This window comes from Vibrio ishigakensis, assembly GCF_024347675.1.
GTDB lineage: Bacteria > Pseudomonadota > Gammaproteobacteria > Enterobacterales > Vibrionaceae > Vibrio > Vibrio ishigakensis.
The window spans coordinates 807,173-922,515 of record NZ_AP024881.1 but is presented as its reverse complement, the minus strand read 5'-3'; the positions used below and the strand labels follow the sequence as shown (position 1 = coordinate 922,515).

102 protein-coding genes, 7 tRNA genes, 1 other RNA gene and 1 riboswitch (2 of these 111 running past the window's edge) are annotated in these 115,343 nt (G+C 47.0%); of the genes, 59 read left to right on the top strand and 51 right to left on the bottom strand.

The window, feature by feature from the left end:
- From Pcarn_RS04410 to Pcarn_RS04395, 4 genes are all read right to left on the bottom strand, one after another.
- Nucleotides 1-51, bottom strand: the beginning of a protein-coding gene (locus Pcarn_RS04410; RefSeq protein WP_261835174.1) for a cytochrome P460 family protein. It extends 498 nt beyond the left edge of the window; the window shows 51 of its 549 coding nt (coding positions 1-51); it begins with the start codon at nt 49-51; its stop codon lies off the left edge, out of view.
- 609 nt (nt 52-660) lie between these two features.
- Entirely contained in the window at nt 661-3,732 is a 3,072-nt protein-coding gene (locus Pcarn_RS04405) for an efflux RND transporter permease subunit (protein ID WP_261835173.1), read from the bottom strand.
- Nucleotides 3,733-3,905: 173 nt separating this feature from the next.
- Nucleotides 3,906-5,171: a phosphatase PAP2 family protein gene (locus Pcarn_RS04400; RefSeq protein ID WP_261835172.1), complete on the bottom strand. Its 1,266-nt coding sequence runs from the start codon at nt 5,169-5,171 to the stop codon at nt 3,906-3,908.
- A gap of 137 nt (nt 5,172-5,308) precedes the next feature.
- Nucleotides 5,309-6,397 (bottom strand): MFS transporter, encoded by a 1,089-nt coding sequence (locus tag Pcarn_RS04395; protein WP_261835171.1) that lies wholly within the window; start codon nt 6,395-6,397, stop codon nt 5,309-5,311.
- A gap of 183 nt (nt 6,398-6,580) precedes the next feature.
- Between Pcarn_RS04395 and Pcarn_RS04390 the strand changes: the two genes are divergently transcribed.
- Nucleotides 6,581-7,339 (top strand): hypothetical protein, encoded by a 759-nt coding sequence (locus Pcarn_RS04390; protein ID WP_261835170.1) that lies wholly within the window; start codon nt 6,581-6,583, stop codon nt 7,337-7,339.
- A 58-nt stretch (nt 7,340-7,397) separates the two neighbouring features.
- Here the strand turns inward: Pcarn_RS04390 and Pcarn_RS04385 are convergent, their stop codons facing one another.
- Both Pcarn_RS04385 and Pcarn_RS04380 read right to left on the bottom strand, forming a co-directional pair.
- A complete protein-coding gene (locus tag Pcarn_RS04385; RefSeq protein WP_261835169.1) occupies nt 7,398-7,826 on the bottom strand; it encodes a hypothetical protein in 429 nt (142 codons plus the stop codon).
- 272 nt (nt 7,827-8,098) lie between these two features.
- Nucleotides 8,099-8,977: a LysR family transcriptional regulator gene (locus Pcarn_RS04380; protein ID WP_261835168.1), complete on the bottom strand. Its 879-nt coding sequence runs from the start codon at nt 8,975-8,977 to the stop codon at nt 8,099-8,101.
- 123 nt (nt 8,978-9,100) lie between these two features.
- Here Pcarn_RS04380 and Pcarn_RS04375 point away from each other — a divergent pair, with 123 nt between their 5' ends.
- Complete coding sequence (locus Pcarn_RS04375) at nt 9,101-10,171, top strand: linear amide C-N hydrolase (RefSeq protein WP_261835167.1); 1,071 nt, start codon at nt 9,101-9,103, stop codon at nt 10,169-10,171.
- A gap of 79 nt (nt 10,172-10,250) precedes the next feature.
- Here Pcarn_RS04375 and Pcarn_RS04370 read toward each other — a convergent pair whose 3' ends face one another.
- The gene (locus Pcarn_RS04370; RefSeq protein WP_261835166.1) at nt 10,251-11,513 is read right to left on the bottom strand and encodes a serine hydrolase domain-containing protein; all 1,263 of its coding nucleotides are present in this window, start codon (nt 11,511-11,513) and stop codon (nt 10,251-10,253) included.
- Between the two features lie 109 nt (nt 11,514-11,622).
- Here Pcarn_RS04370 and Pcarn_RS04365 point away from each other — a divergent pair, with 109 nt between their 5' ends.
- Entirely contained in the window at nt 11,623-12,495 is an 873-nt protein-coding gene (locus Pcarn_RS04365; RefSeq protein WP_261835165.1) for a LysR family transcriptional regulator, read from the top strand.
- Between the two features lie 32 nt (nt 12,496-12,527).
- On the opposite strand, the gene Pcarn_RS04360 is transcribed toward Pcarn_RS04365, so the two are convergent.
- Nucleotides 12,528-13,415, bottom strand: a complete 888-nt coding sequence (locus tag Pcarn_RS04360; protein ID WP_261835164.1) for a LysR family transcriptional regulator — start codon at nt 13,413-13,415, stop codon at nt 12,528-12,530.
- A 128-nt stretch (nt 13,416-13,543) separates the two neighbouring features.
- On the opposite strand from Pcarn_RS04360, the gene Pcarn_RS04355 reads away from it, so the two are divergent.
- A complete protein-coding gene (locus Pcarn_RS04355; protein WP_261835163.1) occupies nt 13,544-14,539 on the top strand; it encodes a linear amide C-N hydrolase in 996 nt (331 codons plus the stop codon).
- 105 nt (nt 14,540-14,644) lie between these two features.
- On the opposite strand, the gene Pcarn_RS04350 is transcribed toward Pcarn_RS04355, so the two are convergent.
- Together Pcarn_RS04350 and Pcarn_RS04345 are read right to left on the bottom strand one after the other, a co-directional pair.
- Nucleotides 14,645-15,526 carry a LysR family transcriptional regulator gene (locus Pcarn_RS04350; RefSeq protein ID WP_261835162.1) on the bottom strand — a complete coding sequence of 294 codons (882 nt, stop codon included), beginning with the start codon at nt 15,524-15,526 and terminating at the stop codon, nt 14,645-14,647.
- Between the two features lie 325 nt (nt 15,527-15,851).
- Nucleotides 15,852-17,384, bottom strand: a complete 1,533-nt coding sequence (locus Pcarn_RS04345; protein ID WP_261835161.1) for an amidase — start codon at nt 17,382-17,384, stop codon at nt 15,852-15,854.
- A 148-nt stretch (nt 17,385-17,532) separates the two neighbouring features.
- Here Pcarn_RS04345 and Pcarn_RS04340 point away from each other — a divergent pair, with 148 nt between their 5' ends.
- A complete protein-coding gene (locus tag Pcarn_RS04340) occupies nt 17,533-18,411 on the top strand; it encodes a LysR family transcriptional regulator (RefSeq protein ID WP_261835160.1) in 879 nt (292 codons plus the stop codon).
- A 183-nt stretch (nt 18,412-18,594) separates the two neighbouring features.
- Here the strand turns inward: Pcarn_RS04340 and ffs are convergent.
- Both ffs and Pcarn_RS04330 read right to left on the bottom strand, forming a co-directional pair.
- Nucleotides 18,595-18,691: signal recognition particle sRNA small type (ffs, locus tag Pcarn_RS04335), an RNA gene on the bottom strand.
- 112 nt (nt 18,692-18,803) lie between these two features.
- A complete protein-coding gene (locus Pcarn_RS04330; protein WP_261835159.1) occupies nt 18,804-19,541 on the bottom strand; it encodes a VP0952 family biofilm-associated protein in 738 nt (245 codons plus the stop codon).
- 62 nt (nt 19,542-19,603) lie between these two features.
- Here Pcarn_RS04330 and Pcarn_RS04325 point away from each other — a divergent pair, with 62 nt between their 5' ends.
- On the top strand, nt 19,604-19,906 hold the full coding sequence (locus Pcarn_RS04325) for an MGMT family protein (RefSeq protein ID WP_261835158.1): 303 nt from the start codon (nt 19,604-19,606) through the stop codon (nt 19,904-19,906).
- Nucleotides 19,907-19,951: 45 nt separating this feature from the next.
- Here Pcarn_RS04325 and Pcarn_RS04320 read toward each other — a convergent pair whose 3' ends face one another.
- On the bottom strand, nt 19,952-20,437 hold the full coding sequence (locus Pcarn_RS04320; protein WP_261835157.1) for a YbaY family lipoprotein: 486 nt from the start codon (nt 20,435-20,437) through the stop codon (nt 19,952-19,954).
- 136 nt (nt 20,438-20,573) lie between these two features.
- Between Pcarn_RS04320 and tesB the strand changes: the two genes are divergently transcribed.
- Nucleotides 20,574-21,431: an acyl-CoA thioesterase II gene (gene tesB / locus Pcarn_RS04315; protein ID WP_261835156.1), complete on the top strand. Its 858-nt coding sequence runs from the start codon at nt 20,574-20,576 to the stop codon at nt 21,429-21,431.
- 231 nt (nt 21,432-21,662) lie between these two features.
- Nucleotides 21,663-23,096 (top strand): sodium/proline symporter PutP, encoded by a 1,434-nt coding sequence (putP, locus tag Pcarn_RS04310; protein WP_261835155.1) that lies wholly within the window; start codon nt 21,663-21,665, stop codon nt 23,094-23,096.
- A 46-nt stretch (nt 23,097-23,142) separates the two neighbouring features.
- On the opposite strand, the gene Pcarn_RS04305 is transcribed toward putP, so the two are convergent.
- Nucleotides 23,143-23,610 carry an Lrp/AsnC family transcriptional regulator gene (locus Pcarn_RS04305; RefSeq protein WP_261835154.1) on the bottom strand — a complete coding sequence of 156 codons (468 nt, stop codon included), beginning with the start codon at nt 23,608-23,610 and terminating at the stop codon, nt 23,143-23,145.
- Nucleotides 23,611-23,738: 128 nt separating this feature from the next.
- Here Pcarn_RS04305 and Pcarn_RS04300 point away from each other — a divergent pair, with 128 nt between their 5' ends.
- The 3 genes from Pcarn_RS04300 (at nt 23,739) to aphA (ending at nt 27,262) form a co-directional block, all read left to right on the top strand.
- A complete protein-coding gene (locus tag Pcarn_RS04300; RefSeq protein ID WP_261835153.1) occupies nt 23,739-24,803 on the top strand; it encodes a PLP-dependent cysteine synthase family protein in 1,065 nt (354 codons plus the stop codon).
- Between the two features lie 59 nt (nt 24,804-24,862).
- A complete protein-coding gene (locus tag Pcarn_RS04295) occupies nt 24,863-26,488 on the top strand; it encodes a VRR-NUC domain-containing protein (RefSeq protein WP_261835152.1) in 1,626 nt (541 codons plus the stop codon).
- A gap of 81 nt (nt 26,489-26,569) precedes the next feature.
- Complete coding sequence (gene aphA / locus Pcarn_RS04290) at nt 26,570-27,262, top strand: acid phosphatase AphA (RefSeq protein ID WP_261835151.1); 693 nt, start codon at nt 26,570-26,572, stop codon at nt 27,260-27,262.
- Between the two features lie 34 nt (nt 27,263-27,296).
- Here the strand turns inward: aphA and Pcarn_RS04285 are convergent, their stop codons facing one another.
- A complete protein-coding gene (locus Pcarn_RS04285; RefSeq protein ID WP_261835150.1) occupies nt 27,297-27,614 on the bottom strand; it encodes a DUF1244 domain-containing protein in 318 nt (105 codons plus the stop codon).
- A 170-nt stretch (nt 27,615-27,784) separates the two neighbouring features.
- Between Pcarn_RS04285 and Pcarn_RS04280 the strand changes: the two genes are divergently transcribed.
- Genes Pcarn_RS04280 through Pcarn_RS04270 form a run of 3 tightly spaced genes read left to right on the top strand, consistent with a single transcriptional unit; the run spans nt 27,785 to nt 29,594 of the window.
- Entirely contained in the window at nt 27,785-28,342 is a 558-nt protein-coding gene (locus Pcarn_RS04280) for a porin family protein (RefSeq protein ID WP_261835149.1), read from the top strand.
- A 3-nt stretch (nt 28,343-28,345) separates the two neighbouring features.
- The gene (locus Pcarn_RS04275; protein ID WP_261835148.1) at nt 28,346-29,116 is read left to right on the top strand and encodes a DNA-3-methyladenine glycosylase family protein; all 771 of its coding nucleotides are present in this window, start codon (nt 28,346-28,348) and stop codon (nt 29,114-29,116) included.
- Between the two features lies 1 nt (nt 29,117).
- The gene (locus tag Pcarn_RS04270) at nt 29,118-29,594 is read left to right on the top strand and encodes a methylated-DNA--[protein]-cysteine S-methyltransferase (protein WP_261835147.1); all 477 of its coding nucleotides are present in this window, start codon (nt 29,118-29,120) and stop codon (nt 29,592-29,594) included.
- Nucleotides 29,595-30,030: 436 nt separating this feature from the next.
- Here the strand turns inward: Pcarn_RS04270 and Pcarn_RS04265 are convergent, their stop codons facing one another.
- Nucleotides 30,031-33,144, bottom strand: coding sequence for a multidrug efflux RND transporter permease subunit (locus Pcarn_RS04265; RefSeq protein WP_261835146.1), 3,114 nt, complete (start codon nt 33,142-33,144; stop codon nt 30,031-30,033).
- The gene (locus tag Pcarn_RS04260; protein WP_261835145.1) at nt 33,144-34,220 is read right to left on the bottom strand and encodes an efflux RND transporter periplasmic adaptor subunit; all 1,077 of its coding nucleotides are present in this window, start codon (nt 34,218-34,220) and stop codon (nt 33,144-33,146) included. Before Pcarn_RS04260 ends, Pcarn_RS04265 begins: the two co-directional genes overlap by 1 nt.
- 334 nt (nt 34,221-34,554) lie before the next feature.
- Between Pcarn_RS04260 and Pcarn_RS04255 the strand changes: the two genes are divergently transcribed.
- From Pcarn_RS04255 to lldD, 5 genes are all read left to right on the top strand, one after another.
- A tRNA-Tyr gene (locus Pcarn_RS04255) sits at nt 34,555-34,639 on the top strand.
- Nucleotides 34,640-34,694: 55 nt separating this feature from the next.
- A tRNA-Tyr gene (locus tag Pcarn_RS04250) sits at nt 34,695-34,779 on the top strand.
- A 55-nt stretch (nt 34,780-34,834) separates the two neighbouring features.
- A tRNA-Tyr gene (locus Pcarn_RS04245) sits at nt 34,835-34,919 on the top strand.
- A 56-nt stretch (nt 34,920-34,975) separates the two neighbouring features.
- A tRNA-Tyr gene (locus Pcarn_RS04240) sits at nt 34,976-35,060 on the top strand.
- Nucleotides 35,061-35,196: 136 nt separating this feature from the next.
- Nucleotides 35,197-36,333, top strand: coding sequence for an FMN-dependent L-lactate dehydrogenase LldD (gene lldD, locus Pcarn_RS04235; protein ID WP_261835144.1), 1,137 nt, complete (start codon nt 35,197-35,199; stop codon nt 36,331-36,333).
- On the opposite strand, the gene Pcarn_RS04230 is transcribed toward lldD, so the two are convergent.
- On the bottom strand, nt 36,325-37,269 hold the full coding sequence (locus Pcarn_RS04230; RefSeq protein ID WP_261835143.1) for a glutathione S-transferase family protein: 945 nt from the start codon (nt 37,267-37,269) through the stop codon (nt 36,325-36,327). The two genes, lldD and Pcarn_RS04230, sit on opposite strands and share 9 nt — an antisense overlap.
- A gap of 228 nt (nt 37,270-37,497) precedes the next feature.
- Here Pcarn_RS04230 and Pcarn_RS04225 point away from each other — a divergent pair, with 228 nt between their 5' ends.
- Entirely contained in the window at nt 37,498-38,652 is a 1,155-nt protein-coding gene (locus tag Pcarn_RS04225) for a BamA/TamA family outer membrane protein (protein ID WP_261835142.1), read from the top strand.
- A 180-nt stretch (nt 38,653-38,832) separates the two neighbouring features.
- On the opposite strand, the gene oppF (Pcarn_RS04220) is transcribed toward Pcarn_RS04225, so the two are convergent.
- From oppF (Pcarn_RS04220) to moaA, 15 genes are all read right to left on the bottom strand, one after another.
- Nucleotides 38,833-39,816, bottom strand: coding sequence for a murein tripeptide/oligopeptide ABC transporter ATP binding protein OppF (gene oppF / locus Pcarn_RS04220; RefSeq protein WP_315972684.1), 984 nt, complete (start codon nt 39,814-39,816; stop codon nt 38,833-38,835).
- Nucleotides 39,813-40,787, bottom strand: coding sequence for an ABC transporter ATP-binding protein (gene oppD / locus Pcarn_RS04215; RefSeq protein ID WP_261835140.1), 975 nt, complete (start codon nt 40,785-40,787; stop codon nt 39,813-39,815). The genes oppF (Pcarn_RS04220) and oppD (Pcarn_RS04215) overlap by 4 nt, the downstream gene beginning before the upstream one ends.
- A 20-nt stretch (nt 40,788-40,807) precedes the next feature.
- Nucleotides 40,808-41,710 carry an oligopeptide ABC transporter permease OppC gene (gene oppC, locus Pcarn_RS04210; protein ID WP_261835139.1) on the bottom strand — a complete coding sequence of 301 codons (903 nt, stop codon included), beginning with the start codon at nt 41,708-41,710 and terminating at the stop codon, nt 40,808-40,810.
- A 15-nt stretch (nt 41,711-41,725) separates the two neighbouring features.
- Nucleotides 41,726-42,646 (bottom strand): oligopeptide ABC transporter permease OppB, encoded by a 921-nt coding sequence (gene oppB / locus Pcarn_RS04205; RefSeq protein WP_261835138.1) that lies wholly within the window; start codon nt 42,644-42,646, stop codon nt 41,726-41,728.
- Nucleotides 42,647-42,740: 94 nt separating this feature from the next.
- Entirely contained in the window at nt 42,741-44,369 is a 1,629-nt protein-coding gene (locus tag Pcarn_RS04200; RefSeq protein WP_261835137.1) for an ABC transporter substrate-binding protein, read from the bottom strand.
- Nucleotides 44,370-44,849: 480 nt separating this feature from the next.
- Complete coding sequence (gene oppF, locus Pcarn_RS04195) at nt 44,850-45,851, bottom strand: murein tripeptide/oligopeptide ABC transporter ATP binding protein OppF (protein ID WP_261835136.1); 1,002 nt, start codon at nt 45,849-45,851, stop codon at nt 44,850-44,852.
- Entirely contained in the window at nt 45,848-46,822 is a 975-nt protein-coding gene (gene oppD / locus Pcarn_RS04190; protein ID WP_315972682.1) for an ABC transporter ATP-binding protein, read from the bottom strand. Before oppD (Pcarn_RS04190) ends, oppF (Pcarn_RS04195) begins: the two co-directional genes overlap by 4 nt.
- A gap of 20 nt (nt 46,823-46,842) precedes the next feature.
- A complete protein-coding gene (gene oppC / locus Pcarn_RS04185; RefSeq protein ID WP_261835134.1) occupies nt 46,843-47,745 on the bottom strand; it encodes an oligopeptide ABC transporter permease OppC in 903 nt (300 codons plus the stop codon).
- A gap of 15 nt (nt 47,746-47,760) precedes the next feature.
- Complete coding sequence (oppB, locus tag Pcarn_RS04180; RefSeq protein WP_261835133.1) at nt 47,761-48,681, bottom strand: oligopeptide ABC transporter permease OppB; 921 nt, start codon at nt 48,679-48,681, stop codon at nt 47,761-47,763.
- Nucleotides 48,682-48,778: 97 nt separating this feature from the next.
- Complete coding sequence (locus Pcarn_RS04175) at nt 48,779-50,410, bottom strand: ABC transporter substrate-binding protein (RefSeq protein WP_261835132.1); 1,632 nt, start codon at nt 50,408-50,410, stop codon at nt 48,779-48,781.
- A gap of 509 nt (nt 50,411-50,919) precedes the next feature.
- Nucleotides 50,920-51,378, bottom strand: a complete 459-nt coding sequence (moaE, locus tag Pcarn_RS04170) for a molybdopterin synthase catalytic subunit MoaE (protein WP_261835131.1) — start codon at nt 51,376-51,378, stop codon at nt 50,920-50,922.
- A 1-nt stretch (nt 51,379) separates the two neighbouring features.
- The gene (gene moaD / locus Pcarn_RS04165; protein ID WP_261835130.1) at nt 51,380-51,625 is read right to left on the bottom strand and encodes a molybdopterin synthase sulfur carrier subunit; all 246 of its coding nucleotides are present in this window, start codon (nt 51,623-51,625) and stop codon (nt 51,380-51,382) included.
- The gene (gene moaC / locus Pcarn_RS04160; protein WP_261835129.1) at nt 51,622-52,101 is read right to left on the bottom strand and encodes a cyclic pyranopterin monophosphate synthase MoaC; all 480 of its coding nucleotides are present in this window, start codon (nt 52,099-52,101) and stop codon (nt 51,622-51,624) included. The genes moaD and moaC overlap by 4 nt, the downstream gene beginning before the upstream one ends.
- Before the next feature lie 5 nt (nt 52,102-52,106).
- Entirely contained in the window at nt 52,107-52,619 is a 513-nt protein-coding gene (gene moaB, locus Pcarn_RS04155) for a molybdenum cofactor biosynthesis protein B (RefSeq protein ID WP_261835128.1), read from the bottom strand.
- 77 nt (nt 52,620-52,696) lie between these two features.
- Nucleotides 52,697-53,686: a GTP 3',8-cyclase MoaA gene (gene moaA / locus Pcarn_RS04150; RefSeq protein ID WP_261835127.1), complete on the bottom strand. Its 990-nt coding sequence runs from the start codon at nt 53,684-53,686 to the stop codon at nt 52,697-52,699.
- Nucleotides 53,675-53,821, bottom strand: a riboswitch (molybdenum cofactor riboswitch). Its footprint overlaps the gene before it by 12 nt.
- Before the next feature lie 162 nt (nt 53,822-53,983).
- Between moaA and yvcK the strand changes: the two genes are divergently transcribed.
- Nucleotides 53,984-54,871, top strand: coding sequence for a uridine diphosphate-N-acetylglucosamine-binding protein YvcK (gene yvcK, locus Pcarn_RS04145; protein ID WP_261835126.1), 888 nt, complete (start codon nt 53,984-53,986; stop codon nt 54,869-54,871).
- Here the strand turns inward: yvcK and Pcarn_RS04140 are convergent.
- The 3 genes from Pcarn_RS04140 to uvrB are packed head-to-tail and all read right to left on the bottom strand — an operon-like array spanning nt 54,863 to nt 58,636.
- A complete protein-coding gene (locus Pcarn_RS04140) occupies nt 54,863-55,129 on the bottom strand; it encodes an Hpt domain-containing protein (protein WP_261835125.1) in 267 nt (88 codons plus the stop codon). The genes yvcK and Pcarn_RS04140 overlap by 9 nt on opposite strands.
- A 55-nt stretch (nt 55,130-55,184) precedes the next feature.
- Nucleotides 55,185-56,579 carry a quorum-sensing sigma-54 dependent transcriptional regulator LuxO gene (gene luxO, locus Pcarn_RS04135; RefSeq protein WP_261835124.1) on the bottom strand — a complete coding sequence of 465 codons (1,395 nt, stop codon included), beginning with the start codon at nt 56,577-56,579 and terminating at the stop codon, nt 55,185-55,187.
- An 11-nt stretch (nt 56,580-56,590) separates the two neighbouring features.
- Nucleotides 56,591-58,636, bottom strand: a complete 2,046-nt coding sequence (gene uvrB, locus Pcarn_RS04130) for an excinuclease ABC subunit UvrB (protein ID WP_261835123.1) — start codon at nt 58,634-58,636, stop codon at nt 56,591-56,593.
- A gap of 499 nt (nt 58,637-59,135) precedes the next feature.
- Between uvrB and Pcarn_RS04125 the strand changes: the two genes are divergently transcribed.
- Nucleotides 59,136-59,211, top strand: a tRNA-Asn gene (locus Pcarn_RS04125).
- A gap of 200 nt (nt 59,212-59,411) precedes the next feature.
- Here Pcarn_RS04125 and Pcarn_RS04120 read toward each other — a convergent pair.
- Both Pcarn_RS04120 and Pcarn_RS04115 read right to left on the bottom strand, forming a co-directional pair.
- Nucleotides 59,412-60,506 (bottom strand): alkene reductase, encoded by a 1,095-nt coding sequence (locus Pcarn_RS04120; RefSeq protein ID WP_261835122.1) that lies wholly within the window; start codon nt 60,504-60,506, stop codon nt 59,412-59,414.
- A gap of 134 nt (nt 60,507-60,640) precedes the next feature.
- Nucleotides 60,641-60,811 (bottom strand): hypothetical protein, encoded by a 171-nt coding sequence (locus Pcarn_RS04115; RefSeq protein ID WP_261835121.1) that lies wholly within the window; start codon nt 60,809-60,811, stop codon nt 60,641-60,643.
- Nucleotides 60,812-61,207: 396 nt separating this feature from the next.
- Here Pcarn_RS04115 and rsxA point away from each other — a divergent pair, with 396 nt between their 5' ends.
- The 10 genes from rsxA to Pcarn_RS04065 all read left to right on the top strand — a co-directional run bounded on the left by rsxA (nt 61,208) and on the right by Pcarn_RS04065 (nt 70,622).
- Complete coding sequence (gene rsxA, locus Pcarn_RS04110; protein ID WP_261835120.1) at nt 61,208-61,789, top strand: electron transport complex subunit RsxA; 582 nt, start codon at nt 61,208-61,210, stop codon at nt 61,787-61,789.
- On the top strand, nt 61,789-62,370 hold the full coding sequence (rsxB, locus tag Pcarn_RS04105; RefSeq protein WP_261835119.1) for an electron transport complex subunit RsxB: 582 nt from the start codon (nt 61,789-61,791) through the stop codon (nt 62,368-62,370). The genes rsxA and rsxB overlap by 1 nt, the downstream gene beginning before the upstream one ends.
- Nucleotides 62,371-62,375: 5 nt before the next feature.
- Nucleotides 62,376-64,973 carry an electron transport complex subunit RsxC gene (gene rsxC / locus Pcarn_RS04100; protein WP_261835118.1) on the top strand — a complete coding sequence of 866 codons (2,598 nt, stop codon included), beginning with the start codon at nt 62,376-62,378 and terminating at the stop codon, nt 64,971-64,973.
- The gene (rsxD, locus tag Pcarn_RS04095; protein ID WP_261835117.1) at nt 64,973-66,022 is read left to right on the top strand and encodes an electron transport complex subunit RsxD; all 1,050 of its coding nucleotides are present in this window, start codon (nt 64,973-64,975) and stop codon (nt 66,020-66,022) included. Before rsxC ends, rsxD begins: the two co-directional genes overlap by 1 nt.
- A complete protein-coding gene (gene rsxG, locus Pcarn_RS04090) occupies nt 66,022-66,651 on the top strand; it encodes an electron transport complex subunit RsxG (protein WP_261835116.1) in 630 nt (209 codons plus the stop codon). The genes rsxD and rsxG overlap by 1 nt, the downstream gene beginning before the upstream one ends.
- Nucleotides 66,651-67,391 (top strand): electron transport complex subunit E, encoded by a 741-nt coding sequence (locus Pcarn_RS04085; protein ID WP_261835115.1) that lies wholly within the window; start codon nt 66,651-66,653, stop codon nt 67,389-67,391. Before rsxG ends, Pcarn_RS04085 begins: the two co-directional genes overlap by 1 nt.
- A gap of 23 nt (nt 67,392-67,414) precedes the next feature.
- The gene (gene nth / locus Pcarn_RS04080; protein WP_261835114.1) at nt 67,415-68,047 is read left to right on the top strand and encodes an endonuclease III; all 633 of its coding nucleotides are present in this window, start codon (nt 67,415-67,417) and stop codon (nt 68,045-68,047) included.
- 10 nt (nt 68,048-68,057) lie between these two features.
- Nucleotides 68,058-68,474, top strand: a complete 417-nt coding sequence (gene gloA, locus Pcarn_RS04075) for a lactoylglutathione lyase (RefSeq protein ID WP_261835113.1) — start codon at nt 68,058-68,060, stop codon at nt 68,472-68,474.
- 142 nt (nt 68,475-68,616) lie between these two features.
- Complete coding sequence (gene rnt / locus Pcarn_RS04070) at nt 68,617-69,270, top strand: ribonuclease T (protein ID WP_261835112.1); 654 nt, start codon at nt 68,617-68,619, stop codon at nt 69,268-69,270.
- Nucleotides 69,271-69,296: 26 nt separating this feature from the next.
- Complete coding sequence (locus tag Pcarn_RS04065; RefSeq protein WP_261835111.1) at nt 69,297-70,622, top strand: Na+/H+ antiporter family protein; 1,326 nt, start codon at nt 69,297-69,299, stop codon at nt 70,620-70,622.
- An 83-nt stretch (nt 70,623-70,705) separates the two neighbouring features.
- Here Pcarn_RS04065 and grxD read toward each other — a convergent pair whose 3' ends face one another.
- Nucleotides 70,706-71,035 (bottom strand): Grx4 family monothiol glutaredoxin, encoded by a 330-nt coding sequence (gene grxD / locus Pcarn_RS04060; RefSeq protein ID WP_261835110.1) that lies wholly within the window; start codon nt 71,033-71,035, stop codon nt 70,706-70,708.
- A 331-nt stretch (nt 71,036-71,366) separates the two neighbouring features.
- Between grxD and sodB the strand changes: the two genes are divergently transcribed.
- Nucleotides 71,367-71,951 (top strand): superoxide dismutase [Fe], encoded by a 585-nt coding sequence (gene sodB, locus Pcarn_RS04055; protein WP_006712386.1) that lies wholly within the window; start codon nt 71,367-71,369, stop codon nt 71,949-71,951.
- A 233-nt stretch (nt 71,952-72,184) separates the two neighbouring features.
- Entirely contained in the window at nt 72,185-72,862 is a 678-nt protein-coding gene (locus Pcarn_RS04050) for an SDR family oxidoreductase (protein WP_261835109.1), read from the top strand.
- A gap of 91 nt (nt 72,863-72,953) precedes the next feature.
- Here Pcarn_RS04050 and adhE read toward each other — a convergent pair whose 3' ends face one another.
- The gene (gene adhE / locus Pcarn_RS04045) at nt 72,954-75,653 is read right to left on the bottom strand and encodes a bifunctional acetaldehyde-CoA/alcohol dehydrogenase (RefSeq protein WP_261835108.1); all 2,700 of its coding nucleotides are present in this window, start codon (nt 75,651-75,653) and stop codon (nt 72,954-72,956) included.
- A gap of 579 nt (nt 75,654-76,232) precedes the next feature.
- On the opposite strand from adhE, the gene Pcarn_RS04040 reads away from it, so the two are divergent.
- Both Pcarn_RS04040 and Pcarn_RS04035 read left to right on the top strand, forming a co-directional pair.
- Nucleotides 76,233-76,880: a YchE family NAAT transporter gene (locus tag Pcarn_RS04040; RefSeq protein WP_261835107.1), complete on the top strand. Its 648-nt coding sequence runs from the start codon at nt 76,233-76,235 to the stop codon at nt 76,878-76,880.
- Nucleotides 76,881-77,006: 126 nt separating this feature from the next.
- Complete coding sequence (locus tag Pcarn_RS04035; protein WP_261835106.1) at nt 77,007-77,897, top strand: ion transporter; 891 nt, start codon at nt 77,007-77,009, stop codon at nt 77,895-77,897.
- A 25-nt stretch (nt 77,898-77,922) separates the two neighbouring features.
- Here Pcarn_RS04035 and Pcarn_RS04030 read toward each other — a convergent pair whose 3' ends face one another.
- The 3 genes from Pcarn_RS04030 to yejK all read right to left on the bottom strand — a co-directional run bounded on the left by Pcarn_RS04030 (nt 77,923) and on the right by yejK (nt 81,261).
- The gene (locus Pcarn_RS04030) at nt 77,923-78,834 is read right to left on the bottom strand and encodes a bile acid:sodium symporter family protein (protein ID WP_261835105.1); all 912 of its coding nucleotides are present in this window, start codon (nt 78,832-78,834) and stop codon (nt 77,923-77,925) included.
- Nucleotides 78,835-78,961: 127 nt separating this feature from the next.
- Nucleotides 78,962-80,077: an aspartate-semialdehyde dehydrogenase gene (gene asd, locus Pcarn_RS04025; RefSeq protein ID WP_261835104.1), complete on the bottom strand. Its 1,116-nt coding sequence runs from the start codon at nt 80,075-80,077 to the stop codon at nt 78,962-78,964.
- 182 nt (nt 80,078-80,259) lie between these two features.
- Nucleotides 80,260-81,261 (bottom strand): nucleoid-associated protein YejK, encoded by a 1,002-nt coding sequence (gene yejK / locus Pcarn_RS04020; protein ID WP_261835103.1) that lies wholly within the window; start codon nt 81,259-81,261, stop codon nt 80,260-80,262.
- A gap of 84 nt (nt 81,262-81,345) precedes the next feature.
- Between yejK and Pcarn_RS04015 the strand changes: the two genes are divergently transcribed.
- The 8 genes from Pcarn_RS04015 to Pcarn_RS03980 all read left to right on the top strand — a co-directional run bounded on the left by Pcarn_RS04015 (nt 81,346) and on the right by Pcarn_RS03980 (nt 86,528).
- Entirely contained in the window at nt 81,346-81,561 is a 216-nt protein-coding gene (locus Pcarn_RS04015) for a YejL family protein (protein ID WP_261835102.1), read from the top strand.
- Between the two features lie 24 nt (nt 81,562-81,585).
- Nucleotides 81,586-83,382, top strand: a complete 1,797-nt coding sequence (locus Pcarn_RS04010; RefSeq protein ID WP_261835101.1) for a DUF3413 domain-containing protein — start codon at nt 81,586-81,588, stop codon at nt 83,380-83,382.
- 2 nt (nt 83,383-83,384) lie between these two features.
- Nucleotides 83,385-83,461 (top strand) — tRNA-Pro (locus Pcarn_RS04005).
- A 133-nt stretch (nt 83,462-83,594) separates the two neighbouring features.
- Nucleotides 83,595-83,685, top strand: a tRNA-Ser gene (locus Pcarn_RS04000).
- A 282-nt stretch (nt 83,686-83,967) separates the two neighbouring features.
- Nucleotides 83,968-84,486, top strand: a complete 519-nt coding sequence (locus Pcarn_RS03995) for a glycosidase (protein WP_261835100.1) — start codon at nt 83,968-83,970, stop codon at nt 84,484-84,486.
- 199 nt (nt 84,487-84,685) lie between these two features.
- Nucleotides 84,686-85,474, top strand: coding sequence for a hypothetical protein (locus Pcarn_RS03990; protein ID WP_261835099.1), 789 nt, complete (start codon nt 84,686-84,688; stop codon nt 85,472-85,474).
- Between the two features lie 115 nt (nt 85,475-85,589).
- Nucleotides 85,590-85,925 (top strand): hypothetical protein, encoded by a 336-nt coding sequence (locus Pcarn_RS03985; RefSeq protein ID WP_261835098.1) that lies wholly within the window; start codon nt 85,590-85,592, stop codon nt 85,923-85,925.
- 78 nt (nt 85,926-86,003) lie between these two features.
- Nucleotides 86,004-86,528 (top strand): CueP family metal-binding protein, encoded by a 525-nt coding sequence (locus Pcarn_RS03980; protein ID WP_261835097.1) that lies wholly within the window; start codon nt 86,004-86,006, stop codon nt 86,526-86,528.
- A gap of 41 nt (nt 86,529-86,569) precedes the next feature.
- On the opposite strand, the gene fdhF is transcribed toward Pcarn_RS03980, so the two are convergent.
- Complete coding sequence (fdhF, locus tag Pcarn_RS03975) at nt 86,570-90,757, bottom strand: formate dehydrogenase subunit alpha (protein ID WP_261835096.1); 4,188 nt, start codon at nt 90,755-90,757, stop codon at nt 86,570-86,572.
- A 527-nt stretch (nt 90,758-91,284) separates the two neighbouring features.
- Between fdhF and Pcarn_RS03970 the strand changes: the two genes are divergently transcribed.
- On the top strand, nt 91,285-92,577 hold the full coding sequence (locus Pcarn_RS03970) for an outer membrane protein transport protein (protein ID WP_261835095.1): 1,293 nt from the start codon (nt 91,285-91,287) through the stop codon (nt 92,575-92,577).
- 40 nt (nt 92,578-92,617) lie between these two features.
- Complete coding sequence (locus tag Pcarn_RS03965; RefSeq protein WP_261835094.1) at nt 92,618-95,329, top strand: SO2930 family diheme c-type cytochrome; 2,712 nt, start codon at nt 92,618-92,620, stop codon at nt 95,327-95,329.
- Between the two features lie 58 nt (nt 95,330-95,387).
- Here the strand turns inward: Pcarn_RS03965 and Pcarn_RS03960 are convergent, their stop codons facing one another.
- A complete protein-coding gene (locus Pcarn_RS03960) occupies nt 95,388-96,131 on the bottom strand; it encodes a hypothetical protein (RefSeq protein WP_261835093.1) in 744 nt (247 codons plus the stop codon).
- 327 nt (nt 96,132-96,458) lie between these two features.
- Here Pcarn_RS03960 and Pcarn_RS03955 point away from each other — a divergent pair, with 327 nt between their 5' ends.
- Nucleotides 96,459-97,370 (top strand): LysR family transcriptional regulator, encoded by a 912-nt coding sequence (locus Pcarn_RS03955; RefSeq protein ID WP_261835092.1) that lies wholly within the window; start codon nt 96,459-96,461, stop codon nt 97,368-97,370.
- 23 nt (nt 97,371-97,393) lie between these two features.
- Here Pcarn_RS03955 and Pcarn_RS03950 read toward each other — a convergent pair whose 3' ends face one another.
- The 4 genes from Pcarn_RS03950 to Pcarn_RS03935 form a co-directional block, all read right to left on the bottom strand.
- The gene (locus Pcarn_RS03950) at nt 97,394-98,560 is read right to left on the bottom strand and encodes a C45 family autoproteolytic acyltransferase/hydolase (RefSeq protein WP_261835091.1); all 1,167 of its coding nucleotides are present in this window, start codon (nt 98,558-98,560) and stop codon (nt 97,394-97,396) included.
- A gap of 155 nt (nt 98,561-98,715) precedes the next feature.
- Nucleotides 98,716-99,351, bottom strand: coding sequence for a trimeric intracellular cation channel family protein (locus tag Pcarn_RS03945; protein WP_261835090.1), 636 nt, complete (start codon nt 99,349-99,351; stop codon nt 98,716-98,718).
- A gap of 108 nt (nt 99,352-99,459) precedes the next feature.
- Nucleotides 99,460-100,080 (bottom strand): NAD(P)H-binding protein, encoded by a 621-nt coding sequence (locus tag Pcarn_RS03940; RefSeq protein WP_261835089.1) that lies wholly within the window; start codon nt 100,078-100,080, stop codon nt 99,460-99,462.
- Between the two features lie 88 nt (nt 100,081-100,168).
- The gene (locus tag Pcarn_RS03935; protein WP_261835636.1) at nt 100,169-101,338 is read right to left on the bottom strand and encodes a D-alanyl-D-alanine carboxypeptidase family protein; all 1,170 of its coding nucleotides are present in this window, start codon (nt 101,336-101,338) and stop codon (nt 100,169-100,171) included.
- Nucleotides 101,339-101,669: 331 nt separating this feature from the next.
- Here Pcarn_RS03935 and Pcarn_RS03930 point away from each other — a divergent pair, with 331 nt between their 5' ends.
- Nucleotides 101,670-102,152, top strand: coding sequence for a GNAT family N-acetyltransferase (locus tag Pcarn_RS03930; protein WP_261835088.1), 483 nt, complete (start codon nt 101,670-101,672; stop codon nt 102,150-102,152).
- 8 nt (nt 102,153-102,160) lie between these two features.
- On the top strand, nt 102,161-103,078 hold the full coding sequence (locus Pcarn_RS03925) for a LysR family transcriptional regulator (RefSeq protein WP_261835087.1): 918 nt from the start codon (nt 102,161-102,163) through the stop codon (nt 103,076-103,078).
- Here Pcarn_RS03925 and Pcarn_RS03920 read toward each other — a convergent pair.
- The gene (locus Pcarn_RS03920) at nt 103,071-103,976 is read right to left on the bottom strand and encodes a LysR family transcriptional regulator (protein WP_261835086.1); all 906 of its coding nucleotides are present in this window, start codon (nt 103,974-103,976) and stop codon (nt 103,071-103,073) included. The two genes, Pcarn_RS03925 and Pcarn_RS03920, sit on opposite strands and share 8 nt — an antisense overlap.
- Before the next feature lie 98 nt (nt 103,977-104,074).
- Here Pcarn_RS03920 and Pcarn_RS03915 point away from each other — a divergent pair, with 98 nt between their 5' ends.
- Nucleotides 104,075-105,019, top strand: a complete 945-nt coding sequence (locus Pcarn_RS03915) for an ankyrin repeat domain-containing protein (RefSeq protein WP_261835085.1) — start codon at nt 104,075-104,077, stop codon at nt 105,017-105,019.
- Entirely contained in the window at nt 105,019-105,687 is a 669-nt protein-coding gene (locus Pcarn_RS03910; RefSeq protein ID WP_261835084.1) for an NAD(P)H-dependent oxidoreductase, read from the top strand. The genes Pcarn_RS03915 and Pcarn_RS03910 overlap by 1 nt, the downstream gene beginning before the upstream one ends.
- Before the next feature lie 35 nt (nt 105,688-105,722).
- Here Pcarn_RS03910 and kdgR read toward each other — a convergent pair whose 3' ends face one another.
- Nucleotides 105,723-106,508 (bottom strand): DNA-binding transcriptional regulator KdgR, encoded by a 786-nt coding sequence (gene kdgR, locus Pcarn_RS03905; protein WP_261835083.1) that lies wholly within the window; start codon nt 106,506-106,508, stop codon nt 105,723-105,725.
- 251 nt (nt 106,509-106,759) lie between these two features.
- On the opposite strand from kdgR, the gene kduD reads away from it, so the two are divergent.
- The 8 genes from kduD to Pcarn_RS03865 form a co-directional block, all read left to right on the top strand.
- Entirely contained in the window at nt 106,760-107,521 is a 762-nt protein-coding gene (gene kduD / locus Pcarn_RS03900; protein WP_261835082.1) for a 2-dehydro-3-deoxy-D-gluconate 5-dehydrogenase KduD, read from the top strand.
- 17 nt (nt 107,522-107,538) lie between these two features.
- Entirely contained in the window at nt 107,539-107,862 is a 324-nt protein-coding gene (locus tag Pcarn_RS03895) for a cupin domain-containing protein (protein WP_261835081.1), read from the top strand.
- A gap of 20 nt (nt 107,863-107,882) precedes the next feature.
- Nucleotides 107,883-108,524, top strand: a complete 642-nt coding sequence (locus Pcarn_RS03890) for an RpiB/LacA/LacB family sugar-phosphate isomerase (protein ID WP_261835080.1) — start codon at nt 107,883-107,885, stop codon at nt 108,522-108,524.
- A 347-nt stretch (nt 108,525-108,871) separates the two neighbouring features.
- Entirely contained in the window at nt 108,872-110,635 is a 1,764-nt protein-coding gene (locus tag Pcarn_RS03885) for a sodium:solute symporter family protein (RefSeq protein WP_261835079.1), read from the top strand.
- Nucleotides 110,636-110,724: 89 nt separating this feature from the next.
- The gene (gene uxaC, locus Pcarn_RS03880; protein WP_261835078.1) at nt 110,725-112,128 is read left to right on the top strand and encodes a glucuronate isomerase; all 1,404 of its coding nucleotides are present in this window, start codon (nt 110,725-110,727) and stop codon (nt 112,126-112,128) included.
- Nucleotides 112,129-112,132: 4 nt separating this feature from the next.
- Nucleotides 112,133-114,136 (top strand): heparinase II/III domain-containing protein, encoded by a 2,004-nt coding sequence (locus Pcarn_RS03875; RefSeq protein WP_261835077.1) that lies wholly within the window; start codon nt 112,133-112,135, stop codon nt 114,134-114,136.
- A gap of 86 nt (nt 114,137-114,222) precedes the next feature.
- Nucleotides 114,223-114,678: a MarR family winged helix-turn-helix transcriptional regulator gene (locus Pcarn_RS03870; RefSeq protein WP_261835076.1), complete on the top strand. Its 456-nt coding sequence runs from the start codon at nt 114,223-114,225 to the stop codon at nt 114,676-114,678.
- Nucleotides 114,679-114,697: 19 nt separating this feature from the next.
- Nucleotides 114,698-115,343: the 5' portion of a multidrug effflux MFS transporter gene (locus Pcarn_RS03865; RefSeq protein ID WP_261835075.1), read on the top strand. Its footprint extends 557 nt past the window's final position; 646 of the gene's 1,203 nt are visible here — the first part of the coding sequence; it begins with the start codon at nt 114,698-114,700; its stop codon lies beyond the right edge, outside the window.

The window sequence follows — 115,343 nt, the reverse complement described above, 5'->3', positions numbered from 1 at the left end:
AGGGTTGGCAAAAATACAGGTCACAATGACACTGAATAATTTATTTTTCATATTTACATTCCTATAATTTTACAACTTACGACTATTCGTAATTAGTTGTTTGCTCGCGATAGCCAATAGTTTATTGGGAATGTAAAAAATGAAAAAACTCACACCTTTAAGTTCAGGTTGTAGGTATACTCTCTTGAGTTCTCAAGAATAAAGAACTAATAGGTCTCATAGCATTCTTGCTCTGATTAGAAATAACCTATCATTTAAATCAATGGGAATTTAACTTTGTGTATTTATACAAAAATCAAAGTCGAATGCAGGCACAACGACGCTGGTATAACTTATTCAGAGTTACGTAACACAGCCAATCGATGTTTATAATTAGATTACAGTTTTTAGATTCAGCACCAACTATTTACAACAAAACAACTAAAATTAGGAGACCAATCTAGAAATGAAGAAATGAAGAAATGAAGAAATGAAGAAATTATAATTAAAGGAATAAGCGTCCTCACCCTGTATGACGCTAATCTGATATTCGTTTGACTCTATGCGCGCAATGCTACAGAGGCAATAATCAAGAACCATGAAAATGCACTGGTATAAAGCAGTGATGTCACATATCGAGATAGGCCTTTCATTTTTTACCCTTTTCTTAAGTTAGATTGATTACTGTGCAATTTGCACGTTAAGTTTTGGGGAGCGGAAGCGCTCCCGAATTGATTGAAAAATAACGAATAGAACGCAAGCCGCGATGCACCCTAAGAAGGTGGCCGTCACAATCCCGCCAAAAGAAGCCCAACCCAGCGCCTGCTGAGCACCACTGCCGATTGCATCGGATAGCATCAAGGGTACGAGTCCAACCGCAAACGAGAAGGCCGTCATAAATACCGCACGCGCTCTGAGTCTTAACGCCTCTACAGCCGCCTTTTTAACTGGCAAGCCCTGGACCTCACGAAGCTCTTTTGCGTACTCCACTATCAAGATGGCATTTCGCACAGCCATCCCCACCAGCAATACAGCCGCTAATTGGGTAAAGATGGTCACCTCGCTTCCTAGTAGATCTACACCCGCAATGATGCCAATAACCGCAGTAGGAACCATGGTCATAATCGCTGCAGGAATTAGCCAGCTCTCATACTGACCCACCAGCACTAGGTAAGTAATCAACAGTGCCAAAGCGAGAATTAGTGTGGCCTGACTTCCCGCTTCAATCTCTTCTTTTGCTGTGCCGGTAAATTCAATGGAATAACCCTCTGGTAAATCCAATTGTTGCAACGTCTCTATCGCAGCACCGGTAGAGCCTGTTGGTAATACGTCGATAGAAACAGACTGCATACCATTAAAGCGATTCAAGAAGTTAGGGACCGTAATAGGCTCAATGCTGAACAGTTTGGCCGCCGGCTGGCTCGCACCATTGGCATAGTTGATATACACATTCTGCAACGCCTTTTTATCTAGGCGATACTCTGGGGCATTTTGCATCATCACCTTGTAGTTACGACCATCGAGGTTAAATGTATTCACGTATTGCCCACCAAAATGAGCCTGCATGCCATCAACCAGCTCAGCGTAACTAATGCCATATTCCAGCATCTTACGGCGATTAATATTGAGCTTTATCGAGGGCTTGTTAACCGCAAATTGAGTCATGGCCAGCGAAATGGATTCTTCGCCGTTTAATTGCTCAATAATGGCTTGAGTATCTTTACCCAACTCAGTAGGAGAGCGAGCATAGTGATCGATTAGGACAAAGTTAACACCATCAACCATACCAAGCTCAGGTATAACAGGTGGCTTGAACGCAAACCCATCAATGCCCATTTCCTGTAATATTGCATTGGCTTCTGCGGTAATTTCCTCATCAGACAATTCACGCTGATCAATATCTTCCAAGTTCAACAGAATCAGGAAGCTACTCATATCAGCGTTGCCATTGAGCAGGTTAAAGCCTGAAGCGGCAATAGAGTTACGTACGCCTGGTATTTTCTGCAGCGCCTCAACCACCTCAAGCGTATGGTCATCGGTGACACTCAATGCTGTTCCTGGCTCAAAGCCACCAACAACAAATACTGCGCTGGTATCTTCTGCTGGTAGCATCCCTTGTGGGAGGTCTTTGCCATGGTCAACGGCAAACCAGATACCAGCCCCTAGCAAAGCAATCGAAAGCAAAGGAAAGCGAACAAATCCTGCAGTTACACCTGTAAAGGCACTGATCTTAAAGCCAATCACACGCTCTACTTGGCGAGCAATAAAGCCTTTCTTAGGCGGCTTCATAAATAGAGAGCACAGTGCAGGCGTCAAACTAAGAGCAACGACGGTAGACACCAATACTGATACGCTCAACACGATGCCAAACTCACTGTAGATAATGCCAGTCATACCGCTCATGAATATGGTCGGGGCAAATACAGATAACAGCACCAAGGCAGAAGCAATAATAGGGGCAACCACCTTATCGAGGGCGATGCCAACCGCTTCTGGTACCGTCAGTTCAGGGTTGTGGTGAAGTTCGTGCTCGGTCGCCTCAATCACTATGATGGCCGCATCTACTACTATGCCGATGGCCATGACCAGACCCAGCATTGAGATAATGTTGATATCGATACCAAGGGCATACATGAATGCAAAGGTACCAACTAACGAAACGGGAATGGCTGTCACTGTAATAAAGGTGAGTCGCAAAGATTGCATAAAGATCAGCGTGACCATGCCAACGATAACTACCGCAAGTAATAGGGTTTCCAACACATTGTCGATAGCCCCGTGCACAAAGCTAGTGGCATCGTACACATACTCAATTTGATAGTCAGACTTGGTATTGGTAACAAGCTCTGCAACGGCATTACCCACCTCAACAGCGTTTGCATCTGGGGTTTTGTAGATAAATACCACTGAGCCAGCACTTGCTCCCGCATAGGCATTAGCGGTGTAAACTTCCGCACCCAACTCTACCCTTGCAACGTCTTTAAGAAACACTTTTCTATGCAGTGCATTACCGCGAATCACGATATTTTCAAACTGTTGCTTGTTGGTTAGGCCGCCATCAACAGTCAGTGGATATTCAAGCAAGTCTCCCACCAATGAACCCGCTGGGCTGATCTTGTTTTGCGTGGCTATCGCATTCTGAATAGCGGTCACATCCACCGATAACTGACGCATCTTTTTAGGGTTAAGCCAAATACGCATCGCGTATTTCTTTTCACCCAGAACATCAACCTTGGAGATACCAGGAATACGCTGTAGAGCTTCTTTAAATTGACCACCGGCGAAGGCACTGATTTGAGTGTCAGTCGCTTCGCCGCTTGGATCTTGGATGGATAAACCAATCAACATACCGTTGGACAGCTTCTCCACCTTAACGCCATTTCGCATTACATCGCCCGGTAGTTCAGGCAAAGCGAGGTTGACCCTGTTTTGTACCAAGGTCACTGCATTGTCGGCATCGGTTGAGTTGTCGAAGATCACCTCAAGGGAATAGGTACCATCAGAGCCAGAGGTCGACTTCATGTATTGCATACCAGCAACACCATTGACCTGCTTTTCAATCTCTGGGGCAACGGTTTTAGTAATAACCTCTGCGGTAGCCCCGTCCATCCAGGTATCAACCGCAATAGTCAATGGAGCGACATCTGGGTATCGTCCCATTGGAGATAGGTAGGCAGAAATAAGCCCTGCGACTGAAATAAATATGGATAGAACAATGGCCAGCTTTGGTCTTTTGATAAAGAACTTAAACACAATGGCTTCCTCGCGACGGATGATTTGGGCGCTAAGATATACCCGACTGACCAATACACATATTTAGGTACTATTAAGTTTTTTGATAGATCAAAGTGCGCCATAAATAAACGAAAAACCGCGGCTACTGGCTGGCAGTAACAGCGGTTTCTGAAAACTAATAAGTCTTTTATCTAGAAGCGATTGGCGATACTAAATACAACCGATCTTGTTTTATAGTCGATTTGCTGGTCCGCCCATTTTGCATCTTGGTGTTGGTACTTAACACTGATGTCCCACTCTTTATTTAGGTCGTAGCTCAAGCCCGCTTCAGCCAACAATACGTGGTCACGTTTTAGATGCTGATATTCAACATTCGCAAAGGTATGAAGGTCATCGATGATTTCATAGTCTAGCTTCGAGTTAATGCTAGGTAGCAGACGCAATGAAGAAGATTGAATGTGCTGACCACCCTTCTCTTTATCCATTTCAACCTCAAGCAGGTAACCTGATGCACCTACACCAAGGCTTGCCGTTAGGTCATCCGTTAGCTCAAACATTCGGTTATAAGAACCACCTACTGACCACTGACGAAATGCCAAATAGATGTCATCGCCACTCTCGTACTGTTCCCCCAAGTAGGTTGCGTCACTTTGTAGTTCACCGTAGCGACGGGTTTCATTAGGAGACACGTTAAATTGCAGGAATGAATCTTTATCTAACTGATAGCTGTAGTTCACTGATGCGAAGGGTTGGTTTTCATCCACCAACTTATCACCAGGTAGTCCCGCCTTTTTAAAGCTATCTGTCATATTGAAACCAATATCCAACTCAAAGCGATGCTTTTGAGGCTTCGATGTGCGTGTTTCATAGGCCTTTCTCGACTGCTTGGTAAAGAAGTCGTTGGTAAAGCTAGCACCTAGTTGAACGCCATCTTTCGTTGGGGTCGCAGAGAAAGCCATGTCCTTTGATTGATATGGCGAGATAAGGTATTGGTTAACCAGAAACGAAATACTTGCCGCGGCTAATACATCGTCCGCAAAGTGACGCTTACCATGCATTCGGCTGAGGCCAACAAATGATGCAGCGGCATAAGCGGGTACACCCCAAGCCGCACCATAACGACTTTGCAAGAATGCAGCGCCGGAGAACGCGGCAGCAGTGTGCCCCGATGGAAAGGATTGTCTGCTGCTACTGTTTGGACGCGCACGCCCAACTAGGTTTTTTGTACCGTGAACAATAACTTGGGTTGCACCTACTGAAAGCGCTAATTGCTTTGCACCCTCAGGGTCATCATATAGCCAGGTAGCAAATAGACCGGTAGCAGGTATCAGGATTTGCAGAGCATCACCAGCTTCAACATATTCGTCATTTACCGATGTATTAATGGCATTGTGCCCGGCAAATGCAGGGGCAATCGCAGACAGACCCATGATGGTTGTAAGTAATTTCGCTTTCATTAGATTGACCTCAAGAATGTAACTGATTATTTCTGAGGCAATATTAAAGAGATTCTTCCGATAGATTAAAATAGAATCAATGCATAATATCGATAGGTCATGATGATTTTAAAAAAGAATCAGCCCTTAGAGCATGTTCAAAGGGATTCTTGCATCTTGATGGTGGAAGAAATCAATAGATAGGTAATGACGAGAAGCCCAAGTACTTCAGGCAACACCCAGCCAGGGACGAGCATCAGGGGACCTAACGCGGCTCCAAGGGTTTGCGCAGCCAAGGTAAAACGAATAACAACATTGCCCGAGGGTCCACTTGCCATCGTACCCATCACAAGGGGCACAATCAGATTCCACAGCAGCTGAAAGATGCATGTTGCAATGATAAAGCTATACATATCATCACCAGTAAGCATGGTTGACACGACTAGACATTGTAGAAAGATCGCAATGCTTAGTACCAAGGTTTTCCTTTGATGTGCTACCGGGAAGGTCGCCAATATTGCGCCGGCAACGCTAAACAAGGTACCAAAGGCAAACAACAAGCCTTGATCCCCCAGCTGTATGTGATGAGCAATTGCGTATGAGCCCAGCGTAGACCAGATCGCAGAATGAGTGAGTATCACCATCACCATGGCGCTTAAGCTTATTAGCACCATGCTTATATCAATCTCTTCAGACAACTGACTCGCCGACGAGTTGGGCACAGGCAATGGTTTCAACAATAGAATTAGGGCAACAAGTCCGCCAAGGGCAATGAAGAAGATATCGGTATTGAAATAATTGACTAGGCCCGGCAGTAGCAAAAACAGTACCGCCGTAGTCAACATCTGTATGGCGATGGCCTTGCCAAACGCCGCATCTGGGTTGTTCTCAGCGCCTAACACCTCATAGCAACGGACTATCACTAAGCCCGCACAAACACCTGCTAATCCTCGAATAACAAAAAACAATGAAATATCGGCAGTAAAGGCACTAGCTAAATGACAAAAGCACAGCAAGGCGAGTGCGACATTGTCGTTAAACCTAAAACCATGCTTCAAAAAGTAGTAATTCAAGGCACAAGCCAGAGCAAACCCCATCAACTCAGTCGTCGCCAAGTAATTAAGCGATGCAGATGATAGAGCTAAATGCTGTTCAAGAACGGTTAGGTAAGACGGAAGAATCGAGAAGACACTTACTGAGACTGCAAGTTTAAGACAGGCCGACAGCCAAAACGGAATATGAACCAAGATACAATAAACCTTTCTACATACATCCTGTTAACAATATGTCATCAAGTCTTGTTTTGAAAGCCATTTCCCTACTATGTACAAAGCCGATAGTTGTTAATTAAGGCCTGTTTATTTCCTAGAGCAAAATACCATCCGGAAGAATCCCTTCTGCATGATCACTTTAGATACTAGGAAAACAAGATGAAAAAACTAAAAGCTGCCAAAGGCGCTTATTTAGCTGCTAGCCTGCTTCTCGCCATCCCAAGTGCAAATGCCACTTGGCTGGGCATTATTGGCATTGAGGGAGCCAGAACCGTACAGCCTGATTCTAAAAGGGACACCACCCAAGTAGAGACTATTTTGCAAGGTGTCGGATTAGAGTTCGGCGGATTATCAATCGACAATACCCTTGCGGCCAAGTGGAACGCAGATGGTAAAATGACCGTCGCTAGAAACTGGGCGTATGGTTACTGGAATCAAAACCACGGCGTCTCCTTGGACTTAATTAAAGGGGACTTTCTTGGGGCTGGGCCGTCGATTGGCTCTGTGGGTTACGCATATAAAGACTGCTGGGACGGTTTCTGCTTGCGCGTCAATCCCGCTTTGGGGTACCTATCCATCAAGTCACCCAGCACCAGCTCTCGTCAAAGCGATCAGGGTGCACAACTCAACGTTAAGATGGATTACAAGCTAAGCGACCGATTCTCCCTAGGGTTCCATCCTCAACTTGCGGTATGGAAATCAGATGATAACGGCTCGACACTAAAGCTCGACTTTAATGCCACCTTCAACCTTAGCAAGTCAGGAGACCACAAACTCATGCTCGTTCATGAGCGATTTGCGGTCAACAATAGAAACACAGACATGAAAACTCGATTTGTGGGTGAAGGGGATCCAATTGCGGGGTATGTTCCAGGGACAGAATCAACGCTGAAATTGCGTTACGTGTATAAGTTTTAAATTAGGGGCACTTGTTAGGGGCTATGGAAGGCCTCCCTTCCCTCCAAGCAAAAACCGATTACCCCCACGCACCTTCTGAGATTTCATCCGCTATCTCATTGGCAATCTCTTCTTCAATTTCATTTTCAATAACACTGTCGACAACTTCCCGCTCAATCAGCGCATCGTCTACAGCGTGGTCAATTTCACTATCCCAATAGACGTCTTCAAGGTCTCGCATGTCACGCCTGCAACGCTCTCGCTTTTCTACGCCATCGACTAAACCATCTATAGTGCCAGCTACTGCTCCAATCGCAGCACCTCGCTTTGCACCTTCTTTCCCATCGGCGATAGCACCTAAGCCTGCGCCGGCAATGCCGCCAACAACCGCGCCTTCTACGCTGTCACTGAAAACATGGTCACAATAATCATCATAGTGAGTGTTCGCACTAGCTTGGCTTCCCATTAGACTTAGACAGCAAATAGCAGCTGATAAAATAGTTCTCATTACTTCCTCCTAGAAAAAATTCGATGATGCAATTTGTCATCTCTAGCAGGAGAACTGTAATTAGAATCTATTAATTAATTCGATGGGTAATGTTGCTGAAATAGCGGAAAGCAGGTTTCGGACAAAAGCGTTAACGGAGAGCGGACTACCCTAGTTTTGGGTAAAATAACCACTTAACTTGGTGTTCAGTTTCAATGATGTGAGTATTGTTCAAATCGAGTCTCAGCAGGTGATTGCAGGTTCGCTAAAAAATCTAAATTACTTTGTGAACTTCAACGCTTGCTCGGTAGATTTTGCACTTGTTCAATAAACATCTTCATTGCTGGATTGATAGCTTTTTGCTTCTGCCACACCACGTTCGTCATCCACTCTGAAATACTATCGTCACTGACCTGATAAAGACGCACCTGTTTTTCCTCAATTGCTTGCTGACAGACAAAGCCTGGGAGTGACGCCCAACCAACCCCTGCTTTTACGAGATTCAAGGTCTGTATGGCGTTGTTACACAACATGAAGCGATGACTCGTCACATCGGCACTGCGTATCCCAATATCCGATAAAAATGAAAGGCTGATCTGTAGCTTATCGTTAAGGTGATCGAACTTGACCTCGTCGGATAAGTCCCATGACGCTGGTACTATGTGCTGCACTCCAAAGGAGTATGCCTTTTCTGCCGTCAGCTCGTCATGAATATGTAAGGTGTTGAAAATAATCCCAATATCAACAATACCTGAGATTATCCAACTCTGTATCTGCATTGTGTCGCTAGTCAGGAGTTTTAACGACATATGAGGATAAGTATCGGCAAGACTAGCGACAATGCTATCGATGGATTCTTCCATCAAGCTGGAGTCTATCGCGATGGTTAGCTTGTCGGGGACACCTTGCAAAATACTGTCTACATTGGCATCAAACAGTGCAGCCTCTTTTAGCATAGCCATCGCAGATTTATACAGTTGCTCCCCTTGAGGGGTCACTTCTAAAGAGCGAGGATGTCGAATAAACAACTCAATACCCGTATCGATCTCTAGGTTGTTGAGCTGCTCTCTCACCGTAGAGACGTGCTTACCCAAATGTCTGGCCGCTTGTGCCATCCCTTTATTTTCGACAGTGGCGACAAAGGCTCGCAGTTGGTCTAAGGATGCTGACATATTTCTCTCGCTATATTCATTTCATAGGGGAATCCCCTACTCTCAGCCGCTTTGATAATCAAGATTGATAGCAATAATAGACTCGTCTCAACAAACAACCCATCAATTAGAGAGAGATTTATTATGAAATCATTCAAGCTTAAAAAAATCGCTACTATCGCAATCGCTGCCGCTTCACTAGCGACTATTGCTGGCACAGCAAGCGCGTGTTCACGCTTTACTCTAGATACGCCATATGGCGTATCAACAGTGCGTTCGCTAGATTGGGGAGACCAGTTAGGTAACGTTGCACAAGTAAACCCTGTTGGTGTTACCAACACTACTGAGACCCCAAGCTACAACAAAGCGATGCAGTGGACGACTAAGTACCACGCAATTGCTCAAATGGAATGGGATGTGTTCCACGGCGTTGCATCTGACGCTATCAACTCTGAAGGTCTGGCCGCTTCCCTACTTTATATGGCTGACTCAGAGAAGTTTATTAAAGATTACAAAGACACTGGCGCACCTGCGGTTAGCTTCCTCGATGTTATTCGTTACATCACGGAGACTTACGCGACAACTGAAGAAGCTGTGAAAGCGTTCAACAATGACGAATGGCAAATTGCGTGGGAGGATGGCCTACACTGTAAACAGCATGGCCTGCACATTTCTATCCAAGATAAATCCGGTGACATCGCGCTGCTTCAGCTAAACCACGGTGGAAAGATGGTTGTTCACCGTGGCGACGTAAACTCAGACCTGCGAGTAATGGCAAACTCTCCACTACAGCAAGACCATCGTGCCTACGTTGAGAAAGTTAACCTAGACGACCTAACTGCCAAAGGCATCCCTAGCTCAATCAGTTCACTAGACCGTAACTTACGAGGCCTATTTAACACTAAACACGTTACGTTCAAAGAAGATGCAAGCTGGGCGCAAACCCGTGGCAAGCTACTAAGCACATACAACGCAGGTAACCTAATCCCACAAGACCTCATCGACCCAACCAACGATGAGACTTACGCAACCTGGACTCAGTTTACCTACAACCATGAGAACGGTGATTTCTTGTTTACCAACTACGATACGCGCACCCAAATCGGTTACAACTTTTCAGATACACAAGAGTTCACCACTCCAATGTGTGCCGACGTTGTTGAGCAAGCCAACAATGGTGAACGAGAGGTGACTTGGGGTAAATGTGAGAGCTAATTTGTTCTGAGTTCAGATCAGTCAGCTCCAATAGTTCAGCCTAGCTTGCGAGCTAGGCTGAATGGTTTCATAGGTTGACTTAGCTTTGCTTCAATCGGCGAACAATTTCATTGATTGCCGACACCATCTCATGGTCATACGAATCAACAATCGATCTCTCAGCAGAAGCCTGGCGAACAACTACGACATTCTCTGTTGGGTCAACGTAAATCCACTGGCCAAAAATGCCCAGAGCCGTATAGGCGTTGTTCTCATTCATGGTGTGCCAGAACTGGTTTTTGTATGACCAACCTTCTAAAGCACCTTCGCTATAGCCCCCTTTAACAAACTTCTTCGGATCTCCACCTCTCTCGGTTTCTAGGATAGCGTTCGGGTGAATAACTTGTTCGCCACGAAGGTTTTTGCCTCCATCTGCCAGCATCTGACCGAATCTAGCCATATCGCGGGCGGTACCGTTTAGACCACCAGAAGCAAGGCCAACAGAAGCAGGGTCAGACATGATGTAAGCACCTCGCTCCATCCCTAACTTGGTCCAGATACGCTCTTCCAAGACCTCACTAAAAGGCTTGCCTTCAATCTTAGAAATAAGCCAACCCACTACGTCCGTATTCGCTGTTAGGTAATGGAATTCCTGTCCATGGGGTCGGTCGCCATCTTTCTCCAACTCTGCTAAAAATTCATAGATGGTTTGTGGCCCTGTATAACCTGGCTCTTTTGGCGTTAGACCAACCGTTTTGGCGTGCTTAAATACCTCTGCATTAGGATCTTCATAGGTTTCTGAATAGTCGAGATTATTAGTCATATCTAGCACTTCGCCTACAGTAGCCAAGCCAAACGCAGATTGCGCTAGTTCTGGAATATAAGTGCCAACCAACTCATTTCGATCCAACTTACCTTCAGCAACTAGGCTTGCTGCGATAATGCCAGTGAAGGATTTGGTTACGCTCATCATTTGGTGATGTGTGCGCTCACTCTGACCATCAAAGTATTGCTCGGCTACAATTTTTCCGTCTTTGAGAACAACAAAGGCGTCTGCTCGGTGCTTGCGAAGAATATCTTGAAGATTCAGTTGTTTGCCTAAGTGGTCAAAACTCATATTGAGATCGAGTTGTTTATTCGACTGCTCTAGCTCAATCACTTGCTTATAGCCACCATTATCAATTTGCTTGGTGTGAACAAACTCACTCAGGTTTTTATAGGTGTAGCGGTTAACATCTGGGTGCAAAATATTAGACTCCGTTGCCCCCATTTCTACTCGGGTTTTACCCACTGAGCTAGTTGCATGTGCCATGCTCAAAGTGCTTGATGCGATAAGTGCGAGTGCGATTAGTGATTTTTTCATGGTTATTTACCTTCTTTCAGTGTTTGCAGTGTTGTGCTGTTGAGAAGATATTAACCAAGCTTGAAAATATGTTAGTGTTAAAACATTAAACCTAAAGTTTGAAGTTGAAATGATGCATATCACCATAGAACGACTGAGATACCTTGTGGCCGTTGCACAGCATGGCAGCTTTTCTGCAGCAGCAAGAGAGTTAGGGGTAAGCAACACTGCAGTGAATAAAACCATCCAGGCGCTGGAGTTTGATCTGGAGTTAGAGATCTTTGAACGTCACCATGGGAAACGCCCGACTTTGACCGATGCAGGCAAGAAGCTCTATGTTCAAGCCCTTGATATCTTGCCTAAAGTCTTACTGATGGAGCAACACGCCGAGGTACTGAGTAAGGGTGTTGAACCGAGTCTAACGATAGCTATTCACCCGTATACGCTTGCGGATCACTTCAATCAGGACATCAAGGCCCTCATCAACACCTACCCAACGGTGGAAGTTAAGTTCATTGATGCCGAATCTCTTACAGGTTACGACGATGACTTTGATATCTATGTCGGTCCTAGTCGTCACGAAGTACCCAGAGGAATGAACGCATCCACGATTACCCACATTGAATGGCGCATTGTATGCACTCCTGATTTTCCATTCGCCTCCAAGTCTGGCCGCCTTGAACCAGAAGATTTAGATCAACAACCGCAGCTTTTGCTTACCGAAGGGTTTTGCACCAAACCAGAGTATCGAGAAGCGATGCGTTACTCCACGCAGGTGATTTCTGTTGACCGGTTCTATCAGTTGCGAGAGATGCTGTTAGCTGGGGTTGGGTTTGCGCTCTATCCCGCGCACCTATGCGAGCCACTGATCGACTCCGGATTACTTGTAGATTTGCAATTTGACTTTGGTAGCGTCGGCAACTTCTGGCCTGTAGAGGTTTTATGGCGAAACCAACTCGGTGTCGCTGGCGAGTGGTTTGTGGAGAAGCTAGAAGAAAGTTAGATATAGGCGTTGATATGCTGGGCGCAGAATTACTAACGATCGCTCAGCATAGAAACCTCTTGAATAAATAACTCAATCGCCCGATTAGTTTTGCTGTCTGCTTTTAAGATAAGGTCGCAATACCAATTCACATTGGCGCATTGATGAGGGAAAAACTCCTTCAACTCCCCTGATTCTAACTGCTCTTCAACACGAAACTTGGGCAAAATCGCCCAACCCATATTGAGCGATAGCAAATCAAGCATGTCGTCAAAACCTTGAGCACTAATCACATGATTAGACAAAATATGACCGGAAAGTTGAGACGTTTGGTAGACAAATGGGAAAACAATCTGGGGAAAGGATCGCAGCTCTGCTTCTTGGATGACATCCCGCTCCGGATACCAGCGAGGCGAACATACATAAGCTAATTCAAAATTGAATAACTGCTTAGTTTCCAACTGTGGCAATTGGGTGAACAGTGTTGTGCTTATACCTATATCCGCTTCACCATTCCTTACCAACTCACAGATTTGAAGTGGGTCACCGCTAAGGATTTTGATCTCAATAGTCGGGAGTTGTTCACTTACCTGTTTGATACATCGAATAATTTGTCTATCTCTGATCGAGCTATCCAATGCTAAGCAAAAGCTATTGGGTAGGTTTTGTTCCAGTGAATCAAGTTTATTAACTAGATGAGATGCCTCGGTCAGTACGGGTTTTGCATATCGATAGAGCTCATGCCCCTGCTCTGTTAAGACAATTTTTCGCACCTTACGATCAAATAGCTCAAACCCAATATCCACCTCTAGCATCGCCACTTGCTGGCTAACTGTTGTCGCGTGTTTGCCCAATTTGGTGGCTGCACTTTTGAAACTTCCTGACTCAACAGTCGTAATGAATGCCGTTAACTGATCTAAAGTGAAGTTTGGCTTGTCCATAATATTTCTCCCAAGTCCATCGCCAAACTATAGCAGGATAAATCCCACTCTATACGAGTTATTGAAATGGATATTTGAATTCATAATGACCTCAAGTTTTACAGACAACCCAAATACTGGAGTCAATTATGAAAAAGACAATCTTAGCCGCAATCTCCGCAACACTAATGGCAGGCTCGTTAGCGACGGCACATGCATGCACTAACTTTCACTTTGAAACAGAAAATGGCAACACATTCGTTGGACGCACCATGGAGTGGCCTGGAGAGATAAATGGTCAATTTTCTGTTGTACCGCAGCGACACAATTTCAGCTTCGTTACCACTAAGCTTGGTTTCGTGGGCATTCAACATGGGGAAGAGCTATTTAGCTCGGGAATGAATGAGCACGGTTTAAGTGCCGAAGCACTTGCGCTTGCCGGCGCACAGTTCGCCGAAGAAGGTAATGGTGATATTCGCTCGGGAGATGTTGTTGCTTATGTATTGAGCCAAGCTAAGTCAGTGGATGAAGTTATCTCGATACTGAAAGATACTAAAGTAGAGGTCGCGGCCTATGACGTTGTTGATGGTCTACACCTAGGAATGCATTACGCTTTTAATGACGGTGAAAAATCGATAGTCGTTGAATACTTAGATAGTAGCGGTTATCCAGTCATCTATGAAAACGAGCTCGGCGTACTAACCAATGATCCTAGCTACGATCAGCAGCAAGCGCTCGCCAACATGATGCTTGACGGTGGCAAAGCTAAATTCTCAGAAGAAACCTTCAAGGCATTTGACTACTCACCGATTGGGAGATTCCAAAAGATGGTTGCTTTTAACCACACTCAGGATCTCTCTTTAGTGAAGAACGATTTTGATGCAGTGAATCGAGCATGGTCGATGATCAACGCAGTCGATATCCCTCAAGGGGCTCTCTACTGGCGTTTCGCTGCTGAGGATACTCCTCAGTTCACCTCGTACTCAAATGTCTCCGATATTGCGAACAAAGATTACTACTTCCGTACTTATGACAATATGGATATTCGCATGGTGGATGTTGATAGCATTAACTTCTCGAAAGTGAAGTATCACTCAGAGTCAATCTTTGGAACTCAAACTAGCTACCAACAATTGAGTTTCTAGAGTCAAACAGAACGCAAAAAATGGCAGACTGAGTCTGCCATTTTTTATGCCTATTAGATTTTAACTCGATGTTTTTACGCTAAATACGGCACCAGAAATATCCAGTTATAAATCCACAAATTGTTCTACAAACCATCGCCCTGCCGGTCCAAGCGAAGGTGTCCAGGATATTTCCATTGGCCAACGTGTTTGTTGATCATCAAAGTCCATACGAAGTTCTTTCAAAGAGCCGGCCTCTATAAAGGGTTCTGCAAGAGGACGAGGGAACATGGCAAATCCCGTTCCACTTAAAAGCAGCGCCTGGAGATGATAAAAGCGCGAACAATACAAAGGGTTCGGGCTAAATCTTAGAGACTCAATAATATGCTCATCAGCATAGTCACTTACCGCAGGCATAAGTTGCTTGTGAGAGAGTAAATCGTGCTGTGAAAGCTCGCCTCTTATCTTTGCTAGCGGGTGATTCGGTGAGGCGACATACAACCATTCCAATTGAGCAATCACGTGGGATTCATAGCCAGGGCGCAGCTTTAGCTGAGTTGGAGAGATAATGATGTCTGCTGAGTTTGTGTCATCAGGCGATAGGTCTTCGGTGTCTTCAACATCAATTAGATTGATAGAGAGCTCTGGGTATTCCATCGAGAGGTCGTTGATAGCTTGGATATATTCAGGAAAGAAGGTAAAACCAAACACGGCAATATTGAGCTTATCCTCAATTCCATTGCTATAAGCTTGAGCACGCTTCTCCATCGCTTGTAGTCGCGGTGCGACTTCTAGAGCTTGCAAATACATAGCTCGGCCCACTTCGGTCAGTGAGGGTGATTGCCCAGCGACTCGATTAAATAGCCTGACATCGAGATCGATCTCCATATTTTGCACCACTTGTGCCACAGCAGACGCACTCACTCCAAGTTTACGGCCTGCAGCAGAGAACGAGCCTTGCTCGGTCACCGCAATAAGATATAGCAATCGCTCAGGGGTAATTAACATTTGGGTTCCACACTTTGTATTGAACTTAAAGTGTAGGATCAATTCTTATAAGTTCAGCTTCAAGGTTGGAATTAAAGAGTGTAGGCAAGTTTAAATATAAATTGCTCTAACCGGGTCAATCAGTGTTCACTTGGTAGAAGTAATACTTGGATGAATGGCCAAAAAATCTGCGAACTTTTCAATCTCGATTTGGTTACCTGATAACTAGATTTGCTCACTCGACAATGTCGCTGGAGCGAAACCATCCAAGGGTATCTTCACACACTGTTTCAATAGAGCAAGCCTCGCTAATGATAGCGAGGCTCGATAGTGAACTTACTTAAGTTTACTTGATGCCTTTTGGCATTAAATCTTGAGTAAAGAACTTGGGGGCACCTTTGCTGTATGCGCCTGCAACTTTCACGACAGTTGCTGTGTCGTCTGGCTTACCAATAATTTGCATACCAAATGGGACTCCATCTGGGCTTAGACCAGCCGGTACGCTAGCTGCTGGCAACCAACCTAGCAGGTTGAATGGCAGAGTGTACATCATGCCAACTGCGTTGTCGTATGTATGACCATCTTCTTTGATTGGCTGATCAGTCATGAAATTGTAGTCTGCTGGTACAGTTACTGTAGGCATTGTTGGTGCAACTACCAGGTCGTAGCCTTGAGAGTAAACCTCTTGTGATAGCTTGGTCCACATGCGCTGTACTTCAGCTTGAGTTCTAGCTTGAGCGCGGCCATCGTAGTCCTCGCGGTGATCGATTGCTTTTTGCAGTAGTTTACCAGTGTAGGCAGTCATTTTGTCCGTTACACCAGCATAGCCATCCATCATTGGTGCACCCATAGCACCGGAGAATGCAAGGTTAGATACACCCTCTAGCAAACCCATTTGCATTTCGAAGTCAAAATCAACAACATCGACAGTCGCTCCCTGCTTACGCAGCACTTCTAGGCCGTTTTCCATACCTTTAGCAACGTAGTCAGCCATTGGGCTAGTACCCATGTCGCCAATGTATGCGATCTTCATACCTTTCAACGACTCAACTTCTTTGCTTAGTTTTTCTTGCTTACCCACTGTTGGTACAGACCATTGTGAGTCTGGTCCAGACATAACGTTGTACATCAACACCATATCTTCAAAACTACGAGCTATTGGGCCACTGCCTGAAAAATAGGAGTAAAGGTCGAAGTTAGGTACGTTGTACGCAGCTGGTTTTAGGCCATACAGCCCGTTGAAAGAAGAAGGAATACGGATAGAACCACCCATGTCAGAACCCGTTGCCATCGTCGCGTAACCCGCTGCAACAGCAGCACCAGAACCACCAGAAGAACCACCTACAGCGAATTCTGGATTCCATGGATTACGTGAGGTTCCCCATGCATCAGTGCTGGTTACCCAATTGAAATACATCTCTGGTACGGTTGTTTGAATTACTGGAATCGCGCCTTCAGCATTAAGTTTAGAAACCATAGGATCAGCGTAATCTTTTGGCGCATCATCCATATGAAGCTTTGAACCAAAGGTCACTTTGTAACCGACATCATGGTGCTCATCTTTCACCGCGTAGGTAACACCTTCAAGGGAGCGGTAAGTACCCTCTTCATAACGTTTTGTTGCCTCTTTAGCCGTTTTTAGTGCCTTGTCCCAGTGCTCATAAGTCACTGCATTTACAACATCATTTGTCGCTTCGTATTGGGCTTTTTGAGCCTTTACAACATCGACAGGTGTGATCATACCTGACTTAAAAAGCTCAATCTGAGTGTTTGCCGGCATGAATGCCAACTCTTCTTGAGAGAACTCTGCTGCTAGAGCGCTACCAGCTACTAGAGCCAGAGCAAGTGGAGCAAACTTAAAAGTGCGTGATAGTGCCATCTTGATACCTTTTTGAGTAATACCTGTTACTTCACCTGTTGAAGCAACTCTGTAGATGCGACAGATTATTGTGCAGTTTTATTTGACTCACCATGGCCCCAAGGATAGGTTTAAACTACCCTTAAGATTTGGATGATAAAGGTGTCCGATGGCAACCTCGATTGAACAACTGACTGCTTTTGTCGAAACCATAGATAAAGGTGGCTTTAAGCCTGCCAGTCGCAGTTTAGGAAAACACGCCGTCACCATAAGTGGATTGGTTGCAAATCTGGAAAGTGAAGTAGGCTTCGAGCTTTTTATTAGAAAGCCCCGGTCGTTAGAGTTAACTGAAGAAGGCAAAGAACTTTACGACCATGCACGCTCGGTATTACGGGAACTAGACCACTTCGATGCCAAGGCAAACAGTCTACTAGAGGGCGAACCAAGCAAGATAACCATTGCGATCGATACAGCGCTGAGCGGTGCCGAGCTCTCTCAAGTTTACAAGCAACTGTTTCTTCGGTTCCCAACTCTGGAAGTCAAGATACTTAGTGGCGATCCCCTTCTGGTTCGAAGCTGGGTTTTAACCGGTCAAGCTGATATTGGCTTCAGTACCGGCACCTTCTCTATGCCCCATGAGCTATCCTCGGCTCGAGCATATAGCTTCCAAATAGCCAACATCTCATCTCTGGATCTTGAACTCGCCGGCAAGCAATTAAACATGCATCAAGTGCGAAGGTTACGGCAGGTGTCGGTGAGTTTCCTAAAAGATCTGGGGCTTAGTGAAGGGCACAATATCAGTAATAGGGTCACATACTGCAACAACATAAATGAAATGCTCGAGCTAGTTAAACACTGCTCATGCTGGGCGATTGTACCCTTGTATCTATGTGCCGAAGCACTTGAGAATGGCGAGGTTGACCAGTTTGAGTTGGAGGTCAAAGATACCGCTCACTGGTATACCGATCTCATTTGGCGCGCTGAAACACCCGTCAATTCCGCGATGCAGTTTTTTATTGATGAAGTGCTTAAACTAAAAGATAGATAGCTTGTAGATCGATACTCGTAGGCGGATGTCTTTACCCATTGGTTTCAGTTGAAGGCATATAGTTTAGTACCTGGTCTCAGTACCGATCTTAGAAAGGTCGAAAAACGCAAGCTGAAGCACACCGAAGTCGGCGTAACTATCTGATAAGTAGGATTATATTTTTTTAGAAAGGCAGAAATGGGTGGGGGCCAGCCACATCCCGGCACACAAGTCATCCGCTGCGGCTGCTTCCTTCCGGACCTGACCGAGTTCACGAACTATTGTTGCGGGAGGACCAACCCCCATAGATCATCGTTTAGGGTTTTCTCTCCCTAAAGAAGTGAGGGGATTATCAAGCATCCCCTCATGTTATACAAGCAGTTTTTAAGGCAGACGAGCTAACCGTCGAAATTTTACTCGCCTATCTCTTCATTCACACGCAGGATGTAATCTGTCATCCAGATTGAAGCCAAGATCAACAGCCAAACTAGCAGGACAATACTCTGCACTTTACCACCACTTGGTAGAGCGACAAGTGAAGCAAATGCTGCTGTCGGCAACGTCCAACATTGCAGTTTCAGCCACTTCGAGCGAGCTTGAACCATATGCTCTAGAGAGGCCATGATCGCAACGATAGTCAGTGAAATAAGAGCTGCGTGAGCCATGTCTGCCGCGAACAGTGGAATGGTTAGAAACAGTGCCCACCAGCCATGTTTAGATGAGGTTTTCCACGAAACAGCCGCTAGCCAGATCATGGCGATACTCACTATCTGTAGCATGGTGTAAACGGCTTCTCCCTGAAGCACGCCCACATATTGGCTATAGATAATGCCCGATTGCATGAACAGGAAGAAACCGAACACACAAAGGCGGACGCTCGCATTACTGCGCCTTGAGAAGGCGACCATGAGTAGAGGGAATAGAATCCACATTGATACCGAGAGTGCAGTTGCTTGATACGGCAGTGTAAAACCATATAGGCACAGGCCTGCCAGCAAAAAGATGCCAGATGCGCGAGAGCGCGAGTAGATCCATAGGGCAGGAATCGCCAATGCCAGAACTGGCACGTTACCCTGGGTAACTTCGATGGACTGGGCACACACTATGGCTAATAATGTGGTTACAAAAAACTGAATTGCAGAAAATACCATATTCGCCTCCTTGCGATGTGTTCTTGTCTGTCTTCCTCTTTTCCTTAACAGTCTTAACAATTATGCATCAATTTAAATTCAAAGTCTTTGCTTTAGTTCACCAAATTCCACTTGGAATGGTGAGTACCTATGGAGATATTGCAAAATTTTCAGGCTATCCGGGCTATGCGAGACAGGTAGGACATGTTTTAAGTAATTTACCTAAGGATACTTCCCTGCCTTGGCACAGGGTTATTAATGGTAAAGGTGAAATTTCACTCAAAGGTGAAAGCCTGCAACGCCAGAAATCGTTGCTAATGGAGGAAGGGGTTCAGTTTACTGAAACTGGAAAAGTGAAATTACGGCAGTTTCGCTGGCAACCATAACCAACAGCTCATAATTCCACTTTTCATTCATTTGTAAAGGAAATGTTATCTCGCACCAAGAAGAAGCAGATCGATTTCATGGGTTTGCTCAAAATCGGTAATCACGTGGGCTGCCGTATCTGTGGTAAAGATAAGCTTGTTGTCTACAAATATCTGAGCGCGCACGTTGTAGGTGTGGCGAGGATCTATCTTTGACTCTTGATAGCTCAGGGTAAATGGTAGCGGTACCTGCTTACCCTCTGTGATGTAACTTTGGCTATCGATAACAATCGCCTTGGCATCGGCTAAAGATACATCCTCTAGGGTCACCTTTAGTACTGCGTTATCTGGTAAAGCAATTCGCTCACGATAAGCGACCGTTCCGGAAACTTCGCGCATGCCAGCTTGCTGTTCACTTGTTGCCTTCATATCGTCATTTTTCACCTGCTCCGAAGCAGTCTGCTCCGTGCCCTGCTGCATCTGTTTACTTGGTTGAGTTGCACACCCAGCAAGGGTAATACCGAATAGAGCAACGAGTAGCCATTTTCTCATCATTTTCTCCAACTGATTGAGTTTACTAACTATTTTGAACTAATAATTAACCTATCGCTAGACTAACCTTAGGTTCCAGCCTTGAGTAAATGTGAATTAGGGAGTATTTTTCTTCTAGTTAAGAATTGGAGGTCGGATGAGTAAACCACTAAATGAACTATTAGCCCTATTGCAGCTTGAGCAACTTGAACAAGGGCTATTTCGAGGAGAGAGCGAGCACCTTGGTCTGCCACAGGTATATGGAGGCCAAGTTATCGGTCAATCCCTATCTGCAGCTCGCTATACAGTAGACAGTGACCGTAGCGTTCACTCATTCCACAGCTATTTCTTACACCCAGGGGATCCAACCAAGGCCATCATCTATGATGTTGAGAATCTTCGCGATGGTCGCAGCTTCAGTACACGTCGTGTTAAAGCAATCCAAAATGGTCGCCCTATCTTCTATCTGACAGCTTCTTATCACGGCGAACAGCCTGGATTTGAACACCAAAACACTATGCCGGAGATCAAGGGTCCTGAGCATTATGCTTCTGAGTCACAGCTAGCTGAACAGATTAAGCACCTTCTACCTGAGGCAATCCAGAAGACCTTCTGCGGAGAGAAGGCCATTGAAGTGCGCCCAGTAACTGTGGTTAATCCACTTAAACCACGTAAAGAAGAACCAAAGCAGTACCTTTGGGTTAAAGCCAATGGTCAGGTGCCAGATAACCACCTTATTCACCAATACCTGTTAGCCTACGCATCAGACTGGGGCTTCTTGGTCACAGCTCTTCATCCGCATGAAGTAAGCTTGTTTACACCTAAGTTCCAAGTAGCGACCATCGACCACTCTATGTGGTTCCACAGACCGTTTAAGATGGACGAATGGCTACTTTATGCCATCGAAAGCCCAACGGCGAGCAACTCGCGCGGCCTTGTACGTGGTGAGATCTACAACCAAGCAGGCGCCTTAGTCGCGAGCGCAGTACAAGAAGGCGTGATGCGCTTTAAGTAAAACTGCATAATTATTGAGCATAGGTTGTGATTCTATGCTCAATTCGTAAAATACCGTCCGGTAAAGCTCATTCCTGAGCAAACTCATCATTATAAAAATGATTGTTTTGTGAGCCAATTCAGCATAATCAACCAAGTTGATTAACATGCCTAGAGATATTGATAACATTCCGTTAGCAATAGATATTGCTGTATTTCTATTTTTGCTCACGCACATTCCTAAAGGCAGTACATGATTTATCTACAATTCGGTCTCTATCTAGCTCTGATGCTAGGTATAGGCTACTACTCAATGCGCAGAACCCACGACAACCAAGACTTTATCATCGGTGGTCGCTCACTAGGTCCTGTGACCTCTGCTATCAGTGCCGGCGCATCGGACATGAGTGGCTGGTTGCTACTTGGCCTTCCTGGCGCAGTATTCGCAAGTGGCCTAGTAGAAGGCGTTTGGATCGGCGTAGGTCTTACCCTAGGCGCATACCTAAACTGGCTGATCGTAGCACCGCGTCTGCGCGTTGCCACTGAAGTTACTAGCACAGTAACTCTACCTAGCTTCCTTGCAGCACGCTTTGAGGACAACTCTGGCGTAATTAAAACCGTATCAACGCTCGTAATCCTATTTTTCTTTACCCTTTACGTTGCATCCGGTCTTAAAGGCGGCACCCTACTCTTCGCTCACAGCTTTGGCGCATCTGAAGAAATGGCGTTGTATGTGACCGCATTCGTTGTTATCTCCTACACCTTCCTTGGCGGCTACATGGCGGTATGTTGGACTGACCTTATCCAAGGCATCCTAATGCTGGCGGCACTATTCGCTTGTATGATGCTAGGCTACTTCGCTATCGCAGGTTCTGATGTAGTGATCAGCGAAGTGAAACCTCAGGCATTCCAGTTCTCCACCAGCTTTATTACTGGTGCATCATTGATGGCATGGGGCTTTGGTTACTTTGGTCAGCCACACATCCTAGCGCGCTTCATTGGTATCGATGACGTAAGCCACATTCCAAAGGCACGTCGTATCGGTATCACTTGGATGATCCTAACCCTAGTGATCTCAGTTTCCATCGCACTTATCGGTATTGCTTACGACGCTGTTCATCCACTTGCGGGTGTATCTGGTGAAGGTGGCAACCCAGAGCGTGTATTCCTAGCTCTAACTGAGGTGCTATTCCACCCTGTATTTGCAGGCTTCATCCTAGCGGCGGTTCTTGCAGCGGTAATGTCTACCGCGGATTCACAACTTCTGGTACTAACCTCTTCTCTTACTGAAGACATCAGTCTGTTCAACAAATACGACGAGAAGAAGAAAGCATGGATCAGCCGCTTTGGCGTAATCGGCTTTGCGGTACTGGCACTTATCATCGCAGCTAACGATGATGGCTCTATTCTAGCCATGGTGGGTTACGCATGGGGTGGCTTCGGTGCTGCATTTGGTCCACTTATGATTCTAGCCCTATGCTGGAAAGGCACCACCAAAGCCGGCGCTATCACAGGTATGATTGTTGGTGCGGCAACCATCTTCGTAGTTAAGAACTACATATCTATTGAGGGTGAGTACTTCTACGAGCTGATGCCAGCGTTTATCCTAGCCTTCATATCTATCGTAGTGGTGAGTAAGCTAACTCAGAAACCATCTGAGGCAACGCTAAATAAATTCCAGTTCTAAACTCTGAACCTATAAAACAAGCGGCTCCGAAAGGAGCCGTTTTTATTTATAACGAGGTAAGCGGAAGCTCAGTGGTGTACTTGATGGACTCCATAGCAAAGGTGGAGGTCACATTAGAGATGCCCGAGACTGAGTTCACTAGCGTCTTATAGAAGTTATCAAAGCTTTGCATGTCTGAAACCAAAACCCTCAGCATATAGTCGTACTCCCCTGCCATTCGGTAGAATTCCATCACCTGCTCAAACTCAGAAACTGTCTTAGCAAAGTGCTGATACCACTCATGTGAATGGTCTGTGGTTTTAATAAGTACAAAAGCAGTAAAACTGAGTCCCAACGAGTCGGGATTAAGCAGTGCCACTCGCTTGGTGATAACCCCAGCTTCTTCCAATCGTTTTAGGCGTTTCCAACAAGGGGTAGTAGTTAAATTGACCGCTTCAGCAAGTTCCGCCAAAGAGAGGGTTGCATCACGCTGGAGCATAGAAAGTAAGCGCTTATCCACTTCATCGAGAATCATTTCTTTAAACCTGACTATACATAGAATATTTTTATCTTTGATAGCGATAATAGCAGAAATATAGCCAAGTTTTTCTCCGGATGTAGAGGTAAATTATTCTTAAAACATAACAACAGGAAACCATCCCTATGACCTCTCATCAGCATTGTGATCTCTCTTGGATCAACCGCGCAGTACAGATCATTGAATCTGATTATCAACGTAGCGCAGACACTCACCTGATTAAGCTGGACAACCACGGCTTTGACGGTATCGATATCTATCTTAAAGATGAGAGCACTCATCCAACCGGTTCTCTAAAGCACCGCTTGGCTCGATCGCTTTTCCTGTATGCCCTTTGTAACGGTTGGATCAATCGCGATACACCTATCATCGAGTCTTCGTCAGGCAGCACCGCGGTTTCTGAGGCTTATTTCGCTCGTATGCTTGGCCTGCCGTTTATCGCTGTAATGCCTAAAAGCACAGCTAAGAGCAAGATTGAACAGATTGAATTCTATGGCGGTAAGGCGCACCTAGTTGACCGCTCAGATCAAATTTATGCAGAATCACACCGCCTAGCTAAAGAGCTAAACGGCCACTATATGGATCAGTTTACCTATGCTGAGCGTGCAACCGACTGGCGTGGTAACAACAACATCGCTAACTCTATCTTTAGCCAGATGGAGCGTGAGTGTCACCCTATTCCAAGCTGGATCGTAATGAGTCCAGGCACTGGCGGTACATCAGCCACTATCGGCCGCTTCATTCGCTATCAGCAACACAACACTAAGTTGTGTGTAGTAGACCCTGAGCACTCAGTATTCTTTGACTACTACCAGTCTCGCGACACTAATATCACACTAGACCGTGGCAGTCGTATCGAGGGTATCGGTCGTCCACGCGTTGAGCCTAGCTTTATCCCTGGCGTGGTAGACGACATGATCAAGGTGCCAGATGCACACACTATTGTGACTATGCAGTGGCTCCACCAGCAACTTGGTCGCCGTGTTGGTCCATCTACTGGTACTAACCTCTACGGTGTGTTCAAGCTAGCTAAAGAAATGGCCGAGCGCGGTGAGAGGGGTTCTATCGTTACCCTGCTGTGTGACAGCGGTGAGCGCTACCTTGACACCTACTACAACCCTGAGTGGGTGGCTGAAAGCATTGGCGATATCAGCGCAAGTAGAGACCATCTACAAAACTTGCTAGGGTAAGAGAAAGATTTTCTCCATCGGCTGCCATTAAACGGCAGCCGTTTACCCAGCAAGGTATTATGAATCCAGTCATTCTTCCCGAGGGCTATTATCACGACAACTTCCTCAAGCTCGTCGAACACGCCCAGACTTACTACCCAGACCTGCTTAGCGAATCTGAGACCCACTGGATTCAAACCTTTCTTAGCCTAGATACCCAAACCCAACGCCTCTTAGTCCGCCTATACACGCGCAAAGGCGAGTGGTTTCGTTGCGACAAGCTCAAATACGCCGAGATCCGCGAATTAGAAGCCTGCGCAGTGACCCTGAGTAAACAGGGCTTTGTCTCTCTTCCTGAAAGCTTATCCGCTGTAGTGCTCGCCAAAGATCTTCTGACTAAGCCAGAGCTTTGTTCGCTCTTTCCCAAATTAAGCAAGTCCTTAAGAAAGGATGCCTTGATAAGTGCCTGTGCTGAAATGGAGCAAGAGGTGCCTGTCGCCAGATTGGGGGTTATGGTCATTAACCAGCACTATCCCAATATCCTACCTACGCTCAGCGCTCTGTTCTTCGCGAATGCGCGCCAAGATCTGAGCCAGTTTGTACTGAGTGATATGGGATTACAGGTGTTTGAGAGCTATGAGCTTAGCCAAGAACGGCGCTTCTTTAATGATAGAAAAGAGGTAAACCAACTTCTTTCCCTATCAAACATTTGGGATGACTACTACGCCATTGAGAAACGCCTGCCGAAACAAGAAAAGCTCCTGCTGATCACTGCCCTTATCGCTAGACTGCCAAATGAGGTAACACACAGCTATGTTAAGCGCAGGCTCGAAAGACTCATCAATACCCTGGCCCGCGACCTTGAACGCTTGGAAGAATATAACTCAGCGTTAGCCCTTTTTAAGGACTCTAGCCTACCTCCGAGTCGAGAAAGACAGGTACGCATTCTAGACAAGCTTGACCAGCTAGAGCCCGCTAAGAGCCTGCTCGATGAGATGCTATTATCGCCACACAACCGTGAAGAGCTAGAGGTTGCGCAGCGCATTCAGAAAAAGCTATGGCGCAAGCTAGGATTGACCGCGCCGAAGAAGCCTAAACCCACTATCAAAGAGCAAAGACTGGCGCTGGATTTAACCAATAATCGTGTTGAAATGGCCGTAGCTGAGCACCTCAATGAACAAGGCTTTGAGGTCTATTTTTTAGAAAACAGCTTTCTGTGCGGACTGTTCGGTCTCGCCTTTTGGGAGGTGCTGTTTGCCCCTATCGAGGGTGCATTCCTAAACCGTTATCAACTAGCGCCGAAGGATCTGTACAGCTCTGACTTTCAATCCAAACGCGAACACTTGATAGAAGACATGTTCAACTCACTAAAGACAAATGGCTACTCGGGACTAAAACAGACCTTCAAACACAAACAAGGACTAGCTAACCCATTTGTACATTGGAAAATCTTCGATGAATCCATCTTAGATCAAGCCGAGCAATGTTTTCCTATAGAAACGCTTGTTGAACTAATCAAGGTGATGCTCAGCGATTTACGACTGTTTCGCACCGGTATGCCAGATTTGATTGCTTTCAAAGACGGGCAGTATTTGTGGGTTGAGGTAAAAGGTCCTGGGGACAAACTTCAGGATAACCAAATTCGCTGGATGACAGAATTTGAAAGGCTTAAGGTTAATTTCTGCGTCGCCTATGTGAACCAGTAACGCATATATGGAAAATAACTTCGCAGGTAACAATGCCGAATAGGTCCTCATTAGAATAGCGCGCGCTATAAGGGGACTTTTATGAAGCTAAAAACACTATCTATTATTCTTGCTGCAGTTGTGTCACAGTCGGTTTTTGCTGGCGGGCTACAAACCATCGACATGCACAGTTACAGCGCAAAGGCATCCAAGAAATACGACCACATCAAATGGGTGACGGTTGACCAAATCAAGGACTCATTACCGGCTCAGCCACTGAATATTGGCCTTGATATCGACGATACCATCCTGTTTTCCTCGCCTGTGTTCTATCGTGGTAAGCAAAAATACTCACCAGATTCAAACGACTATCTACAGAACCAAGCATTCTGGGATGAGGCAAGCACTGGCTGGGACAAGTTTTCTGTGCCCAAGAAAAGTGCTATTGAGTTGGTTACCATGCACCTTAAACGTGGCGACACCATCTATTTCATCACTGGTCGCACCGCGCCGACCGGTCATGAGACTCTGACTGAAACTCTGCGCAACCTATTCCCTGAAGAATACCGTCAACAGATCCAGCCTGTGGTATTTGCAAACGGTCTAGAAAAACAGAAGCAGATCCATAACGACCATATTTCTGTATTCTATGGCGATGCCGATAGCGATATGACCTCAGCACATCAAGTGGGAGTGGAAGGCATTCGATTCCTGCGTGGCGCTCAATCTACCTACACGCCGCTGCCTCATGCCGGCAAGTATGGTGAGAAGGTATTGGTTAACTCTAACTACTGATATAAAAATGGCGCCCTATTTGGACGCCATTTTTTTATTTCTTCTGCTTGGCCTCAAAGGCCGCTAGCTGCTCTGGTGTTGCTGGCAACTGATGGTTCTGTTTCCACTCATCATAGGTCATGCCATACACACGCATGCGCCCATCATCGATATCCAGGTCTAGTCCCTTCTCTTTCGCCTCAGCTGTGTACCATTTGCTGAAACAGTTACGACAAAAGCCCGCCAAGATCATCAGGTCGATGTTCTGCACGTCTTTATTGTTATCTAGGTGTTTCAAAAGGCGACGAAATACCGCTGCATCCAGTTGATCTTGCTCTGCCTGAGAGAGCTGTTCATGCTTTGATTGAGTCAAAACCTTACTCCTTGTTTTTTATCAAACATTTGGCTCAGCAATGCCATGTGTCGCCAAATATAAGTGCTAAGATTATGATTGATTTGCACTTTTTTGCATATCATAATTTTCCGAATCTTGACGATTATATTGTCAAATTGTTAATGACTCACCCTCTAAATAGGAAACGTATGAAAAAGCGCTACCTCGGCGGTCTGCTGCCTCTAGCCCTCCTCTCCACCTCAGTAATGGCGGCCGGAAATAACTCTTTTTATATGGGGATCGGTGATGTCGGATTCTCTCCCGAAAACAGCGACAACGACTCTTTCTCTGACCCTAGCTTTATCATAGGTGGCGGACAGTCTTTCAACGAGCACGTCAGCATGGAGGGATTCTTTCGCTACTCTGAAGCCAAAGATGAAGCCAAGACCTTTGAGTTCAACTACTACCAAGTTGGCTTGTCTTTGGTACTCAGCACAGGTGAACTGGGTGATACCCCGCTTGAGCTATTCGGTCGCACCAGCGCCATTGCTGCCTTTGTTAAAGGTCACGACACATCAAATGGCGATCGCAGAGACATAGGTGATACCAGCGGTGGTGTCTTTACTGTGGGCGGTGGCCTGCAATGGAACATCAATGCTGATTATTGGGTGCGTGCTGAGTATATCTATGGCTATGCCACAACTGGACTTGGCAACTATGACGATGATTATGACGGTGTGCAGATCTCGCTCGGCCTCGACTTCTAGAACATGCATAAAGGACAAACCATACTCGAGGTTGCTGGTCATCTAGACTGGCAACACATGCTCGCCTTTTATCGCCTGCGTGCAATTCATTCTCTAGAGACCATTACCGATACTCATTACCAGCGTTCAGGGCTTTTTGATGAAGTTCGATATCAGATTCGTCTCACGCAACATGATGGTAACAGTCTGATTCTTGAGTATCAGATCTCAGATACAAACTCTCTACCAGCCCTGATTCAGAACATCCGTGAGATGTTTGACCTTGATTGTGATACCCATAACGTTGAGGCTCATCTATCTAAACTCGAACCTGAGCTTATCAAGGTTAAAGGCCTGCGTATTCCTGGTGTTTGGAGTGTCTGGGAGGCAGGGGTTCGCGCTATCTTAGGACAGCAGGTTTCAGTCAAAGCAGCCATCAATCATCTCAACAATCTGGTGGATACGATCTCCAGCCAAGACTTCCCCACACCGACCGAGGTTGCTCAAACCGACCTTAGCTTTCTTCGTATGCCCGAGAGTCGAAAGCAGACACTGGCACGCTATGCCGAATATATGCTTCAGTACCCTGATTCCATGCCCAATGAATGGCTAGCCCTCAAAGGCATCGGCCCATGGACGGTGCAATATGCTGAGCTTAGAGGGGAAAGAATCAAAGACTGCTTTGTTGAGGGCGATCTGATAGTGAAAAAGAGACGCATCGATTATCCTAACCTCAACAAACAAAGCGTATCGCCTTGGGGCAGTTACGCTACCTTGCATCTGTGGAATCAATAACATGCTTTACTACAACGAATTTGACTCAGCTCTTGGGATAATCACGGTGCAAACCTCGGATAAGGGCATTAAGGGGATCTGGTTTGAGACCTATACCACCAAGCCCGATGAGCTAGGCGAGCATGCCAGTAATCACCCAATCCTAGTGTCTGCTAAGAAACAACTCAGCGAGTATCTAAATGGTGAGCGTGCTGAGTTCGACCTACCTCTAGATGCAGACGGTACCGAGTTTCAAAAACAGGTATGGAGCGAACTTGCCAAGATCCCATTTGGTGAGACGCGCAGCTATAAACAGATAGCCGAGGCGATCAACAAGCCAAAAGCGGTGCGCGCAGTCGGTGCAGCTAACGGTAAGAATCCAGTTTCTGTGGTGGTGCCTTGTCATAGAGTGGTTGGTAGCAATCGTGCCTTGACCGGTTATGCTGGCGGAATAGAGAGAAAGAAGAAGCTTCTCGAGCTTGAGAATATAGAGCTGTAACTCCCATAGAGGATAAAAAGTCTTTTTGCGGATTAGAGGAGAACGTAAAAACTCCTTCTGAGCCAGCCACCGCCTCCGAGCGATTGATTCACAAGGCCGCGGTGAACCCATCCATGGGCGCTTGGCGCTCGCCTCCTTGCGAGCGATACCTTGCTCCATCAATCACTCTCCAGCAGCAACATCACTGGGGTCCCCAGTTCATCAAGGCTCTAGGCTCTAAGTCATTGTTGATATGCCGAAGTTGGGAGCGACAGGCTGTGGTGCAGGGCAAGTGTTTGAGGCAAGGATGCCGAAACCAAGCCTACAGGGAGGTATTTACGGCGACTTGCCATGCATCACTGGCAGAGTGAGCACACGAATCTGAATTAGTAGTTTTTCCCGCTAACCTGCGCTGAACCCAAAAAAGCCAGAGCAAATGCTCTGGCTTTGTCGTTTTTTAGCCGTGTCCCACACGCCCTTTGGTGTCGTGTTGTAGGTCGCGGTTAAGCTCTGCTTCCACGTGCCCTGGCGCTTGGGTACTCGCCGATAGTAAGCGATACATAGCTGGGATAACGAACAGGGTTACTAAGCTGGCAAATGCCATACCGAAGAAGATAACCGTACCTACTGCCACTCGGCTTTCATAACCAGCGCCGGTGGATAGAATCAAAGGTATTGAACCCGCCAGAGTAGTAAATGCCGTCATCATGATAGGACGCAAACGCCTTGCCGATGCATCTATGATCGCCTTTTCAAACTCAACCCCGCGGTCACGAAGCTGGTTGGCAAACTCCACAATCAAGATACCGTTCTTGGTTACCATACCGATAAGCATGATCATACCAATCTGGCTATACACGTTCAGACCTTGCGACATGATCAGCAAGCCAAGGAAGCCACCAAACACACCCATAGGCACGGTGAACATCACCACCAGCGGGTTGATAAAGCTCTCGAACTGAGCAGCCAATACAAGATAAGCCACCAGCAACGCCAAAGCGAAAACTATAGCGATAGAGGACTGGTTCTCTTTAAAGTCTTTCGACTCGCCTGAGTAGTTTACGCTGATATCGCTTGGCAGAAGCTCGATAGCCTTCTGATCAAGGAAGTCGAGCGCATCCCCTAGTGTTGCACCCTCAACAAGGTTCGCCTTAACCGTAATGGACTTTTGCTTGTTGTAGTGCGACAGACGGATAGCCGAAGCGACCTCGTCGATGTGCGCTACCGAATCTAGGGTGATCAAGTCACCATTGATGGTTCTCAGGTAGATCTGGCTGAGATCAGCAATATTGTTAAAGCTGTTCTCATCACCACGAAGATAGACATCGTATTCCTGACCGCGATCCACATAGGTAGTTTCAGATTTACCGCCAAGCATGATCTCTAGGGTATCTGATATCTCACTCTGAGTGATGCCAAGGTCAGCAGCGCGCTCTTTATCTATGGACACGACTAGCTCTGGGGTTTTCTCTGAGTAGTCTGTGCTGGCGCCATCCATATAAGGACTATCATCGGCCGCTTGCTTAAGAAGCTCGGCCCATTGCTCTAGCTCCTTGTAGTCAGGACCACCCAGTACAAACTGAACCGGCTCGCTCGAACCACCTCTAAAGCCTGGCATCATAGGGAAGACGCGCACATCCGGGATATCCGCCAATGCTTTACGTATCACGCCCAAGCCCTGCTGAGCAGACATATCACGGTCTTCCCAGTCTTCTAGGATCATGATGACAAAGCCGGTCTGATCACCCGCGTTACCACCAAAGGCTGGCGACTGGATAGAGAAGGATTTCAGCAAGCCTTGCCCTAGAAGTGGCATCAATCGCGACTCGATAACATCCATATTCTGCGCCATACGGTTGTAACTGGTCGCATCCGCACCGCGAGCAAAGGCAAAGAGTACGCCGCGGTCTTCTTGCGGAGTCAATTGCGCTGGAATCACGTTCATCAACTGATAGGCACCACCCACACAGGCAAGGATAATAATCGGTGCCAGCACACGGACCTTAAGCGCACCTTTCAGCGCTTTGCGGTAGCCACTCTCTAGCTTAGAGAACAGGAACTCTACCGCACGGTTAAATCGGTTTGGCTTCACATTTGCCGATAGGATCTTACTACCAAGCACCGGCGTCAGAGTCAGGGCTATCAAGGATGAGAACAACACCGACATGGACAAGAGCACAGAGAACTCAGTAAACAGCAGACCGACCATACCATCCATAAAGGAGATCGGCAGGAATACCATCACCAGAACCAAGGTGGTCGCCACTACTGCAAAACCTACCTCGCGAGTGCCTTTATAGGCTGCCAATAGCGGTGACTCGCCGCGTTCGATATGGTGGAAGATGTTTTCCACTACCACGATGGCGTCATCCACGACTAGACCGATGGAAAGTATCAGCGCCATCAGGGTGATGAGGTTAATACTAAAGCCAAGGTAGTAAGCCGCAATGAAGGATGAAATCAGGGATACAGGTACAGTTACCGCAGGGATCAAGGTCGCCCTTGCCTGACCGATAAAGATGTAAAGCACCAAGACAACTAGGCCACCTGTGATAAACAGGGTGTTGTAAACCTCTGAGATAGAGCGGTCTATAAATACCGTGGAGTCATAGTCCACCACCAAGCGCGTGCTCTCTGGCAAGAACTTCTGAATATCCTCCACGTTCTTACGCACTGCGGTTGCCACCTCTAGTGGGTTGGCGTCCGACTGAGGAACAATACCCAAGCTCACGTTTACCACGCCATCGCTTCTAAAGGTCGAGTCTTCGTTTCTCGCGCCTAAATAAACATCCGCTACATCTTTTAGATAAATAGGGGTACCGTCAGCGGCGCGACGCACCACTAGGTAGTCAAAGTCTTGTTCTGTGCTGTAAGAGCGGTCGGTGCGCACAGACATAACGATCTGGTCGTTTCGAACCTGTCCGCCCGGTGCTTCAATGTTTTCATTACGCAGTGCAGAGGTAATATCAGAGGTGGTAACGCCACGACCTGCCATCAAGGTAGGCTTCAGCTTCACATACATAACCTTGTAAAGACCACCGGAAACCTGAACCGAACTCACCCCCGAGATAAGGCTGAATCTATCCAGAAGTACCCTATCGACGTAGTCAGTCAGCTCGGTTCTATCTAACAGATCAGAGCTCAGGTTGATGTATAGCGAGGCCTCACCACTGCCGTTGTTCTTATACACAATAGGAGAATCGGCTTCATCCGGCAGTCGGTTTTGTGCACGGGCCACTGCATCACGAACGTCACTCACGCCCGTGTTAAGGTCGTAGCCAAGGTCAAAGGTAACCGTAATACGGGAGCTACCGTTTCGCGTTACCGAGGTGATCTCATCGATACCGCTAATACCGGACAGCTGATCCTCAATCACAGAGGTGATCTGGTTTTCAATAATGGTGGCCGAAGCGCCGCTGTAGCTGGTATTGATGGAAACAACCGAGCTTTCTATGTCCGGCATCTCGCGCACAGCAAGCTTAGAAAACGACACCATACCGAACACACATAGCAGTAGGCTGAGTACGACAGCGGCGACTGGGCGTTTTACGGAAACGTCAGATAACAACATTACTGCTCAACTCCACTGCCGCTCTCTTGCTCGCCAACAACCTTAACCTGGATGCCGTCGCGCATGTTTACCACACCCTGAACCACTATGGTTTCGCCGATCTCTAGACCTTTCTCGATAACTACTTCGTTACCTACGCGAGTGCCTAGGAACACTTCACGTTGTTCAACGCGGTTTTCCTCACCTAACACGTAGACAAAACGCTTAGTGCCCAAGTATTGCAATGACTGCACTGGAATAATTGGTGCCTTAATTGGTGGGAACTGCATAGTGCCTTGCACCAGCATACCCGGCTTAAGCTCACCTGAGGTGTTCTTGATGTCGATACGCACACGTAGATTCAAGGTGTCAGGATTCACGCGAGAATCGATACCAACAACCTCACCCTCAAATACGCGATCGCCCCAAGCATTAGTCAGTACCGTTACCTTCATACCGGTGGAGATCATAGGCAGATAACGCTCAGGGACCTGCAGGTCTAGTTCCATCACATTGAGGTTATCTAAAGAGACAAGCTCTGTGCCTGAATTAACCAACTTACCTAAGCTAAAGTCGATAAAGCCGATACGGCCATCAAATGGCGCACGCAGGTAGCGGTCGCTAAGCTCAGCTTTTGCAGCGCTAAGACGCGCCTGAGCGATTTGAACACTGGCTTTCTGTCCCTCAATCTCGGTCAGTGTTACAGCGGCACTGGCACGTAGGCGTTCAAACTCGTTCAGTTTACGCTTCTCGTCATTCAGATAAGCCTGGGCTTCAGCCACGGCGGCTTTTGCTTTGTCATCGCTAAGTTGAATCAAAAGCTGACCGGTTTTCACGTCCTGATTAGCACTCACGGCGATGCGCTCGATAGTACCGCTGACTTCTGGTGAGATGATTACCGCTTGCTTAGCCTTTAATTTACCCACAAGAGACAGGGATTGAGAGATCTCATGGGTGTTTACCTCTTGAATGGTGACCGCTGTATTCGCGGAGCTCTGTGGTCTTGCTAAACTCGGAGAAGAAAAAGAGAGTACAGATGCCAAAGTGGCAGCCATCACTACTGAAAATTTGTTTCGAGTTAGGGTTGTTTTTGTCATGGTGGTTCTACTTATAAATTATTAAGCGCATTTTATCAGTTTCAAGCAGTGATAACGTCAATCAATGTAAATTGTTTCGTTTACATTTGTACCGATTTATCGAACAAATGGATGAACTTTAGTCTAAGTAGTTCGTACACTTTTAAGGCGCGCACATAGCGCCTCGCCGAGTATTGCGCCAGATAACGTTACTTTTCGGTCGTTATGGGCAAAAAGCGCGCATACAGCGGTGAATTTCAAGAAAAGCCTTTACAGAAATTTCTGGGCTGAGTATTATGCGCTCCGAACTTGAGAACAGTGTTGGGAAATCTGCTCTTAAGTATAAAAATCCTCTGGAGGGGTTCCCGAGTGGCCAAAGGGATCAGACTGTAAATCTGACGGCACTGCCTTCGATGGTTCGAATCCGTCCCCCTCCACCATATTCAAACTTGGTTTTTGTGTTGGGAAAACAAATACTAAGTATAAAAGTACCCTGGAGGGGTTCCCGAGTGGCCAAAGGGATCAGACTGTAAATCTGACGGCACTGCCTTCGATGGTTCGAATCCGTCCCCCTCCACCATATTCAACTTGGTTTTTGTCTTGGGAAAGCAAACGCTAAGTATAAAAATCACCCTGGAGGGGTTCCCGAGTGGCCAAAGGGATCAGACTGTAAATCTGACGGCACTGCCTTCGATGGTTCGAATCCGTCCCCCTCCACCATATTCAAACTTGGTTTTTGTCTTGGGAAAACAAACGCTAAGTATAAAAATCACCCTGGAGGGGTTCCCGAGTGGCCAAAGGGATCAGACTGTAAATCTGACGGCACTGCCTTCGATGGTTCGAATCCGTCCCCCTCCACCATATTCACACCCGCTCATCGAGCGGGTGTTTTTGTATCTGCCTCTGTGACAACTCTCTAGAAATTCATCTACTTCAATGGCTTAACTAAGCTATGTGTACTATTCCAACTACATCACTAGTTTGAATAGAGCCTCTGATGATCATATCTTCCCCCACTGATTTTCGACTAGCCGCCAAGCGAAAACTGCCTCCGTTTCTGTTTCACTACATCGATGGCGGAGCCTACAAAGAAGATACTCTGGCAAACAATTGTGATCATCTATCGACCATCGCGCTAAAACAGCGAGTGCTGAAGGATATGTCCAAGCTGTCTCTCTCAACAGAACTATTTGGAGAAAAGCTAGCAATGCCAATCGCACTTGGTCCAGTTGGACTCTCAGGAATGTATGCCCGCCGTGGCGAGGTGCAAGCCGCAAGAGCGGCCGATGACAAAGGTATCCCCTATACCTTATCGACGGTATCAGTCTGCCCAATCGAAGAAGTCACCAAAGCAATAAGCCGCCCGATGTGGTTCCAGCTCTACGTGCTAAAAGACCGCGGTTTTATGCAAAACGTCTTAGACAGAGCAAAACAGGCAGGCGTTTCCACCCTAGTATTTACTGTAGATATGCCAGTGCCTGGCGCACGCTATCGAGATATGCATTCGGGAATGAGTGGCGATTACGCTTCTATTAGGCGTATCTTTCAATCTGTGCGACATCCACACTGGGCATGGGATGTTGGCATCAACGGCAAGCCTCATGACCTTGGCAATATCTCAGCCTACCGAGGCACACCTACCCATCTAGAAGATTATATCGGCTGGCTTGGGGCCAACTTCGATCCGTCCATCAGTTGGAAAGACTTAGAGTGGATTCGGGAAGCATGGGACGGACCTATGGTGATCAAAGGGATTCTGGATGTAGAGGATGCCAAGCAAGCGGTTAGCTTTGGAGCGGATGGAATAGTTGTCTCTAACCACGGCGGTCGACAGCTAGATGGTGTAATGGCAACCGCTCGAGCTTTGCCCAAGATAGCCGATGCAGTCAAAGGGGATATCAAAATCTTGGTGGATTCGGGTATACGTAACGGACTAGATGTGGTGCGCATGCTCTCGCTCGGCGCAGACTGTACCCTACTCGGCCGCTCATACGCATACGCCCTAGCAGCCAATGGCTACCAGGGCGTACAACAACTTCTAGATCTTTATCGCAAAGAGATTGAGGTCACCATGACCTTAACTGGGGTTAACGACATCAATAACTTTGACAAGAGCGCTCTAGTCTTAGACTAGATCTCGACCATGGCCTGAATCAAGATCAAGCTCTGGTCCCTTCGGCACAACCTGAGTTGGGTTGATCCCAGTATGGCTGTAATAGTAGTGACGCTTGATGTGGTACATATCTGTAGTTTCCACCACACCATCAAACTGATACAACTCTTTTAGGTAACCCTGAATGTGTGGGTAGTCAGCGATGCGCTTCTTGTTACATTTGAAGTGACCTACATACACAGCATCGAAACGCACTAAGGTGGTAAAGAGTCGCCAGTCCGCTTCGGTTAATGTGCTTCCTGCTAGATAACGGTTGTCTCCTAGGTGATCGTTCACCTTATCAAGGGCTGCAAACAGATTCTCAAACGCCTCTTCGTAAGCCTCTTGCGTGGTGGCAAAACCGGTACGATATACACCATTATTGATGTTTGGATAAACGTAGTCGTTCCATTCATCTATCTGAGAGCGAAGTGCTTCTGGATAGTAGTCGTCATGATTGCCAGTGAGGTCATTAAACTCGCTATTGAACATGCGAATGATCTCTGAGGATTCATTGCTAACAATAGTGTTGGCTTTCTTGTCCCAAAGAACAGGCACGGTAACGCGTCCGGTGTAATCAGATTTTGCCTTAGTGTATACCTGATGCATATGGGTAAAACCGAACAGTGGCTCTGGAGAGTCGAACTCCCACCCCTGCCCCAACATATCTGGGCTAACCACACTTACAGAGATATGTTCTTCGAGCCCCTTAATGCGGCGGAAGATAAGGGTACGGTGCGCCCAAGGACAAGCGAGGGAAACATAAAGGTGATAGCGCCCTGATTCAGGCTGAAACTCTGCGTCCGCTTTGTTCTCTACCCAGTTACGAAAGCCCGCATCCTCTCGCACAAACTTGCCGCCACTGGACTTAGTGTCATACCAAACATCGTGCCACACACCTTCAACTAATTTACCCATTGTTCGTTCCCCATCTTCGATTTGTTTTCAGTATAAGTAGCAACCGAAGAATGAACATAAATCCGAGTTGAAGGTCTTGGTCGAAAAACTTGAAGATGATACTCAACTAGCCTGCTCGGACTGATGAAAGTCGGGGTCTCACCTATTAACCAAGCCGATAGTTACTCATTGGTTGCCATCAGTTCTCTTGGCTATATTTCGCGCTCCCAAAACCATTGAGACCGAGAAATGCGTAACCTATCAATACCAACAAGCCGTATCTGGAAATGGCCACTGAGCGCCCTGTGCGCACTGCCACTGCTGTCACACGCCGGAACCATGGATCAGTTCAAAGACCCCGAGGATGGCAGACTAGATGCGAGTCAGTATATTCTTGATAACACAACAGGGTTTCTTCCAATCCCTGTCATCGTTAACGATCCTGCTATCGGAGCTGGCGGTGGCGCAGCATTGCTTTTCTTCCATGAGTCTGCCGACCGCAAACAAAAGCGATTATCTGGTGAGAAGGTAGCGGATATTCCAACCAGCGTTTCTGGTGTGGTTGGACTCGGAACCAGCAATGGAACCAAGGTATTAGGTGGCTTTCACTCAGGCAATTGGAATAAGGATAAAATACGTTATCTCGGTGGTTTGTTTGGCGCAGAGATCAACATGAAATTCTATGACCAAAATGATGCTATCAAGTTTAAATCTAACGCCATTCACTTCTTTCAAGATATTGATTTTCGTATTGGCAATTCCAATTTCTTTGTTGGTGCTAATTACACTTACACCGACTCTGACACCTCTTTTGATTTATCAGAGCTGATCCCTGAGATTGGCCCCACGAACCCTGCTGAGCTAAGAGACGGTGCGCTTGGGGTCAAACTGACCTTTGATAACAGAAACAACCAGTTCGCCCCAACTAAGGGAACAAAGGCTGGGATTGAGTACAACAGTCACAACAAAGCCTTTGGTGCACAATTTGATTACCAGCTATGGCACGCCTATGCCATGCACTATGCTCGTTTGTCGAAAAAGTGGGGATTGGGACTGCGTGCGGATGCCAAAACTATCACCGGTGATGAGCCTTATCCATTTTACGCACCACCTTCCATAGACATGCGTGGTATCGCCATGATGCGCTATCAGGGTGACAGTACGGGGCTAGTCGAGGCTGAACTCAGCTACGATATTGATGATAGATGGACTGTGTTGGGATTCGTTGGCACAGGTGCTGCAGCTAACGAGGGACAAAAATTATCTGATATAACCTTGCGTAATGTTCAAGGGGCAGGCTTTCGCTATCTGATAGCGCGTCAACTAGGGTTGACTGCCGGTCTTGACGTGGCTGTTGGACCTGAAGAGACAACTACCTATATTCAGTTTGGTGGGGCTTGGTAGGTCGGAGTCCGGTGGGTGGAAGATCCCGGATATCTGCGATGCAGATTCCGGGATGACGATTTAATCATAAACATTACGATCTAAGAGCCGTCATACCGGAATGCCGGCCCAGCGGAAACTTCGGTAGAAGTTATCCGGTATCTTAATAGGCACACTGCCAGCAATTGAAAATTAAAGCAGTTATGCCTTCAAACAAGCCACCGCATGAACATCATCCCCTTCCAGCACTGGCTTGTGCTTCGCACACTCCTCAGTAGCAATAGGACAGCGTGTACGGAATACACAGCCTGATGGTGGGTTCATTGGAGACGGTAAGTCACCCTCAAGCATCTCAATGGTTTTACTGCGCTCAATCTTTGGATCCGGAATAGGAACCGCAGACATCAATGCGCGCGTATATGGGTGTTTCGGGTCTTCGAAAAGAGCCTCAGACTCACCAAGTTCAACCGCATTACCTAGGTACATTACCAGTACACGATCTGAGATGTGTTTTACCACTGACAGGTCATGGGCAATAAATACCAGAGAAAGGCCCAGCTCTTTTTGCAGTTCTTTCAGAAGGTTTACTACCTGAGCCTGGATAGATACATCTAGCGCCGAAACCGGCTCATCACAGATGATCATCTTAGGCTTAAGGATAAGTGCGCGAGCGATACCAATACGCTGGCACTGACCACCCGAGAACTCATGCGGATAGCGGTTAATGACGTTTGGCAAAAGACCTACCTTGGTCATCATTGCTTTAACCTGCGCTTTCACTTCTTGCTTAGACAGCTTTGGATAAAAAGTCTCTAGTGGTTCTGCGATGATATCCCCTACTGTCATACGTGGGTTCAGAGATGCTAACGGGTCTTGGAAAATCATCTGGATATCTTTGCGGGTCTCACGGCGCTGCGCTTCTTTCATCTTGGTTAGGTCTTGGCCTAGCCATACCACCTGGCCTTCGGTGGCTTCAACCAAGCCGATCACAGCGCGAGCAAAGGTAGACTTACCGCAACCTGATTCACCTACCACGCCTAAGGTTTCACCCTCAAATAAGCGAACGTTAACTCCATCCACAGCCTTTAGTGGAATCGGTTTAGTCCAAGGCCAGGCAGACTTAGGTGCAATCTGAAAATGAACCTTTAGGTCTTTTACGTCTAACATCAGTTTCTTATCTATCATTTTGCCCAAGCCTCATGGTCAGAAAAACATGCACGCTGACGGCCATTACCAAATGGGGTCAGGATTGGCGATTCACTCTTACAGCGCTCGCTCACACGGTGACAACGGTCCTGATAAGGACAGCCTTGTGGCAGACGAAGTAGGTTTGGCGGATTACCCGGTATTGTAGGCAAGATCTCACCTTCTGTGTCTAAGCGAGGGATCGCTTTTAGCAGACCTTCTGCATAAGGGTGGCTTGGGGAGTAGAAGATCTCATCTACTGTGCCGTACTCCATGGTACGACCCGCATACATCACTAGCACCTTGTCACATGAGCCCGCAACCACACCTAAGTCGTGGGTGATCATGATGATAGAGGTGTTAAATTCGTCTTTCAGCTCGTTCAGCAGATCCATAATCTGCGCCTGAACGGTTACGTCTAGGGCTGTGGTTGGCTCATCGGCAATCAGCAGCTTAGGACGACATAGAAGCGCCATTGCTATCATCACGCGCTGACGCATACCGCCAGAGAATTCGTGTGGGTACATGGTAATACGCTTGCGCGCTTCTGGGATTTTCACCGCTTCTAGCATGCGCACAGACTCTTCGAATGCTTCCGACTTACCCATGCCTTTATGAAGCATCAACACTTCCATCAGCTGGTCGCTCACTTTCATATAAGGGTTCAGCGAGGTCATTGGGTCTTGGAAGATCATCGCGATCTGCTCTGCGCGCACCTTGTTCAGCTCTTTCTCAGGTAGGTTAAGGATCTCACGGCCCTCAAACTTAGCACTGCCCTTGATGATGCCGTTCTTAGCCAATAGGCCCATGATGGCGAATACGGTTTGCGATTTGCCTGAGCCTGACTCACCTACAATACCTAGGGTTTCACCTGGCTCAAGGGAGAAGTTAAGGTCGTTAACCGCAGTTACTATGCCGTCTTGAGTAGTGAATTCTACTCTCAGGTCTTTTACGTCGAGTAATTTAGTCATCACTGAATTCCTTGTAATTCTTATCTGTCTTTTGGATCAAGTGCGTCACGCAGACCATCGCCCACATAGTTGAAGCAGAACAGGGTTACTACCATGAATAGAGCTGGGAAAACCAATTGCCAGATAGCAACTTCCATGGTTTGCGAGCCCTCTTGCAGCAGTGCACCCCAAGACGTCATAGGCTCTTGAACGCCCAGACCAAGGAATGACAGGAAGGATTCAGTTAGGATCATGCTAGGTACAAGCAGGGTTGAGTAAACCGCTACGATACCCAGTACGTTCGGTACGATATGACGAGTGATGATGCGCCATTTGCTTACACCACACACGTGCGCCGCTTCGATGAACTCTTTACTACGTAAGCTCAGCGTCTGGCCACGCACAATGCGCGCCATGTCCAGCCATGCGATAGCACCGATAGCTACGAAGATAAGCACGATGTTACGACCGAAGAAGGTTACTAGTACGATTACTAGGAACATGAAAGGTACAGCGTAAAGGATCTCTAGGATACGCATCATTACGCGGTCGGTACGACCACCGATGAAACCTGATGCTGCGCCGTATAGTGTGCCGATAACAACAGCAACTAGCGCTCCAAGCACACCCACCATTAAGGAAATACGACCGCCTACTAGAGTGCGCACGTAAAGGTCGCGCCCCAAGCTATCGGTACCAAAGAAGTGCTCTAATGATGGTGCGGCATGCAATGCATACCAGTCGGTGTCGTCATACGCGTACTGAGCAAACATTGGCAGGAAAATCACCGCCAGTGTAATCAAAAATAGGATAAACAGACTCACCATTGCCGCTTTGTTACGCATAAAGCGGATACGGGCGTCTTGCCAAAGTGAGCGACCTTCGATCTCTAGGTTCTCAGAGAATTTCTCAATCGCTTCAAGGTTTTCTTTTTTAGTCAACATGTGTCCCTTTCCTTGTTAGTAGCGAATCTTAGGATCGATAACCGCAAGCAAGATATCTACCACGGCGTTGAACAAGATGAACAAGAAGCCAATCAAGATGGTGATACCCATAACCAGTGAGTAGTCACGGTTAAATGCGGCGTTAACGAACAGCTTACCAATGCCAGGCAGACCGAAGATGGTCTCGATAACGACCGAACCTGTGATGATGCCCACGAATGCAGGGCCCATGTAAGAAACAACAGGTAGTAGTGCCGGCTTAAGGGCATGTTTTAGGATGATGTAACGATAGCTCAATCCCTTCGCACGAGCGGTACGGATGAAGTTACTGTTTAGGGTTTCAATCATTGAACCACGGGTGATACGAGCAAAGGTCGCTACATATAGCAGTGACATACCGATAACCGGCAGCACTAGGTATTCCCAACTACCGCCATGCCATCCGCCAGCAGGCAGCCAGCCTAAGTGAAGAGCAAATAGATAGATAAGAGCGGGTGCCAATACAAAGGATGGCATGACCACGCCGAGCATGGCGGTGGACATGACCGCATAGTCAAACCAGGTATTCTGTTTGAGGGCGGCTAGCGTCCCGACTGCAACCCCAAGTATCAGGGTAAACACAAAGGCAAGCATGCCCACCTTTGCTGACACTGGCAGAGAACCCGCAATCAGCTCGTTTACCGAGTAGTCTTTGTACTTAAAAGAAGGCCCAAGGTCTCCTTGAAGCGTGTTTGTTAGGTAGGTGGTGTATTGCTCCAACACCGGCTTATCTAGACCATATTTGGCGTTGATATTAGCCATTACCTCAGGTGGCAGTGCCCTTTCCGATGAAAACGGGTTGCCCGGCGCAAAGCGCATTAAGAAAAACGACAGCGTTATCAGCACCAACATGGTTGGGATCGCCTCGAACACTCGTTTAGCAATAAACTTAAACATGAAACTTCCAGTCTGTGACAATAGATATAAGCAGTCACTGCATGCTTTCAAACACACAGTGACCGAATATTATTTTTATAATGGGATTAGGCGATTACTCGATGATATACATATCTTTTGAGTACATCTTGTCTTCCGCGTTGTGGCTTGGGTAGCCACCGACTTTTGGAGATACAAGACGAGAGATCACATACTGGTAGATAGGCGCGATAGGCATGTCTTTCGCTAGCAGTTTTTCAGCCTGTGTGTAGTACCCAGAGCGTTCTTCATCGCTGGTGGCGTTCATCGCTTTCGCCATCAAAGCATCGTACTCTGCACTGCGATACTTAGGATCGTTTGAGCTGTTGTTCGATTGCATCAGAGACAGGAAGCTCGATGCTTCGTTGTAGTCAGCACACCAGCCGGTACGAGTCACATCAAAGTCACCTGCGCGACGCGTATCTAGGAAGGTCTTCCACTCTTGGTTTTCAAGAGTGGCTTTAACGCCAAGCTCTTTCTTCCACATAGACTGGATAGCGGTCGCAATCTTTTTGTGGTTATCTGAGGTGTTGTAAAGCACGCTGAACTCAAGTGGATGGTCTTTATCATAGCCCGCTTCTTTAAGTAGCTTTTTCGCCTCTGCCACACGCTCTTTTTGAGTCATCTTGCCGTAGGCTGGCATCTCAGGATTAAAACCTGCTGTGATCTCTGGAGTCATGAAGTAGGCTGGTTTTTGGCCTTGACCTAGAATAGCGTTTGAGATGATGTCACGGTCGATAGCGAATGATAGCGCCTTACGTACACGCACATCGTCAAATGGTTTTCTGGTGTTATTGAAGCCGTAGTAGTAAGAACACAGGTTGCCCTTAACTTGCAGCTCTCGTGGGTGTTCTTTCTTCAGACGGCGGAAGTGCTCTAGCGGCAATTCATAGGTGATATCCACTTCACCCGCCAAGAAACGGTTCATCTCTGAAACCTGATTCTCGATAGGCAGATAGGTAACCTTGTTTAGCACCGTGCGTGAGTTATCCCAATACTGGTCATTGCGCTTAAGCTCTAGGCGCTCGTTTACAACCCATAGCTCAGGTACAAAGGCACCATTACCTACAAAGTGCTCCGGGCGAGTCCACTTCTCACCGTATTTCTCAACGGTCGCTTGGTGCACTGGCATCAAGGTAGTATGACCTGTCATAGAGACAAAGTAAGGAAGTGGTGAGTCTAGTTGAACCTCTAGGGTGTGGTCATCAACTGCTTTTACGCCCAGCTCAGATTTGTCTTTCTTACCTGCGATGATGTCTGCAGCGTTGTGCATGGTTGTCATCTCAACGAACCATGAGTATGGGGACGCTGTTGCTGGGTCTACCGCGCGTTGCCAGCTGTAGACAAAGTCTTGTGCAGTTACTGGGTCGCCGTTGGACCATTTCGCGTCCTTACGGAGGTGGAAGGTATAGTTTTTGTTGTCTTTGGTTTCCCAGCTTTCGGCTACGCCAGGAACGGTATTGCCATCGGCATCTTGGTTTACCAGACCTTCTAGAATGTCTCTAATAATGTTTGATTCTGGCACACCCTCTGTTTTTTGAGGGTCGATAGACGCAACTTCAGTACCATTACCCTTTACCAGTTCTTGCACCTTAGCAAGCTTGGTACCCGCTGGAACGGTAGCGGCGAGAGTAGAGAATGAAGTCGTTGCAGCCAAGAGGCTAGCTCCTAGAAATAGAGCTTTAGTAATTTTGTTGTTGTGCATGTATTAAACTCCAATTTAATATTTTTACATCCGTGGCCCATTCATGGGCGAGTTTTAATTACGTGATGCACGCTCAGAGCTCAATAAAGGGAAAGTTAGTTTTCGGGTTTACTATGTTGTTGGTTTTATATGGTTTTTGCGGAGTTACGGCTTGCGATTTAGCTATGATGCTAGGTAGAAACTGCGGTGATAGGAATAAGATTTTGAGCTAATCGGTGAGATAGCTGATTTGGAGTTTTTGTTGAATTTGTGAGGTTGTGCAGATCTAATAGGTGGGGAGATCCCGGATATCTGCACTGCAGATTCCGGGATGACGGCTCCTAAAACAATCCCGTGTTTCAAAAAATCCCGTCATACCGGAAGTTTCGGAGAAACTATCCGGTATCTTCAGCGGCACATACTTAAAAAACCACAAACAAAAAAGAGCGTGCTGCGAAACAACACGCTCAAGCCTGTCACAGGCGGAATTATCTTTTTGTTTTAGTCAGCATGTAGGCACGACACCGCGTGCACATCATTACCTTCTAGAACCGGCTTGTGTTTAGCACATGCCTCGGTTGCCATTGGGCAGCGTGTACGGAATACACAGCCTGATGGTGGGTTCATTGGAGACGGTAGGTCACCCTCAAGCATCTCAATGGTTTTACTGCGCTCAATCTTTGGATCTGGAATAGGAACCGCTGACATCAAAGCGCGTGTGTACGGGTGTTTCGGGTCTTCGAAAAGAGCCTCCGACTCACCAAGCTCAACCGCATTACCTAGGTACATTACCAGTACACGATCTGAGATGTGTTTTACCACCGACAGGTCGTGCGCGATGAATACCAGAGATAGGCCCAGCTCTTTTTGCAGCTCTTTCAGAAGGTTTACTACCTGAGCCTGGATAGATACATCTAGCGCCGAAACCGGCTCATCACAGATGATCATCTTAGGTTTAAGGATAAGTGCGCGAGCGATACCGATACGCTGACACTGACCACCTGAAAACTCATGAGGATAGCGGTTGATCACGTTTGGTAGTAGACCAACCTTCGCCATCATAGCCTTAACCTGCTCTTTCACCTCTTCCTTGGAAAGCTTCGGATAGAAGGTCTCTAGCGGCTCAGCAATGATGTCACCCACAGTCATACGCGGGTTAAGCGATGCTAGCGGGTCTTGGAAGATCATCTGGATATCTTTACGAGTCTCACGACGCTGCGCTTCTTGCATCTTAGTCAGATCTTGGCCTAGCCAGACTACCTGACCTTCAGTCGCTTCAACCAAGCCGATCACAGCGCGAGCAAAGGTAGACTTACCGCAACCTGACTCACCTACCACACCTAGGGTTTCGCCCTCATATAGACGAACGTTAACGCCGTCGACAGCTTTTAGTGGGATTGGCTTAGTCCAAGGCCAAGCGGATTTTTGTGCAATCTGGAAGTGAACCTTAAGGTCTTTCACGTCCAGCATTAATTTTTTATCGTTAATTAGTGGTGCGTTCATAGTGCCCAAGCCTCATGGTCAGAAAAACATGCACGCTGACGGCCATTACCAAATGGAGTCAGGATTGGCGATTCACTCTTACAGCGTTCGCTCACACGGTGACAACGGTCCTGATAAGGACAGCCTTGTGGCAAGCGAAGCAGGTTTGGTGGGTTGCCTGGGATAGTCGGCAAGATCTCACCTTCTGTGTCTAAGCGAGGGATCGCTTTTAGCAGACCTTCTGCGTAAGGGTGGCTTGGGGAGTAGAAGATCTCATCTACTGTGCCGTACTCCATGGTACGACCCGCATACATCACTAGCACCTTGTCACATGAGCCCGCTACCACACCTAGGTCGTGGGTAATCATGATGATAGAGGTGTTAAATTCATCTTTCAGCTCGTTCAAAAGATCCATGATCTGCGCCTGAACGGTTACGTCCAATGCTGTGGTTGGCTCATCGGCAATCAGCAGCTTAGGACGACAAAGAAGCGCCATCGCAATCATCACACGCTGACGCATACCGCCAGAGAATTCGTGTGGGTACATGGTGATACGCTTACGTGCTTCTGGGATTTTCACCGCTTCAAGCATACGCACGGATTCTTCGAATGCTTCCGCTTTACCCATGCCTTTGTGAAGCATCAATACTTCCATCAGCTGGTCGCTTACCTTCATATAAGGGTTAAGCGAAGTCATTGGGTCTTGGAAGATCATCGCGATCTGCTCAGCGCGAACCTTGTTCAGTTCTTTCTCAGGCAGGTTTAGGATCTCGCGACCCTCAAACTTAGCACTGCCCTTGATAATGCCGTTCTTAGCCAATAGGCCCATGATAGCGAATACGGTCTGAGATTTACCTGAACCTGACTCACCTACAATACCTAGGGTTTCACCTGGCTTAAGGGAGAAGTTAAGGTCGTTAACCGCAGTTACTATGCCGTCTTGAGTAGTGAATTCTACTCTCAGGTCTTTTACGTCGAGTAATTTAGTCATCACTGAATTCCTTGTAATTCTTATCTGTCTTTTGGATCAAGTGCGTCACGCAGACCATCGCCCACATAGTTGAAGCAGAACAGGGTTACTACCATGAACAGAGCTGGGAAAACCAATTGCCAGATGGCAACTTCCATGGTTTGTGAGCCCTCTTGCAGCAATGCACCCCAAGACGTCATAGGCTCTTGAACACCCAGACCAAGGAATGATAGGAAGGATTCAGTTAGGATCATGCTCGGTACGAGCAGCGTTGAGTAAACCGCTACGATACCCAGTACATTCGGTACGATATGACGCGTGATGATGCGCCATTTGCTTACACCACACACGTGCGCCGCTTCGATGAACTCTTTACTACGCAAGCTCAGCGTCTGACCACGTACGATACGCGCCATGTCTAGCCATGCGATAGCACCGATAGCCACGAAGATAAGTACGATGTTACGACCGAAGAAGGTTACTAGAACGATTACTAGGAACATGAAAGGTACAGCGTAAAGGATCTCTAGGATACGCATCATCACGCGGTCAGTACGACCACCGATGAAGCCGGAAGCTGCGCCGTAAAGAGTACCAATCAGAACAGCTACCAGTGCGCCCATCACACCTACCATAAGGGAGATACGACCGCCCACTAGGGTACGAACATACAAGTCACGACCTAGGCTATCGGTACCAAACAGGTGCTCAGCCGATGGTGCTGCGTGCAGTGCATACCAGTCCGTGTCGTCATACGCGTACTGAGCAAACATTGGCAGGAAGATCACCGCCAGTGTAATCAAAAATAGGATAAACAGACTTACCATTGCCGCTTTGTTACGCATAAAGCGGATACGGGCGTCTTGCCAAAGTGAGCGACCTTCGATCTCTAGGTTCTCAGAGAATTTCTCAATCGCTTCAAGGTTTTCTTTTTTAGTCAACATGTGTCCCTTTCCTTGTTAGTAGCGAATCTTAGGATCGATAACCGCAAGCAAGATATCTACCACGGCGTTGAACAAGATGAACAAGAAGCCAATCAAGATGGTGATACCCATAACCAGTGAGTAGTCACGGTTAAATGCGGCGTTAACGAACAGCTTACCAATGCCAGGCAGACCGAAGATGGTCTCGATAACTACTGAACCTGTGATGATGCCCACGAATGCAGGGCCCATATAAGAAACAACAGGAAGCAGTGCCGGCTTAAGGGCATGTTTTAGGATGATGTAACGGTAGCTCAATCCCTTCGCACGAGCGGTACGGATGAAGTTACTGTTTAGGGTTTCAATCATTGAACCACGGGTGATACGAGCAAAGGTTGCCACGTATAGAAGTGACATACCGATAACCGGCAGCACTAGATACTGCCAACCGCCGTCATGCCAACCACCTGCTGGGAACCAGCCTAGGTGCAATGAGAATAGATAGATAAGTGCTGGCGCTAGCACGAACGATGGCATTACTACACCCAGCATTGCGGTAGACATTACTGCGTAGTCAAACCAGGTGTTCTGTTTGAGCGCGGCCAGCGTGCCCACGGTTACCCCTAGGATAACGGTGAAGATAAATGCGATGAAACCTACCTTAGCTGATACTGGCAGAGCCACTGAGATAAGGTCGTTTACTGAGTAATCTAGATATTTAAATGATGGACCAAAGTCACCTTGGATAACATTGGTCAGATATGTGGTGTACTGCTCCATTACTGGCTTATCTAGGCCGTATTTAGCCTCGATGTTTGCCTGTACTTGTGGCGGCAGAGGGCGCTCGCTCGAGAATGGGTTACCCGGCGCAAATCGCATCAAAAAGAAAGATACCGTGATCAATACCAACATAGTTGGAATCGCTTCAAATACCCTTTTAAGAATGAATCTAAACATAAATCCACTTCCAGTCTGTGACAAAAATATAAGGTAGGCACTGCATGTAATTTCTACATGCAGGCCTAGAGTTTTTATTGTTTTATTTGCTCAGGAATTACTGAGCTTTGATGTATAGATCTTTCGAGTAGATCTTCTCTTCTGCGTTGTTAGCTGGGAAGCCGCCAACGTTCTGAGATAGTAGACGTGAACGTACATACTGATAGATTGGAGCGATAGGCATTTCTTTCGCCATTAGGTCTTCAGCTTGTAGGTAAAGCTTAGTGCGCTCTTCTTCAGAAGTAGACGCGATAGCTTGATCGATGATTTTATCGTAGTCCGCGCTACCCCAGTGCTGACCAGCCGTCGTGTTTGGCGTAGTCATTAGAGTTAGGAAAGAAGATGCTTCGTTGTAGTCACCACACCAACCTGCACGTGCAACTTGGAAGTTACCTTCGTCTTTAGACTGTAGGTAAGTCTTCCACTCTTGGTTTTCTAGAGTAACGTCTAGACCAAGAGTACGCTTCCACATAGAACCTAGAGCAACCGCAATCTTCTTGTGGTTTTCGTTGGTGTTATATAGAAGGTTGAACTTAAGTGGGTTGTCTTTGCCGTAACCTGCTTCAGCAAGTAGACGCTCAGCTTCAGCGTTACGCTCAGCCTGAGTCATTTGACCGTACTTAGTCATCTCAGGATCGAAACCTGCAGTGATTTCCGGAGTTAGGAAATACGCTGGCTTTTGGCCTTGAGCAAGTAGCGCGTCAGTTACGATGCTACGGTCGATAGCGTAAGAGATCGCTTTACGAACACGTACATCATCAAACGGCTTAACTTTTGTGTTGAACTGGTAGTAGTAAGTACATAGAGAACCTTCTACAGAAACCTCTTGTGGGTGCTGCTTCTGAAGACGCTTAAAGTGCTCAGTAGGCAGTGTAGAAGTGAAGTGAATCTCACCAGATAGGAAGCGGTTCATTTCAGCTACTTGGTTCTCGATAGGTAGGAAAGTTACCTTATCAAGTACAGTTGCGTCGTTGTCCCAGTACTGCGCGTTACGTGCTAGTACTAGACGCTCGTTCACAACCCAGCCGTCAACAACGAATGCACCGTTACCAACGAAGTTACCTGGACGAGTCCACTGGTCACCGTGCTTCTCAACAGTCGCTTGGTGAACTGGCTTCATTGTAGTGTGGCCAGTCATCATTACGAAGTAAGGAACAGCTGTCTCTAGTTGAACCTCTAGAGTGTGGTCATCCAATGCCTTAACACCTAGAGTAGATTTGTCTTTCTTACCCGCAATGATGTCTTTAGCGTTCGCCATCTTGGTGTATTCCATGTACCAAGAGTAAGGAGAAGCTGTGTTTGGATCTACTGCACGCTGGAAGCTGTAAACGAAGTCGTTTGCAGTTACAGGGTCGCCGTTAGACCATTTTGCATCTTTACGAAGTTTGAAAGTGAAGGTTTTGTTGTCTGTCGTTTCCCAGCTTTCAGCTACACCTGGGATAGTGTTGCCGTCTGCATCTTGGTTTACTAGGCCTTCAAGAAGGTCACGAATCACGTGAGACTCTGGCACACCTTGAGATTTGTGTGGGTCGATCGTAGCAACTTCAGTACCGTTACCACGAACCAGTTCTTGAACATCAGCGAGCTTAGTGCCAGCAGGAACGTCTGCTGCAAGAGTAGCGAAAGAAGTGGTTGCCGCTGCTAGGCCAGCTCCAAGAAGTAGAGCCTGGGTGATTTTATTTTTATACATGCAATTAAACTCCAATTTTAAACGTTGCATCCATGAAGCCCTTTACAGCTCTCCTAACTTTCTGTTTTTAGATGTTTTTTGTCCGTATAGTCATCTAAAAAAGCTAAAAGGCCATAAAGAATTGGAAACAAAGTTACCAATCCTTGAAGTTTTTTGCCATAAAAATGTCACTGCTCCTTTGCGAAATTTTCGCCTAGGTCAGATTTTTAGATATTCCTCTGCTGATTTTGGCTTTAGTCAGTGATCCACCCTGCATTTTTACGATTTGGGCAATTTATCTACAGGGATGAATATCTTTTCGTGATTAATTGCACAAAAATTCAGATCATACGCAACATTCCGTTAACCAATCAAATACTTATGCACTAACAAGGTAAAAATACATCTCTTACACATTTATCTAATTGAAAAGCTAAAAACATATAAAGTTTGAAAAAACTCACAAAAAAGCCCCTATGAAAGGGGCTTAACTGTTTCACAATTCCGTGATCTTGATCAATTACCGGATGTCATTTTATTTCATCCCAGCGGGTTGCGGATTCCTCATCTGATTCACGTGCATCCAACCAGCGGCTACCCTCATTGAGGCGCTCTTTCTTCCAGAAGGGTGCTTTGGTCTTGAGATAGTCCATGATGAATTCACAACTGGCAAATGCCGCATCTCTGTGTGCACTAGATACACCCACAAATACGATCTGGTCACTAATATTAAGGTCACCTACCCTGTGGATGATGGTTACCTTATCCAGTGGCCAACGTTCACGAGCCTGAAGCGCAATCTCTTGCAGAGATTTCTCCGTCATCCCTGGGTAATGTTGCAAATGCAGACCAATGACATTATCACCAAGGTTAAAGTCACGAACCTTACCGACAAAGGTCACCACAGCGCCAACGCCTGGGTCTTGCCCTAAGAGCTCATACTCATCAGCGAGAGTGAAATCTTCAGTCTGAACTAAGATCTTGTCCACATTAGCCTCCGGTCACCGGCGGGAAGAAGGCAACCTCATCACCCGCTTTCGCTTCAGCGGTCAACGGCACCATAGTATGGTTGATAGCAGCCAGAAGCTTTCCTGACTCCAATGCCAACTCCCATTTACCACCTTGCTGTAGCAGCTGCTGACGAATCTCATCTACAGTCGCGGTTTCAGCCTCAACGGTTACCTCATCTACACCAACCAGCTCACGTACCTGAGCGAAAAACACCACCTTAATCATGACTTCACCTCAAAGTGTCCAGACTTACCGCCCTTCTTCTCTAGAAGACGTACTTGACCGATAACCATATCTTTCTGCACCGCTTTACACATATCGTAGATAGTCAGGGCAGCAACAGAAGCAGCAGTCAGAGCTTCCATCTCAACACCGGTTTTACCGGCAAGCTTACAGATAGACTCGATGCGCACCTGACTAGTTTCAGGCAGGGCTTCTAGTTGAACCTCAACCTTGGACAAAAGCAGAGGATGACACAGAGGAATAAGGTCCCAGGTCTTTTTCGCCGCTTGAATACCCGCGATACGTGCTGAAGCAAACACATCACCTTTGTGATGGTCACCACTTACGATAAGTTGCAGCGTCTCTGGCGCCATATCGATATAGGCCTCGGCACGCGCTTCACGCACTGTGTCCGCTTTTGCAGACACATCCACCATGTTGGCTTCACCGCTTTGATTAATATGGGTTAATTCGCTCATGAAACTTAAGCTCCGATATGCGGCATGAAGTTACATGGCTTATGACGCGAATCAAGCTGATCTTTTAAGATGCCTTCCCACGCCGTGCGGCACGCGCCAGTTGAGCCCGGCATAACAAAGATAACAGTACGGTTTGCAATACCGGCTACGGCGCGAGATTGAACCGTTGAAGTGCCGATTTGCTGGTAAGAGATAGCGCGGAAAAGCTCACCGAAGCCTTCGATTTGTTTGTCGAAAAGTGCAGATACTGCCTCTGGCGTAAAGTCGCGAGAAGAGAAGCCTGTACCGCCAGTGATCAGAACAGCATCAACGTTTTCAGCTGCGATCCATTGAGAAACGACAGCACGGATTTTATAAACGTCATCGATAACGATCTGCTTGTCCACTAGGGTATGACCATTCTCTTTTACCTGCTCTGCCAGATAACCACCACTGGTGTCTGTCTCTTCGTTACGAGTGTCAGAAACCGTCAAAACCGCAATATTTGCAGGTCGAAAATCAGATTGAGCATGTCCCATAGCAAGATGTTCCTATGTTTGTGTTTTATATAAATATGAAAGGCGACCAGAACCGAACCCTAGTCGCAAAAGTTTGATTAACCGCCAATAGAGGCAAGGTGAGGTGTCGCGCCTGAGTTACCTTCAAGAAGGTGATGGCTGACGTCTTTCTGTTCCAGTCCCTGATTGATACGCGCGATCAGCTCTTTCTCTTGATCGTCGCTTTCAAGTAGGTCTCTTAGATCTAGCCCCTCTTCTCCAAACAAGCACAGGTGCAACCTGCCCTTTGAAGAGACGCGCAGTCTATTACAGGTAGAACAGAAGCCCTTTTCGTAAGGCATGATAAGGCCAATCTCACCCTTGTATTCTGGGTGGACAAAGACTTGAGCCGGACCATCGTTCGATTCACGCAGTTTTAGAATCCAGCCATTAGCAATCAAATGATTACGCAGGCTCACCCCAGAAACATGGTGATTTTCAAATAGCTCATCCATCTCGCCAGTCTTCATCAATTCGATGAATCTTAGCTGAATTGGCTTATCCTTGATCCAGTTAAGGAATTGAGGGAATTGTTGGCTATTGAGGTCTTTGAGAAGAACCACGTTCACCTTAACCTGCTCGTAACCCACTTCGAAGGCACGCTCGATACCTGCCATCACATCATGAAAGCGATTCTCACCCGTAATCTGATAGAAATGCTTAGGGTCTAGGCTATCTAGACTGACGTTGATATGAGTCAGCCCTGCCTTTTTCCAATCTTCCACGTTCTTGGCCATTCGATAGCCGTTGGTGGTCATGGCGACTTTCTTGATACCTGGGGTTTGAGCGACCGTTTCTACGATCTGTAGAAAGTCACGGCGCAGAGTCGGTTCACCACCCGTAATGCGCACCTTATCGGTACCGCAATGGGCGAACGCAGTTACAACGCGCTTGATTTCAGGAAGCGTGATAAACGAAGGGCGCTTATTGCCCTCAGGATGGTAACCGTCTGGTAGACAGTAGGTACACTTGAAATTACAGACATCCGTCACCGACAGGCGCAAGTAATAAAACTTGCGGTGGTAACTGTCTTCAAATTGTTGCGTCACAAAACACCTTTCCAAATACCGGGAGGCTACTTCATTTCTAAAGCAACCCAGTGGCCAAATGCCACGGCCCATTACGCGTATCTCACCTTTGAAAGGAGTCGACGTAGCCTAAAGGGCTCGGAGTTCGACGCTTATAAAACATTTATAAGCAACATAATTACCCTAAATTGTAAGGGAATACGGCCGATTTTGCCAAGTCAAATATCCTACTTGGCTCAATAGTTTAACTTCAAAAACTTGGCGGGATCACAATATTACAGTAGGGTTTAGCTATCTGAGTACGACTCTTCATAACTCATGGATATATATAAAAATAACAAAGTAGTCGCAGTTGGCGGCGGTCACGGCTTAGGACGAATCCTGGCTGCACTTCGAGATTTTGGCTCCAATGCTACCGGTATCGTCACCACCACAGATAACGGCGGCTCAACGGGCCGAATCCGTTATTGTCAGGGCGGTATCGCTTGGGGTGATACCCGAAACTGTATCAACCAGCTCATCACCGAGCCCACCATAAGCTCTATGCTGTTCGAGTATCGCTTCAAAGGAGCCGGTGAGCTCGATGGTCATAACCTAGGTAACCTTATTCTTACGGCCATGGACAATCTAGCCATTAGGCCGTTAGAGGCTATCAACCTAGTGCGTGAGATGCTTGGGGTTAAAACCAAGATCTTGCCCATGTCCGAGTATCCTTCAGATCTTCGCGCTCTCTCCACTAACGGGAAATGGGTTAAGGGTGAAACCAGTGTCGATGAAATGGAAGAAGAGCTTCTAAAATTGGATCTCGACCCTGAAGTACCGGCTATTTCTGAGGCCGTGACCTCATTAAAAGAGGCTGACTTGATTGTTTTAGGACCAGGCAGTTTTCTAACCAGCATCATGCCCCCGCTCCTACTCCCTGAGGTGGGAAGAGCGATAAAGGCTAATCAAAAGGCCAAGGTGGTGTTTGTTGAGAACATCAGCCCAGAATATGGGCCAGCAGGACGAATGAATTTTGAACAAAAGCTCGATTGGATTACTAGAGCCTGTCAGGGGCGCAAACCCGATATTATTCTTGGGCACGAACCTCACCCTGAGCTAGAAGGCGAGTGGAATATCGTTACTAGAGATCTAGCTTCATATACACGCGGCTGGCGTCATGACCGAGATAAGTTACGTGATGCTATTGTAGAGCAGCTAAAGTAGTTTATTTACGCCTTGCTCAGTATTGCTCAGCATTTCGAGGAGTTGTGGCACTTGTTGCTGCAACTCCTCTTTTCTTCCCGATTTAAATAGCAAGTCCATCTCGGTAGCCAACTGGGTTAAGGGTTTTGCACCAAAGCTTGGCGCACTGCCCTTAATAGCATGGCATATGCGACCTATCTGCTCTGCATCACCACCTACAAGCTGATCCCTATATTCGTTCAACTCTTGCTTAAACAAACCGAGCAGAGTGGGAAACATTGCCTCTCCCACCTGAACCTTTAGTTGTTCCAGTTTTGTCAGCTCAAGATACGACTCAGCCACGCCCTTTCTCCCAACGCTCAATCTTACGATAGATGGTCGATGCGCTCACATCCAGCTTGTTTGCAGCCGCTGGAATAGAGCCATCACATAATTTTATGGCGCGCTCGATAACGCGACGTTCAATCAAGGATAGAGGAACAATCTCATCCTCATCTTCTTCGGTTAACGGTGTTAGAAAGTTGGTCACTGTCGATTCTGAGTGCTCTGCGACCTCTACCGAATCAAGCGGTGATGGCAACATTTCTAGGCTCACCTCTTCACCTTGGTTTAATACAACGATATTGCGGATTACGTTCTGCAATTGGCGCACGTTACCAGGCCATGGATAAGCTAAGAAGCGCCTTAACACCTCAGGAGAGAATTTATTGAAGGCTTTATTCTCTTCGATGGACATAAAGCCCAGCAGTGAGTAACCGATTTCTATGATGTCATCGCCCCGTTCACGAAGCGGTGGCAGATGCAGAGGAATCACGTACAAGCGATAATACAGGTCTTCACGAAAGCGGCCTTTCTGCACCTCTTGCCAAGGGTCTTTGTTGGTTGCGCACACAAAACGAACGTCTACCCGGCTCAGTTTAGAGGAGCCTACCTTCTGGAAGGTACCGGTCTGAATAAAGCGCAGTAGCTTGGTCTGAAGATCCAGCTCCATCTCGCAAAGCTCATCCAAAAACAAAGTACCGCCGTCAGCCAATTCTGCCGCACCTTTACGGTCGGTAGAGGCACCGGTAAACGCGCCTTTCACGTGACCAAACAGCTCACTCTCGATCAGATCCTTTGGAATAGCAGCACAGTTTAGGGCGATAAACGGCTCTTCACTTCGGTTACTCACCGAGTGAATAGCCTCGGCGCACACCTCTTTACCTGTGCCACTTTCGCCGGTGATAAAGATGCTCGCCTTACTGCTGGCAGCAGAATCTATGGTGCGGTACACCTTGTGCATACTCGGGCTAGAACCGATAAAACCTTGATAGGTGTTACTCTCACCAAATAGCTGCTGTTTATTACTGCTATGAGTTTGGTGGATCGCCTTAGAAATAGTGACGCGCAGTCGGTCTGCCTCACACGGCTTGATCAGAAAGTCATACGCCCCTTCACGCATTGCCTCGACAGCTACATCAATAGAGCCATGTGCAGTCATAAAGATCACCGGCACCTCGGGCGCCAGTGTTCGGACCTTTTTAAGCACATCCATACCCGTCATATCAGGCAATTTAAGATCCAGTAAGATCAGGTTGGGTACCTGACTGCGAATACTGGTAATTGCCTGCTGACCGGTAGAGACTATCTCAATATCGATATCCAGCGATGCTAAATAAGCCTGATACAGGGTCGCCACCGATAAGGTGTCTTCTACCATCAATAATCGCTTTCTTAGGGATTCTGACATCTAATTGCTTTCTAACTGTTGACGATGAATTGCTTACGATACTCTTCAATCTGATCGCGCTTAGCAGCCGCTTGTTCGAACTCTAGGTTCTGCGCGTGCTGATACATCTCATTCTCTAATGCTAAGATCAGTTTCTCAAGCTCTTGTGGAGAAAGCGCCTTATATTCTTGACTATTGTCCGCTACTTTCGACAAAGGCACAGCCTTGGACTTGCGTTTCGAAGCCTCTTGAGTGGCCGCGCCCAGTTCCATAATATCTTTCACATTACGTTTCAGTGCCTGAGGCTTAATGCCCATCTTCTCGTTATAGGCGTGCTGTTTCTCGCGGCGACGATTGGTTTCGTCCATGGCGCGCTTCATAGAGTCGGTAACGCGATCGGCATATAGGATGGCTTTACCCTTAAGGTTACGCGCAGCACGACCTATGGTCTGGATAAGAGAACGCTCAGAGCGTAGGAAGCCCTCTTTATCGGCATCCAGAATAGCCACCAGCGATACCTCTGGCATATCTAAGCCCTCACGCAGAAGGTTGATCCCCACCAGTACATCAAACTCACCTAAGCGAAGGTCTCGAATGATCTCTACACGCTCAACCGTGTCCACATCCGAGTGCAGATAGCGCACCTTCACATCATGCTCGGTCAGATACTCGGTTAAGTCTTCGGCCATGCGCTTGGTTAGTGTGGTCACCAAGACGCGCTCATCGATGGCACTGCGGATGCGTATCTCCGAAAGAAGATCATCCACCTGAGTAGCGACAGGGCGGACCTCAAGCTCTGGGTCCAGTAGACCAGTTGGACGAACCACCTGATCGGCAATCTCGTCACCGGACATCTCTATCTCATATTTGCCCGGTGTTGCCGAGACAAAGATAGTCTGGGGTGCAAGGGCCTCAAACTCTTCAAACTTCAGCGGGCGGTTATCCAATGCCGATGGCAAACGAAAGCCATACTCCACCAGCGTTTCTTTACGCGAGCGGTCACCCTTATACATGGCGCCAATCTGAGGCACGGTAACGTGTGACTCATCAATGATGAGAAGACCGTCATGAGGAAGGTAATCGAATAGGGTCGGTGGCGGCTCGCCCTCAGCACGGCCACTCAAGTGACGAGAATAGTTTTCTACCCCAGAGCAGAAGCCAAGCTCATTCATCATCTCAATATCAAATTGGGTACGCTGACTGATGCGCTGCTCTTCCAGAAGCTTGTTGTTCTCTAAAAGGTATTTCTTACGATCGGCCAGCTCTTCTTTAATGGTTTCAATAGCCTCCAGCATCCTATCCCTAGGGGTCACGTAATGGGTCTTAGGGTAGATGGTAAATCGAGGCAGGTCTCGCTGTACTAATGAGCCGGTTAATGGGTCGAACAGGCTGATACACTCTATCTCATCGTCAAACATCTCGATGCGAACGGCATCCTGCTCAGATTCTGCAGGGAATATGTCGATAACCTCGCCACGCACTCGGAACTGACCACGCTCAAAGGCAACATCATTGCGTGAATATTGAAGCTCTGCCAGACGACGCAAAATGTCGCGCTGATTAATAAAGTCACCACGACGTACATGAAGCATCATCTTCAGATAAGATTCTGGATCACCAAGACCATAGATGGCTGATACTGAGGCAACGATTATGGCATCTTTACGTTCTAACAGTGCCTTAGTTGCCGACAGTCGCATCTGCTCAATGTGTGCATTGACCGAGGAGTCCTTTTCAATAAAGGTATCGGTCGTCGGAACATAAGCCTCTGGCTGGTAATAGTCATAGTAGGATACGAAATACTCAACCGCGTTATTGGGGAAGAAAGCTTTCATCTCACCATATAGTTGCGCCGCCAAGGTCTTATTCGGCGCGAGCAGGATAGCCGGTCTTTGTGCGGTTGCGATAACATTAGCTAGAGTAAATGTCTTACCAGATCCCGTCACCCCGAGAAGGGTTTGATGTGCGAGGCCTGAGTCTAGACCTTCAAGGAGCTGTTCTATGGCTGTGGGCTGATCCCCTGAGGGTTTATAATCCGAAACCAACTCATACAGTTTTTCACTTTTTTCTTCACTCACAGTCACTTACCTGCCAGACAAAATCTAAGAACGTATTTATATCAATTTTATCACTAGAAGTGCTAGCACTCGATTTTAACATTTGCTATATTCCTTGACCCTACTGAAATTCTTCGGCGTCCTTGCCATTTTCAGTACTCACAGCTTTTCCCCAAAACACCTCTTTTTTGTGACAAAACTGTTTAACTTTTGTTCAGCATTCGCAGTTATTCACCTAGCTAATCAATCGCAGAATACTCAGATTAATTTAAGCAATACAAGCAGTTAGAACGCCATTCCAAACATCACTTGTTAAAAATGTTAAATCTCGCTCAGAGTTTCCCCGATCTAATCAACACACTTATCCACAACTTTAGTGGATAACTAATGTAAAGCCTTGCTGACACTGGCCTGACAAAACTCAACCCTTTTTCGGCGTTAAAATTTTGCTGTTTTTTTCATTTTCAGCTGTTGACACTAATATGCATCGCCAGTAAGATTCGCCTCGCTTTCGAGCAATTCCCCCTTAGTTCAGTTGGTAGAACGGCGGACTGTTAATCCGTATGTCGCAGGTTCGAGTCCCGCAGGGGGAGCCAAATTTAGAGAAAACCGTACCCTTGGGTGCGGTTTTTTCGTTTGTAGCTCAAAACTTTGTGAACAGCAGATATGTCGCAGCCGAAGCTCGGCGCGTTTAGTCCCGCAAGGCGAGCCAAATTATAGGAAAAGGCCAGTACGCAAGTACTGGCCTTTTTCGTTCTGCAACCTCAGAAACCAAAAGAGTTCTGATGTAGAAGCTTTATTCCTGATACGCCGAATAATCCGTATACCCCTTCTCTACCCCACCAAACAAGGTGCTAGGGTCTAGCTCGGCTAGCGGTAGGTCAAATTCTAGACGCTTCACTAAATCCGGATTTGCGACGAATGGACGACCAAAGGCAACCAAATCTGCCAATTCCTCTGAGATGATTGCTTCAGCACGCGCTACGTCATAGCGACCTGCCACAATAATGGTATTACTGAAGATCTCGCGAAGCTGGATTCTAAAATCATCTGGAATAGTTGGAGCATCGTCCCAATCCGCCTCTGAAAGATGAATATAGGCAATATTGCGTTTTTGCAGCTCAGCCGCACTTTCGAGAATAGTCGGCACGATATCCGGACAGTTCATATCCTTGAAGGTAATGAATGGGGCAAGTCGCACGCCAACCTTATCTGCACCAATCTCAGCGATGACCGCATCAACCACTTCTAGCAGGAAGCGAATTCGATTCTGACGACAACCACCGTAATTGTCGGTTCTATGGTTAGAGTTGGTGCGAAGAAACTGATCGATTAGATAGCCGTTACCACCGTGGATCTCGATACCATTAAACCCTGCTTCAACCGCGCGCTTGGCGGCATAGGTGAAGTCCTGAATCACACGCTTGATATCATCTTGCGTCATCTCACGGGGCTGAACACAATCAACCATATTGCCATTGCCTGCTTCATCAGAAATCCACACTTGGGTTTCCACCGGTGCTAGGGCTGAGGGAGCCATTGGTAGCTCGCCTTTTTGAAAGATAGGATGTGATACTCGACCTACATGCCACAACTGACAGAAAATAGCAGCACCTTGAGCCTTTGCCTCACTAGTGACGGCTTTCCAGCCCTCCACCTGCGCATCAGTATACACGCCCGGAGTGAAGGAGTAACCCTGAGAGTCATCAGATATTTGAGTCGCCTCTGTGATGATAAGACCAGCGCTAGCACGCTGCTTGTAATAGTCCGCCATCATCTGATTTGGGATATTACCCGGTTGAGTAGTGCGCGCCCTTGTCATAGGCGCCATCACCACTCGGTTGTTTAACTCTAGGGACTCTAATTTCACTTTCTCAAATAACTTGCTCATACAATCTTCCTTCACATCGTGCTTGGACAAATGTCTCACCTGGGCTTCAGGTGACTGATGGTGCAAGTATATTGATTTGATATTAGTTAATAATTAGCCAGAAATTGAATTAACTATTTAGATTTTTAAAACAATCATTGATGTGAAAGATAGTGATGCTTCCTATGATGCAGTCTCAACATCATAGAGGCGATCTTCAGCATCAAAAACGCTACATAGAACAGAGTACCTACTGCTACAAATAGGCCAGATAGAATGGTTGAGGCTAGATTGTATAGCGCTCTTAAAAGTGTTTGAACTAGCATAATTTCCCCCGATAGAGCCGATGTGCTCCATCCTTTGATTGTTGGGGCAAGCCTACGCCTCGACCAAGCAAGGATAAATAATGTAAAACTTAATTCACTGTTTCGGAAAACTGAATGATTGGGGGATTACCTCGAGAACCAGTGCTCTGCAATCAGTTCATAACCCCGTTTTTTGCACTCTCTTATTACAATCTAATTTTGCGTGATCCCGGTCACTTTGTTATCTGTGTCTAATTCCTACGCTCCCATCTGGATAAAGCACCTCCATTCTGGGAGTTAATGCGTATAAGCGACTATATTTTCTACAATTGTTGTAAATCCCTATAGATGTTGTGTTGTTAAACACATCACAAAGCAGGATAATGTGCAGCTCGATTCGGGTGAGTAAGTAAAGGTATGACAGAATATTTGCTGTTGTTGGTCGGTACAGTGCTGGTCAACAACTTTGTGCTAGTTAAATTTTTAGGCCTGTGTCCCTTCATGGGGGTTTCCAAAAAAGTGGAAACTGCAATCGGCATGAGTCTAGCCACCACCTTTGTACTTACCCTAGCTTCTGTTTGCGCCTATCTGGTAGAAACCTATATCTTGCAACCTCTGGGTATCGCTTACCTAAGAACCATGAGCTTCATCTTGGTAATCGCTGTAGTAGTTCAGTTCACCGAAATGGTGGTGCACAAGACAAGCCCTACTCTCTATCGCCTGCTGGGTATCTTCATCCCACTTATCACCACCAACTGCGCCGTGCTAGGTGTAGCGCTTCTGAACGTAAACGAGAACCACAGTTTTATCGAATCCATCATCTATGGTTTTGGCGCAGCAGTGGGTTTCTCCATCGTATTGGTTCTATTCGCTTCTATGCGTGAACGTATCGCGGCGGCTGACGTACCTCTGCCATTTAAAGGCGCTTCTATTGCGATGATCACCGCAGGACTAATGGCACTGGCATTCATGGGCTTCACAGGGTTGGTTAAAATATAATGGACGCAATCTTTATTGCCATCATAGCGCTAGGTGTACTTGCTCTGTTATTCGGGGGCTTGCTGGGCTTTGCTTCAATTCGCTTCAAGGTGGGTGCAGACCCTATCGTTGACCAAATCGACGCCATCTTGCCACAAACCCAATGTGGTCAGTGTGGTTACCCTGGCTGTAAGCCTTATGCAGAGGCTATTGCCAATGGCGACGCGATCAACAAGTGTCCTCCGGGCGGTGAAGCAACCATCCAAAAACTGGCTGACCTTATGGGTGTGGACGTACCCGATTCAGACCTCGATATAGACGACAACGTCAAAAAAGTCGCCTTTATTCATGAAGATATGTGTATCGGCTGTACCAAGTGTATCCAAGCCTGTCCTGTAGACGCTATCGTCGGCGGTACCAAGGCGATGCACACAGTCATCAAAGACCAGTGTACTGGTTGTGACCTTTGTGTCGCACCCTGCCCCACTGACTGTATCGAGATGATCCCTGTGGAAACAACCACGGATACTTGGAAATGGCAACTTAACTCTATTCCTGTGGTTAACCTTGAGACCACAAACAGCACTAACGGAAACTCGTAGCGAACATGCTCTCTTTAATTGAAAAAATTCGCTCTGGTCACCTGTGGGATTTCCCAGGGGGTATTCATCCACCAGAGAATAAAGCCCAATCTCTTACCTCTAAGATTGGTCGCTCGAGTCTTGCCGATGAGTTAGTGATTCCAGTCAAGCAGCACATAGGTAAAGAGGGTGATCTGCTTGTCCAAGTCGGCGACAAGGTACTCAAAGGCCAGCCACTATCTCGTTTTCAAACAAGCCTGAGCCTTCCCGTACATGCCTCTACCTCAGGTGAGATCATTGCCATTGAACCGCGCCCTAGCTGTCACCCATCTTCTCTGCCTGAGTTGGCGATAGTTATTAAACCCGATCACCAAGATACTTGGATTGAGCACCACGGCGTGGAAGACTACACACAAGAACAGCCTGAACATCTGCTGGATATTATTCGAGGAGCGGGTATTTCAGGTATGGGTGGAGCAGGCTTCCCAACGGCACGTAAACTGCGTTCTGGTCTAGGGCGTGTTGATATCTTGATCATCAATGCTGCCGAGTGTGAGCCGTATATCACCGCCGATGACTCTCTAATGCGCGAGTATGCACAGGAGATCATTGAAGGTATCGAGGTCCTTAAGCACATCCTTAAGCCTAAACTCGCAATCATTGGCATCGAGGACAACAAGCCTGAAGCCATTAAGGCGCTAACAGCGGCCGGCGAGAATCACGATATCGTAATTCGTGTCGTACCAACCAAGTATCCATCAGGGGCTTCGAAACAGCTTATTAAGCTACTGACAAACAAAGAGATCCCAAGTACTGGTTATTCTGCCGATATCGGCATGACCATGCTCAACGTGGGCTCCGCTTTTGCAGTGAAGCGTGCCGTAATCAATGGTGAACCTCTGATTGAGCGAGTGGTAACACTGACGGGTAAAAGCGTTAAATCTGCACGCAACTTCTGGGTGCCTATCGGTACGCCGGTTGAGCATCTATTGCAGCAAGGTAACTTTGCACCGACCAAGAAACAGTCAGTCATTATGGGTGGTCCTATGATGGGCTTTACCCTGCCGCATACTCAGGTTCCTGTGACCAAAACCACCAACTGCATCCTAGCACCAGGTAAACGTGAGCTGATGTTCGATCAGCAGGAGATGGCGTGTATCCGATGCGGTCAGTGTGCAGAGGCTTGCCCTGCTTCACTGCTCCCTCAGCAGATGCTGTGGTACTCAAAAGATAACGACCTCGACAAGTGCGAAGAGTATAAGATCAACGACTGTATCGAGTGTGGTATCTGCGCGTATGTATGCCCGAGTAGCATCCCATTGGTTCAGTATTTCAGACAATCCAAAGCTGAAATCAAGATTCGAACCGCAGAAGAGCAAGCAGCGGAGCGAGCCAAAGTGCGCTTTGAACAGCGCAAAGCACGCCTAGAGCGAGACAAGCAAGAGCGTGAGGCTAAGTACAAGGCAGCTGCCGATAAGCGTCGCCAAGAGATGAAAGATTCTGGTGGAGAAGATGCCATTGCAGCAGCTATTGCTCGCGTTAAGCAAAAACAGACAGACGGTCCTAAGCCAGCAGTTGCGGCAGCTATAGCGCGCGCTAAGGCAAAACAGGCAGAAGCGAGTGGCGCAACCGAGCCAGACAACAGTGAAATGCGCAAGCTTCGAGAGCAGCGCAAGCAAGAGGCTCGAGCCAAGCGTGCTGAGAAGCCTGAATCAGGTGATAAGCAAGATGCCGTAGCGGCTGCCATTGCCCGCGCTAAGGCTAAGAAAGAGCAACTAAACAACAAGCCAGCCGAAGCCGAATCTAAGCAAGACGCAGTTGCCGCGGCTATCGCAAGGGCTAAGGCGCGTAAAGCCGCGCAAAAACCAGCGCCTGAGAGACAAGAAGCTCCAGCGGAAAACAAAAATGCTGCTGTGGCTGCCGCCGTTGCCAGAGCCAAAGCTCGCAAAGCCGCACAACAAGCAGAAGGAAACACTGAAACCGAGGCTGATGAGGGCGATTCGAAGAAAGCTGCAGTAGCCGCTGCTATTGCTCGCGCTAAAGCTCGCAAACAGGCACAAGAAACAGAGCAAGCTTCTGAACCACAGGCTAATGAAGGCGATTCGAAGAAAGCTGCAGTAGCCGCTGCCATTGCTCGTTCTAAAGCTCGCAAGCAGGCTCAAGAAACCGAGCAAGGTTCTGAGCCTCAAGCTGAAGAAGCCGATCCTAAGAAAGCCGCTGTAGTTGCTGCCATTGCTCGCGCTAAAGCTCGCAAGCAAGCTCAAGAAACTGAACAAGCTTCTGAACCTCAAGCTGAAGAGGCCGACCCTAAAAAAGCAGCAGTAGCCGCTGCTGTTGCTCGAGCTAAAGCTCGCAAGCAGGCACAAGAAACAGAACAAGCGTCTGAACCACAAACTGAAGAGGCCTACCCTAAAAAAGCAGCAGTAGCCGCTGCCATTGCTCGTGCTAAAGCTCGCAAGCAGGCACAAGAAGCTGAGCAGAACACTGATTCACAATCAGAAGAAAAGCCAGAAACCAAGCAAGCGGATCCTAAGAAGGCCGCCGTTGCCGCTGCTATTGCCCGTGCCAAAGCACGCAAAGCTGAGCAGCAAGCAAAAGAACAAGATTCGAAGGAGAACAACTAGTGGCATTCTTTATCGCCAGTTCACCACATACCCAAAAGCGTCGCTCTCTACCAAGCTTGATGATGTGGGTCGCGCTATGTGCGCTACCTGGGCTAGCCGCTCAAACCTACTTCTTTGGATTCGGTACCTTGATTCAGGTGGTATTTGCCATCTTGGTTGCTTGGACCTTTGAATCTATCGTGATGTTGATGCGCAAGCGCTCTCCAATCGTGGCGCTGCGTGATAACACCGCCCTACTCACCGCACTGCTATTGGCACTGGCCATTCCACCTCTTTCACCTTGGTGGGTTCTGGTAATCGGTCTGTTCTTTGCCATAGTAGTGGCTAAGCATCTGTATGGTGGCATAGGTCAAAACCTGTTTAACCCAGCTATGGTTGGCTACGTAGTTCTACTGATCTCGTTTCCAGTGCAGATGACTAGCTGGCTCACCCCGTCAGCAATTTCACCGATTCCAGTGAGCGCCACCGACGCCCTATCGCTGATATTCAGTGGCTACAGCATAGATGGCCTCTCCCTGCAGCAAATCCGCACCGGTGTTGATGGTATTACCATGGCAACACCGTTAGACACAGTTAAGATTGGCCTTAGCCAAGGCTTTACCCTATCTGAGATCACTCAAAGCCCTATCTTCTCCGGTATTGCAGGTCTTGGCTGGGAATGGGTAAACCTATTCTTCTTACTCGGTGGGTTAGTGATGCTGAAGCTTCGCCTTATTCAGTGGTACATCCCTGTAGGTGTTATCGCTGGCGTACTGGTAATGAGCACCTTGCTTAACCTTGTAATTCCGGGCTCAATTGCATCGCCGATATTCCATCTGCTCTCTGGCGCAACCATGTTTGGTGCCTTCTTTATCGCAACAGATCCGGTATCTGCTGCAACCACAGTCAAAGGCCGTTTGATCTTCGGTTCACTCATCGGTGCGCTTATCGTGATTATTCGCACCTGGGGCGGCTTCCCTGATGGTGTGGCGTTTGCAGTCATCATCGCCAATATGTGTGTACCGCTTATCGACTACTACACTCAACCTCGCACCTACGGACACAAATAATGTTAAGAACTATCAGAAAAAATGGATTGGTCTTGGCCCTGTTTGCAGTTGTATCGACGGGCGTGGTTGCGATTACCAATTTGCTCACCGAAGACACCATTCGTGAGCAACAAACAGCTCAATTGCAGGGTCAACTTAATCAGGTAATCCCAAATCAACTGCATGACAACGAGCTCTACGCTAATTGTGTCGCCCTGAGTGCAGAAGAGATTGGCTCGACCGAACCTATGCCTTTATATATCGCGACTCAGAATGGCGAGATTACAGCGGTAGCCCTAGAGGCCATTGCGCCTGATGGCTATAACGGCTCTATCAAACTGCTGATCGGTGTGGATTTGGATGGTAATGTCCTAGGCGTGCGCGTCCTATCCCACCAAGAAACCCCAGGGCTAGGTGACAAGATCGACCTTCGCGTATCCGACTGGATCCTCTCCTTTGCTGATAAGCTAATCAGCGAAGACAATGGCGACCTATGGCATGTTCGTAAAGATGGCGGCCAGTTTGACCAGTTCACTGGTGCTACCATTACCCCACGTGCAGTGGTGAAAGCGGTTTATAACGCCGGCCTGTACTTCAAGCAAAACCAAGATGCCATCCTAGCTAACTCACCTAAATGTGAGGTGCAATAATGACAGATGTAACCAGCGAACAAGCAACCCCAAACAATGATGAACTGAAGGCTGAGCACAAACAGCTTCTAAAGAATGGTCTGTGGAATAACAACCCAGCGCTAGTTCAGCTTTTGGGTCTGTGTCCGCTGCTTGCGGTTTCCGCTACTGTGACCAACGCCCTTGGTTTGGGTATCGCGACCTTAGTGGTTCTGGTGACCACTAACCTGACTGTGTCTCTTCTAAGAAACCATGTTCCTCAGGAGATCCGCCTACCGATCTTTGTAATGATCATCGCAGCATCAGTAACCTGTGTTCAACTACTGATGAACGCCTATGCCTATGGCCTATATCTGTCACTGGGTATCTTTATCCCACTTATCGTGACCAACTGCGTCATCATAGGTCGTGCCGAGGCTTACGCCTCTCGTAATACACCTCTGCTGGCCGCTGCCGACGGATTCTGGATGGGTTTGGGTATGACAGCGTCCTTGGTTGTACTGGGTGCTATGCGAGAGATCTTAGGCAACGGCACCCTGTTTGACGGTGCAGATCTGCTACTTGGCGATTGGGCTTCCGTGCTTCGTATTGAGCTATTTCACGTTGAGAACAATTTCCTGCTTGCCCTGCTACCGCCCGGAGCCTTTATCGGTGTAGGATTTTTGATTGCGGCTAAAAACTGGCTTGATCACCATCAGGCACAGAAAGCACCTAAGCAAGAAAAACAGAAGATTGAACGAGCTCGAGTGACCAACAGCTAAGTTGACTTAATTAAAAAAGAACAATGAATAAAGATAAAAGAAAGCTAATACTAGAGCGTCTGCGTGAGAATAACCCAAACCCGCAGACAGAACTTAACTGGAATTCACCCTTTGAACTGCTCATCGCAGTTCTGCTTTCGGCCCAAGCGACCGACGTAAGCGTTAACAAGGCGACCGACAAGCTATTCCCTGTGGCAAACACACCACAAGGGCTGTTAGATCTTGGCGTTGATGGTCTAAAAGAGTACATCAAGACCATAGGTCTTTTTAACTCTAAGGCTGAAAACACCATCAAGACCTGCCGTATCCTACTAGAGCAACATGGTGGCGAGGTTCCAGAAAACCGCGAAGCCCTAGAAGCGTTGCCGGGCGTTGGTCGTAAAACCGCAAACGTGGTACTTAACACTGCCTTTGGCTGGCCGACTATCGCGGTAGATACCCATATCTATCGCGTTTCTAACCGTACTAAGTTTGCCATGGGTAAAAACGTAGACGAGGTAGAGCAAAAACTGCTCAAAGTAGTGCCAAAAGAGTTTAAGCTAGATGTACACCATTGGCTTATCCTGCACGGTCGTTACACCTGTATCGCACGTAAGCCACGATGCGGCAGTTGCATCATCGAAGATCTATGCGAATTTAAAGAAAAAACAGAGTAAGGAATATCACATGACTCAAGGTCGCGTTCTACACACCATGCTCCGCGTTGGAGATCTAGACAAATCTATCGAGTTCTATACCAAGGTTATGGGTATGGAACTACTTCGTAAGCACGATAACGAAGAGTACAAATACACACTAGCTTTCGTTGGCTTCGGTGACGAGTCTCAAGGTGCAGTGATTGAGCTAACTTACAACTGGGGCACTAGCGAGTACGACCTAGGCTCAGGTTATGGCCACATCGCTATCGGTTATGAAGACATCTATTCTACTTGTGATGCAATCAAAGCAGCAGGTGGCAAGGTGACTCGTGAGCCAGGTCCAGTTAAGGGCGGTAGCACTCATATCGCCTTTGTTGAAGACCCAGATGGCTACAAGGTTGAGCTTATTCAACGCTCAGACGCAAGTGCGGGCCTTAAAGGTTAAAACGCTGAATTAAGCTAAACATATGAAATGAAAGGCAGTATGGAAACATACTGCCTTTATTTTTACCTTTGCCCTGTAAACTGTTTAGAAATGTGATCAAATCTGCAATAATGCCAGCCATTACTTCGCCAAAATTTGTGTTATGACTGTAGAAAATGAAGCTTTGACGCTAAAAAATCGATTTAGAGGGTATTTTCCTGTGGTTATCGATGTAGAGACCGCTGGATTCAACGCCTCAACCGATGCGTTACTTGAGATTTGCGCCATAACGCTGGCGATGGATGAAAATGGGGATCTCCATCCTGCAACTACAATACACTTTCAGGTGGAGCCTTTTGAGGGAGCGAATTTAGAAAAGGAGGCACTCGACTTTATTGGTATGCGTGACCCATTCAGCCCACTGCGTGGTGCAGTACCTGAATCGGAAGCACTAAAAGAGATTTATAAAGTCGTTCGAAAAGAGCAAAAACAAGCCGGTTGTAATCGAGCCATTATCGTGGCCCATAACGCCGCATTCGATCATGGATTTGTGTCTAAGGCCAATGAGCGCAGTAAATTAAAGCGCGTGCCATTCCATCCATTTGCTACCTTTGATACCGCTACATTAAGTGGTCTCGCTTTTGGTCAAACCGTTTTAGCCAAAGCCTGTAAGACAGCAAACATCGAGTTTGATAATCGCGAAGCACACTCAGCGCTTTACGATACCCAAAAAACAGCAGAACTATTCTGCAAAATAGTTAACCAATGGAAAGCCTTGGGTGGCTGGCCGTTAGTTGACGCTAATAACGAAGAATAAACACAAACACACGCTAGAGTATTTTTATGAATCCCGTAGTAATTTCCGTGTGCATCATGCTGTTGCTAGCACTGATGCGCGTAAACGTGGTGGTAGCCCTAACCTTTAGTGCCATTATCGGTGGCCTGACCGCTGGCATGAGCATTGGCGACACCATCTCTGCTTTTGAAGGTGGCCTAGGTGGCGGCGCCACTATTGCCCTAAGCTATGCAATGCTGGGTACCTTTGCCGTTGCTATCTCAAAATCTGGTATCACTGATCTGCTTGCGCAATCTGTAATCCAACGTATTAACGGTCAAAAGAACGATACTGCTGCCACTGGCCTTAAGTACATGGTTCTAGTTGCGCTTATCCTAGTGACTATCTCATCGCAGAACGTTATCCCAGTACACATCGCCTTCATTCCAATCTTGATTCCACCTCTATTGGCTGTGTTCTCTAAACTGAAGCTTGACCGTCGTATGATCGCCTGTGTGCTGACCTTTGGTCTAGTAACACCATACATGGTTCTTCCAATCGGCTTTGGTGGCATCTTCCTAAACAACATTCTGCTGAAGAACCTGAACGACAACGGCCTACAAAACATCTCTGCTGCCGACGTTCCAACCGCAATGCTTCTTCCAGCAGCAGGCATGATCTTCGGTCTAGTTATGGCTATCTTTGTAAGCTATCGCAAGCCACGCGAGTACAAAGAAACTGAGATGACTCAAATCGATGCAGAGCCTACTCACATCAATAAGAAGCACATTCTTGTAGCTATCCTAGGTATCGTAGCCGCGCTTTCTGTTCAGCTATACACTGGTTCTATGATCATCGGTGCTCTTGCGGGCTTCATGGTGTTCACCACTGGTGGCGTAATCGCTTGGAAAGAGACACACGATGTATTTACCCGTGGCGTTCACATGATGGCGATGATCGGCTTCATCATGATTGCAGCCGCAGGCTTTGCGGCGGTAATGAAATCTACTGGTGGCGTTGAAAGCCTAGTTGAGGCGCTATCGACCTCTATCGGTGATAACAAACCGCTAGCCGCACTACTAATGCTGGTTGTTGGCCTTCTGGTTACCATGGGTATCGGTTCGTCTTTCTCGACCATTCCAATCATTGCAACCATCTATGTACCGCTAGCAGCAGCATTCGGTTTCTCACCAATGGCAACTATCGCACTTGTAGGTACAGCGGCAGCTCTGGGTGATGCAGGCTCTCCAGCGTCTGACTCAACCCTAGGCCCAACGTCTGGCCTGAACGCAGATGGTCAACACGAACACATCTGGCAGACAGTGGTACCGACCTTTATCCACTACAACATCCCACTGATCATTTTCGGTTGGATCGCAGCTATGGTGCTGTAATCGTTAGAGCCCTCCACAAGAAGGCTTTTACAAGCATAAAAAAAGCTCCCATTGGGAGCTTTTTCAGTATCTGGTGTTAGCAATTACTCGCTAGCTGCGCGCTCAGCTGCTTGCTTAACTAGCGGCTGTAGTTCACCTTTCTGGAACATCTCAATGATGATGTCACAACCACCGATCAGCTCGCCTTCGACCCAAAGCTGTGGGAAGGTTGGCCACTGAGCGTAAGCTGGAAGCTCAGCACGGATATCCGGGTTTTGTAGGATATCAACGTATGCGAATTTCTCGCCACATGCCATCAGCGCTTGAGCCGCTTGAGAAGAAAAACCACAGCTTGGAAGCTTAGGTGAGCCTTTCATATAAAGAAGAATAGCGTTTTGCTCAATCTGCTGTTTAATTTTGTCTAGGGTTTCCATAACGATCCTCTGATCCTTTACAACTAATGCTGAATATTCTACCTGACTAGGCAGGAATAAAAACCATAAACTCATTATGGTTATTGTTGCATGTTTGAGCAACTATTCGCTTATTTCTATGCAGATCGTTAGCAATTATTATAATTTTGTTGCTCGCGCTTTTATTCGTTAAAAAACTTGATAGAATGCGATCGAAGTCAAAATTAGATTGCTATCAAAAACAGTGCACACACGTACACTTAATTGGCACGTAAAGATGTCAAAAAATAGCGATTACACATACTGGAAGCTCAGGGCTGACGAGCCCTACATTTAATGGAGAACCGAGCAAATGGCATTTGAACTACCAGCTCTTCCTTATGCAAAAGATGCACTAGAGCCACATATCTCTGCTGAAACTCTAGATTTTCACCACGGCAAACACCACAACACTTACGTGGTTAAGCTAAACGGCCTGATCCCAGGTACTGAATTTGAAGGCAAAACACTAGAAGAGATCGTTAAGACTTCTACTGGTGGTGTATTCAACAACGCAGCGCAAATCTGGAACCACACTTTCTACTGGCACTGCCTAGCGCCAAACGCAGGTGGCGAACCAACAGGCGCGGTAGCTGACGCTATCAATGCTGCTTTCGGTTCTTTCGAAGAGTTCAAGGCGAAGTTCACTGATTCTGCAATCAACAACTTCGGTTCTTCATGGACTTGGCTTGTTAAGAAGGCTGACGGTTCTCTAGAGATCGTTAACACTTCTAACGCAGCGACTCCTCTAACAGAAGAAGGTACTACTCCACTTCTAACTGTTGACCTATGGGAACACGCTTACTACATCGATTACCGTAACGTTCGTCCAGACTACATGAACGGTTTCTGGGCTCTAGTTAACTGGGACTTCGTAGCAGAAAACCTAGCTAAATAATCCGAGTTTTAACGGTTTATTCAAAAAGTCGCCTATGGCGGCTTTTTTTATGCAATTCAAACGGGTTTTATTGCACCTATTTAGCTGCCAAATGTGATCGACAACCAAATTCAAACAATTGCATATCACAATCCCCAACAAATCCCCTACTTGTTCACATCTTATTCACTATATTGAGCCGTATAACGATATAAATATTAGTCAGTGGCTTATTAATAACTTGGGGAAATGTCATGGTCATCAAAGGCGCAGTGGTGCTCATCACCTCTGCAGGCAGCATACTAGGCAGAAATCTAGCCCAGCACTTTGCTGGTATGGGCGGAAAGATAGTAGTAACAGATTGCGATAAAGCACTGTTAAAACAAACATATGCAGAATGCATTGAGGCTGGCTATCATGTTTACCCCTACCCGATCCCAGATTATTCTCAGCGCTCAGTAGACGAGCTGTTTAGCTTTATTGAATCCCACTTTGAACAAAGCGTCGATGTCCTTATTAATAATTGGCTCAACCGCCCTCTTCCTACCCTTATTAGCGCCTCTTCGGGAGAAGAATTTGGTTCTCAGTTTTCTGACCTTGCCCAGTCTATGTATAGCTTCGGCCACTCCTGTGCGGAGCAGATGTGTAAGTACCACAAACATGGCGTTATAGTAAATCTTCTTACCAATGAGTGCGTGGACAAGATTTTAGGTACTGAAAGCGCCAGTTCTATGGTGAGCGGCCTTACAAAAAGCTGGGCTAAAGAGTTAGGCCCTTTCGATATTCGTGTGGGAGGAATACTTCCAAGCGTGCATCATAGTCCACACGACGACTACCTACAGAGCTTTGCCCAGATAAAGGACGAACTGGTAAAAAATACTGAGTACATCATAGAGAACGATTCATTTAATGGTCGGGTGATGTCCTGCTAGCACTTTTCAATAAGCATTAAAAAACCCAGCTGTTTAGCTGGGTTTTTAGTATCTGAGATAGGAGCCGAGGCCCCTATCATGCTTAGCTTAATTAAGCTGAAGCTTTCTCTTTTTTCGCTTTAGGAGCTGGTTTTGCTTCCTGGTCAGCTTTCTTCTTGATTACTGTAGTGCCTTCGAAAGTTTCACCTTCAACGAATGCTTTACCGTAGTAAGAAGCTAGTAGAACTTCTTTCAGCTCAGAGATTAGAGGGTAACGTGGGTTCGCACCAGTACATTGGTCATCGAACGCTTCAACCGCTAGCTCATCTAGTTTCGCAACGAAGTCTGCTTCAGCAACACCAGCTGCTTGGATAGACGTTGGGATGTCTAGGTTGTGCTTAAGCTCTTCCATCCACGCTAGTAGACGCTCAATCTTCTGAGCAGTACGGTCACCTTCTTGGCTTAGGCCTAGGTGGTCAGCAACCTCAGCGTAACGACGACGTGCTTGTGGACGGTCGTATTGAGAGAATGCAGTCTGCTTAGTTGGGTTGTCGTTTGCGTTGTAACGAACAACGTTAGAGATTAGTAGTGCGTTCGCAAGGCCGTGTGGCAAGTGGAACTCAGCACCAATCTTGTGCGCCATAGAGTGACAAACACCTAGGAATGCGTTCGCAAATGCTACACCAGCGATAGTTGCTGCGTTGTGTACTTTTTCACGAGCGATTGGGTCGTTTGCACCGTTCGCGTAGCTTGATGGTAGGTACTCTTTAAGCATCTTAAGTGCTTGTAGAGCCTGACCGTCAGAGTATTCGTTCGCAAGAACAGAAACGTAAGCTTCTAGTGCGTGAGTTACTGCATCGTAACCACCGAATGCTGTTAGAGACTTAGGCATGTTCATAACAAGGTTCGCATCAACGATAGCCATGTTAGGAGTTAGCTCGTAGTCAGCTAGTGGGTACTTAGCACCAGTCTCGTCGTCTGTAACAACTGCGAATGGAGTAACTTCTGAACCAGTACCTGAAGTTGTAGTGATACATACAAGGTCAGCTTTTTGGCCCATTTTAGGGAACTTGTAGATACGTTTACGGATGTCCATAAAGCGCATTGCTAGTTCTTCAAAGTGAGTTTCTGGGTGCTCGTACATTACCCACATGATCTTAGCAGCATCCATTGGTGAACCACCACCTAGCGCTAGGATTACGTCTGGCTGGAAGCTTTGCATTGCTGCAGCACCTTTCTTAACAACAGATAGCGTTGGATCCGCTTCTACGTCGAAGAAAGTTTGAACTTCGATACCTTGAGCTTTCAGTAGTTGAACTACGTCATCAGCGTAACCATTGTTGAATAGGAAACGGTCAGTTACAAGGAACGCGCGCTTCTTACCTTCTAGGTCGCCTAGAGCGATTGGAAGGCTACCACGACGGAAGTAGATAGACTTAGGTAGTTTGTGCCACAACATGTTTTCAGCTCGCTTCGCTACAGTTTTCTTGTTGATAAGGTGCTTAGGACCTACGTTCTCAGAGATAGAGTTACCACCCCAAGAACCACAACCTAGAGTTAGAGACGGTGCAACGTTGAAGTTGTAAAGGTCACCGATACCACCGTGAGTAGTAGGGATGTTTACAAGGATACGTGCAGTCTTCATCTTGTCACCGAAGTAACGGATGCGATCAGCGTTTACGTCTTGGTTAGTGTAAAGACCAGATGTGTGACCGATACCACCGATTTCAACCATAGTTACCGCTTGAGCTACTGCGTCTTCGAAGTCGTCAGCGCGGAATAGACCTAGAGTTGGAGATAGTTTCTCGTGAGCGAACTCGTCGTCGTAAGACACTTTACCAATGCCTTCACCTACAAGAACTTTAGTATCAGCAGGAACTTTAACGCCCGCCATTTCAGCGATAGCTGGAGCTGGCTGACCAACGATCTTTGCGTTCAGGTTGCCGTCGATTAGAAGAACTTTACGTACCTTCTCAGCTTCTGCTTTAGATAGAACGTATGCTTTGTGAGAAGCGAAACGCTCTTTAACTTCGTCATATACAGAGTCAACTACGATTGCAGCCTGCTCAGATGCACATACTACACCGTTATCGAAAGTCTTAGACATTAGGATAGAAGCTACTGCACGCTTGATGTCAGCAGTTTCATCGATAACTACAGGAACGTTACCTGCACCTACACCGATTGCTGGCTTACCAGAAGAGTAAGCTGCTTTAACCATGCCTGGACCACCAGTTGCAAGGATAAGAGCGATACCGTCGTGCTTCATTAGGCCGTTAGAAAGCTCTACTGAAGGCTGGTCGATCCAACCGATGATGTCTTTTGGTGCGCCCGCAGCTACTGCTGCATCTAGAACTAGTTTAGCTGCATCGTTAGTAGAGTTCTTAGCACGTGGGTGTGGCGAGAAGATGATGCCGTTACGAGTTTTAAGTGAGATAAGAGACTTAAAGATCGCAGTTGAAGTTGGGTTCGTAGTTGGTACGATACCGCAGATGATGCCTACAGGCTCAGCGATAGTCATAGTGCCTAGGTTGTCGTCTTCTTCTAGAACACCACAAGTTTTTTCGTCTTTGTATTTGTTGTAGATGAATTCAGAAGCGAAGTGGTTTTTGATTACCTTGTCTTCCACGATACCCATGCCAGATTCTTCAACAGCTTGTTGTGCTAGAGGAATACGAGCTTGGTTAGCTGCTAGAGATGCAGCACGGAAGATTGCATCAACTTTCTCTTGAGAGAAGGTTGCAAATTCTGCTTGAGCCGCTTTAACGCGAGCTACTAGAGCGTCTAGTTCAGCCATATTTGTTACAGGCATAATTAACTCCTAGAGATTTCAAATTAAAAACTTTTTAGTAAGTTTTCGTCAGTGAACAAATCAACTTAGTAAATAGCTTTCACGAACGAGTATATTATTTCGAACCCCGAAGTAAATTGACTTAGATCACTTTCCTGAAAGGAATTACCCCTAAATGGTTATTAGAAGAGCTAAGTCTAAATCATTGTTTTGTATGACAATAATACATTACTACAAGAAAGCTATTTGTTAATGAAAGCGCGATACATTTACGTAAATTTAATCAAGATACGTAGCTAATTTTCACTTATTGTGGACCATAGGTCTCGTGCCAGACATTAGTATAACTATAAGTAGGTACATCACCACTAAAATTATCAAATTCACAAATATTTCATTACATTACTCCAACTATTAATTATCACACCACTAAATGGGTAAGAATCCTTTTGAACACTGGATTGGTTAAAAATCTCACATTAGTTTTTCTTGGGCATAGAACTTGCTTATTCAAAAAATTTTCATTGGAGTGAAAGTCGACTGTGCATTAAAGTAGCGCCCAATTATAAAGCTCCCTTACTTTTACCTGAGGACCTCTAAGTGCAAGGTGTAGACATCGCCATCTATCTACAATTTTTTGTAGGCCTGTTTGCTATCGTAAACCCAGTTGGGATCATGCCGGTGTTCGTTTCGCTCACCAGTCACCTGTCCCCGGAAGAGCGCATCAAGACCGCGTCTACGGCTAACATCGCCGTTGCTGTGATTCTGATTGTGTCTCTGTTTGCCGGTCAAATGCTACTAGACATGTTTAGCATCTCACTGGATTCGTTTCGAATCGCAGGTGGCTTACTTCTACTTACCATTGCATTTGCCATGATGAATGGTCAATTGGGTGAGCAGAAGCAGAACAAGCAAGAGAAAGCCGAGAGCATCAGTAAAGAGCAAGTGGGTGTCGTTCCCCTAGCTATGCCTTTGATGGCAGGTCCAGGCGCTATCAGTTCAACTATTGTGTTTGGCTCTAACCACACAGGCCCGGTCGATTACCTAGCAATCACGATTACAGTGATGGTTTTTGCTTTCTGTTGTTGGGTTCTATTTCGCTCAGCACCTCTGATCGTACGTTTCCTAGGTCAAACCGGGATCAACGTAATTACCCGTATCATGGGTCTTATCCTTGGTGCACTGGGTATCGAGTTCATTGCGGGTGGATTGGGCGCTCTATTCCCTGGATTGGTCATCGTCGGCTAATCTTCTTCTATATATAGAGGGAACAAACGGTCAGCGTCAGTGCTGGCCGTTTTTGTATTTGGCGTATTTAGGTAAAGACTATTGCCTAACTAATGCTATCCTTTTGATATCAAAAGCCTTATCACAATGACTATGCCACACCCAGAAGAAAGCTTACGCTATAAGCTGTACGTTATTATCTTTCGTACCGACACGCCCGCAGGGCGCGCCTTCGATATCGCACTGATCGTCACCATACTCGCATCCTTGTTTGTTCTTATAATGGGTTCGATCGGGCACATAGCAGAAGACTATGCCTTTGAGCTTGGTAAGATTGAACTCACCTTCACCGTACTCTTTACCATAGAGTATCTGCTGCGCCTCTACTGTTCTCCAAAGCCTTGGGCCTACGCCAAGAGCTTCTATGGCATTGTCGACTTAGTCGCAATACTGCCTTTCTATATTGCGCTTCTGATTGCCGATGCTCACTTCTTAGGTGTAGTACGTCTGCTGAGGGTAATGCGTATCTTCCGTATCCTGAAACTGGTGAAGTTCATTCAGGACTCCAACGTCATTATGCGTTCCCTGTGGAACTCAAGACGCAAGATCTTCGTCTTCTTTAGTATGGTCGCCATCTTGGTCACCATCTTCGGTGCCCTTCTATACGTAATAGAGGGACCAGAAAACGGTTTTACCAGCATTCCGACTAGCATCTACTGGGCAATTGTAACTATTACTACGGTTGGGTATGGGGATATCTCACCAGTGACCCCTATTGGCAGAGCCATCGCATCCCTAACCATGCTACTGGGTTACTCCATACTGGCAGTGCCAACAGGCATAATCACTGCAGAGATGAGCCAAGAGTTAAAAGAGCAGAAAAAAGAGTATCGTGACCACAGAAATTTGGTGATGTGCCCTAACTGCATGAAGAACGACCATGAACCTGATGCCTTCCACTGTAAACACTGTGGTAGTGAACTGCCCAATCATGAAGAGCGGGTGGTAAAGGTTACCGACAATAACGACTACAACTAAAAAAGCGCCCTTGGGCGCTTTTTCGTTAGTTCGCTTTTTTATTGGACCAATATCCGGCCAAGATGGAGCCTGATATATTGTGCCAAACTGAGAACAGCGAGCCCGCCACTGCCGAGGCAGGACTAAAGAATTTCATCGCCAATGCCGTGGCAAGGCCAGAGTTTTGTAATCCAACCTCAAACGCCACTGTGCGGCACACTTTCTCTTCAAAGCCGATCATTCGACAAGCGGTATAACCCAAGAAAAGACCCGCACCATTGTGCAGCACCACGGCTAGCGCAACGATTGGACCTATGGATACAATCTGCGAGGCATTAAGTGCTACCACGGTTGCGATAATAATGACGATAGCCACCATAGAAACCAAAGGTAGAACTGGCTCAAGTTTGGCGGTCTGTTTATGGAATAGTGTATTTACTAGAAGACCGATAGACACAGGTACAAATACTATTTTCACTAGGCTCATCAACATACCTAAAACAGGTACATCTACCGACTTGCCTGCAAGCAACTCAACTAATAGTGGGGTAAGCAGAACACCAAGCAGTGTCGAGATAGCCGTCATAGTGATAGAAAGCGCCACATCACCTTTAGCTAGATAGCACATAACGTTAGAGGAAGTGCCACCAGCAACGCTGCCCACCAGCACCATGCCGACGGTGAGTTCGGCATCGAAACCAAGAATCATACTTATCAGCAAAGCAACCAAAGGCATGATGGTAAACTGCAAAATAACGCCGATGGTCACGGCTTTACGATTAGCTACCACGTTGACAAAGTCTTTCGGTTGTAAGGTAAGTCCCATCGCTAACATGATAATAATAAGCAAAGGAACTATGGCGGTTTTGAAGCCGACAAAGGTGCTTGGGGCGAAGAAGGCGATAAGGGCAAACAACAATGCCCAAAAGGGGAAAAGTTTGGTGATTTTATTAAGCATCTCAATCCATCGAGTTATGAAAAAAACTGCATTAAGATAACACTTTAGTCACCTGATAAGTGTCTAAATTTAAACGAAAAAGCCAGCGACATTGCGCTGGCTTTCTAAATTTATATAGCTGTTTATATTACTTCTCAGCAAGGATGATGCGTAGGGTACGACGAAGTGGCTCTGCCGCGCCCCAAAGCAGTTGGTCTCCTACGGTGAAAGCATTTAGGAAATCATTACCCATCGCCATCTTACGAAGACGACCTACAGGTACAGACATGGTGCCAGTTACTTTAGCTGGAGTTAGCTCTTGAGCCGTGATGTCACGCTCGTTCGGGATAACCTTAACCCAGTCATTGTGAGTGCCGATCATCTCTTCAATCTCGTCCATAGGCACATCTTGCTTCAGCTTGATAGTTAGCGCCTGAGCGTGACAACGCATTGCGCCGATACGCACACAAGTACCATCGATAGCGATTGGGTTGCCATCTAATCCAAGGATTTTGTTCGCTTCAACGCCCGCTTTCCACTCTTCTTTACTCTGGCCGTTTTCACGCTTAACGTCGATCCATGGGATCAGAGAGCCAGCTAGAGGTGCACCGAACTGGTCGATTGGGAAGCCATCACCGCGGATGGTTTCTGCTACCTTACGGTCGATATCTAGAATAGAGGTTGCTGGGTCTGCTAGCTCTGTCGCTACTGATTCCTTGATGACGCCCATTTGTGAGATAAGCTCACGCATGTTCTTCGCACCAGCACCAGAAGCGGCTTGATAGGTCATTGCGCTCATCCACTCAACTAGGCCTTTCTCATATAGGCCGCCAAGTGCCATCAGCATCAGGCTCACTGTGCAGTTACCGCCAACGAAGGTAGTTGTGCCTGAGTGAATGCCTTGCTGAATTTGCGCAAGGTTCACTGGGTCTAGGGTGATGATGGAGTCTTTGTCCATACGCAGAGTCGATGCCGCATCAATCCAATAGCCTTTCCAACCCGCTTGCTTTAGTGCAGGGTATACACGCTCTGTGTAGCTGCCACCCTGACAGGTGATGATAGCGTCTAGCTGTTTTAGGCTTTCGATGTCGTAAGCATCTTGCAGATTACCTGCATCTTTACCCATAAACACTGGGGCTGGGATACCCACTTGAGAGGTGCTGTAAAATACAGGCTCGATCAAATCGAAATCACGCTCTTCTACCATACGCTGCATCAGGACAGAACCCACCATGCCGCGCCAGCCAACTAAACCTACTCGCATCATCATTTACTCCATGTACTTGGTGTACTAACACAGACCCACTGCACTAGCATAAAAATTTTAAGTACCCCCATATTTAAAAAATTGAGCAGCAAATGACAAGCGATTTTATTCACTAAGCGTAAAAAAAACGCAACCCTAGGGGCTGCGTTTGTCTAAACCATTGTTTTTACTAGTTTCCACTAACCTTTGCGGGTCAGTTGGTCCCTTAGGTTCGGCGGAGTACCTTTGATAGTCAAGGTGTCAGTTTCTGGGTCGTAGAAGACACGCTCGCCCATTAGCAATGAGTCAAAGCTGATATTCAGACCACCACCAGCGCCAACAAACTTAGTTAGCTTGCGCACGGTAGCTCTATCACCAGGGAAGCTTTCTTCAAGCTCATAGCCCTGTTCCTCTGTGAACTCAGAAAAACTAGTGCCTTCATGGCTCTTTGGAAGTTCAGCGGAAAGCTCAGCAACCTCTACCTCATCGCCCGATTTGATCTGCTCATTGCAGTAATCTGCTACCTGCTTGCGATAAGAGTCGGCTTCGTCTTTTTCAAACTTAGCGTCTGAAACAAAGTCCTCTACCGCCTGCATCAGTACTAGGTTTTGCTGTTTAGTATCTAAACCAGTCTCAGCCTGCAAAAAGTCTAAGAAAAAGTCGGCAACCTTACGGCCTACGCGGCCTTTCACATAGGTTAGATAGCGGTTTGATTCTCTGTCGGTTTCATAGGTAGAAAGATCAACGCGGGCAGCAATGTCCATCTTAGCGATATCTAGATAATCGGTAGCGCTAATCTCAAGACCTTCAGTAATCTTTAAGCTCTCATTCGATGGCAGTAGACCAATAAACAGATAGTCTGTCGCCAAAGATTGATAGTGCGCCAGAATCAAAAAGCCTTCTTCCGCGAAAGAGTACTTAGCGATCTCAGAGACCAAACGCTTGGCACTATTTTGTGAGAAAGTGTAAAAGCCTAGGTCTTGTGCAAGCATCTCATTCAGCCAGCCTTGGAACTCGCTCTCTTCTCCAAATGAGCCAAAACCCTTGCCCGCCTTTGCGTTGAACACTCTGTGCAACTCAGCGACTAAACTTTCCGAAGAAGCATCATTAGTCAACGCTGATTCACGAAACTTGACCTCAAGTTGTTGGTCTGCATCTTTAACTAATTGATGTAAAATGACATTAGATAATTGTAAACTCATGGGAGATTTCTATCTCTTGTGCTTTCAGTTATAAACGAGAGTAGGTTATCATATGCCGAATCCACTATCATTAGCAGAGTAATTATGCCTATTACATCAAAATACAGTGACGAAAAAGTTGAAACCATGCTGGCAGAGATCGCAGCCGTGCTAGACAAGCACGAGTCGACGCCAGAGTTGAGCTTGATGCTGGTAGGTAATATCGCGACTAACGTTCTAAATCAAAACGTTGCCAAAGGCCAAAGAAAGGCCATCGCAAAAACTTTTGCTAACGCGCTGATTGCGTCTGTAGAAGACTAAGCCGAAATATAAGAACCGAATTTCATGGTAAACAGCGGTAACTCATACGCAGAACGCGTTTCTAGGCTAGTGAGTTGGGGACACTGGTTCAGTTTCTTCAACGTCATCATCGCCATGTTGATAGGCACGCGCTATATCGCCGAGTCTCCTTGGCCTGACAGCTTTGTTGGTCAAGTCTACTTGTTCTCCTCATGGGTGGGACACTTCGGCTTCCTGATCTTTGCACTCTATGTGCTTCTGCTCTTCCCGCTCACCTTTTTGATCCCTAACTACAAGCTGTTTAGGATCGTGGGTGTGCTTGCCTCTACCGCTGGCTTAACCGTACTTCTCCTAGATACACAGGCATACGAAGAACTCAATCTTCACTTGAACCCTATTGTGTGGGAGTTGTTACTCAGTGACGACAAGAGTGCCATTAATGCTAAATGGCAATATCTGTTCGTCCTAGTTCCTATCATCTTTATCGTTGAACTCGCTCTTGCAGAGTGGGTTTGGCGCAAGCAAAGAAAACTCTCTCACAAGCGTATCGGTCGCCCTATTGCGGGAGTATTCTTTGTTGCCTTTATCTTCAGTCACCTTGTTTACATCTGGGCTGATGCAACCTTCTATAACCCTATCACTAGCCAGAGAGCCAACTTCCCGCTCTCGTATCCTATGACGGCGAAAAGTTTCTTGGAGCGTCAAGGCTGGCTTGATAGAGAAGAGTATCAACAGCGTGTGGAAAGAGGTGAAGCCAATACCGAGGTATTGACCTATCCGCTAGAGACCCTTCTGGTGAACAAGAAGAAGAGCAAGGATTACAACTTGTTAGTGCTAGTGGTCGATAACTTGCGCGCTGATACGGTCAATAAAGATGTGATGCCAAACCTCAGCAACTTCGCAGCTGAAAACCAAAACTTTACCCATCACTTTAGTTCGGGTAACGACAACATGGGTGCGTTCGGTCTCTTCTACGGTATCCCTGCGACCTATGTTGCCAACATGCGTTACCACGAGACGCCGCCGATCTTTATGGAGCAGCTTGAGTATCGCAACTACAAGCTAGGCTTCTTTAGCGGTGATAACTTCGACGCATCGGTTTATCAAGACGTGGTTCTTGAGCCGTTCCAGAAGTATGTTTTTGAGTCCAAGAATCCAAGTGATACCAGCGCATTAGCTAACTGGGAAAACTGGGTGAACAAGCGTAAAAGCACTTGGTTTAGCATCCTTCAGCTGAGTGAGATGCGTGACTTTGAAGACAATGTTTCTGATTCCGCGACCAGTAATGCTAGCGATCGCCTCCGCTCTGCCTATGACAGTAGCGCAACTAAGGTAGATGATTCTATCGAGCAAGTTCTGCAAACTCTTGAGCAGAAAGGCATTATGGATAACACCGTAGTTGTGGTGACCTCAGACCACGGTTGGGAGTTTAATGAGACTCGCACCAACAGCTGGGGCGCAAATACTAACTACAGTAAGTATCAGCTACATGTGCCTATGATAGTGCATTGGCCGAACAAGCCAGCACACACATGGGATCACGTGACCAGCCACTTCGATTTGTCGGTAACCCTGATGCAAGACCTGCTTGGTGTGACCTCTAACCCAGTTGACTTTAGTAGTGGTAAGAACCTATTTGATGATAGCCGCCGTCGCTGGACCATGGCTGGAGATGCTCGTGAGTTCGCGCTTATCTCAAGCAATGACATCACTGTGCTAGACAAGTATGGCAACTACAAGGTTTACGATCACAACTATCGTCGTGACCGCGAGGCGAAACCAAAGCTGTCCGTTATAATGCAAGGCCTGTCTGAAACTAAGCGTTTCTACGACAACCATTAATACGGACTGTAGCGCAGCTTGGTAGCGCATCCGCCTGGGGGGCGGGGGGTCGCAGGTTCAAATCCTGTCAGTCCGACCATAGAATTTATAAAGGAGCCATTGGCTCCTTTTGTTTTTTTAAGGCTATTTCCGTTCGTTCGACTACAAAGTAATCACTTAAACAAATTAGGGGTTTACAAGTTTGGTAGGGCTTTATATTATAGCGCCCACACGGAGAGATGGCTGAGTGGTCGAAAGCACCGGTCTTGAAAACCGGCAACCGTTAATAGCGGTTCTAGGGTTCAAATCCCTATCTCTCCGCCACATTAGAAACCCTAGCAGAAATGCTAGGGTTTTTTCGTTTTAGGGTACCTTGCCTGTATATTGAAGTGCCCCCTTAAAGTTAGACATTTCTCTTAAGCGACTTTCAAGGCCTGGTTTCGATATTCTATCGGAGTCAGGCCTTTCAGTTTCTCTTTTGCACATTTAGTTATCTTTTTCACATATTACAGTTCAGATATTTAAATTCCCGACACTTTAAGCTCATGATAGATGCAGTTCTAATTTTAATTAGTTCTGAATCGAATAATAAAATAAGGAAATAACGTGAAAAAAATCATTCTAAATACGGCTTGCACCCTTGCAGCTGTATCTGTTTTATCCGCTTGTTCATCAGCACCAAATGAGACCGTAACTCAAGAAGAAGCAATGACTGCTCCAGCCTTTACTACTGCAAACATGGAATTGATGTCCGATTGCAGCCTTCCTAACTCAGCAGAGGCTGGTCCACTGTCTAAAGAAATCTATGTGGTCGGTAGTTTCCCTAGAGCAAATTGGAAGCATGTCGCAGAGCGGAAATTGGCATACAAAGGAAATAACATCTACCAGATCGTCATCGAAGAGGCTGCCGGTGACTATAAAATGCAATATGCTGCTGATCAGTGGAAGCCGCAGTTTACCGCTGAGGGCAAGAGTCTAACCGTTGGCCAATTAAACAAACTAACCTATGGCGGATACGGCACGGACACAAAAGTTGAAATTAAAGAAGCAGGTAAATATCTGTGGAGCTTAGAATTCAAAGACAGCGGTGAGCCATATTCTATATTGCTCACTAAGTGCCAGTAGTTTTAGTACTTAAAGTCTGCGAATTGTATAAACGCAAACATCAGATACAAGCTAGGATATAACCAATGCTTGTATCTGATATAAGCATTGGTCAATAGACCTCTATCTCGCCAATCATTAGACTCCCCTGCGGTCTCAGTCTACTCACTGAAACCCATGCCTATTCCCCTTTAGTGCTTTATTCGGAGTCCATCCCTCAATGCAAAAATTAGTTTCTAAAAGCCTTGTTGCACTACTTCTGAGCCCAACCTCTATGCATGTGTTGGCCGAAGAGATGGCTGACAACAAAAAACAAACTGCAGAGAAAAGGGATATCTATGATAACGAGAACAAGGATGCGAACGACCCCACACGTGTTATGACCAAGTTGGGGATCGGTGGCGATTATAACTTTGAAACGGAAGACTTTGGATATGCCATTTCTGGCTCCATTGGTCTAAGTGAAGCACAGAAGATTAACGCTCGCTATCATCCCGAGACACAAGAGTGGAGCTTGGGTGGTTCTTGGCTATTTGATTTTGGTATCGTCAACTTCAACTTCGGAAAGAGCGAGTACGACGACGGCTCCAACTACAACAACTACAGCGTAGGCACCTTTGTACCTCTATCTGAGTTTGGTTTCGAGCCGGCAGGCTGGCAGATCTTCCCTATGGCTGGTTTTAACTATACCGATGGTGAGCGCCCGCTAGATGCTGGAGACCCTGAATTCGACCCGTCCAACCCATATGTACTCCATCCTAGCGACAGTACCGGTGGATACGTTGGCTACTTCGCATTAAAACCTATCAACAAAGAGTTCACTACCCTCACCTTTGCCGGTGTATCTATGGGCTCTGATGACTATTTTGGCTATTGGTTGGGTGCCGGTCTTGGCTACAACTTCACACCAAAAGATTCTATTAGTTTATTTGGTTTGGTCATGGATAACGACTATGGTTCAGATCAAAAGATTATCCTGTCTTATAGCCACACCTTCTCTGGTATTTAATCGATGACACCGAGTTTTTGCTCGGTGTTACTCCCTGTTGCAAAATTGACATACAAACCCATTTCTAGCGCTTATAATAGGCTCACTTTTGCTCCCGACCTTGTCGATATTAATAATGAAAAAGAGCGCTATTCTTTTGTCTTTTCTGGCTTTAGCCGGCTGTACACATAACCAATCAAAGGCATTAAACGTTAATACCTCTTCGGTTAACGTCTATCCACAGTACATGACTAACCTGCAACTGTGTGACACCCTCTATTACAATCGTGCCACCAACCAAACCAAAGCCGCTATCGGTAGTGAGTTCAATCGCCGTAAACTCTCGAAAAGCTGGTGTCAGCGAGAAACCAATAAACTTTATCTAACAAAAACAGTCCACTGGATTGTTAAAAAAGTCGAAGACGACAAAACCCAAGAAGAACCCACCCCAGTTCAGCCCATCGCAAAATAGCCGGCATTTATTGTTGACCTAGGTGCAGGTCATAGGTCTTAAGCTCCTCAATATCAGATACGAAATTGAGGAATAAAGATGAAGGCAATAAACAAATTAGTCGCTGGGGTTATGCTTTTGGCTAGTTTCAGTGCCCTTGCTAGCCAAGGCAGTGAGTTTGAAAAACTTACGCCTGAGCAGGCACTTGTGCAAGCCAACCAGTGGTATGGTTCAAACCAAGCTAGCGTGCAGATCTTCCCAACCTATATCACTGCTAATTTTGCCGATGGTAGCCACGCCAATATCCCAATTACAGATAAACACCCTATTTCTATCGCCCCCTATATCAATCACTCCCATCCTTGCGATTTCCACGTCGCTACAGGCTGTACTCGAGAGTTAAAGGGAGTAAAGGTAGGCGTGACCGTCTATGACGAGTCTAATCATAAACAACTAATGCAGAAGATGATGACCACTAACCCAAATGGTTTTGTGGATCTCTGGTTACCGAAAGATAAGAAAAACCTAACTGTCGTAATTCATTACAAGGGAAAAGAAGCCAGAAAAACACTGGCAACCGGTAAGACCGATCTTACCTGCATTACCGATATGAAACTCATCTAGAACTAAAAAAACCAGAGTCCTTCGACTCTGGCTCTACACATTTAAACTTGTTCAGCAACTTTCCGCTCTACCCTAACCGCAGCCACCTTAAACTCAGGTATCTTGGCATGGGGATCTTTCGCAGTATTCGTCAGTCTGTTTACTGGTGATTCCACAAAGTGGAATGGAATAAACACCACACCAGTTTGAATTCGCTTAGTCACAAAGGCGGCGATATCGATACTACCCCTGCGGGTTGAAACCGTCAGCATATCACCATTACCAATACCTAGCTCTTCTGCATCTGCCACGCTTATCATGGCTCGAGGACCCGCCAGTTTATCTAGGCCTTTGGTCTTGCGAGTCATGGTTCCGGTGTGGAACTGCTCTAGGATACGGCCTGTGGTTAGGATTAGCGGATATTCTTCGTCCGGGAGTTCAGCTGCATACCTAAAGGGGATCGCTTCCATCTGACCGCGACCACGGGTGAACTGGGTCTTGTGCATGATACGTGTGCCCTGCGGGTTATTCTTGTTGCTTGGCCACTGCATCCCATGCGCAGGGATCGCTTCCCATCTCAGACCTGCATACTGAGGTGTCACGCGAGTGATCTCATTGGTGATTTCGCTAACATGTCGATAACCCCAATCGCTACCCATTGCCTTAGCGATGTCTTGGATGATCATCCAATCCTCGCGTGCTTCCCCTGGTGGATTAACCACAGGGTTGAGTCTCTGCACGCGGCGCTCGGTATTGGTAAAGTGTCCTGCCTTTTCAGCAAATGAACATGAGGGTAATACCACATCGGCATATTGAGCCGTCTCGGTGAGGAAGATATCTTGAACTACCAAGAAATCTAGCGCCTCTAGCCCTTCTAGCACGTGCGCCTGATCAGGGTCGCTCAATACTGGGTTCTCCCCCATCACGTACAAGCCACGTACTTCACGCTTGCAGGCGGCATCGATAATCTCAGTAAGGGTTAAGCCCGTTTCTGTTGGTAGATTTGGCGCATCCCATTCGATGGCAAACTTCTGATGCACTAGAGGGTTGTAGACCTTTTGATAGCCAGGGAAATTGTTCGGTAGGGCTCCCATATCACACGCGCCTTGCACATTCGACTGACCACGCAGTGGGTTAATACCGCCCCCCTCAATGCCGATGTTACCGCACAGCATTTGCAGGTTCGCGATAGAGCGTACATTGTCGTGACCCGTAGTGTGCTGGGTAATGCCCATCGCATAATAAACGGCGGTGCGTTTTGCGGTGCCTATGGTGCGCGCCATAGCGAAAATATCTTCTGCCTTGATACCTGTAACTAGCTCAACCTTATCTAGGGCATAGCTTGGAGACATCACCTCTTGTAGCAAGGTATCGAAGCCGTCTACACGCTCTTCGATATACTCCCTGTCATACCAACCGTTCTTGATGATCTGCTGCATTACACCGTTTATCAGCATTACATCAGTTCCAGGTCGCTGCGCCATATAAAGCTCTGCATGATCAGCCAGTTCGATACGCTTAGGGTCAGCAACAATCAGCCTAGCTCCATGATGGCGAACCGCTTGCTTAATGTGTGATGCGATGATCGGGTGTGCCGCTGTGGTGTCAGAGCCAATAACAAAGATGACATCAGAGTGCTTTATACTCGGTATGTCATTGGTCATAGCACCGCTACCTAGCGACGCTTCAAGTCCAGTTACAGTTGAAGCGTGACAAAGACGAGCGCAGTGATCGACATTGTTAGTACCTAGCTCTCGGCGAACAAACTTCTGGAAGGCATAGTTATCTTCGTTAGTAGTTTTAGCCGAAGAGAAGCCCGCAAGCGCGTTACCACCAAAGCTTTGTTTGATAGAAGTGAACTTGCTTGCCACCAGCTCTATCGCCTCTTCCCAAGAAGCCGGCTGAAGCCAACCGTCTTTGCGGATCAGGGGCGTCGTAAGGCGCTCGTCACTGCCAATGAAATCAAAGCCAAAGCGACCTTTAACACACAGCATACCCTCGTTGACCGGTGAATCGCCTCCCTTCACGTAGCGGATCTGGTTAGCATCTTCATCCACATGCATAGAGACCTTACAGCCCACTCCGCAGTAGGTGCAGATGGTATCCACCACCTTAAGGTTTTCGATGCGACCTTGGGCACGGTCGCGACCATCCATCATAGCGCCAGTGGGGCAGACCTGAATACAAGCACCGCACTGCACACAAGCTGAATCCCCCATTAAGGTTTGATTCGGACCAAAACTAGGACGACACTCAGGTCTAGAGCCAGGTCTGCCATCTTTATTGCTCATAAAGCTCAGCACGCCATGAACCGACTGTTCACGACACGCCTGCACGCACTGACCACAGCTGATACAGCGGTTGGCATCAAACACGATAAACTCTGAGCTGTTATCTACACTGAATTTTTGTCTAGTGTCACTGTTGCGGATAGCTTGCCAATCACAATCAGATTTAATCTCTATATTGGTCTGGCTTGCACCATATTCAGTAGAATAATCGCGTAGGTCGCAGTTAGTATTCGCCTGACAGCCACACTCTAGACACCTCGCCGCTTCAGCCATAGCTTCAGCATTGTCGAAACCAAGCTCTACCTCAGCAAAACTCTGCTCACGCTGAGCACTGCTCAGCTCAGGCATGAGCTTGCGCGCAACTTTCTGAATGTTTTCAAACTGAGCCGAGTCTACCTGCTTTAGAGCCTTACCCTTGCGCGCATTGAACGGAGTGACTGGAATGTTTTCCATATCCCCATCGAAGAATCTGTCTATGGCTTCAGCCACCACACGCCCATCGGCGACCGCCTCAACTGCAGTCGCAGGACCACGCCTAAAATCGCCAATACTAAAGATATTGCCACTACCAGTATGCATGGTGTCAGGGTTTACATCGGCGGTATTCCAGCGAGTCAGCGGGATTTCCACTGGCTCATCTTGCATAAAGCTAAGATCCGGTTTTTGTGATACCGCAGCTATCACTGTATCAAAGGCTTCGGTAAAGAACTCACCGGTTGCCTTCGGGCTGCGTCGACCAGAGGCATCCGCAGGTCCTAGCTCCATCTTCTCAAGACGAATCGCCTCGACGCGGCCATCACTGCCTGCAATATTCTCCGCAGGGTTAGTCAAAAAGTGAAACTTAACTCCCTCGTGCTCTGCCTCTTCAATCTCGTAGTCTTCCGCGGGCATCTCGGCACGGGTACGTCGATAGATAAGCGTAGTATCGGCACCGTCACGTACTGCAGTTCGGGCGCAATCAATCGCCGTGTTACCGCCACCTATGACTGCGACCTTTTTACCGGTCAGATAGTTTTTGTCAGTGACATAATCCTTAAGATAATCCACCCCTAGGTAGCAGCCATCTAGGTCGCTACCTGCATAGTTCATCTCTACTGCCTTTGATGCGCCAACGGCGAGACAGACAGCGTCATACTTCTCACTGAGCGAAGAAAGAGTAATATCCTCCCCCAGCTTTTTGCCACACTCGATCTGCATACCATTACGGCACATCAGCTCTATCTCTTTATCGAGAATGCTCTTAGGCAGTCGATATTCAGGGATGCCGTAACGAAGCCAACCACCAGCGTGTGGCATAGACTCGAATACAGTGACCTCATAGCCCTCATTGGATAGATAATAACCTGCAGTCAATCCACCCGGTCCACTTCCCACAATGGCAATGTGCTTATTTTTATCGGCTTTTTTCTGTGGCATATAGGCTTCTTGAGCCTCGAGGTCCGCATCCGCTGCATGGCGCTTTAGCTGGCGAATAGCGATCGAGTCATCCACCAAACCTCGGCGGCATTCTGTCTCGCAGAATGCAGGACACACACGACCAATAGAGAGAGGCATAGGTAAGGTGCGTTTGATCACCTCGATGGCTTTTTGATGATCATTTTGAGAGATGTGATAGAGATAAGACTGAATGTCGACACCAGCTGGACACGCCGTTTTGCAGGGAGCCTCGCAGTCCGCATAGTGGTCAGTCATGATGCGGTCGAGGGCTTTCTTTCGATGTGCGCTAAGATATTCAGAATGAGTTACCACACTCAGCCCCTGATACACATCTAATTCGCACGAGCGTTGAATACCGCCACTTTCAACCTCTACAACGCAGAGATCACAGGGAACTTTCTCGTCGGTTTTATTTGCGCCGCAAAGAGAGGGGATCTCTACACCACACACCTGAGCGGCCTCAAGCAGTGTCAGTCCTTCTTCCACTACTCGATACTTACCGTCTATCACAATCTGGACCATGGGAGCCTCCTAGGCACACTTGTGTTCACTTCGATGAACTTTTTTCTTTTTCTTCTTAGTTAACCACAAAAATAATATGGTTATATGGTGCACCATCTTACTATGAAGAAATAAATCACGTCCAATTGTCATACAAAATAGACAACTGGTAGGAGGATCACTCTAAATTACCTATTATCCCGAATAAAAACAGGGGCTTTCGATAATAAATATTCACACAATGAATACATATGAGCAACATTTGAAACTAGTGCTTCACCACATTAGTTTACAGGTCTACAAAATAAACACTTGTTTTAATTTATCTAATTTAGCCATATAAATCATATAATTAACCATAAAAACATCATTCAAATCTATATGAGACTCACATAACACTTTTGTGAACATTTTGTTACAGATAGGTTAAACAACTCTAATGTATCTTGGTGCGCATATTTATTGATACATCAATCAGCATGGCGTGCGGGCACTTAAACAGTGTCGCTAAGGATAGAACGCATTACTGTCGTACATGGAGTTACATTGTGGATTTGAAGTCACGAAATACTGCACTCTCTTTGGCCATCACCATGGCCTTCAGCGCTCCAGCTGTTCACTCTGCTGGGTTTCAATTAACTGAACATTCAGCCGCTGGTCTCGGTAGGGCCAATGCCGGTGAAGCCGCCATAGCCGATGGCTCATCGGTTATGGCTCACAACGCAGCCGCAATTACTCGATTCGATTCGTATGAGCTATCCCTTGGTGCGGCTTATGTCGATGCTGAGGTTAAGGCTACGGGTAACACTACTGATGCTAGTTTCAACAATCAGCTAACCAATAATGATGTAGTTGATGATGTAGTCATCCCCTCTTTCTATCTGGCAGGTCCTATCAATGAATCCTGGTCATGGGGGCTGGCTGTGTTTACCGACTTTGGCCTTTCAACAAAGTATCCGGCCGACTACTTAGCCGGTCCTATCGGTGGAGAAACCACTCTCGAGACCATCAACTTTAACCCTAACATTGCTTATCGAATCAATGATCAGTGGAGTGTCGGCGCTGGTGCAAGCGTTGTCTATGGTAAAGCCAAGGTAGTGCGCACCTTAGGTATCTTGGCTGATGCCTCCAACCTTGAGAATGGAACAAACTTCGCTCGCTCTGATATCGCTCGCTCTTTGGGTGGCGATGGTTGGGGCTACGGATTCAACCTCGGTGCCCTTTGGGAGATCAATGAGAACCACAGATTTGGTTTGAGCTATCGCTCCAAGGTTGATGTAGAGTTCGATGGCGATTACACCTCTGATGTACCTAGCGCCATCATCATGCCTGGGGAAACTCGCTCTGGTGACCTTACCCTCAACCTGCCAAGCATTGCGGAGTTTTCTGGTTTCCATCAACTGTCAAACAGTTTCGCCCTTCACTACAGCGTCATGATGGTGGGGTGGGATGTATTTGAGGAGCTAAAGGCCACGGTTGATGGACAAGAAGTGCTGCAAAAAGACGAGAACTTCGACAACTCGTTTAAGTACGCTATCGGCGCTACCTATAACCTAACTTCGGCATTTACACTTCGTGCTGGCGTCGCTTATGACGAGACACCCAACGTCAATGACCCAAGTATTAGCCTCCCAGATACAGACCGCATCAACTATAGCGTGGGGGCAACCTATGCCTTTACTCCAAACAGCCGTCTTGATCTTGGGTTTACCTTCGTAAACGGTGAAGAGAATACCTTCACTGAACCACTAGAGCCGGATTCCTTACCTGGTGTGGACATACCACTGCGCACCAAGGGTGATGCCTATGTATATGGCATCCAATATAACCACACGTTTTAGCCGTTCATAGCGACATCAAGTTTAGTTACAGGGAAGAATTATGATGAATGGAATTTACAAAACGGTTATCGCTACCGCCATCAGCTCCGCAATGCTAGTGGCCTGTAATAGCGAGGACTATGACGAACCCAATACCTCCACCAGCTATGAGCTCTCCAGCTATGGCGAACCGGTTATGTGCGGTGATGGCCAAGAATGGGCCAGCCCAGAAGAAGTTACTGCCATTGAGAATCTGGTGGAACTTGCCGAGGATAACAGCGTAGTTACTCTACCTGCTGGCTGTTTTAAAATGAATAATCAGCTCACCATCGACTCCAAAAACAACCTAGTTCTTCGCGGTGCGGGCATAGATAAAACCTATCTCGACTTTAGTAATGTCGACGGTAAAGACGGCATTGCCATCAGTGGTGGCTCTAACATCACAATTGAAGACCTGCAGGTGGCCGAAGCCTCTAAGAACGGCATCAAAGCCGATGGCGTTGAAGGCATCATAATGCGTGACGTCTCAACGGTGTGGATGGAGGTTCCCCGGGCGCGCGATGAGAACGGTAACCTTCGCGGCACCTATGGTATTTATCCGGTTAAATCGCAGAATGTCTTGATTGAGGATACTTGGTCCTACGGCAGTGCCGATGCGGGTATCTATGTAGGCCAAACCATAGGTGCAGTAATTCGCCGAAACGTTGCCGAGAAGAACATTGCCGGTATCGAGATTGAGAACAGCTCCAATGTGGATGTGTACCAAAACCTAGCGATAGGTAACACAGGTGGCGTGTTGCTGTTTGACCTTCCAGGAGCAACCACCATAGGCCGTTTGATTGATGACGTGCGCGTGTTCGACAACGTTATTCGTGACAACAACCTAGTGAACTATGTCGATACTACCTGTGAAAATGGACTTGGAGGCTGTGGCGTGGTCGGCATCGTGCCACCGGGTACGGGTATTGTTGTACTCTCTGGTCGCAACAGTGAGTTCTTTAATAACACTATAGAAAATCACGACTCGATGGCGCTGGCGATGACTAGTTATCTGCTAGTAAATGATAACCCTGAGGCCTACAGTCCACTTAATGGTACTTCTGAGGGCAACGCAGTAATGAACGGCTGGAACCCAGTTCCAACCAATATGTATCTACACGACAACAAGGTCACCAATGTCGGAGCCAACCCTAACGGCTCTTTGATTGAGGATATGATCCTTGCTTATACCCTAGAGCATCAAGCCTTCCCTGCCATGTTCTACGACGGCGCGGGTGAGTCCTTGATTCGCTCTCAGATGTTTGCTCCCCTTCGTGATGCTTTAAATGGCATGACCCAAAGCAACAACTGGGATTACCTGACTAACTTCACCGAACAAGACAGCAACTGCTTGGTAAACAATGGCGCTAGTGTGGGTGTTCTCGTCGACAACACTGATCCAATGGGAATCCTGCGCTATGCCGAGAATAGCGCTAATGCCGACTTCCTGTTTGAACAAGAGCAAAAAACACTGCTCACTGCAGGCTGTGACTCTAAGGTTTCTCTTGAGCCAAACACTGTCACCATCAATGGAGTGGAATATGGCATCAACCAAGAGGAACAAGACGACTCAGCTTCCAATACACCAAACATCCCTAACGGCATAGTCGGTAATGACCTGTGTACCACAGATGTAAACGGCATTAACTGGGATGCAATTACCCGTGAGAGCGCATCATATGGTGAAAACTGCACCAGTTTGTCTCACTACAATCTGTTCAAGGACGCGAAAGACCCAACCCAGAACCTGAACCTAGATGCGTCAGCGAAAGGAACTTTGTATGAGATGAACGTTGAGCTATTTACGGATTATTCTCGCAAATACCGCTTTGTAGTTATGCCAGACGGCGTTTCTGCGGGTTATCGTGAACAAGAGGTGTTTGATTTCCCTGTTGGCACAGTGCTCATCAAAACCTTTGTGTTGCCAAGCAATACCACCAACGCTCGCGGTCAAAATGAAGAGCTCATCGAGACTCGTCTATTGATCCATCGCACCAGTGGTTGGGTGGCACTGCCTTATGTATGGAACGAGGATAAAACTGACGCGCAATTAACTGCAGTATCGGTTCCGTTCGAGCGTAGCATTGTTCACGATGGAGAGACACTAAGCTTCACCTACGAGGTGCCGAGCCGTAACGAATGTACCCTATGCCACAAGGTGGAAGCCGATGTTGCTGACCCTGTGGGAAGCACACAACCAAAAGGCTTCTCACCAATCGGGCCTAAGACTCGCAACCTTAATAGCGTACAAGCAACAGTGAGTGGTTCCAACCAACTGACCCACTGGGAAACCCTAGGCCTATTCAACGCGGCTCTGCCAAATACACCGGAGAACCTGCCTAAGACCCCTGTGTTTGACACGGAGTCTGGTGCGAGCAATCTAACCGATGATGAGCTCCTTGATTATGCGAAGGCGTACCTAGATGTTAACTGTGCTCACTGTCACCGCACCGAGGGTAAAGCAGCCAGTAACCCATTCAAATTTGAATACTGGAGAGACGGCATCGACCAGATGGGTATCTGTGCTCGAGGCATCACCTTCCACAAAGGGCCATCACCTTACGTAATCGTACCGGGAGATGCAGACAACTCAGTGCTTCACTACCGCATCAATGTTGATAACGGCAACATGATGCCAGAGCTAGGTCGTCATGTGGTTCATAAAGAAGGGGTTGCCCTTATTCGAGACTGGATCAACTCAATCGATGCAGGTTCCTGGAACTGCGTAGAGTAAAAGTAAAACAGCCGCTTCAGCGGCTGTTTTTTTACAACTACCAGTAGTAACTACAAGCTTAAAAATAGAACTTGTAGTTCGCCCACACCACGGTGTCATCGATATCTAAAGATTGTTGGCTAGTCTTCATGTAACCAGAGGTGTTATCGATTCTAAGCTGGCCCCAGCGAGTCTTATCTTTGGAGAATGGAGTGGCAATCATGACGGTTGATTTCAAGAGCGACGTTTCTATATCACCATCGAGGTAGTTGTATTCAGGCCAAGCGCCGATATAGGTGCCGTCTTTACCTATGGTGTACATCATATAAAGTGCACCGGACACACCATATGCCTCGCTGTCTTGAGCATCGAATGCCGTAACCGATGCGTCAGAGTATTCACCTGCAAGTACACCCACTCGAGGAAAGATCTGCAAGCCATCAACACCTGGGTTAATCGCCAAAACGCCCCCTAGAGATGCAGAGGTAAACATGTCGTTGTCGATAATATCTAACGATACTGCCGCCCTTGGTACGACGCGGTTGGTGGTCGAGAACACATGGAAATATTGCAATCGACTATCAGAGTAATGACCATCACGGTCCATAGTGCCCTCGATAGTCAGCATACCGGTCTGCTTGTCACTAAAGTTGAAGTCTCCAGAGATAGAGCCCTTTAGGCTGCCCTGATTATTCAAACCGAAATATGCGGAGGTGCTAGTCTCAGTAAGATCTGATGGATTCGGTTCTGACTCTTCAGCCATTGCAGGCGTAGCCATCCCAAGTGCTGACAGTATCAGCGTTAATTGCGTGAGTTTTTTCATTTTGATTACCTATATGTGTTTGTATATTGCACCCCCTGTACAAATGAACCTGAGTTCTGTTGCTTCCTTAACGCGGTCATTCTCAACTACTACTGAAAAAACTCGAACTTCGATATGACGAGCCACATCCGTCATATATAGTGAATTTGAAAGAATAAGCACGACAATTACTAAAGCGAAAATGAGTGAATCAGAGATCTAAAAGTCTAAAATAAAAACGCAAATAGAAGTGGAACCTAGCTGGTTAAACGAGCGGGTTCTGGCATTTCTACATATAAGTGTTAGTGTTAAAACTGAGCGAAAAATCAATGAGTTGGATGATCTAATATGAGTTTCAGCATCGAGCAGCTATCTGCATTTGTCACCGTCTATGAAGAGCAGTCTTTCAGCCGTGCAGCGGCGAAGCTAAATAAACATAGGACTACTACAGGGCAGGTAATTGCCAATCTCGAGGATATCCTCGCTGTTGAGCTGTTTGATCGCGTCGGTCGCTCGGTTATCCCTACCGAGGAAGGAGAGCTTCTTTATCACTACGCCAAGTCGGTAATCGACCAATCGAACATCTTTGACAAAATTGCTTTAAGCCTCGCCTACGGAACCTTAGAAGGGGTCAATATTGGCTATTCAAGTGTCACCCCACACGGACTACTGGCACTGATTCGTGAGCAATTGGCGCAAGATTTTCCGAACATGAAGGTCAATTTCTTAGTGATGAATAAAGCGCAGGTACAAGAAGGATTGGATTCTGGAGATGTACACTTTGGTTTAGTTAATATCGATAAAGGAAAAGGTATGTATGGCAAGGATTCTACCTTCCTTGGGCATATGGAGTTCTTACCCTTCGTAAAAAAAGGCGGCGCATTATCGGGCTTGCCGGAGGACGAAGCATTACGAGCGCTGCGAACCACACGCCAATTTGTGCTTAGGGCGTTTACTCACGATGGATTAAAAGAAAAGGTGGTGGTTTCTGCTGATAACGAAGAGGTGGATCAGCTATCTCTTGCGATCAAACTTATCCAGTCTGATCTCGGGTGGGCCTGGCTTCCGAGAGTGTTGTCAGAATCTCCCTATATTACCGAGCATCTGGAGCCTATCGAGGTCAAGGAGCTGAAGGCGAGCTTCAAGTTCTCTTTTGCTCTATGGAACCCTCATTCAAAGCAGGTTCTTACTGTGAAGAAATCAATTATTAAAGCGGTTGATGACTATATAGCGCACTTTCGCTCTCTACAGGTGGACTAAGGGCTTCCATGCCCTCCACTGTATTAAGCCTTCTGTTCAAACAGCGCTCTCACATCAATATGTGCCCAGTCACCCTCTAGCGCAGGCAGTTTTACCCAAAGCTGCTGCTCGTCTAGGTCAGTCACAACCTGATAGTTAGTCAGATCTACATCTTGGTTTGTTGGCTTGGTTACGCCGCCATTTTCCTTGAAGCTACCATCTTGGTTGTAAAGAGGAATATCAAAGATATCGCGCATCACCTCAGTGTTAAGATCTCCAGCCTTTTCAGCATGGCGAGCCGCGAGGTTGTCGAAGCGTTTTAGTGAAAAACTCTGGGTTTCACGTCGGCCCAAACCCCAATCTGGATTTAGGAAGGTGTTCACCGTAATAAAGGACTGTGCGCCTTTGTCTGCAACGCGCAAGCGGTTCTCTTGAATGGTGTTCTCATAAGCACACGCATGGCCTTTGTCTGCTAGCATCCAGATGGCAGCAACATCAGTCTTCGCAGCTTGGAAACGCGCACTGAGCGCCTGAATATCATCACTTTCCGAGATAAAATCAAACACTGAATTAAGGAACGATGGCTTCTCAATGGAGACAATATTACCGCCCATAGAGGTACCGTCGTGAAGGTCTGTGTATACGCCTTTGTCATTAAAGCCAGTCACCAACCACTGCCAACCTGGCCAGCTCACGTTCACTACGCTGTTTGAGCCATCGGTTGGGTTATACACGGTTACAAAGATTGGGAAATCTAGGAAGATCTCAGACCAATCCATATTACGACCTACTAAGGTGTGACCTTGTTGTGTGTTCTCGCCCCAGGTCGTTAGCGAAGTACAGCCAGAGAAAGAGTGAAGCTTGCCAAGATAGATAGCCATTGGACCACTTTGGTCTAGAACCACTACCTTTTCCAAAGGCCAACCTAGGCCATCCGCTACACCTTGGAAATACTGTTTACGACGCAGAGAAAGAGACTTAAATACGCGTCGGCCAAATAGCTCAAACGCCTCTTCTTGGGAGATAAGCCCGTTATCAAATTCTGGCTGAACGATCTTATCGTACATCGCCTGCATAGGCTCTTTGCTTAGCGCGCCGTATTGGCGGCCCATCTCATACCAACTGCCGTTTAGTTGCAGTACATAAAGCATCTCTTGCTCAGTCTCAAACAAGGTGCCGTTTTCAAATTGGTTTAGTTTAGAAAGTGTCATGGTGACCTCTGATGTCTGTTGTTTAAATCGAGGCCAGTATATGTGTTGGCATTGCCCTACAAACAATTCGATATGACGGATAGAGTTCGTCATAAATCAAGCAGACATAAAAAAGGCTCTCAAGTTCTTGAGAGCCTATGAAGATAAACAAACCGCTATTCATCACGATTGAGCATAGCCCACTGAGGCACTGTGACGTTTTTTTGAATAGAGAGATGTCTAAGGTATACCACCAGCGCTGCACACAAGAGCGCACTGACATAAGAGTGCTCAGGCGCAAAGTATAGGAACAGGCTATGCAAGAAACAGCCAAGTGCTACCGGAATGGCATAGAGCTCCTTGCTAAGCAGAAGTGATGGCCTTTGCAGAAGGTTGTCTCGCACTACACCGCCACCGACGGCGGTAATCACCCCCAAGATGGCTGGCGCCAATGGCAGCCCAAAGCCAAGAGACCACGCCTTTTCTGTACCCTGTATGCCGAACATGGCGATAGCTAGGGCATCGATATAGAGATAGAGCTTGTTAATCAAACTCATCTTTAAAAGGGGAAATAAGAAAAACCCCGAGATACTGGCGATGCAGGCGATGGTAATATAAGAGATCTCTTGGGACCAGAATACCGACACGTTTAGAATACAATCACGTATGGTGCCACCACCGACTGCAGTGACGATCCCCAATACCATGACAGAGAAGATATCGACTCTCTTGTTAAGTGCCGCTAAAACTGCAGATAAAGCAAAGGCTGCCGTACCCAGAACAGTAATGGCCTCAATAATAAGTTCGCTCATGTTAATGCTCCAAAATCCAAAACAGCTGGATTTTAGAGCTGAGCGAGTCATCTCCAAACTGCGCTAGGCAGGATGGTATTCGTCATTAGTGGATGAGGTGACAACAGATTAAGCGGACTTTTCTACACAGGCATAGATTTGACCGACACTCTCTGCATCGTCAAAAAGTTGATGCACCAAGCGAGCAACCTCACCGCGATTGATAGAGCCATGCACTTCTTGATACTGAGACAGTTCACCTTGTAGGTTCGGCTCACCATCTTTCAAACCGCCCGGCCTAAGGATGGTGTAATCCAAATTGCTGGTTTGAAGCCAAGATTCAGCCAGTGATTTCTCGCGTACCGAGTTGCCAAATACCTGCTTGGCGCGGTCTGACAAATATTGCCAGCTGTCACCACAGCCTAAAGAAGTGACAAGCAAAAAGCGATTCACACCTTTCGCCTGCAGCGCATCGATAAGGTGCCTATGACCTATATAGTCCACAGGATTATCTGACTGAAAACTACCCATACTCGAGACTACCCAAGCATCACTCGGGATAGCATCGACAGCCGCCTCAACTAGTTGCTTGTTGGTAGCATCACAAGTCAAAGTAGCGACGTTTTCCAGCGCAGGATTCTTACTTGGGTCACGAGCCACCGCGATAGCCTCTAAACCCTGAGCTGAAAAATAATCCACCATAGCGGCGCCCAGGCCGCTGGCTGCGCCCCATATTACGATCTTTTGCATTTATACAACCTTTCAAATGAGAATGATTGTATTTTGCATAAATCTCTATTGGACGCCTTTGCTCTCTGTCTAAGTTTGGAAAACTCTTTTAAATAAACAACATACGGATGTAATCAATGATGCGCTTAAAGAAGCCACCCTGCTCAACATCATGCAGAGCCACTAGAGGAGCACTCTTAATCACCTCGTTATTAGCATCCATATAGTTAACCGTGCCTATCTCATCGCCTTTATGAATTGGCGCTTTCAGTTTGCTTGGTAGGTCAACAACCGCTTGGATATCCTTGCCACCACCACGGCGCACAGACATAAATACATCTTCTGCAATGCCTACGCTTAGCTGGTTCTCTTCACCCATCCAGATGCGGGTTGAAGTGACTTCAGCATCCACTTGGTGTGGCTGAATGGTTTCAAAGAAGCGGAAGCCATAATTCAGCAGTCGCTTACTTTCAGCAGCGCGCGTGTTTGCACTTGAGGTACCCATGACCACTGAGATTAATCGCATATCTCCTTGGGTAGCCGAACTCACTAGGCTATAGCCGGCACCTGCGGTATAGCCGGTTTTCATGCCATCCACATTCATGCTGCGATCACGAAGCAGGGTGTTGCGGTTGTGCTGGGTAATGTTGTTATAGGTAAACGACTCTTCGCTATAAATAGGGTACAGATCTGGCACATCACGGATAAGTGCTTGTCCAAGCTTAGCCATATCGTAAGGGGTAGTCGCTTGATCCGGGTTATCTAAACCGTGCGGGTTGGCAAAGTAGGTGTTGTTTAGCTCAAGACGTCTTGCCCAGCTGTTCATCAGGTCAACAAAGGCCGCTTCAGAACCAGCAACGTGCTCTGCAATCGCAACCGAGGCATCGTTACCCGACTGTACGATTAGACCTCGAAGCAGGTCGCTAAATTTAACGCTGTTCCCTACCTCGATAAACATCTTGGATGAATCAGGAAAGTTTCTCGCCCACGCTTCACGACTGATGGTGACATTGTCGTCTTGCGAGATATTGCCACGGTTGAGTTCCTGTCCTGCAGTGTAGCTGGTCATCAGTTTGGTCAAACTGGCAGGTTTTAGCTGTGTGTGTGCATTACTCTCGGCAATTACTTCACCCGAGTTATAGTCTAAAAGCACATAGCCTTTTGCCGACAATACCGGCGGATTAGGTACTGCAATTGGCGTAGCTGCAACAGAAAAAGAAAGGGAGGCAGCAAGCGCAAGAGATAAACCGTTAAGTCTTTTTTTCATAAATAATTGGATAATAGTCAAAACCTGAAGTACGCCTCATTTCGAGGCAGTTTATGATTTTTAGATAGCTTCTATCATTAGATAACAACATTTCACTAAGTTCAGATTCTTCACTGGAAATGTTGAGTGCGCTCATAAAATATTACTCCCTAATATGCATTTAAACGCATCCAGAGTTAACCCACTGAAACACTCAGTTACATATTGATATTCGCGTGAAAAAAGACAGGTTATCAAATCAATCATGAGTTTTTATTATGCTTGAAATGACTTAATGTGATTTTTAGTTAAAATCGTTAATAGATAGAGTGACTATCAAACGTTAACCCCATGGAATAAGAGTATGAGTTTAGAGATAGTCAAAGTATCAAAACAGTATGATGCCGATCTGTGTCTGGTAATAAAAAGCGTTGGCGCTGAATATGGCGCAGTGGGCGAAGGCTTTGGCCCATCAGATGCAGAAGTGGAAAACATGAGCCAGTTTTACACCGCAGAAAACCAGAGCCTATATCTGGTCGCCCTGCTTGATGGCAAGTTAGTCGGGGGTTGTGGGTTGGCTCCCTTTGAACCGGGTTCAGATACCTGTGAGCTGAAAAAGTTGTTCTTGCTCAAAGAGAGCCGAGGCCTTGGACTGGGCAAGAAACTCTCTGAAATGTGTCTTGAGTTTGCCAAGCAGCAAGGCTTTACCCAATGTTACTTGGATACCCTATCCAACATGACTTCTGCGGTTCGTCTGTATGAGAAGCTCGGCTTTGAACACCTAGCTCAGCCCCTTGAAGGGACACTGCATAATGGCTGTGATGTTTGGATGCTAAAAACCCTCTAAGGATAGAGATGCATAACTATAAACTGCTAAAACCTCTGCTCATCCTGTTGCAGACTCGAAGTCTTACCGAGTCTGCACACAAGCTTAATGTCACCCAATCAGCAATGAGCCGCACCCTAGCACAGATCCGAGAAGCCTTTGCAGATCCAATACTAGTGCGTCAAGGGAAAGGTTTTGTGGTGACTGCACGTGGAGAAGAGTTGCTAAAACAGTTGCCTTTGATAATAGAGAGTCTGGATAAGCTGTATGCGGCAGAGCAATTTGAACCAAAGGAGTGCACTAGAGAGTTCAGGTTAGCCTACACCGCATTTCTGTCTGAACATATCGCGCCCTTGATATGTTTAGAGTTAGAAAAGCAAGCACCCAAATCCAGCCTGCACAGTCTACTTTGGCAACAGCAAAACCTTGGCTCAATGCTAGAGGACTCGGTAGAGCTACTGGCCACAACCCTAGATACCTTTCCTGAAAATATCCATGGTAAAAAGCTTATCCAAGATGAATATGTGGTAGTGATGAACAAGGATAACTCGCTCGCGAATAAGCCTCTAGCTATCACGGATTATCTCGATGCCAAACATATTACTGTCCATGGAATGCAAGAGATGAAGCAGGCGGTCAAACAGGTATTTGTGGAGCATCAACAATCGCGCCAAATACTGGCCAAGGTGCCGTCATTCGATTCAGCAATGGAGGTGGTTAGGCGAAGCAAAGCACTGATTACCGCACCACTGCACATCGCGGGCAACTATCCAGACCTTCATATTGCTAAACTGCCCTTTCGCCTGCCAAGCCACAGCTATTATCTTTTGTGGCATGCCAAACACCAAAAAGACCTGTCCCATCGCTGGTTTAGAGAGCTCTGTTTTAAGTGTTTGCAGATTTATCTAAAAGACGCGCAAGCCAGAGGGCATAAGCGCCTTAGCTAGCCACCTTGTGGATGTTCGCCACTAAAAAATCTATCAAGGCGCGAACTCGTGTTGGCAGAAACTCTCTAGAGGAATAATAGAGCCACACGGGAATAGACTCGCCCCAGAAGGGCTGCATGATAGGTACTATCTCGCCTCTTTCTAGCTCATCATCAAACATCCAACTGCCCAGACAAACAATACCCGCGCCTTTCAAAGCGGCCTCTTTTGCAGCTTTAAAGTGATTCACCTCAAGGCGCCCTTTGGGCTCATACAACTTAAACTGCTCACCCTCTTTTAGTCGCCAGCTGTGAAATCGACCACTGGTGAGGGAGCGCACTGGAATACAATCGTGTTGCTCCAACTCTTGCAGTGTTTTCGGCGTACCTTTTCTTGCGAGATAATCCTTACTGGCATACATACCTATACTCACCTCAAACAGTGGGCGAGCAATCAGGCGCGAGTCTTGGTTGATAGAAGTGCCAATACCTAGGTCAAAACCATGCTCTACTAGGTCCACTACTCGGTCATCAAAGCGAAGGTCGCAGCTGATCTCCGTGTTTTCCTGCATAAACTCCAAGATAAGGGGCAATATGTGTTCTTGACCTATGGAGCTAGCAGGCAGATTGATCTTTAGCTTACCTGTGACGCTACTAGAGTCATCAGTCACCTGCTCTATGGTGCTTTGTATCGCTTCGACCGACGGAGTCAAACTGTCAAACAGCTGTTGCCCAACCTGAGTCAAGCTGAGTGAGTGGGATGAGCGCAAAAACAGCTTCACCTGCCACTCTTCTTCGAGCTTGCCTATCGCTTTGCTGACCGCTGGAGGCGATATACCCAGTGCTCGCGCTGCACTGGCGAAACTTCCTGTTTTAGCGACTTGGATAAAGATGGGTAATTGGGTCGGGAGAGATTTCATAAACTTTTAGTTATCCAAAGAGTAATCAAACACACACTACCGGTTAATAAATATCTGTTCAATACTATAGTCATTCCACAGCACAACGGGTAATCACCATGACAATGCCAGTATTACAACAAGCCATTATCAATAACGACTTCGATGCCTTCAGCCAAGCACTTGCACAAGGTGCTGATATCAATCAGCTTGACCCTGTAATGGGTAATTCCCCATTGCACATTGCGGCTCAGCAAACATCGACCAAGTGGGTAGAGGCTCTGTTAAAGGCTGGGGCGTTTATCAATCTACAGACCCCTAAGCATGGGGTTACCCCACTAATGATTTCGGTATGGCATCGTAAGCCGCAGGTGACAAAGCTGCTGCTATCACAACCGGATATCAACACAGAGATCGTCTCTACCTTTGGTCTAAAAGCGACCCAGCTTATCGATTTCGGTGCGTCTAGCGACGACAGTTTCGGTCTTGAACAAGCACAAATGTTCCATTCGCTATTTGACGACTATGCAAAATGCCTAGCCGATACCCAAGCCAAGATGACGCACTTTAACCTAATCACCTCAAATGGCAGTGATAGCGATAAAGCAGAAGCTATTCAGGCACTTGAAGATCATAGCGCGCTAAATCTAGCGTCACCTATCACCTCATCAGGCAATGATGAACATACCGCAGTGATGGTGGCAGCAAGAGATGGTCAAGTAGAAAGCCTAAAGGCTTTGATGGAGCTAGGTGGCGACCAAACCATTCCGGACCACTATATGAAAGCCATTCCTTTGCATAAAGCGGCTTACAACGGACATCCAGAGATCATTGAGTTATTAAGTCGCTTTGGTGGTTTTAAAGAAACCTTAGACGCCCAAGGTCCAAATAATGGTTATACCCCGCTTCACGACGCCATCTGGCACGGTCATACACAAGCGGCCGCTAACCTGATAAACGCAGGTGCTCGCACAGATTTAAGAGGCTTCGACGGGAAAACTCCGCTAGAGCTAGCTAAAGAATATCAATACACCTCAATCGTAGAGATGTTGGAGAAAAAGTAATGAATGTACTCGTTGTTTACTGGCACCCAGAGCCAAAGAGCTTTAATGCAGCCCTGTTTAATCAATCCGTGGAATCACTTAAATCACGAGGTCATCAGGTAAAAACCTCTGATCTTCACGCAATGGAGTTTAACCCTACCTCTGGAAGGCACAACTTCACCACGGTGCATGACCCAGAGTTCTTTAAACAGCAGCTTGAAGAGATGCACGCCACCGACAATGACGGCTTTGCACCGGAAATCGAAACCGAACTGCAAAAACTGGAATGGGCTGACTTGGTTATCTTCCAGTTCCCACTTTGGTGGTTTGGGTTGCCAGCGGTACTCAAAGGTTGGGTAGACAGAGTATTTGCTATGGCGCGCACCTATGGTCGTGGTCGCATCTACGAAACAGGGCCATTCAAGGGTAAAAAAGCCATGCTCAGCCTAACCATGGGTGGCGGTGAAGAGATCTATGTGAAAGGCGGTTGGAATGGCGACCTGATGGGGATACTGCGACCTATCCATCGCGGCATCTTTGAGTTCAATGGCTACGATGTTCTAGAACCATTCACGGTTTACGGCCCGGCGAGAATGAGTGACGAGGAACGCAAGGCAGAACTCGAGCGTTTTGACACTAGACTCAAGGGCATTTTTAACGAATCTAAGATAGATGTCGGCGAGTATTAGTCATACAAAAAGGCGAGCATTAAGCTCGCCTTTTATTATGCTGGGTAGTTATGAAAACCCAATTTAGAGGAAATGTTTGCCCCTGCTTTGTGTAGCATGGCCACATATTCCATACGTCTTTCTTCGTCGAAACGCACTGTTGGGAAAGACATAGATACGCCGGCAATCACGTGACCAAATCTGTCATAGATAGGTGCAGCCACACAATATAGCCCCGGCTCTTGCTCTTCGTTATCTTCAGCAAAGTGCTGCTCACGAACCAACTCAAGCTCTTTCAGTAGCGAATCCACATCTTTATGTGTGTTCTTGGTATTGCAGTGGAATTCCACCCCTTCAAGTGAAGCGCGTACAAACTCTTCATCTCGCGGAGCAAGCAGCACCTTACCGATGGCAGTGCTATACAACGGGTTACGACGCCCCACACGAGAGTGCATACGCAAGGTATATTTCGCGTCTAGCTTGTGGATATAGATGATGGCATCTTCGTCCAGAGCGCCTAGGTGAAGGGCTTCACCCGTTTCCTCACCAATCTTAGTCATTTCAAGATCAGCCAATTCAATCAGGTCAACAAACTCTAGAGACTTAGCACTCAACTCAAATAGGCGTAGTGTCAGGCTGTATTTATCCGCTTCACCCTCTTGAGCCACATAGCCAAGGGTCTTCATTGTTTGTAGAAAACGGTAAGTAGTCGCCTTAGACATCATCAATCTTTGAGAAAGATCTGAAACGCCGATCTCCTTTTGCTCGCCAAGGGCCTCCAAAATCTTAAATACCTTTAGTACCGAGGATACGGCCTCAGGCTGAGTGCTCTTTTCTGCCATAGTTATCTGTTCTCCATATTAGCGCGGTGATTATAACCCTACCCTCGACAAATCTTGAAAAGGTTTTTCAAAAAATACGAACCGAATTAGGTGGCACAGATCTCATTTTCAAAACTGCGCAATAAATAAAATTAAAACATCATTTCATTTTAGTTGACTCGGCAATTCAGTTTGGATAGATTAGCTATCAACGAAATGACACATTAGTCATACAAAATTACATAACGATCAGGTAAACTAAGGAAATCACTATGATGCTCGACTCTTTCAATCTCGCCGGTAAGGTCGCTATCGTTACTGGTTGCAACACAGGTCTAGGTCAAGGCATGGCCGTTGGTCTAGCTAGCGCAGGCTGCGACATTGTTGGCGTAAATATCTCCGAGCCAACAGAGACAAAACAGAAGGTTGAGGCACTAGGCCGCAAGTTTCTTGATGTTCGCGCTAACCTAATGAAGATGGATGACATTCCATCTATCGTAGATAAGGCAGTAACTGAGTTTGGTCGAATCGACGTTTTAGTGAACAACGCGGGGATTATCCGCCGCGCTGACGCAATCGAGTTCTCAGAAAAAGACTGGGATGAAGTAATGGATATCAATGTGAAATCTGTTTTCTTTATGTCCCAAGCGGTTTCTAAGCAATTCATTGCTCAAGGCGAAGGCGGCAAGATCATCAATATCGCATCCATGTTGTCTTTCCAAGGTGGTATCCGCGTACCGTCTTACACTGCTTCAAAGAGTGGTGTAATGGGAATTACGCGCCTGATGGCTAACGAGTGGGCAAGTCACGGTATTAACGTGAATGCTATCGCACCAGGTTATATGGCGACGGACAACACGGCGGCACTACGCGCAGACGAGAAGCGTAACAATGAGATCCTTGAGCGCATTCCAGCCAACCGCTGGGGTACGCCAGAAGATCTAGCGGGACCATGTGTGTTCCTAGCATCGTCTGCCTCTAACTATATTAATGGCTACACCATCGCTGTAGATGGCGGTTGGTTAGCCCGCTAAAACTGGGTAAAAAGCAAATGTTTAATTACAACAAAGACATCGAGTTGGAAGATTTGGGTAACGGCCTAAGCCGCAAGATCTTGGCATACAGCGAAAACATGATGAGCGTTGAGGTTTACTTTGAAGAAGGCACTGTTGCCGCACTTCATAGCCACCCACACGAGCAGCTAACTTATGTTATCTCTGGCAAGTTCGAGTTCACTATTGGTGACGAGACTAAGATCGTTTCTGCGGGTGACGCGCTTTACAAAGAGCCAAACATCATCCACGGTGCAAAATGCCTAGAGAAAGGTGTGTTGCTAGACAACTTCACACCAATGCGTAAAGACTTTATCGAGTAAATCTGATTTCGGAGATTCCTATGAAAATCGCTCTAATGATGGAGAACAGCCAAGCGGGTAAAAACGCAGTTGTTCTAAACGAGCTTCAGCAAGTAGTAGCACCACAAGGTGACACAGTATTCAACGTAGGTATGAGTGACGAAAACGATCATCACCTAACCTACATCCACCTAGGCATCATGGCTAGCATCCTAGTCAACTCTAAAGCAGTTGACTTCGTTGTGACGGGTTGTGGTACTGGTCAAGGTGCAATGATGTCGCTTAACATCCACCCAGGTGTGGTTTGTGGCTACTGCCTAGATCCTTCGGATGCATTCCTATTTAACCAAATCAACAATGGCAACGCGCTATCTCTAGCATTTGCTAAAGGCTTTGGTTGGGGTGCTGAGCTGAACGTTCGCTATATCTTTGAAAAAGCATTCACTACCGGTGAGCGCGGTCAAGGTTACCCAGTAGAGCGAGTCGTTCCACAGCAAGCAAACGCTGCCATCCTAAACGATGTGAAAGCGGCTGTGGTTAAGGAAAACTTCCTAGATACGCTAAAAGCTATCGACCCTGAACTAGTAAAAACTGCAGTAAGCGGCGAGCGCTTCCAGCAGTGCTTCTTCGAAAACTGCCAAGTTGCAGAGATCGAAGACTACGTGCGCACAGTACTAGCTTAATCTCGATATGGCCGAGTCTAATTTGGGTGATTACTCATCCAATGGCTCGGCTTTTTTACGCCTAAAATTTGCCTCTCTCCCTCTTTCATCGGCGCTCGCCGATATCTAATCAGTAACTCACACGCTTAACCTCGACATAGTCTCCTAATAAAAATATAAGCCTATATTTTTCATTAACTTAAACACAAATGAAAAATATAAAACCGCGACATCAATAAAAATAAAACACTATTTCATAGATCACATTTTTACCCAAAAGAGTTAGATCTATTCATTACTCAGATCGATAATGAAACGGTATTTCAAAAACAAATTAGTACCCTTCAATTTTTAACTGAGTAAGCAATATGAACATAGATATTCTGGTAGTAGGGATCTACTTCATCTTTATGGTCGCAGTCGGGATCATATTCAAACGCCTTGCAGGTAACTCCACCAGCGACTACTTCCGAGGGGGCGGTAAGATGCTGTGGTGGATGGTAGGTTCAACGGCCTTTATGACCCAATTTAGCGCCTGGACCTTCACCGGTGCAGCTGGCAAGGCGTTCACTGACGGCTTCCCTATCATGGTTATCTTTATGGCGAACGCCTTTGGCTTCCTGCTCTCTTGGCTGTTCTTCTCATATCGCTTCCGTCAGATGCGCGTAGTAACACCGGTTGAAGGTGTACGTCGCCGCTTTGGTGCAACCAATGAGCAGGTGTTCACTTGGGCAACCATGCCAACCAGTATCGTTTATACCGGTATCTGGCTAAACGGATTGGCGCTGTTTGTAAGTGCGGTATTTAAGATAGATATCGAGACCACTATCGTAGTAACCGGCCTTATCGTACTGTTTATCTCAGTAATCGGTGGTTCTTGGGGTGTTGTTGCCTCTGACTTTGTACAGATGGTTGTGATCATGGCGGTAACTGTGGTGTGCGCCGTGGCGGCCATCATCAAGATCGGCGGTCCAAGCAACCTGATTGAGCAATTCCCTGCTGAGTCCATCATGGGTCCAAACATGAACTATCCATTGCTGTTCGTGGCTTGGTTCATCTTCATGTTCGTTAAACAGCTGCAAAACATCAACAACATGCAGGACTCTTATCGCTTCCTAACTGCGAAAGACTCTACCAATGCGCGTAAGGCTGCTCTACTTGCATTTGTTCTAATGCTTATCGGCCCTGCTATCTGGTTTATGCCACCTTGGGTAACCGCAGTTATCTATCCTGATGCCGCTATGGCGCACGCCGATGCCCTTGGCGGAAAAGCAGCAGACGCAGTTTATCTAGTATTCGTTGAGCGAGTGATGCCAGTAGGTATGGTTGGCCTTCTTATGTCAGCGGTATTTGCAGCAACCATGTCTTCTATGGACTCGGGTCTAAACCGCAACGCAGGCGTATTCGTTCGTAACTTCTACAGCCCTATCATCAACAAGGAAGCATCAGAGAAGAAACTGATGCGCGTGAGCCAAAGCGTAACTGTAGTATTCGGCGCTCTGATCATCATGGTCGCTCTGTTTATCAACTCACTGCGTGGCCTAAGTCTATTCGACGCCATGATGTACGTGAGTACCCTGCTTCAGATGCCAATCCTAGTGCCTCTGTTCTTCGGTATGTTCATCAAGAAAACCCCTGACTGGGCAGCGTGGGCAACCCTAGCTGTGGGCATGTTTGTCTCTTACCTAGTGAGCTTTGTTATCACTCCGGACGTGATTGCGAACCTACTTGGTCTTGAGAATGGCTTTACCAGCCGTGAGGCAGCAGACCTTACCGTAATGAACGGCATCATTGGTCATCTAGTGATCACTGGCGGCTTCTTCTGCCTGACCACTAAGTTCTACAAAGAGCCAGTGGGTGAGCGTAAGGCTGAGCTTGAGCACTTCTGGACCGACGTTGATACCCCTGTGGTTGAAGCAGCAGGTCAAGATGAAGTGGACCGTCAGCAACGCAGCATGCTTGGCAAGCTGATCCTGGTATTCGGCGCACTGGTTATCACCATGGTGCTTATCCCGAACCCATTCTGGGGACGCATGGCCTTCCTATTCTGTGGCGGGGTAGTGCTTACCGTGGGTGCCCTGCTTCTTCGAAGCGCAAAGGCAACCCCAGCCCTGAACCTTCAAACCCAGTAACAACCTATCGGGGTCTGCTGTGCAGGCCCCTCTGAGAGTGCTCAGCAAGGCCCGCTCTTGCTAAGCATTTTCCAAGTTTAAGGATGTATATGCCAAACAATTACATACACGACAATCTGCTATTGAACTCTTCACTTGCTGAGGAGCTTTTTCATAGCTATGCGTCGAAACAGCCCATCATCGACTATCACAATCACCTAGAGGCGAAAGATATCTGGGAAGACAGTCGCTTTGAAAATCTTGCAGATGCATGGCTCAAGAGCGACCATTACGTTTGGCGAGCATTGCGCAGTAATGGTATCGATGAGCACTACATCACCGGTAATGCATCAGACAGAGAGAAGTTCGATAAGTTGTGTGAGGCCATGCCTTACCTACTCGGCAACCCGCTTTATCAATGGTCTCATCTGGAACTAAAGCGCTTCTTTGATTGTGATCTGCTACTTTGTCCAGATAACGCCGAAGCTATTTGGACGCACTGCAATCAAAAACTGGCAACAGGCGAGATAAGCACACGCTCGGTATTAAAAGGGCTAGACGTAAAAACGCTCTGTACTACAGATTCCCCACTCTCAGATCTTAGCTATCACCAAAAGCTCGCAAACTCTGATTTTGAGGTTCAAGTACTGCCTACCTTTCGTGCCGATGAACTCTTTAAGCCAAATCCTGATTTATTTGCCAAGCTGACAGAACTCACTGGTATTCAGATCACTGACTTTGATAGCTATCTATCCGCTATCTCACAACGTATCGATGCCTTCCATGATATTGGCTGTCGCCTCGCTGATCTTGGGCTGACCAAGGTCGAATTTTGTGAGTGCGAGTCTGCGACAGCCAACCTATTTGTACAAAAGCTCATTGCTGGTGAGCCACTGGCAGAAAACGAATCCATCCAGCTAGATACCCTGCTGTTTACTGAACTTGGTCGCCTGTTTCATGCAAAAAGCTGGACCTTGCAGCTGCATATTGGCGTGCTAATAAACGTCAACCGAAGACGTAAGCAGGCACTAGGGGGTGGCACAGGTTTTAGTGTTCTTAATGACAGGCTGATCGCTGAGAACCTAGTGCAGTTATTGGACTCATTGGACTGCACCCGAGAGCTGCCAAATACCGTGCTCTACTGTCTGAATCCAGCGCATAACCCTGTCCTCGCATGCATCGCTGGGGCTTTCCAAGATAGCGATAGCGCCGCTGGAAAAATACAGTTTGGCGCAGCTTGGTGGTTCAACGACCATAAAGATGGCATGGAAGCTCAGCTAACCACGCTCAAAAATCTTGGGGCTCTAGGTCGATTCGTTGGCATGCTGACCGACTCTCGCAATGTACTCTCTTTTTCCCGTCACGAATATTTTCGTCGTGTGCTGTGCAACTTACTCGCCCAATGGGTAGAGCAAGGTGAAATCCCAAACGATACCGCGCTTCTGAAACAGACCATACACAACATCTGCTATGGCAATGCACACGCGTACTTCAACTTCCCAGCTCAAGGCTAGAACCATGCTACAGTTTTCCGAACAAGAAATTAGCGCAATCAAACAGCGCGCTACACAATCTACTATTCAGGCACTTATCGATAACAACCACGTCGTGCTAAACACCGACACCCTAGTGCCACCAGATGGCCGCGCTACCTGGAACCTTTACTATTTTTGCCCTGAGCATGGGGTGCGTCTGACCTGGGATAGAGACAAGCCCACCTCGCATGTCTGCCCTGTGGATGGCAAAGAGTTCACCGGTGAGCCCTATGACGGCGCATGGTGGCGCTGGTTGAATGGACTCAACGCCAAGGCATGCTATGACTTGGGTCTGCTGTGGCACCTAACCGGTGACGATAGATATCTAGAAAAAGTCACCGATATTCTGATGCAATCGGCCAAGTATTACCCTGATTACGAGGTGCATGGTGGCATCCCTTACAATGGCCCAGGCAAGGCGAATGCACAAACCCTGTGTGAAGCAAACTGCCACCTAGACTTAGCACGTGGCTATGATTTTGTTCGCTCTGCATTAAGTGCAGAACAGCAAAGCTATATCGAAAACCAATTGCTACGTGAGGGTGCTGAGTTCCTAATGGAGTATCGCACCGACCAGCTGCACAACCATGAGATGAAGATCAACGCCACTATAGGTGTGATCGGTATGATCTTGGATGAGCAAAGCTATCTCGACTTTGCCCTAAACACGGATTACGGCATCCACTATCAGCTTAATCATGGTGCGACACCTGAGGGGATGTGGTTTGAGGGCTCTATCCATTATCACTACTACGCACTGCAAGCTCTGCTTAATTTCGAGAAGCTGGCTTGTGGCACTCCATACTCAGTGATGAGCAATCCTAACTTCCTGAAGATGTTGAAGTTCCCACTGAATCTGGTTCTCAATACTGGCAGCTTTCCACGCCTCAACGACTGTATTGCAGGGCAAGAGCAGCTCACACACGCGCATCTGTTCGAATTTGCCTATCGAGAAGCGCCTTGCGATCTGTTCGCCAGCGCCCTTGCTAGCATCTATCAAAACATCAGCCGAGATAATATCGATGCTCTGCTGTATGGGGTTGAAACCCTGCCAGAGGCCAAGCCATTGACCTGTCACTCTATTCATACCGAGCAAGCAGGCATCTCTATTGAATATAACCAGCAGACCAACAATGCCGTGCTATTTAAACACGCCCCATACGGTGGCGAACACGATCATTACGACAGACTTGGCCTATTGCTGACTCGCAATGGTAAAGAGATACTGCCGGACCTTGGCACCACAGGCTATGGCGCTGAGCTTCACTACGGCTATTACAAGAATACCGCGACCCACAACACCCTAGTAGTGAACCAACAAAATCAATCGCCAATAAATCCTGAGCTCAACAGTTATCAGAAAGAATCAGGCTATACCCTTATCGATGCTTCTGTTGATTGGAGTAAGCCAGCAGCAAGTGTGGATAGTCACACCATAGAGCAGTGGGACAGCGACTCTTATAAAGATGTGTTATTCCGCCGTATTCTACTGGTGTTGGATCATGGTGTGGTTGAGTTGAACTCGGTAGAAAACCCATATCAGCAGCAGCTTGATCTTACCTACCATGTACGTGGCGAGCATGACTTAGATGCGAACTGGCAAGAAGTGGCTAACCCATTGACCGGTCCACTGGCACGCATGACAGACACGAAAGCCAAAAGGCTTAAGCAGTTTACTGAGCTTAATTATCACATCCAAGGTGATGCGGACTTCCAGCAAAGCATCTGGACAAGTGAACCTGCGGAGCTTTTATCTGGCTATGCACCAGATAACCCAGCCACCTCAGATCTAGCCTATACACTTGTACGCAGTAAAGCCAAATCTCTCAACTGTGTGGTTTTGCATGACCTGAGTTGTGAAAACTCGCTGCAGATCAGTGATATAGAATGGCAACACAATCAAGTCGGCTTCACCTTAATATCGCAAGGTGAAAAGACTCACTATCGATATGACCTCAACAGCTGTTGTTTAGAACTGTCCTGTTAACGAGCTATCCTAACGCGGCCCTTACGGGCCGTTTTTTGTAGTTGCTCATAAAATAGTTGACACATACAACTATATAAATAGAATAGTTGTCTCCGTCAACTATCACCCTTTTATTGATGGCTTCCAATCGCGACATCAACTATGCCCTCAGAGAAATTCGTCTCAAAACTCGCTCTCGCATGATAGCGGAAGTCTCTAGGCACAAGGTGGACTTCTCTCCTCTTGAGCATGTCGCAATGAGTAATATCCGTGAACTTGGCGGCGCTTCTCAACAGATGTTGGTTGAGGCGATGCAGAAGGATAAGACTCAGGTGTCGAGGATCATTGCTCGATTGCACCGTCAAGACCTCATCATTAAAACCCCTGACCCATTCGACAAACGCTCAGTAAACCTAACCTTGAGTGACAATGGTGAGACCCTACTCAACAGCCTAGATAAGGTGGAGTCGGAGATGGTCGAGAATATGCTTCAAGGCTTTGATGCCACTGAGGTCCAAACCCTGTGTGACCTGCTAAGCCGCCTTAACAACAACCTGAAATAACCCAAATTGGAGTCATATCTTGAAGAAACCACAAGCCGTATTGGGTGAAAAAGGTACCCTATTTTTCTTAGTGATCATCAGTGCCTTCCCTCCACTAACCACGGACTTATATCTGCCCGCACTGCCACAAATGGTTGAAGTCTTAGGTACCACGCAGGCCATGGTGAATCTGACCTTGAGCGTTTATTTTGTTACCTACGCCATAGGCCTTCTATTCTGGGGACCTCTGAGTGAAAAGTTTGGACGTAAGCCCATCTTGCTGACAGGCCTTGGGCTATACATGGTAGCCAGCGTATTGTGTGCACTGGCATTCAGTATCGAGTTTTTAATCGGTGCTCGCGCCCTACAAGCATTTGGTGGTGCGGCCATTACCGTAGTAGCAACCGCAATCGTGAAAGACCTTTACGATGGTCGAGAACGCGAGCGTATTATGGCGACTATCATGTCGCTGGTAATCATTGCGCCTATGGTCGCTCCAGTTATTGGCGCATTTTTGCTTAAGATTGCCAACTGGCACATGATGTTTGTTGCTCTGGGCGTTTTTGGCTTTATCGCTACCTTGATTGCCCTTTGCTATACCGAAACCTTAGAGCACAGATATGAAGGCTCCATGCTGCGCTCCTGGAGTCGCCTGGCAACCGTATTCAACAACCCAAGATTTGTGT

What these genes read in the sequence shown, in the direction of transcription:
- Pcarn_RS04050 (WP_261835109.1), top strand. Translation starts at nt 72,185, where the DNA reads ATGGTCATCAAAGGCGCAGTGGTGCTCATCACCTCTGCAGGCAGCATA.
- fdhF (WP_261835096.1), bottom strand. Translation starts at nt 90,757, where the DNA reads ATGGTCCAGATTGTGATAGACGGTAAGTATCGAGTAGTGGAAGAAGGA.
- Pcarn_RS04015 (WP_261835102.1), top strand. Translation starts at nt 81,346, where the DNA reads ATGCCTATTACATCAAAATACAGTGACGAAAAAGTTGAAACCATGCTG.
- rsxA (WP_261835120.1), top strand. Translation starts at nt 61,208, where the DNA reads ATGACAGAATATTTGCTGTTGTTGGTCGGTACAGTGCTGGTCAACAAC.
- Pcarn_RS04330 (WP_261835159.1), bottom strand. Translation starts at nt 19,541, where the DNA reads ATGGTATTTTCTGCAATTCAGTTTTTTGTAACCACATTATTAGCCATA.
- yejK (WP_261835103.1), bottom strand. Translation starts at nt 81,261, where the DNA reads ATGAGTTTACAATTATCTAATGTCATTTTACATCAATTAGTTAAAGAT.
- oppD (WP_261835140.1), bottom strand. Translation starts at nt 40,787, where the DNA reads ATGACTAAATTACTCGACGTAAAAGACCTGAGAGTAGAATTCACTACT.
- Pcarn_RS04325 (WP_261835158.1), top strand. Translation starts at nt 19,604, where the DNA reads ATGCATCAATTTAAATTCAAAGTCTTTGCTTTAGTTCACCAAATTCCA.
- oppD (WP_315972682.1), bottom strand. Translation starts at nt 46,822, where the DNA reads ATGACTAAATTACTCGACGTAAAAGACCTGAGAGTAGAATTCACTACT.
- Pcarn_RS03895 (WP_261835081.1), top strand. Translation starts at nt 107,539, where the DNA reads ATGTTTAATTACAACAAAGACATCGAGTTGGAAGATTTGGGTAACGGC.
- Pcarn_RS04345 (WP_261835161.1), bottom strand. Translation starts at nt 17,384, where the DNA reads ATGGCACTATCACGCACTTTTAAGTTTGCTCCACTTGCTCTGGCTCTA.
- Pcarn_RS04035 (WP_261835106.1), top strand. Translation starts at nt 77,007, where the DNA reads ATGACTATGCCACACCCAGAAGAAAGCTTACGCTATAAGCTGTACGTT.
- tesB (WP_261835156.1), top strand. Translation starts at nt 20,574, where the DNA reads ATGAGTAAACCACTAAATGAACTATTAGCCCTATTGCAGCTTGAGCAA.
- Pcarn_RS04010 (WP_261835101.1), top strand. Translation starts at nt 81,586, where the DNA reads ATGGTAAACAGCGGTAACTCATACGCAGAACGCGTTTCTAGGCTAGTG.
- Pcarn_RS04120 (WP_261835122.1), bottom strand. Translation starts at nt 60,506, where the DNA reads ATGAGCAAGTTATTTGAGAAAGTGAAATTAGAGTCCCTAGAGTTAAAC.
- Pcarn_RS04300 (WP_261835153.1), top strand. Translation starts at nt 23,739, where the DNA reads ATGACCTCTCATCAGCATTGTGATCTCTCTTGGATCAACCGCGCAGTA.
- Pcarn_RS03930 (WP_261835088.1), top strand. Translation starts at nt 101,670, where the DNA reads ATGAGTTTAGAGATAGTCAAAGTATCAAAACAGTATGATGCCGATCTG.
- Pcarn_RS04385 (WP_261835169.1), bottom strand. Translation starts at nt 7,826, where the DNA reads ATGAGAACTATTTTATCAGCTGCTATTTGCTGTCTAAGTCTAATGGGA.
- Pcarn_RS03955 (WP_261835092.1), top strand. Translation starts at nt 96,459, where the DNA reads ATGAGTTTCAGCATCGAGCAGCTATCTGCATTTGTCACCGTCTATGAA.
- grxD (WP_261835110.1), bottom strand. Translation starts at nt 71,035, where the DNA reads ATGGAAACCCTAGACAAAATTAAACAGCAGATTGAGCAAAACGCTATT.
- Pcarn_RS04030 (WP_261835105.1), bottom strand. Translation starts at nt 78,834, where the DNA reads ATGCTTAATAAAATCACCAAACTTTTCCCCTTTTGGGCATTGTTGTTT.
- Pcarn_RS03925 (WP_261835087.1), top strand. Translation starts at nt 102,161, where the DNA reads ATGCATAACTATAAACTGCTAAAACCTCTGCTCATCCTGTTGCAGACT.
- Pcarn_RS03890 (WP_261835080.1), top strand. Translation starts at nt 107,883, where the DNA reads ATGAAAATCGCTCTAATGATGGAGAACAGCCAAGCGGGTAAAAACGCA.
- luxO (WP_261835124.1), bottom strand. Translation starts at nt 56,579, where the DNA reads ATGTCAGAATCCCTAAGAAAGCGATTATTGATGGTAGAAGACACCTTA.
- Pcarn_RS03910 (WP_261835084.1), top strand. Translation starts at nt 105,019, where the DNA reads ATGAATGTACTCGTTGTTTACTGGCACCCAGAGCCAAAGAGCTTTAAT.
- yvcK (WP_261835126.1), top strand. Translation starts at nt 53,984, where the DNA reads ATGGATATATATAAAAATAACAAAGTAGTCGCAGTTGGCGGCGGTCAC.
- Pcarn_RS04365 (WP_261835165.1), top strand. Translation starts at nt 11,623, where the DNA reads ATGATGCATATCACCATAGAACGACTGAGATACCTTGTGGCCGTTGCA.
- Pcarn_RS04360 (WP_261835164.1), bottom strand. Translation starts at nt 13,415, where the DNA reads ATGGACAAGCCAAACTTCACTTTAGATCAGTTAACGGCATTCATTACG.
- rsxC (WP_261835118.1), top strand. Translation starts at nt 62,376, where the DNA reads ATGCTCTCTTTAATTGAAAAAATTCGCTCTGGTCACCTGTGGGATTTC.
- Pcarn_RS04085 (WP_261835115.1), top strand. Translation starts at nt 66,651, where the DNA reads ATGACAGATGTAACCAGCGAACAAGCAACCCCAAACAATGATGAACTG.
- Pcarn_RS03990 (WP_261835099.1), top strand. Translation starts at nt 84,686, where the DNA reads ATGCAAAAATTAGTTTCTAAAAGCCTTGTTGCACTACTTCTGAGCCCA.
- Pcarn_RS04350 (WP_261835162.1), bottom strand. Translation starts at nt 15,526, where the DNA reads ATGTTAATTACCCCTGAGCGATTGCTATATCTTATTGCGGTGACCGAG.
- oppB (WP_261835133.1), bottom strand. Translation starts at nt 48,681, where the DNA reads ATGTTTAGATTCATTCTTAAAAGGGTATTTGAAGCGATTCCAACTATG.
- Pcarn_RS04115 (WP_261835121.1), bottom strand. Translation starts at nt 60,811, where the DNA reads ATGCTAGTTCAAACACTTTTAAGAGCGCTATACAATCTAGCCTCAACC.
- Pcarn_RS04320 (WP_261835157.1), bottom strand. Translation starts at nt 20,437, where the DNA reads ATGAGAAAATGGCTACTCGTTGCTCTATTCGGTATTACCCTTGCTGGG.
- Pcarn_RS04380 (WP_261835168.1), bottom strand. Translation starts at nt 8,977, where the DNA reads ATGTCAGCATCCTTAGACCAACTGCGAGCCTTTGTCGCCACTGTCGAA.
- moaC (WP_261835129.1), bottom strand. Translation starts at nt 52,101, where the DNA reads ATGAGCGAATTAACCCATATTAATCAAAGCGGTGAAGCCAACATGGTG.
- Pcarn_RS03980 (WP_261835097.1), top strand. Translation starts at nt 86,004, where the DNA reads ATGAAGGCAATAAACAAATTAGTCGCTGGGGTTATGCTTTTGGCTAGT.
- moaB (WP_261835128.1), bottom strand. Translation starts at nt 52,619, where the DNA reads ATGGGACATGCTCAATCTGATTTTCGACCTGCAAATATTGCGGTTTTG.
- gloA (WP_261835113.1), top strand. Translation starts at nt 68,058, where the DNA reads ATGACTCAAGGTCGCGTTCTACACACCATGCTCCGCGTTGGAGATCTA.
- asd (WP_261835104.1), bottom strand. Translation starts at nt 80,077, where the DNA reads ATGCGAGTAGGTTTAGTTGGCTGGCGCGGCATGGTGGGTTCTGTCCTG.
- Pcarn_RS03940 (WP_261835089.1), bottom strand. Translation starts at nt 100,080, where the DNA reads ATGCAAAAGATCGTAATATGGGGCGCAGCCAGCGGCCTGGGCGCCGCT.
- rsxB (WP_261835119.1), top strand. Translation starts at nt 61,789, where the DNA reads ATGGACGCAATCTTTATTGCCATCATAGCGCTAGGTGTACTTGCTCTG.
- moaD (WP_261835130.1), bottom strand. Translation starts at nt 51,625, where the DNA reads ATGATTAAGGTGGTGTTTTTCGCTCAGGTACGTGAGCTGGTTGGTGTA.
- nth (WP_261835114.1), top strand. Translation starts at nt 67,415, where the DNA reads ATGAATAAAGATAAAAGAAAGCTAATACTAGAGCGTCTGCGTGAGAAT.
- Pcarn_RS04390 (WP_261835170.1), top strand. Translation starts at nt 6,581, where the DNA reads ATGAAAAAACTAAAAGCTGCCAAAGGCGCTTATTTAGCTGCTAGCCTG.
- oppC (WP_261835139.1), bottom strand. Translation starts at nt 41,710, where the DNA reads ATGTTGACTAAAAAAGAAAACCTTGAAGCGATTGAGAAATTCTCTGAG.
- Pcarn_RS04230 (WP_261835143.1), bottom strand. Translation starts at nt 37,269, where the DNA reads ATGGGTAAATTAGTTGAAGGTGTGTGGCACGATGTTTGGTATGACACT.
- Pcarn_RS04400 (WP_261835172.1), bottom strand. Translation starts at nt 5,171, where the DNA reads ATGAAAGCGAAATTACTTACAACCATCATGGGTCTGTCTGCGATTGCC.
- Pcarn_RS03965 (WP_261835094.1), top strand. Translation starts at nt 92,618, where the DNA reads ATGATGAATGGAATTTACAAAACGGTTATCGCTACCGCCATCAGCTCC.
- Pcarn_RS04355 (WP_261835163.1), top strand. Translation starts at nt 13,544, where the DNA reads ATGAAAAAGACAATCTTAGCCGCAATCTCCGCAACACTAATGGCAGGC.
- oppB (WP_261835138.1), bottom strand. Translation starts at nt 42,646, where the DNA reads ATGTTTAAGTTTATTGCTAAACGAGTGTTCGAGGCGATCCCAACCATG.
- aphA (WP_261835151.1), top strand. Translation starts at nt 26,570, where the DNA reads ATGAAGCTAAAAACACTATCTATTATTCTTGCTGCAGTTGTGTCACAG.
- Pcarn_RS03875 (WP_261835077.1), top strand. Translation starts at nt 112,133, where the DNA reads ATGCTACAGTTTTCCGAACAAGAAATTAGCGCAATCAAACAGCGCGCT.
- Pcarn_RS04295 (WP_261835152.1), top strand. Translation starts at nt 24,863, where the DNA reads ATGAATCCAGTCATTCTTCCCGAGGGCTATTATCACGACAACTTCCTC.
- sodB (WP_006712386.1), top strand. Translation starts at nt 71,367, where the DNA reads ATGGCATTTGAACTACCAGCTCTTCCTTATGCAAAAGATGCACTAGAG.
- Pcarn_RS04225 (WP_261835142.1), top strand. Translation starts at nt 37,498, where the DNA reads ATGCGTAACCTATCAATACCAACAAGCCGTATCTGGAAATGGCCACTG.
- Pcarn_RS04280 (WP_261835149.1), top strand. Translation starts at nt 27,785, where the DNA reads ATGAAAAAGCGCTACCTCGGCGGTCTGCTGCCTCTAGCCCTCCTCTCC.
- oppF (WP_261835136.1), bottom strand. Translation starts at nt 45,851, where the DNA reads ATGAACGCACCACTAATTAACGATAAAAAATTAATGCTGGACGTGAAA.
- uxaC (WP_261835078.1), top strand. Translation starts at nt 110,725, where the DNA reads ATGCCAAACAATTACATACACGACAATCTGCTATTGAACTCTTCACTT.
- Pcarn_RS03920 (WP_261835086.1), bottom strand. Translation starts at nt 103,976, where the DNA reads ATGAAATCTCTCCCGACCCAATTACCCATCTTTATCCAAGTCGCTAAA.
- Pcarn_RS04370 (WP_261835166.1), bottom strand. Translation starts at nt 11,513, where the DNA reads ATGAAAAAATCACTAATCGCACTCGCACTTATCGCATCAAGCACTTTG.
- Pcarn_RS03985 (WP_261835098.1), top strand. Translation starts at nt 85,590, where the DNA reads ATGAAAAAGAGCGCTATTCTTTTGTCTTTTCTGGCTTTAGCCGGCTGT.
- Pcarn_RS04270 (WP_261835147.1), top strand. Translation starts at nt 29,118, where the DNA reads ATGCTTTACTACAACGAATTTGACTCAGCTCTTGGGATAATCACGGTG.
- rsxG (WP_261835116.1), top strand. Translation starts at nt 66,022, where the DNA reads ATGTTAAGAACTATCAGAAAAAATGGATTGGTCTTGGCCCTGTTTGCA.
- Pcarn_RS03960 (WP_261835093.1), bottom strand. Translation starts at nt 96,131, where the DNA reads ATGAAAAAACTCACGCAATTAACGCTGATACTGTCAGCACTTGGGATG.
- kduD (WP_261835082.1), top strand. Translation starts at nt 106,760, where the DNA reads ATGATGCTCGACTCTTTCAATCTCGCCGGTAAGGTCGCTATCGTTACT.
- Pcarn_RS04275 (WP_261835148.1), top strand. Translation starts at nt 28,346, where the DNA reads ATGCATAAAGGACAAACCATACTCGAGGTTGCTGGTCATCTAGACTGG.
- Pcarn_RS04375 (WP_261835167.1), top strand. Translation starts at nt 9,101, where the DNA reads ATGAAATCATTCAAGCTTAAAAAAATCGCTACTATCGCAATCGCTGCC.
- putP (WP_261835155.1), top strand. Translation starts at nt 21,663, where the DNA reads ATGATTTATCTACAATTCGGTCTCTATCTAGCTCTGATGCTAGGTATA.
- Pcarn_RS03915 (WP_261835085.1), top strand. Translation starts at nt 104,075, where the DNA reads ATGACAATGCCAGTATTACAACAAGCCATTATCAATAACGACTTCGAT.
- Pcarn_RS04065 (WP_261835111.1), top strand. Translation starts at nt 69,297, where the DNA reads ATGAATCCCGTAGTAATTTCCGTGTGCATCATGCTGTTGCTAGCACTG.
- oppF (WP_315972684.1), bottom strand. Translation starts at nt 39,816, where the DNA reads ATGATAGATAAGAAACTGATGTTAGACGTAAAAGACCTAAAGGTTCAT.
- oppC (WP_261835134.1), bottom strand. Translation starts at nt 47,745, where the DNA reads ATGTTGACTAAAAAAGAAAACCTTGAAGCGATTGAGAAATTCTCTGAG.
- Pcarn_RS04265 (WP_261835146.1), bottom strand. Translation starts at nt 33,144, where the DNA reads ATGTTGTTATCTGACGTTTCCGTAAAACGCCCAGTCGCCGCTGTCGTA.
- rnt (WP_261835112.1), top strand. Translation starts at nt 68,617, where the DNA reads ATGACTGTAGAAAATGAAGCTTTGACGCTAAAAAATCGATTTAGAGGG.
- adhE (WP_261835108.1), bottom strand. Translation starts at nt 75,653, where the DNA reads ATGCCTGTAACAAATATGGCTGAACTAGACGCTCTAGTAGCTCGCGTT.
- Pcarn_RS03885 (WP_261835079.1), top strand. Translation starts at nt 108,872, where the DNA reads ATGAACATAGATATTCTGGTAGTAGGGATCTACTTCATCTTTATGGTC.
- Pcarn_RS04305 (WP_261835154.1), bottom strand. Translation starts at nt 23,610, where the DNA reads ATGATTCTCGATGAAGTGGATAAGCGCTTACTTTCTATGCTCCAGCGT.
- Pcarn_RS03950 (WP_261835091.1), bottom strand. Translation starts at nt 98,560, where the DNA reads ATGACACTTTCTAAACTAAACCAATTTGAAAACGGCACCTTGTTTGAG.
- Pcarn_RS04260 (WP_261835145.1), bottom strand. Translation starts at nt 34,220, where the DNA reads ATGACAAAAACAACCCTAACTCGAAACAAATTTTCAGTAGTGATGGCT.
- Pcarn_RS04140 (WP_261835125.1), bottom strand. Translation starts at nt 55,129, where the DNA reads ATGTTTCCCACTCTGCTCGGTTTGTTTAAGCAAGAGTTGAACGAATAT.
- kdgR (WP_261835083.1), bottom strand. Translation starts at nt 106,508, where the DNA reads ATGGCAGAAAAGAGCACTCAGCCTGAGGCCGTATCCTCGGTACTAAAG.
- Pcarn_RS04200 (WP_261835137.1), bottom strand. Translation starts at nt 44,369, where the DNA reads ATGCACAACAACAAAATTACTAAAGCTCTATTTCTAGGAGCTAGCCTC.
- Pcarn_RS04175 (WP_261835132.1), bottom strand. Translation starts at nt 50,410, where the DNA reads ATGTATAAAAATAAAATCACCCAGGCTCTACTTCTTGGAGCTGGCCTA.
- lldD (WP_261835144.1), top strand. Translation starts at nt 35,197, where the DNA reads ATGATCATATCTTCCCCCACTGATTTTCGACTAGCCGCCAAGCGAAAA.
- Pcarn_RS03945 (WP_261835090.1), bottom strand. Translation starts at nt 99,351, where the DNA reads ATGAGCGAACTTATTATTGAGGCCATTACTGTTCTGGGTACGGCAGCC.
- Pcarn_RS04340 (WP_261835160.1), top strand. Translation starts at nt 17,533, where the DNA reads ATGGCAACCTCGATTGAACAACTGACTGCTTTTGTCGAAACCATAGAT.